Origin of the sequence: Enterobacter cloacae complex sp. P13B, assembly GCF_014895915.1 — a bacterium.
Taxonomy (GTDB): Bacteria; Pseudomonadota; Gammaproteobacteria; order Enterobacterales; family Enterobacteriaceae; genus Enterobacter; species Enterobacter bugandensis.
In genome coordinates, this window is record NZ_JADBQN010000005.1 from 57672 (window position 1) to 173014 (window position 115343).

A 115343-nucleotide genomic window follows, 5' to 3' on the forward strand; every position below is an offset into this window, starting at 1 on the left:
CCACGGCAATATCCTCTGGCACCCGCAGACCTGCCTGCTGAATGGCGCGCAGCGCGCCCGCCGCCAGCGTATCGGAAACGGCAAATACCGCATCCGGCGGATTATCTTTTAACAGGTTTTGCATCGCCGCCATGCCCGCCCCGGAGCTGAGATCGCTGGCATACTCCACCGCCTGATAGTCCAGATCCCGCAGGTGGAGCACGCTCTTGTAGCCGCGTTCGCGCAGGCGGGCATATTTGTAGCTGAGATCGTGGTTGATCATCGCGATACGCTTGCGGCCGCCGTCGGCCAGCTGGCTGACGGCATGCTGTGAAGCGTCCACATCATTGATGCCGACGCAGGAGACCGCGCCCGCATCGGCGTATTCGGCGCACTGCACCCACGGTGCAGAACCAATCAGCGCGGCAAGTTCCGGCAGCTTCGAGAAGGCGTCCATGGTGATAATGCCGTCGACGATTTTGCCTGAAAGCAGGCTCAAGCCCGAGCGGGAGCGCTCGATGTCCGAGCCGGAGTTGCACAGCAGAATGCGGTAGCCGTTTTTCTCCGCCTCGGCTTCGATGCCCTTCACCACTTCGGCGCAGAACGGGTTGGCGATGTTGGACACCATCACCAGGATCATATAGCTGCGAGCGGTGCGCAGCTGACGGGCGAGCAGGTTTGGCTGGTAGTTGCTCTCCTGAATCGCCTGCAGAACGCGCTCGCGGTTTTTCGCCTTCACGGTGTCGCTGTTATTCAGCACGCGGGAGACCGTCGCCACGGAAACCCCGGCCAGCTGAGCGATTTTCTGAATTGACATAGCGACGATACATCCTGCGGTTAGCGTTTTGTGCAGGCTACCATAAATTTGTTGCCCGGCGAACCGGGCAATGCGTCAGCATTCCACGCGCACCCAGCGCTGCTGCTGATGGCTTTTCACAATGGCATCAATGATATACATCACGTTTGCGCCATCGTGAAACGTCGCAAACTGCGGCGTCTCCGGCATTGCGCCCGCCTGCACGGCGCGGTAGAACTGCGCCATCATATTTTTGAAGGCATCCGGCCAGCCTTCAATATGCCCGCCAGGGAAATGGGCGCTGTCGGCCACGTCAGGGTTCATCAGGCCCGGATCGTCCGTGAGCGTCTGGTTGGCCTGCGCACGATGGCCGATCCACAGCTGCTGCGGCACCTCCTGGTCCCACGCCAGCGAGCGCTCGCTACCGTTGATCTCAAAGGTCAGGCGGTTTTTACGCCCGGCGCTCACCTGCGAGACGCTAAAGCAGCCCTTGCTGCCGTCGTCAAAGCGGAACAGCACCGAGCCGAAGTCTTCGGTCGTGACTGGTTTGTCTTCATACTCCGCCTGTTCGTCATGGGAGAAGGTTTGATTCCCGCCCTTGCTGGCCCTGCGCGTCGGCCAGACGATGGAGAGATCCGCCATCACCTCGGTAATGCGCCGCCCGGTGACGAACTGCACCGTGTCGCACCAGTGGGAGCCGATATCCGCCACCGCGCGCGATGCGCCGCCGAGCGCGGCATCCACCCGCCAGTTGTAGTCGGTTTCCAGCAGCATCCAGTCCTGTAGGTAGCTGCCGTGTGAGGCAAAAATCCGCCCGAGGCTGCTTGCGCGCAGCATGCTCGCCGCCTGACGCACCATCGCAAACTGGCGATAGACGAAGCTCACGCCATGCACCACGCCCGCCTGCTCCGCCAGCGCCACCAGCTCGCGCGCCTCCTCAGACGTCATGCACAACGGCTTTTCGGAAAACACGTGCTTGCCCGCGCGCAGGATCTGGCGGTTAATCTGTGCGTGCAGGTGGTTCGGCGTGCAGTTGTGCACCACGTGCAAATCAGGGTGCGCGAGCAGCTCCTCAACGCTGCCGTACGCGTGCGGTACGTTTAGCAGGCGCGCCTTTTCCTGCGCCTTAACGAGCGAGCCGTCGCACAGCGCGACCACCTGAACAAACCCGAGGCGCCTGAGCGCCTCGATATGTGCCGGGCCAATAAACCCGCTGCCGACGATCCCGACGTTAATCATGACTGCCCCCTGCGGCGAAATCGTCAAACGCCCGTCCGGAAACGGGAATGATATGGCGGCGGATAAATTCGCTGCCTTCACTCGCCCCGGTATCGCCGTCCTTCAGGCAGCACTCCCACTCCAGCACTGCCCAGCCGTCGTAGTCGTACTGGGTCAGCTTGCTGAAAATGCCCTTAAAGTCGATCTGCCCGTCGCCGGGCGAACGGAAGCGACCGGCGCGGTTGATCCACGGCTGGTAGCCGCCGTACACGCCGCTGCGCCCGCCGGGGCGAAACTCGGCATCCTTCACGTGGAACGCTTTAATACGCGCATGGAAGATGTCGATAAAGGCCAGATAGTCCATCTGCTGGAGCAGCATATGGCTCGGATCAAAGAGGATGTTGCAGCGCGGATGGTTATCCACCAGCGCCAGAAAACGCTCGAAGGTCACGCCGTCGTGCAGATCTTCCCCGGGATGCAGCTCAAAGCAGACGTCCACGCCCTGCTCGCCAAAGGTATCCAGTATTGGCCGCCAGCGGGTTGCCAGCTCCTCGAACGCTTCCTGAAAACGCTGCTCGTTATGCGGCGGCCACGGATAGAAAAACGGCCACGCCAGCGAGCCGGAGAAGGTGGCGTGCGCTTTCAGACCTAATCTTGCCGAGGCGACCGCCGCCTGCTTCAGCTTCTCCGTGGCCCACGCCCGACGCGCAGCATCGTTACCGCGCACGGACGCGGGCGCGAAGTGGTCAAACGCGTCGCTGTAGGCGGGGTTCACCGCCACGAGCTGCCCTTCCAGATGGGTCGACAGTTCGCTGATAACCAGCCCGTGTGCGGCCAGCTTTGCGGTGATGTCGTCGCAGTAGGCCTGGCTCTCCGCCGCTTTCTCGACGTCAAAGATGTGCGGATGGTTGCAGGGGATCTGCACCGCCTTATAACCTTTACCTGCCGCCCATTCAGCCAGCCCGTCGAGCGAATTAAACGGCGCTTCTGCGCCAATAAACTGAGACAGAAAAATGCCGGGTCCTTTCATCGTCCTCATACCACCTCCTGAACGTTACGCCTTGTCATCGTCATACTTAAACGTGAGAAGGAAAATCAGCGCGATCGCCGCGGCCGCTACCGCCGGGATCCACCAGAATGTCACCCACGCCTGCGGCACGGTCTGCCCTGCCACCAGGCGGTTATAGAGCGCGCCGGAAATTTGCGAGCCGAGCAGCATGCCGATGCCGTAGGTGAACATCACGATCATGCTCTGGGCCTGGCCTTTCACCTTTTCGCCTGCCACCCGGTCGGTGTAGATAAAGCCGACGACAAAGAAGAAATCGTAGCAGACGCCGTGGAGCAGAATGCCGAGATACAGCAGAATGCGCCCCTCCTCGCTGACGCCCAGCGCGAACATGGCGTAGCGCACGAACCACGCCAGCATGCCGATCAGTAGCATGACCTTCACGCCCAGACGGCGGAACAGCAGCGGAATGACCAGCATGAAGAAGATCTCGGACATCTGCCCGAAGGACATGGCGGTGCTGACGTCGGCAATTCCTGCATCCGCCAGATACGAGGCGGTGTAGGCGTAATAGGTGCCGAGCGGGACGGAGATCAGCATCGCGCAGACGGAGAAAACGAAAAAGTGGCGGGTTTTGAGCAGCGCGAACGCATCCGCGCAGAAAAGATCGCGCACCTTCACCGGCAGGCCTTTCGCGGGCGCAGGCGTGTGCGGCAGCGTCAGGCTGTAAAGCGCCAGCAGCACGGAGCTGGCCGCCGCTACCTTAAAGATGGTAACGCTGGACGCCACGCCGGTGACGCCGATGAAAATGCCCGCCACGATCCAGCCGATGGTGCCGAACACGCGCACCACCGGGAAGGTTTTATCCACGTTCGCCAGGCTATGGAACGCGATGTTGTTGGTCAGCGCCAGCGTCGGCATGTAGCAGAGCGTGTAGCCAAACAGCAGGCCAATCAGCAGCGCGCCGTTCTCGGCAATCAGCGCCCCCGGCACGAACCAGAGGATCGCCGCGCCCGCGAGGTGCATCACCGCCATCACCTTCTGCGAGGCGAAGAAGCGGTCCACCAGCATCCCGAGCACGAACGGCGAGAGAATGGAGGCGATGGGCCCGGCGGAGAACGCATCGCCAATCAGCAGAGACATGTTGTGCTGGGTCATCACCAGGCCGAGTGTGACCGACCAGCTACCCCAGATAAAAAATTGCAGAAACATCATCAGCGACAGCCGCGGCACCAGTAGCCGGTGCTGTGTTATCGCCTTTTCACTACTTTCAGTTGACACCATGATAAGCCTCACCCGGAAAAAGTAATCGATTACAAAACAATTCAAATGAAAAGTAATCGATTACAAAACAAAGATCCTGTGGATCGTAGAAGATTTGGGAGGGGGGTCACGATAATGATGAAACAGTGTTTTGTAGGCCCGGTAAGCGCAGCGCCACCGGGCGTGAAGGCAGGTGCGGTCTGGTTTGGCGCGGTCTGTTGCCCTCACCCCGGCCCTCTCCCACAGGGAGAGGGAGAAAAACGGGCTACTTTTTGCGTGAGAGCTTAAACGCGATAAACAGGAACACCACCCATACCGGCAGCAGCATTGCTGAAAGCCGCATCTCATCCATGGTGCACATCAGCACCAGAATCAACGCCAGGAACGCGATACAGAGGTAGTTCCCCGCCGGATAGAGCAGCGCTTTGAACTGCGTCTCGCGTCCCTTACGGCGCATCGCCGCGCGGAAACGCAGGTGCGCGAGGCAGATCATGATCCAGTTCAGCAGCAGCGTGGCGACAACCAGCGCCATCAGCAGGCCGAAGGCCTGTTTCGGCAGCAGGTAGTTAATTAGCACTACCAGAGACGTAATCGCGCCAGAAAGGAACAGCGAATTCACCGGCACGCCGCGGCGGCTGACGCGGGTGAGGAACTTCGGCGCGTTGCCCTGTACGGAGAGGCCAAACAGCATACGGCTGTTGGAGTAGACCCCGCTGTTGTACACCGACAAAGAGGCCACCAGAATGACAAAGTTCAGTGCCGAAGCGACCACGTTGCTGTTGAGATCGTGGAAAATCATCACGAACGGGCTGCTGTCGGACTTCACTTCCACCCACGGGTAAAGCGCCAGCAGCACCACCAGCGAGCCGATATAGAACAGCAGAATACGGTACACCACCTGGTTGACCGCTTTCGGAATGCTTTTGTGCGGATCGCGCGCTTCGGCCGCGGTAATGCCAATCAGCTCCAGACCGCCGAAGGAGAACATAATCACCGCCAACGAGAGGATGAGCCCTTTCCAGCCGGTCGCCAGGAAGCCGCCGTGCTGCCACAGGTTGTCGATAGTGGCACGCTCGCCGCCGTGGCCGGAGAACAGCAGCCACAGGCCAAAGCCGATCATGCCGATAATCGCCAGCACCTTAATCAGCGCAAACCAGAACTCGGTCTCACCATACAGGCGCACGTTCACAAGGTTAACGGCGTTAATAATGATGAAGAAGGCCGCCGCCCAGATCCACGTGGGCACGTCCGGCAGCCAGTACTGCATGTAGATGCCGGCGGCGGTCAGCTCTGCCATGCCCACCAGCACAAACATCACCCAGTAGTTCCAGCCGGAGAGGAAGCCTGCGAACGGGCCCCAGTATTTATAGGCAAAGTGCGCGAAGGAGCCTGACACCGGCTCTTCAACGACCATCTCGCCGAGCTGGCGCATGATCAGGAAGGCGATAACCCCGGCGATAGCGTAACCCAGCAGAACCGCCGGGCCGGCCATCTGAATGGCGGGGCCGATGCCGAGAAACAGCCCGGTACCGATTGCGCCGCCAAGGGCAATTAACTGAATATGTCGATTTTGCAAACCACGTTGCAGCGTCGGATTCTGATCCGACGAGGCTTCAGCGCGACCATGGCCTGAAGCGGATGACGCGTCTTTCACGCCCTACCCCTGTCTCTTTTTTAGAAGGGGCACGTTTTAACACTTCATGCTGGTGGTAGCAAGCTTAACGCCGGGCCAGCGCGTGCGCCCGGCGGATAAACGTCACGACCCGATAATTCCGCCGTCCGCTTTCACGATCACCACCGTGGACGATCGCGGGCGTCCGTTCGGGCTGGCGTCCGGCCAGTTGGAGACGGCGCGCGGATTGGCCGGGTCGGTAATATCATCCCCGCCCTCCCCTGGGTGCTGAATGTTGATAAACAGCGTGCGGTTGTCCGGCGTAAACGCAATGCCGGTGATCTCACACCCGCGCGGCCCGGTCAGGAAACGGCGATACTCGTTGGTGCCCGGAATAGTCGCCACCATCTGGTTATTGCCCATCCCCTCGTACGCTTTCTTATTGATGGTGCTGGAGGAGACGTCGGTCTGGATCCACAGGACGCCCTGATGATCGAAAGAGAGTCCATCAGGACTGCCGAATGCCGCGCCCTGCATGGAGCCTTTGGCCTTCGGATCGTCGCCGTCGGTGCGTCCGGCCATGACCAGAATATCCCACTTAAAGCGTGCGGCAGCAGGATCGGCCCCGTCTTCGTGCCAGTGCATGATATGCCCAAACACGTTGTTGGCGCGCGGGTTGGCGGCATCCACCGGCGCTTTCCCCTCTTTCCCGCGATCGCTGTTGTTGGTGAGCGTACAGTAGACGCTGCCGCTGGCGTGCGGATCGACGGCTATCCATTCGGGGCGATCCATTTTGGTCGCCCCCACCGCGTCGGCCGCCAGGCGAGTTTTAATCAGCAGATCCCCCTGGCTTTCAAACCCTTTACTCTTATCCAGGCCATTTTGCCCGAAGATCAGCGGCAGCCAGTCTCCGCTCCCGTCCTCGTTGAACCTGGCGACGTACAGCGTGCCGGAGGTCAGCAGCTGCATATTGGCTTCCCGGTTCGCGGGATCGTATTTTTTGTCCGAGACAAACTTATAGATGTACTCAAACTTCTGATCGTCCCCCATGTAGACCACCACGCGGTTATCGGCGGCGAGCGTGACGGCAGCCCCCTCATGCTTGAAGCGGCCCAGGGCGGTGTGCTTGCGCGGTGTGGAGGTGGGGTTGTAGGGGTCGATCTCCACGACCCAGCCGAAACGGTTGGGTTCGTTAGGGGTTTTATCGACGCTGAACCGCTCGTCCACCTCGTTCCAGCGGTAGGATTCATCGCTGTCGCTGATGCCGTAGCGTTTTTCCAGCGGATTGAGATCGGCTTTTTTGACAAAAATATCCGACCAGTTTTCCTCGCAGGTGAGATAGGTGCCCCACGGCGTGTGGCCGTTAGCGCAGTTTTGCATGGTGCCCAGCACGCGCTCCCCCTGCGGGTCGGCGGCGGTTTTCATTAAGTCCTGATGCCGCGCCGGGCCGGTAAGCTGCATCGGCGTATTGACGGTGATGCGGCGGGCATATGAAGACGGGCGTACCACCTGCCAGTCGCTGCCCGCTTTTTTCACTTCCACCACCGAGACGCCCATCGCGTTCTGCCCCTTGCGGGCCTTGTCGAGGCTCCAGTTCGCCGTACCGTCGGTAAACAGCATCCCGTTGTCGATGTATTCATGGTTCATCGCCAGCAGGCCATGCTCCGGGTTTTGCTCCCCCTGCGGCAGGCTAAACCACGCCATGCCGTCGTGGTGCATGCCCGCCTGCACGGCCTGTTCGTCCGTGGTGTTGCTGGCGTCCGGCTTAAAGGCCGGCATGTTGTTTTTGATCCCCGTCGGGTCACCCCAGCGATAGAACGGGCGGGCAATATAGCCTTCCGGCACCCTGACCGTATCTTCGGTGGAGACGTCGATGCTGGTAAAGCCCAGGGAAACCGCTTTTGCCAGCGCGGAAGGTTTCGATACCGCGGCAATGGCGTTCTCAGGTTTGATCAGAAACGGGAATGATACGGCGGCCCCCGCAACGGCCCCCATCTGGAGAAAACGGCGGCGGGAGAGGAACACCTCTGCCACCTCGGAGAATACCGGGTTTGCGCTGCGGTTAGCGATGTCGTCGCGATGTTCTTTTTTAAAAACGGATTTGAGGGGTCTGCCCATAGCGGCTTCCTGTCATTGGCCAAGAGGTAAAGAGTTGGCGACCAGTGTAAGAAGCTTTTATTACAATTTTATAACACGATGACGGAAGGATGGGGGCATCCGTGCCCCGGATAACGAGGTGGAACGCTTAGAACTCGTAGCCAACCGAGACCTTAAAGGTACGCGGTTCGCCCTGAGTGATGTAGGTACCGGAATCGTCCACGCTGGCCCAGTAGTTCTCATTGGTCACGTTATCGATGCCCGCGCGCACGGTCATCTGGTTTGCGTTGTGGTTCACCGCGAAGCGATAGCGCATGCCCAGATCCAGCGTGGTGTAGCTATCCAGCTTTTTGCTGTTCGCGAGGTCGGCATACTGCGTGCCAGAGTGGTTCACGCGCGCGGTCGCTGTCAGGCCGTCAACCGGCTTGATGTCGTACTCCGCGCCCAGCACGGCGTAGAAGTTCGGAATACCGATCGCATCGTTGCCCTGGTTCACGCCGTTTTTGGTTTTGGTTAGCTCCGCCTGCAGCCAGGTGGCGCTGGCGTTCAGACGCATCCCGAGCATCGGCTCGCCGAAGACGTTCAGCTCCACGCCACGGTTACGCTGCTCTGCATCCAGGCCGTAGTGGTTGTTAGCATCGAGGATCGCCGAGGGCATTTTAATCTCAAACAGCGCCAGAGAGCCGCCCACGCGCCCGAAGTCCGCCTTCACGCCCACTTCGTTCTGCTTAGAGTGAACGATGCCGGTGCTCTGGCCGTAGTTGGTGGCGGTGTTAGGTGCGGTTTTGCCCGGCTGCAGCGCTTCGGTGTGGTTGGCGTAGAGGGAAATTTCTTCCCACGGTTTGTAAACCACGCCGTAGGTTGGCATCCAGCGGCTGCCGTCGAAGCCGTCCGCGTCGTTCTCTGCGCCGGTAATTTTGTTATACCCGCGAACGACCACTTTCTGATGGCGCACGCCTGCGGTGAACAGCAGCTTGTCATCAAGCACGCCCAGGGTATCGCTCAGCAGCCAGCCCTGGGTGCGGGTGCGCCCGCTGGTCAGCGGATCGCTGTATTTACCGCCGGAGCCGTTGAAGTTGGTGCTGTCCGGCATATCCACGCCGGTGTTGTGGTAGATGTTGGTGGTCGGGTTATCCTTCGCCGCCGACATTTTCCACGCGATTTTTTCGTTTTTGGTCATTGCGGAATACCCGACGTTGACCTTGTGCGAGACGAAGCCGGTGTTGAAGTTGCCGCGAATGCCCGCCATGCCGCTGACGGAATCGCTGATGCGGTTGGTATCCAGTCGGCTGGCCGTCGCCTTGCCGCTCTTGTCCACCAGCTTCGGTGCGCTGTAGATCCCTTCTTCATGCGCGTGCTGCGCGCCCAGGCCGGTATAGGCCGTCCAGCTGTCGGTGATGTCGTACTCGCTGCGCCACATCCCGAACTCGTTTTCGATATCGCTGTAGGCCCACTTCTGCGAGAAGTTACGATCGTTCTTCGGCGGTTCTGGCACAAAATCCACCGCCGAGATGTTGACGCTGGTCGGGCTGCCGTGGAAGGTTTTTTTCTGATAGCCCAGATCCAGCGAGGTGCGGAAGCGGTCGCCTTTGTAGTCCAGGCCGGTGGAGAGCAGCGTGGTGCGGCGGCGATCGTTCGGTACGCCGGTTTCCCCTTCACGATGCACGAGGTTCACGCGCGCGCCGAACTGGTCGTTATCGCCAAAGCGACGCCCCGCATCCAGCGTGGTGCCAATCTGGGAATCCGAGGTGTAGTCCACGCCCACTTTCGCCTGCGGGGTGTCGCCCGCGTGTTTAGGCTCAAGGTTAATCATCCCGCCCACGCCCGAGCTTGCTGCGCCGTTCATCAGGGAGTTGGCCCCTTTGAAGATCTCAATGCGGTCAACCATCTGGGCATCCACCACCTGACGCGGCAGCACGCCGGAGAGGCCGCCGAAGGTCATGTCGTCGCCGTCAAACTTCAGGCCGCGAATGCGGAAGGTTTCTGCGCTGTTGCCGTAACCCTGCACAAACTGCACGCCCGCGTCGTTGGCGACCACGTCAGCAATGGTTTTCGCCTGCTGATCTTCCACCAGTTTTGAGGTGTAGCTGATGATGTTGAACGGCACGTCCATGGCGTTCTGCTGGCCGAGCATCCCCATTCGCCCGCCGTTCGCCACCTGCCCGTCAAGGAAGGCCGGCACCAGCTGATCGCCACCGGGTTTAAAGTCGCCGGCAGGTGCAGACTGCACAACGATGGTGTCTTCTTTTTTATCCTCTGCCGCCCAGGCGGAATGTGTAACCGCGCCAATGGCGAGCGCCAGCAGCGTTTTGTGCATTTTGGTGTTGTTCATCGTTAACTCGTTTGAAAGTGCGCGCAAAAATAGCCCGTGGACGGGCCTTAGAATATAATGGTTGCAATGCAAATGAGAACTATACGCATTATCTATGCTTTGGCAAGCGCAAATCTCTGCAGGATCCTGCTCAAATTAATGCGTGATAAAAGGGGATGCTCACCTTGCGCTGAACCCTTTGAGCTCACACGCACGGAAAATTGAGGCCATTTTGGCAACCATGACGCAAATACGACACAGGGAGAAAATCAGGCTGGTTTGAAACTGGCGTAAGTACCTGTTTCTAAATGGCACGCCCTGTAGGATTCGAACCTACGACCTACGGCTTAGAAGGCCGTTGCTCTATCCAACTGAGCTAAGGGCGCACTGAGAAGAGTGAACTTCGCGGTGGCGAAACGCGAAGAATTATACGGTCAATGTCAGGTGAGTCAATGCCTTTTCCGTTTTCGGGGGCAATTACCGCTAGCCGATTGTAAATACGGCTATTTTCTCAACATTTCTCGCTGTTTCACCGTAAAATTTAGCGCTGCGAAAAGGCTTAGTTGCATTTAAGTAACGCCTGCTGTTTTCCTGCTCGTCGGCTCGTCACACTAGAGCGAGGTTTCCCGGCCGCCTGGAGGCTGACAGACAACAGGACAATGGAGTGACAGCGCAAAACCCGTTCGATACGCCCCCCCGGTTACAGTTTATTTCTCAGGACATCGTCGGCATCAAACTGGAGCCTGTCGTCGACCTCACCTCTCAGCGTCAGGTTGGCGTGGAGGTGCTTAGCATTCTGTCCGAAACGCAGCACAGCGAGGATTTTTTCCGCCATCAGTCGGCAGGCTGGTCAATGACGCTGCTTGAAGCGCAGCTTGCCGCACTAAAAAAGACGCCGCACGGTAACAACCTTTTTATTAATCTGCCGATAACCGTTCTGACAGAGCCAGCGTCTTTTCAGCGGCTCATCAATCTGAAAAACACGCCGCTGAATATCGAGATTGTTGAGCTCTCTGCCTTTCTGGCGTTCTCTGCCGCACAGAAGCAGCGCGTCATTCAAAACCTGTCGAAACTCCGGGAACAGGGGCACAGTATATGGCTGGATGACATCGACGAAACGGTCATTCAGCCGTTTTTATTTTGTCGATTACCGTTGAACGGCATCAAAATTGATAAGGGCGCATTCTGGCGTTTACGCGCCACACCCGCGCTGAGGCAACTGGTTTCACGTTGCTTTCAGCTGGCCGGGAGCGTGCTCATCGAAGGTATTGAGACTGAACGCGATCGCACCTGGGCACTGCAGGCAGGCGCAGATCTCGGCCAGGGATATTACTGGCCGTCCTGGACATGGCCGGAGGATTAAAGAGCCATTTCCAGGAGGGAGACCATGCGAATGACAGTGCGCCGTTACCGGCGGCGGCGTACAGGAAGTGATGCACTGGGATTTACGCGCTCACCTTTTGCTCCCCCCTTTTTCGACCGGCTCGAGTTTTTGAGCCAGTCCATCAGCCAGCCCCGAAAAACCGACGCTCCGTTTATCATTCTGGTCACGGAGGATCATTTTCTGCGCACCGGTTTTCTCAATGGGCAGTTTCCCCTGAGCAGCTGTTGCGACTATATCTCACTGGATGATGCGCTCGGCGCTCAGGCACAATGGCCTTCAGCGCGTCTGGTGGTGGATGTAGAAAGCCGTTCCACCGGGCTGATTGATCAACTGGATCAGTTAAGAAGGCATAGCCTGTATCCCCCCTTCCTGACGCCGTGGCTACTGGTCCGGGCAGATAATTATAATACCCGCCTCTTCTGCAAAGCGGCGGGGCCTTTTCACGTGCTGGAACGTCAGATGAACGCGGCAGGGCTTCAACACAGCCTGATGGATGCCCGCCCGCCGCAGGGGTCCGATAAAGACTGGTTTTCCCGCAATGAATGGCCCATTTTGCAGGAGCTTGCCCGCGGTAAGACGCTGCGTCAGATTGCCCTTCTGCAGAATCGCCCCTATAGCCGCATTATCTATCGTCTTAGCTGCATCCTGCTTAAGCTGGGGCTGAGCCATCGCCAGGAATTGTTACACCTTCTTAATAACCTCTCTGACTGCACGTTTTAACCTACGCACTAACTTCTTATTTCTTAAAGCGCTTTAGGAATTTACTTACCACGCATGTTATGAAATGGTTAAATTTTAACAATGTATTCGATTTTATAACTATTCCTAATTTATGGTTCGGAACCATGTGAAATATCACAGAATGAACTAAAGGCAGCACTTTCCTCCATCCGTTAAGTGAATGCAGAAGGCGTTAATAAGATGATAATGATGTAAAAACAAGCAGCTTCGCTTCACTCTCCAGGAGCGGAAAGCAAAGTGGATAGCATGTTCTCCTGCGCGATGATGGCGTGACGTTGATGCGCCTTAAGCACTTTCAGATGAAGGTTTGACACCTTGCGAGGGCACTTTTTCGCCTCTTTGACCCTGGGTCGCCCGCCGAATCGGCGGTCTTTTTTATTAACAATTACGCAACATAAAGAGACATCTGTTATTTTTTGTTATTACATAAAGATGAAAAGATGCGGTAAATGGGATAACAGGATATTTCCGCTAAATTTAAAAACATAGCCATTAAGATCCAGAAGATAATACAAACCAATAAGCGGAGACTAATTTACAGGGTTTTCGGAAAAAACTTACTCTGTATAATAAGATGCGTACCAAATCTGAATAAGAAAAATCTTTTTGCCAACACCAGCCAAATGAGATGACCGCGCTGAGGCACTGTTCTTTTCATTACGTAAACAAGGATGCTTTCGCTCTTTCCAGGGAAATACTACGGTATAGGGATCTGCACTTTATATCCTTCCGGCATTTCGAGAGTTTTACAAAACTCTGCATAACGCTTTTAACAATCTGAGGCATTAAAAATGAAACCGGCATCCGTTATCATTATGGACGAACATCCTATCGTCAGAATGTCGATAGAGGTCCTGCTACAGAAAAATAAAAATATCACAGTCAAGCTTAAGTCTGGCGATAGCCATGAAGTTCTTGACTGTATTCGCAATCATCCTATCGATTTGGTGATCCTTGACATCGAACTTACGGGCACAGACGCCTTCGCTTTACTGAAGAGAATCAGAAACTTAAACAAAGACATCAAGATTCTGTTCCTCTCCTCTAAATCAGAGTTATTTTACGCGGGTCGTGCGATTCGCGCCGGGGCCAACGGCTTCGTCAGTAAACGAAAAGATTTGGGTGAGATCTACAACGCCGTAGAGATGATTCTGATGGGCTATTCTTTTTTCCCGTCGGAAACGCTGAATTTTATAAACCATATGGGTTCGGGAAAAGGGATGGCAGCGGATATGCCATTATCGAATCGCGAGGTCACGGTATTACGTTATCTGGCGAATGGATTATCCAATAAGGAGATTGCTGAACAGTTACTGTTAAGCAATAAGACCATCAGTGCGCACAAATCCAATATTTATTCCAAGCTTGGCGTACAAAGCATCGTGGAATTAATAGATTACGCCAAAGCGCACGAGCTGCTATAACCTGAATTCACTCCCTGCAGTTTATCCGAGCTGCAGGGAGTGCGGTCAGTGCTAATTATAATTAATCATGAAGGTAGCATCCGCATCAGCCCGTCCGGGCTGAGGGTTATCGGCCGTAGCAATATAATTGGCATAAAATGATAGGGTCGCATTCCCCTGTGCATCAACCGTCACCGGCTGGCTGGCCTGCTGAAGCGCCAGACGCGTTTTATCCGCATCCCTGATCTCGACGGCGACGTGGCTCGCTGTACTGGCATCATTCAGCGCCAGCAACCCGCTATTGCTCCCGTCAGCCTTACCCGAGAACGTAATGGACGCCGCCCCGGGCGGACAGCCGGTCAGCTTCAGCGTGAAGGGCATAGGCTGCGTGCGGCTCCCCGTGGTGTTGAGCTGCTTCGTGGGCCAGGTGCCCAGCGTGACCGTTTTGTCGCTATCGTTACCCTCTGCCACGCAGGTGAAATCGACGATATTGCCGTAGAGCCGAATATTAATTTCGCCCAATGCGGTTTCCGCCTGAGCCTGGGTGCAAAGCGCAAAGAGCGCCACGGTGATAAAACGGATCCCGTTTCGCATGTCTGCTCCTTAGTCGTAATCCACACGCAAATATCCGCGCGAGGTAAAGCGCCCTTCCGCTGGCTTGTTGCCCGTCACGCTCACCGGCCAGACCCGGATCCCCACCTGCGCCTGCGCGCTGTCGTCCAGGCGGAACGGAATTTTACTCGTCAGGTTGTTAGGCGTGAGCGGCGCACCGCTCTCGTTGGCTATGATAAACCCCACATCCGGGTTATCCGACACCACCACATTATTGGAAACCTTTTCAGCCTCGACGCGCATCGTCAGCATGGCGTTCGCCTCCACGTTGGTGCATTTAATCGCGATGGTTTTGCTTTGCGATGAGACGCCCTCCGGCTTGTTACCCACGCCCGCCTTGCTGAACAGGGAGGCGCCAATGTCGCCGAAATCAAATTCAACCACATTGCCGGCGTTGATGGCGCAGCTCTGCGGCACCTGAATGGTTCCGCTGTAGCTGATGGTGTAGACCGGCGTGGTCAACGGATCGGAGGAGGTGGTGGTGACGTAAACGCGGAACATGGTGGCACGCGGGATCACCACCATATTGATAAAGCGTCGGGTCACCTTAAGACGGAAAATAAGGCTGGAATCCTGCACGCCAAACGGTTTGTTTTTTGAAACGTTCGGATGGCTCCCCATCTGGATATAGCTTTTGGGTGGATAAAACGCGCCAGCATAGCTGTCCGTGATCTTCATCGCCCCGTCCAGATAGTCGTTAAGCTTCAGATACTGATAGCCATCGCTGGTCCCGGTGATCGGGTAATCCGTCACGTAGCTGCGCTTGGTGGTATTCCCGACGGTGCCCTTCGGGCAGACGGCGTTTACCCCCACCCACTGCGATTTCTCGCTGAGGGTGACAACCTGCCCAACCTGGTTATTCGAGCTGTTGAATTTATCCGTCAGGTCGTAATGCACCTCCGTCGGCACGCCCTTTTCATTGACGCACACGGTGGCTAACGCGTTTGTCGCGGGCAGGAGTGCCAGAAGCGACAAGGCAAAGATATGGATTTTAATCACAGCGGATCCCCTTAAGTGTGATCGCCTGTTGCAGGCTCTTTTCAGGCAAGCTGTAAGGCGCACGGCACTGGGACTGCGCCCCGTTACCCCACTGGACCAGCAGTTCGCCTTCCAGCGGCAGCCCACTCAGGTAAATTTGCCCGTCATCCCCCACCATGCTGGTCACGCCGCTCTGGGTTTCGCGCACCACGGCGCCGAACGGCACCGGCTGGTTGCCGCGCGTTACCGTCAGCAGGGCGCGCACGCCAATGCGGGTATCAAAGCTGGCGCGGACCAGCGCGCCTTTGGTCGGCACCACGCTGCTCACGTTGTTTTCGATGTCGGTGTTGTTGCTCATGGTATTGGTATCCAGCGCCACGCGGTTGTAGCGGTAGACGGTGGCGTACGGCATGACCGCGTAGCCTCGCCAGTCGGTCTTCACGCCGGTCTGGTTTTCCACGCTGACGCCTGATGCCCCCGGCGCCTTAATCAGCACGTTGGTATCGCCCAGCGGCTGGCTGAAGGTCACGCCGTCTGAATGGCCAACCACTCCACCGGAGAGCTGCCAGTTGAGATCGTGCTGATCGCGGGAATAGTTGTAGCCCACGCCCAGCGTGCCGTAGGTTGCCTGCCAGTTGGCGCTGGCGCTTCCGCTTGAGCCGTTGGTGCTGGCGTGTCCCTGGGTCACGCTGTAGTTCAGGTTGCGGTCCTCAAGCAGCGTGCCGCTGACGCCGGTTTGCCAGCTCGTGTCGCCATCGCTGTTTCGGCTGGCGGATGCGGTGGCATAGGCGCGCTCGATCGCACTGTCCCGGCGATAGCCCTGGCGAGTAAAGAGGCTAAACGGCACAGAGACGTTAAACGACGCGATCCGGTCGGTACCGTCGATCCCGACGGATTTGTTCCACGACCATGACAAGGAGTAGTTGATCCCCTTCACGCCCCCCGCGTAGCCCAGCTGATACCAGAGGTTCGTTTCGTCCGTCCCCCAGTAGGTTTGCTCACTCCCGGAGATATAGACCGAGCCGTAATCCCCCAGCGACTGGGAAATGTTGAGCTGGAAGCGGCCTTTTTTATTCCACGTCAGGTTGTGATAGCTCTGCACGTCCGGCACATCGTTATCGTCCTGGCTATCGGCATACTGGTAGCCCTCCATTGAGCGCCAGGCCACGTCGTCCAGGGTGTAAAACCCCTTCGTTGAGTAGCGGTAGCCCAGCAGCTGGAAGTTGGTGCCAAACCCGTTCAGCGATTTTGCATAGAGAAAACGCAGGGACTGACCTTCATGTTTGCTGTCGTCCGCGAGCTGGCTGCGGGCGTGGGTGATATCGACGGAGACTGCGCCCCAGTCACCGAGGTTTTTCCCGGCACCGACGGCCACTGCGGTATAGCGTGACGCCAGCTGGGTGCCGCCATAGAGCGTAAAGCCGTTAGCAAGGCCGGTAATCAGGGTGCCCTGGGCGAAGAACGGTGTATCCTGGTCGCTGTTACCACTGCGGTAATCCCCCGCCACGAGGTCATATTTCCAGCGCCCTTCACGCTGCAGGAGCGGCACGGTGGAGTACGGCACGGTGTAGCGCTGCTGGCTGCCGTCTTTCTCTTCCACCGTGACGTCAAGGTCACCGCTGGAGGAGGTCGGGTTAAGATCGGTAATGGCGAACGCGCCGGGCTGGACGTAGCTTTGATAGATAACGTAGCCGTTCTGGCGAACCACCACTTTGGCAGGCGTACGGGCAATACCGCGTACGGTCGGCGCGTAACCCTGCAGGCTGTCGGGGTACATGCTGTCAGACGAATAGAGCCGCCCGCCGCGAAAACCGACGCTGTCGAAAACGTCATTCCCGGTGTTGCTGTCGCCCAGCACCAGCTCACTTTTCAGTGGGATAACGGTGCGCTGCGCCCAGGTGCCAATATTCTGCCACTCGCTGCGCCGCTTCCCGTTATTTTGCGTGTAGCGCCATGCGCCGTTGTTGCGTAAACGCCAGGCGCCATAGTTCAGCCCGCTCTGCAGGTTCAGGTAATAGCTGTCGTCTTCGCTTCCCCGGTTGCCCGTAAAGCTGTAGTTCACCAGCGCGGCGGGAATGCCTTCATCCCACTGTTCAGGCGGAATATAGCCGCGCGCGCTGTTTTGCATTGCCACCTGCGGCAGGCTGACGTTCAGGCGCTGTGAAGCAAAGTTAAATACCGTTTCGCTGCCGGGAATGGCCGTGGTCAATGGAACGCACGTTTCACCCTGTACCTTCGCCAGCTCGGGAAATGCGGCAACGTTGACGCCAAAGCGATCGAGCATCGCGCGCGTAATGCACGGCGACAGGCCGCCCGCCACCGGCGGCGTGTTCTCGGCCTGTTCAAAACGCACGTCCTGGGTGCCGATAAACTCATCGTTACGCCAGATATCCACGCGATAGATGCCGGGTGCCTGCTGGTGCCCCTGTTCAAAACGCGACAAATCCGCCACGCTGGCGGTGTCGTCGGATAAGAAGGCCGGGTTGAAGTAGCTTTCGCTCCAGCCTGCCTGCGGCCAGAGCGCGGCCATCAGCGCCAGTGCAACCGGGCAGTAACGTCCCTGGTGGTTTTTCATCGCCCTGACTCTGCTCACAGGTTGACGCTGCGCGCCGGTGTAATGGCACCGTAGTCATTCACGCTCTGCCAGGAGAGCGTACCGCCGGCCCCGGCGGGCAGCACCTGCTGAGCCGAGTTTTTCGGCGCGACCATCAGGTTTTCCAGCGTCTGACCGCCCAGCTTCAGGTTGACCAGAGTGATGTAATACGGCGAGGCGTTGCTGACTTTGAGATGGTTCCCCACGCGCTCAAAGCGCAGCTGGGAAAGCGCCTCATCCGGCTGCATCGCCAGGTTATTCGGGCGCACAAACAGCTTGATGCGCGAAAGGATCGCCAGCTGCAGCACGTTATTGTTTTCTGTTTTCGCTTTGTTCACTGACGGGATCGCCTTCACGTTCATGTAAAAGAGCGATTCGCGATCGGCGGGCAGCGCGGGCCCGGCGTAAATAATACGCAGCGTGTTTTCGCTGTCCGGCTCGCTAACGAACAGCGGCGGCGTGACGGCAAAGGTTTTTTCCTTTTGCCCGCTGGCATTTTCGATCCACGCGTTAATTAAGTAGCGTTCTTGTTTATTGCTGTTGGTGATCGCCAGCGACGTTTGCTTCGCATCCGCCGGATAAATAACGCGCGTGGCCCCCAGCGCAATACCGCCGGAAGCATTCGCGCAAGCAGAAACCATCATTAAAATAAACGATAAAAGCAGTCCTGGTTTAATTAGCATATTCATCAAAACCGTACCTTTAATAATGTGTTCGCAGGTGTTATGGATAAATCAACGTAAACCAGACATCCGACTGAATATTGCCTGGCACGAGGTGTTCGGAAATAGCGCGATAGCGGGCGCTAAAATGAAATGCGAGCTCGCTGGTATTCACGGGCAACCAGCTGACGGCCGTCGCATTCGGGATAATCTGACGCTGCTGCTCATCAAAAAGCGCCAGCCCCACGCCGCTGCTGACAGGCGTTTCACCTGGCCGCGATGTCGCCAGAAAAACCTGCGGATCTTCCGCGGGCGTCACGCCCTGAAACTGGATCCCCACGATGCGAGAGACATCCACGCTGCAGTCCAGCAGCCGCACGGTGAACGGCACATTAACCGTTGAAAAGCTGCCCACACCGGAAAATGAATTGGTTCGGTACTGCCCCATGTCGATGCGCATATTCTGGCTGTCGGGCGCCACGGCACAGCCGCCGTTTACCAGCTCCCCACGAAGATGCACCTTGCCGCCTTCGATCACCACGGTATGCGCCGATGCCGGGCAGGCCATCGCAAGGGTTAACAGCAGTAGTGTTCCAGTCCTTGTCATCCTTCGTTCCTGGCAGTAGCGTATGACGGGCCTCGTCCCTGAGGCCTGAACATCCCTGTGCGAGGGTATTATTCGTATTTCATTACGAAGGTGGCGTCAGCGTTCGCCTGGCCTGGCTCGGTGGTTGCAGCCGTTGATTTGTAGCGCGCGGTGAATTGCAGGGTGTTAGTCCCTTTAATCAGGTCTTTCGCGGCAGAGAAGGTGGCACCGTCCGGGGTCAGCACGCTGGATTTGCTGTCGAGGATCTCGATACCCACGCCTTTCGCGGTGTTGTCGTTGTTACCGGACGTCACGGCCAGCAGGGTTTTGTCGGTCGCGTCGATCTGGCCGGTGAAAGCAACGGCAGCGGTTTTCGCAACCAGCGGATCGCAGTCATTCAGTTCAATGTTGAACGGAATATTAGAGGTGGTGTCGCCCACTTTGGTGAATTTCGCGGTACGATACTGACCGAGATTAACCGTCTGCTCGGAAGAATCGGTATTTACTGAACAAGCAGCATTAACCAGTTCACCTTTAAAATGCACGGTACCGCCATTTACGGTAACCGGCGTAACGGGATCGGCTGCATTAGCGGCACCCGCGACCAGGGCCAGTGTTGCAATAACAGAAGAAGCAATGTTGCTGAGTTTCATGTCTATTCCTTTAAAATGTAAATAACCCTTCCCGCGAAAAATCGGGAATAAGAAATACGTTCAATTGCATAATTGAAAACTTATTTCGGAGGAGACAAAGTAGCTCAGGATGTAATTTTTAAATATGTCAAAACACTGCCATTTCGCCAGGTCACATCCTAATCCCGTCTAAGAAATTGACCATCACTTAAGAAGGGTTTTTGCGCCTCACGGATGAAAACTCGTAAAGGGTGACTGACAGCGGCGCTCGCTTCTGACAAAATACAGGCAATCCCCCCTTTCAAACGTTACAGACGGAATCTTCTCTCTGATGGCAGCAAAGATTATTGACGGTAAAACGATTGCGCAGCAGGTGCGCTCTGAGGTCGCGGAAAAAGTGAAGGCGCGTAAAGCCGCCGGAAAACGCGCTCCCGGGCTGGCCGTTGTGCTGGTTGGCAGCAACCCGGCATCACAGATTTATGTCGGCAGCAAACGCAAAGCGTGTGAAGAGGTGGGGTTCGTCTCCCGCTCTTACGATTTGCCGGAAACCACCAGCGAAGCGGAACTGCTGGAACTTATTGACACCCTGAATGCCGATAAAGAGATCGACGGCATTCTGGTTCAGCTGCCGCTGCCTGCGGGCATCGACAACGTGAAGGTGCTGGAGCGTATCGCGCCGGATAAAGACGTCGACGGTTTCCATCCGTACAACGTGGGCCGCCTGTGCCAGCGTGCGCCGCGTCTGCGCCCGTGCACCCCGCGCGGCATCGTGACGCTGCTGGAGCGTTATAACATCGACACCTACGGCCTGAACGCCGTGGTCATCGGCGCGTCCAATATCGTGGGCCGTCCGATGAGCATGGAGCTGCTGCTGGCCGGCTGCACCACCACCGTGACCCACCGCTTTACCAAAAACCTGCGTCACCACGTTGAAAACGCCGATCTGCTGATCGTCGCGGTCGGCAAGCCGGGCTTTATTCCAGGCGAGTGGATCAAAGAGGGCGCGATTGTCGTGGACGTCGGGATTAACCGTCTGGAAAATGGCAAAGTGGTCGGCGACGTGGTGTACGAAGATGCGGCGGCTCGCGCCTCTTACATTACGCCAGTGCCGGGCGGCGTTGGCCCGATGACTGTAGCAACGCTGATTCAGAATACTTTGCAGGCATGCGAAGAGTACCACGATGTAGAGGAAGCATAAGATGGCCACATTTTCATTAGGCAAACACCCGCACGTTGAGCTGTGCGATCTGCTCAAGCTGGAAGGCTGGAGCGAAAGCGGCGCGCAGGCGAAAATCGTTATCGCCGACGGGCAGGTGAAAGTAGACGGCGTGGTGGAAACCCGCAAGCGCTGCAAAATTGTCGCCGGCCAGACCGTGAGCTTTGAAGGGCAGAGCGTGACCGTGACGGCGTAAGCCGTTTGATGCCCGGTGGCGCTGCGCTTACCGGGCCTACGTACTGTCTCCGTTTGTAGGCCGGGTAAGGCGAAGCCGCCACCCGGCAATTTCTATCTCTATCCCCTCACACCCATCACGGTTATTTATCGATCAACTTCAAATAATCACTATTTCATCTGTTGAAAGGTGAGATTTCAGTTGCGCGTTTTTCACTCTTTCCCCACGATAAGTAGAACGTTCTACTAAAACGTTCTACTTACAATAACAGCGCTTAAAAAGCGCTACTCGGGGGAAATCAGCATGAGTCTGATATCAGGGTTTGTTAAATCGCTGTCTAAGTTATCGATGATTGGTCGCGCCTTAATGCTGCCAATTTCACTGCTTCCCGCTGCGGGCCTGCTGCTGGCCTTCGGCGATAAGTTCCACCTGCCGCTAATGATGAACGCCGGCGGGGTTATCTTTGATAACCTGCCGATGCTGTTTGCCATTGGCTCTGCTGTCGGTCTGGCCTCGGAATCCGGCATTGCAGCACTCTCGGCGGCGGTGTCGGTGTTTGTCACTAACATCACCATCAGTACCGTATTAAGCATTACGCCGGAAATGGCCTCACAGGGCGGAAAATATGCCATGGTGGTCGGCATCCCGACGCTGCAGATGGGCGTCTTCGGCGGGCTTATCTGCGGCATTCTCGCAGCCTGGTGCTACAACCGCTTCCACACCATGCAGCTGCCGGAGTTCCTCGGCTTCTTCTCCGGGAAGCGCTTTGTGGCGATCGCCACGGCGTTCCTCTCTTTCCTGATGGGGCTGCTGCTGCCGTACGTCTGGCAGCATATTCAGGCCGGTATCGACGCGCTCTCCGTAATCGTAAACGGTGATAACCAGGCGGCATCAACCTTTATCTTCGGGCTGGTGGAGCGCGCGCTGATCCCGCTCGGCCTGCACCACATCTGGTATCCGTCCTTCTGGTATTCGTTCGGGGATTACACCACCCAGGCGGGCCAGGTGATCCACGGCGACCAGACCATCTGGTTCAAGATGCTCGAAGAGGGGGTGAAATCCTTCAGCAGCGACACCTACCAGAACGCCGGTAAGTTCATGCAGGGCGAGTTCCCGCTGATGCTGTTCGCGCTGCCTGCGGCATGCCTGGCGATGTACCACGAAGCGCATACGAAGAATAAGAAAATCGCGGCCGGTATTCTCTTCTCCGCTGCCCTCACCTGCTTCCTGACGGGGATCACCGAGCCGGTAGAGTTCACCTTTATCTTCGTGGCGCCGATTCTGTACGTCTTCAACGCCATCATGGCGGGCCTGGCGTACATGACCATGTACCTGCTGCACGCGCATATCGCCAAATCGTTCTCGGCGGGCTTTATCGACTACCTGTCGTTCGGGATCCTGCCGTCGTTTAACGGCTATCAGACCAACTTCCTGAGTGCCATTATCATCGGCATTCCGATGGCGCTGATTTACTACTTCACGTTCCGCTTCGTGATCCGTCGTTTCGACGTGAAAACGCCGGGCCGTACGGAGGTGACCGCCAGCGCGAATGACAAGTCCGATTCCGAACTTGCCACCGAAATCATCGGCCTGCTGGGCGGCGCGCAGAACATTGACTCCGTCGGCTCCTGCATCACCCGCCTGCGTCTGGAAGTGGCGAAGAGCGATGCGGTGGACAGGGACGGACTGAACGGGCTCGGCGCGCGCGGCGTGGTCTTCGTCGGCGACAACGGGATCCAGGTGATTTTCGGTGCCAGAGCACAGTTTATCGCCCAGACCATGTCCACCATGATCGGCAAATAATAAGATGCCTGAACGACACGTCTCCTGTACGCTGGGAGACGTGTCTTATCCGGCTGATAATCGGTAAATTTCAGGGAGCGGTTTTGAAGAAAGTCAGCATCATTGATGTCGCAAAGCACGCGGGCGTCTCGGTCTCTACCGTGTCGCTGGTGCTACGTCAGAAAGGGAAAATCTCAGAGGCGACGATCGAGAAGGTCAATGCCGCCATCACGACGCTGGGCTATGTTCATAACGTTGCCGCTGCCAACCTCCGCGCCAACACCTCCAATCTTATCGGCCTGATCCTGCGCGACTTCAGCGACAGCTTTTCCATCAAGGTGATGGCGAGCATCGTTCAGGAGCTGGAGAAGCAGGGTTATATGGTGTTTCTCGGCCAGCCGCTGAACGACCAGGAACATCTGGAACGGACCCTGCTGTCGTTTAAGCAGCAGGGCGTCGCGGGCGTTATTTATCTGGCGTCTGACACCCGTAACGCCGCTTTACCGGAGCAGATCCGCCAGTGCCCGCTGCCGCTGGTGGCGGTCTCGCAGTCTCTGCTGGACGAAAAATGCAATCTGGTCATGCGCGATAATCGCCAGGCGGCGAACCTTGCCGCACGCTATCTTATCGAACGCGGACACCGCACGATCGCCTACATTGGCGGGCGCGAGGGCTGTCTTATCCGCGAGCAGCGCCTGCTCGGCTTTCGCAGCGCGATGACGCAAAACGGGCTGGTCTGGCGCGATGATTATTCACCGGCCTGCAGCGACGACACCCAGGCCGCCGCGATGGCAACGCGCCAGCTGCTGGAGAAAAACAGCTCCATCACCGCCCTGCTTTGCCACTCCCCGGATGCGATGATCGGATCCATTTCCGGCATTCACCAGGTGGGCCGCACCGTGGGGAAAGACGTGTTCCTGACCCAGCAGGTGGCGCTGATCGGTTTTGAAGATATGCTCCACGTCAACCTCACCTCCCCTTCCTTCACCTACGTCTCTTCGGCCAGCGATGAAACCGGACGACAGGCGGCGGGGCTGATTATCCGCAAGCTGAAGGAGCCGGATCTGCAAACCCAGCGCATTACGCTGTCCGGGCAGCTTATCGCCCGCGAGTCGGCATAAAATCAGAATTTGACACAGGTTTGCTGCAGCGGATTCGCTGCTATATTGCCTTGATTTGCCATGGATAATTGCAATGCCTACCGTTATCACTCACGCTGCTGTTCCCCTTTGCCTGGGCTTAGGTCTGGGAACGAAAGTCATCCCTCCCCGCCTGCTGTTTGCCGGGATCGTGCTCGCCATGCTGCCGGACGCCGACGTGCTGGCGTTCAAATTCGGCGTCGCCTACGGGAATATTTTCGGCCACCGCGGCTTTACCCATTCGCTGCTGTTTGCCTTTGCGGTACCGATACTCTGCGTGCTGATTGGCCGACGATGGTTCCGGGCCAGCCTGACGCGCTGCTGGCTGTTCTTAACCATTTCACTGCTGTCGCACAGCCTGCTGGATTCCGTTACCACCGGCGGTAAAGGCGTCGGCTGGCTGTGGCCGTGGTCAGACGAGCGCTTCTTTGCGCCGTGGCAGGTGATTAAGGTCGCCCCGTTTGCGCTGTCGCGCTACGCCACGCCGTACGGGCATGAGGTCATTATCTCGGAACTGCTGTGGGTGTGGCTGCCGGGGGTGGTGCTGATGGGGATGTTGTGGTGGAAAAGAAGGTAAAAGTAGGCCCGGTAAGCGTTAGCGCCACCGGGCGTTACAGACTTACTTACGACGCCAGGTCGTCCCCTGCGGGCCGTCTTCCAGAATGATCCCCATCTCGGTCAGACGGTTACGCGCCGCATCCGCCGCCGCCCAGTCTTTGGCCTGACGCGCTTCCAGACGCGCTTTAATCAGCGCTTCAATTTCCGCCACTTCACCGTCGTCCGCCTGCGCGCCGCTCTGCAGGAACACGTCCGGCTCCTGCTCCAGCAGGCCAAGCACGGAAGAGAGCTTGCGCAGATGGGACGCCAGCGCATTCGCCGCCGCCATGTCCTCTGACTTCAGGCGGTTCACTTCGCGCGCCATGTCGAACAGTACGGAGTAGGCTTCCGGGGTGTTGAAGTCATCGTTCATCACCTCAACGAAGCGCGCTTCGAACGCTTCGCCGCCCGCAGCAGGCACAGATTTGTCGGTGCCGCGCAGCGCGGTGTACAGACGCTCCAGCGCCGAACGCGCCTGCTTCAGGTTCTCTTCGCTGTAGTTCAGCTGGCTACGATAGTGGCCAGACATCAGGAAGTAGCGCACGGTTTCCGCGTCGTAATACTTCAGCACGTCGCGCACGGTGAAGAAGTTGCCCAGCGATTTCGACATCTTCTCGCGGTCAACCATCACCATCCCGGAGTGCATCCAGTAGTTTACGTACTCGCCGCCGTGGGCGCAGGTGGACTGCGCAATTTCGTTTTCGTGGTGCGGGAACATCAGATCCGAACCGCCGCCGTGAATGTCGAAGTGGTTGCCCAGCTGCTTGCAATTCATCGCGGAACATTCAATGTGCCAGCCCGGACGGCCTTCGCCCCACGGGGATGGCCAGCTTGGTTCACCCTCTTTGGACATCTTCCACAGCACGAAGTCCATCGGGTTACGCTTCACGTCAACCACGTCCACGCGCGCGCCGGCCTGCAGCTGGTCCAGGTCCTGACGGGAAAGCGCGCCGTAGGTTGGGTCCGTCGGGACGGAGAACATCACGTCGCCGTTGTCTGCCACATAGGCGTGACCGCGTTCGATCAGCTTTTCGGTGATCTCGATAATTTCGTGGATATGGTGGGTCGCACGCGGCTCGCTGTCCGGACGCAGAATATTGAGGGCATCAAAATCTTTGTGCATCTCAACAATCATGCGATCCACCAGCGCAACAAAGCTTTCGCCGTTTTCATTAGCGCGCTTGATGATTTTGTCGTCGATGTCGGTGATGTTACGCACGTACTTCAGGTTATAGCCCAGGAAGCGCAGGTAGCGAGAGACCACGTCGAACGCGACAAAGGTACGGCCATGGCCGATATGACAGAGATCGTAAACCGTAATACCACACACGTACATGCCGACTTCCCCGGCATGGATAGGTTTAAATTCCTCTTTCTGGCGCGTCATTGTATTAAAGATTTTTAACATCGAAGATTCCATGTAAACACGTGTGTGAGTTGTTTGTTCCATATAATACCCATAATTCGGAATAGGATCAGCACACAATGCAAGGTGATCGCGTCCTGTGGTTATGCTATAACAAGCCCCTATATATGACCCGAAGGCGGGTCGACGTACCACAATAACGGAACAGGATGCAAAAATGGTTACTTTCCACACTAATCATGGCGATATCGTAATCAAGACCTTTGATGACAAAGCGCCTGAAACAGTTAAAAACTTCCTGGACTACTGCCGCGAAGGTTTCTACAACAACACTATTTTCCACCGCGTGATCAACGGCTTTATGATCCAGGGCGGCGGTTTCGAGCCTGGCATGCGCCAGAAAGAGACCAAAGAGGCGATCAAAAACGAAGCGAACAACGGCCTGAAAAACACCCGCGGTACGCTGGCAATGGCCCGTACTCAGGCGCCTCACTCTGCCACCGCGCAGTTCTTCATCAACGTAGCGGACAACGACTTCCTGAACTTCTCCGGCGAAAGCCTGCAGGGTTGGGGCTACTGCGTGTTCGCAGAAGTGGTTGAAGGTATGGACGTGGTCGACAAGATCAAAGCCGTCTCTACCGGCCGCAGCGGCATGCACCAGGACGTTCCTAAAGAAGACGTTGTGATTACAAGCGTGACCGTCAGCGAGTAATTCGTGGCGACACTCTTTATTGCGGATCTGCATCTGCAAACAGAAGAACCGGCGATAACCGCCGGTTTTCTGCGTTTTTTACGCGGTGAAGCGAAAGGCGCCGATGCGCTGTACATCCTGGGCGATCTGTTTGAAGCCTGGATTGGCGACGACGATCCTAACCCGCTGCATCGTGAAATGGCTGCCGCCATTAAAACGCTGGTAGATTCCGGCGTCCCCTGCTACTTCATTCACGGCAACCGTGATTTCCTGCTCGGCAAGCGCTATGCCCGCGAAAGCGGTATGACGCTGCTGCCGGAAGAGCAGGTGCTCGATCTCTATGGCCGCAAGGTACTCATCATGCACGGCGACACGCTCTGCACCGACGATACCGGCTACCTGGCGTTTCGCGCCAAGGTCCACACCCCGTGGATCCAGAAGGTGTTCCTTGCCCTGCCGCTGTTTATCCGCAACCGCATCGCCGCCAGAATGCGTGCGGGCAGCAAAGCCGCCAACAGCAGCAAATCCCTGACCATCATGGACGTCAACCCGCAAGCTGTGGTGAGCGTGATGGAAAAGCATGGCGTTCAGTGGCTGATCCACGGTCATACCCATCGCCCTGACGTGCATTCTCTGAGCGCCAACGGTGAACCGGCCCATCGCGTGGTATTGGGCGCATGGCACACTGAGGGTTCGATGGTCAAAGTCACCCCGGAAGGTGTCGAACTGATCGCTTTTCCGTTTTAACGTTTTCTCGTCGTTTCGCTTATTTCTCAGCCACGCAACCGTTTTCCTTGCCCGTATAACATGCTATTCTCTGTGCCCTCGAAAGCAGTGTGTTTCGCACCACAGGAGTTTTAAGACGCATGTCTTCCCGCAATAATCCGGCGCGTGTCGCCATCGTGATGGGGTCCAAAAGCGACTGGGCTACCATGCAGTTCGCCGCCGAAATCTTTGAAATCCTGAATGTTCCGCACCACGTTGAAGTGGTTTCCGCACACCGTACGCCGGACAAACTGTTCAGCTTCGCCGAAAGCGCCGAAGAGAACGGGTATGAGGTGATTATTGCCGGTGCGGGCGGCGCAGCACATCTGCCGGGCATGATTGCCGCCAAAACCCTGGTGCCGGTTCTGGGCGTCCCGGTACAAAGCGCCGCGTTAAGCGGTGTCGATAGCCTCTACTCCATCGTCCAGATGCCGCGCGGTATTCCTGTCGGCACGCTGGCAATTGGCAAAGCGGGCGCGGCGAACGCCGCCCTGCTGGCCGCGCAAATTCTTGCAACGCACGACAAAGATTTACACCAGCGCCTGGCGGAGTGGCGTAAAGCCCAGACCGACGAGGTGCTGGATAACCCGGACCCGCGGGGTGCGGCATGAAGCAGGTTTGCGTCCTCGGCAACGGCCAACTGGGCCGCATGCTGCGTCAGGCTGGCGAACCGTTGGGGATTGCCGTCTGGCCCGTCGGGCTGGACGCCGAGCCGGAAGCCGTGCCGTTCCATCAGAGCGTAATCACCGCCGAAATTGAACGCTGGCCGGAAACCGCCCTGACCCGCGAGCTGGCGCTCCATAACGCCTTCGTAAACCGCGACGTGTTCCCGATCATTGCCGACCGTCTGACGCAGAAGCAGCTGTTCGACAAGCTGGGCCTCGCAACCGCCCCGTGGCAGCTGTTGTCTAATAAAAGCGAGTGGAATGACGTCTTCGCCATGCTGGGCGAGCTGGCGATTGTGAAGCGCCGCGTGGGTGGCTACGACGGTCGCGGCCAGTGGCGCCTGCGCGCAGGCGACACCGCCGAGCTGCCGGACGACTGCTACGGCGAGTGCATCGTTGAGCAGGGCATCAACTTCAGCGGCGAAGTGTCGCTGGTTGGCGCACGCGGGCACGATGGCCGCACGGTGTTTTACCCGCTGACGCATAACCTGCATCAGGACGGCATTCTGCGCACCAGTGTCGCCTTCCCGCAGGCCAATGCCGACCAGCAGGCGCAGGCGGAAGAGATGCTTTCTGCCATCATGCACGAGCTGGGCTACGTGGGCGTGATGGCGATGGAGTGCTTCGTCACGCCGTCGGGCCTGCTGATCAACGAGCTGGCGCCGCGCGTGCACAACAGCGGCCACTGGACGCAAAACGGCGCCTCTATCAGCCAGTTCGAACTGCACCTGCGCGCCATCACCGACCTGCCGCTGCCACAGCCCGTCGTTAACAGCCCGTCGGTGATGATCAACCTGATCGGGACCGATCTGAACTACGACTGGCTGAAGCTGCCGCTGGTGCATCTGCACTGGTATGACAAAGAGGTTCGCGCGGGTCGTAAAGTGGGTCATCTCAACCTGAACGACAGCGATACCGACCGCCTGAGCGCCACCCTGGAGGCGATCGTTCCTCTCCTGCCGCCAGAATACGCGAGCGGAATTGTCTGGGCACAGTCAAAGCTCAAGTAAGACATCTGCGCCGGGGAGTTGACCTTCCCCTTCCCCGGCGTACAATCCCCGCCCATTGCTGCTGAGTTTTCTTCTGGAATCACCATGAACGATGGAACGGACTATCGCGCGATCCTCGCGTCTGATACCCCTTTAATCGACGTTCGCGCGCCGATCGAATTTGCCCAGGGTGCGATGCCCGCCGCACTCAACCTGCCCTTAATGAACGACGACGAGCGTGCCGCCGTGGGTACCTGCTATAAGCGCCAGGGACCCGACGCCGCGCTGGCGCTCGGCCATAGCCTGGTGAGCGGCGAGACGCGGGAAGCGCGCATTAACGCCTGGCGCGAAGCCAGCCTTGCGCACCCCGAGGGCTATCTCTGCTGCGCCCGCGGCGGGCAGCGCTCGCATATCTCCCAGGCCTGGCTGAAAGAGGCTGGCATCGACTACCCGCTGATCCGCGGCGGCTATAAGGCCCTGCGCCAGACGGCGATTCAGGTCACCATTGAGCAGTCGCAAAAGCCGATGGTGCTTATTGGCGGCTGTACCGGCAACGGTAAAACGCTGCTGGTGAAGCAGCACGCGCAGGGCATCGATCTGGAAGGGCTGGCGCACCATCGCGGCTCGTCGTTTGGCCGCACGCTTACGCCGCAGCTTTCCCAGGCGAGCTTCGAGAATCACCTTGCGGTTGAGCTATTGAAAAAAGACGCCGCGCGCTGGGTGCTGGAGGACGAGGGCCGGATGATTGGCTCCAACCACCTGCCGGAGTGCCTGCGCGACCGCATGGTTGACGCCCCTATCGTTGTCGTCGAAGACCCGTTTGAAACCCGACTTGAGCGCCTGCGCGAAGAGTATTTTGACCACATGTGGGCGGATTTTTCTGCCGCGTACGGTGAGGAGGCGGGCTGGAAGGAGTACAGCGAGTACCTGCACCACGGCCTGTTTGCCATTCGCCGTCGGCTTGGGCTACAGCGTTTTGCGGAATTTACGGCGCTGCTGGACGCGGCACTTGTCGAACAACAGCGAACGGGCAGCACCGACGCGCACTTCAGCTGGCTTGTACCGCTGCTGAAGGACTATTACGACCCGATGTACGGCTATCAGCTGGAGAAGAAAGCGGAGAAGATTGTCTATCGCGGGACGTTCGCAGAAATTGCCGAGTGGCTTAATCGCTAAAAAAAGCCGGGTGGCGAGGTAAAAGCAAAACGGCAACCTGGGTTGCCGTTTTTAATGTTTTTTCCCTCTCCCCGTGGGAGAGGGTCAGGGTGAGGGCATCAGGCCGCACCCTACATGACACCTTAGAAGTCGTAACGCAGACGCACCAGGTTCATGTCGCCCAGGTTGTCGGTGCTGGAGGTGAACACGTGTTCGTAATCCACGCGGAAACCGTAATCCAGCTGGAAGCTGATACCCACGCCGTTGTCGATGCGCTGGTAGTTACGGCCATTCACGTACTCGATGCGGTCACCCATGAAGTAAGGCTGGATGGATTTCACCGCGTACTGACCGATTGGGAATTTGTACCCTGCGAAGTATTCAATACCCCACGCGTCGCCCGCAAAGTAGTCGTTAACAGACACTTTTTTGGTGGTCAGGAAGTTCTGGTACCAGCCGCCGCCAGCGGAGAAGGTCCAGTTGTCCGGCGTCCAGCTCAGCGCAGTACCGACAATATTCTGGTCGTAGGATTTGCTGTCGCCGTTGTCCGGGTTACGCATGTCCGCGCGGGTGTAGTTCCACGCAGCGCCCCAGGTCAGATCGGTGGTCAGGTGGTAATCGATACCCAGTGAGCCGCCGCCTTTACGCTTGTAGCGCAGGCCGTTGCCCGGCAGGTATTCGCTGTCTTCAAACAGGTAGGATGCATAGATGTCCGCATCGCCCACGGTTTTCTTATATTTCAGCATCTGGCGTGAACGGTAAGAGCCGTCGTAGTCGCCGTTGATCCCGTTACCCGGCGCCTGGCCGATCATGTCGTAGTCCCAGATATCGGTTTTCGCGCCCACCACATCGTAGTACACGCTGTTCTGCTGGCCGAAGGTCAGCGTACCCCAGGTATCGCTCTTCAGGCCGGTGTAGAGCATACGGCGTGAGGTGTCGTGCGCGCCGTCGGCGTAGTGGTTATCCCAGTTAAACTGCGCCGGAATGTTCACCCCCAGCTCGTAGTAGCTGATCCAGCTGATGTCATCGAACAGGTAGTAGTCTGCCGCGAAACGGAAGCGGGTACCGCCGTCAAAGCCGTTACGCTTGTAGCCGTTTTTGCCGTCATCGCCGGTCATGTTCTGGAATTGCGGACGAATACTACCGCCAACGGTGAAGTTCAGGCGGCTCAGTGGGTTACCCGCCTGAGGATCCTGCTTAAGTACGGTGATTTCTGCCTGAGATGCAAAAGTAGTCAATGCCACTGCCGCGCCGATCGTTGCCGCCAGCGCTGATTTTTTTATAGTCATTATTTTTCCTTAATAGACACGCTGCTAAATATTTAGCTGGTGAATATTAACCGGAAATTTTCGGGCTGTGTGGGCGGGTTTTTAATGTTTTGTGCTACTAAATGCGTTGGCATTATCACTTTGTGCTATTTAAGCATTACGCACCGGCATAAAAACCGGTGCGTAATTATTACCATGCCAAATCAATTCACAAACTGCCGGAACAGAGCCTTGCCCTTTAACAATCGCGCCCCGAGCCAGCCCCCGCAGAGGGAGAGCAGCACCGCGCCGCAGAGAGGGAGTACTAGCCAGAGACGCCAGTCAGGCTCCCACGGGAAGTCGAAGACCTTTGTCTGCAGCACCGCCAGCGCCGTCTCCGCGCCAATCGCCGCGACCAGACCCGCCACCAGCCCAAGCAGCGCAAACTCGCTCCAGAGCGTCGCCCGCAGCAGCCGCTTACCCGCGCCGAGCGTACGGTAGACTATCAGTTCCTGATGACGCTGGCGCATGCCCACCTGCACCTGCGCCAGCAGCAGCAATATGCCGCAGATTGTTACCAGCACCACCATCACCTCCAGCGCGCGGCTCACCTGCTCCAGCACCTGCCCGACCTGTTTGAGGATCGCGCCAATATCCAGCAGGCTCACCGTCGGGAACTCCCGGTTAAGCTGCGTCAGCATGCCGTTGCCGTTTTCCCAGCGGAAGCTGGTCAGCCAGCTCTGCGGCTGCCCGTCCAGCGCGCCCGGCGGGAAGATGAAGAAGAAGTTTGGCCGCAGGCTTTCCCAGTCCACTTTACGGAGGCTGGTGACTTTGGCGGTAAAATCCTGGGTATCACCGGTGAAGGTCACGCTGTCCCCGAGCTTCACGTTCAGGCGCGTCGCCAGCCCCTCTTCCATCGACACCTCTCCCGCTTTCGGCGGCCAGCTACCGGCGGTAATCGGGTTATGGTCGGGACGTTTCTCCTGCCAGGTCAGGTTGAGTTCGCGGTTAAGCGACTCGTCCTTGTTCCCCTCAGTTGACTGACCGTTGATCTGCGTCAGACGCGCACGGACGATGGGATAGAACGACTCGGGAATAATGTGATGCTCCGACAGGAAGCCCTTCAGCGGCGTCACCTGTTCCGGTGCGATGTTGATCAGGAAATAGTTCGGGCTTTCCGGCGGAAGCTGCTGCTGCCAGCGATCCAGCAGATCCCCGCGAAGCACGAGAAGCAGCGCCAGCAGCATAAACGACAGCGAAAAGGCCGACAGCTGGCTGAGCGTTGACCAGGGCTGATGCAGCAGGCGGTTGACCGCCAGCCGCACAGGCAGGGATTTTACCGTCAGCCTTTTTAGGACGTTGAGCAGTATCCAGCCCAGCACGCCGCACAGCAGCGCCAGTACCACCGCGCCGGCCAGCACGGCCCACAGCAGGGTGCTGCCGCCCATCAGCCAGGCCAGCAGCCCGACCGCAACAGCAATAATCGCCGGAAGATAGAACTTCAGCGGCCAGACGTTCGCCACCACATCATTGCGCAGCACCCGCAGCGGCTGCGTCGCGAGCAGCAGGCGGTACGGGCGCAGCCCCACCAGCACCGAGATCACCGTCATCGCGCCCATCGCCCACAGCCACGGCCAGAGGCTTGCCGGGGGCAAAGCGGCCGGCAGTACCGGTTTCAGCATCACCATCAGCAGTTTTTCAAACAGCAGGCCTATTATTCCGCCGGTAAGCGCAGAGAGGGCCAGCAGCATCAGCCACTGGCCGACGATCAGCTTGCGCAGCTGCGCCCGCCCCGCGCCGAGGGTTTTAAGGATCGCCACCAGATCGTAGCGGCTGCGGCAGTAGTGCCCCATCGCCACGGCAACCGCCGCCACCGCCAGCAGCAGGGTTAACAGCGCCGACAGCAGCAGGAACTGTTGGGAACGTTCGAGGGATTTGCCGAGCGCCCCTTCGTCCTGCTCCAGCCCGTACCAGCGGTGTTCCGGCTTGAGCTGCGGCAGAAGCCATTTTTCATACGCCTCCAGCTGCGCGGGCGTGCCGCCAAACTTGTAGCGCCAGGTGACGCGGCTTCCCGGCTGGACGGCGTTGGTTTTCGCGACATCGGCGGTGTTCATCAGCAGGCGCGGCGCGAGCTGGAACGGGTTAAAGCCGGAGTCGGGCTCCTGCACCACTTCCCCGGCGATTTTCAGCGTGGCATCGCCAACGTCAATACTGTCGCCGGGTTTCAGGTTGAGAAGTGCCATCAGGCGCGATGCCAGCAGCACCGTGCCGGGCGTCGGCTTTAGCCCCGGCGGGCTGGTTTGTAATTCCCCGTACATCGGGTAGATGTCATCCACGGCCTTCACGCTGGCGAGCTGCGGGGTGTCCCCCGCGAAGGTCATGGTCTGGAAGGTGAGCTGCTCCCCCACCTTTAGCCCTTCCTTGCGCGCTTCCTCAATCCAGCCAGGCGGCACAGGACGTGAGCTTTGCAGCGCCCGGTCCCCGGCCATAAATTCGCGGCTCTGCTGGCTGAGCCCTTTTTCCATACGGTCGCTGACGCTGCCGAGCGCCAGCACGCAGGCCACCGCCAGGCTTAACGCCAGCCAGACAATCAGCAGTGAGGGCGAGCGCCATTCGCGCCAGAACCAGCGGGCGATCATGCTTCCTCCTGAAGAATACCGTTCACCAGCCGCAGGCGGCGGTCGCAGCGGGCGGCCAGCTGCGGATCGTGGGTCACGAGGATCAGCGTGGTGCCATGTTCGCGGTTAAGCGAAAACAGCAGGTCAGCAATTTTGTCGCCGGTTTTACGGTCAAGGTTGCCGGTGGGTTCATCGGCAAACAGCACTTCCGGGCGGCCGTTAAACGCCCGCGCCAGCGCCACGCGCTGCTGCTCGCCGCCGGAAAGCTGTGCCGGAAGGTGGTCGAGGCGCTTGCCCAGGCCGAGCTGTTCCAGCAGCGCCTTAGCATGCGTGCGGCTTTCGCGGCTCTTTTCGCCGCGCAGCAGCGCCGGGAGCTCGACGTTTTCCAGCGCGTTCAGGGTCGGGATCAGCATAAAAGACTGAAAGACAAAACCGATATGCCGCGCGCGCAGCGCGGCTCGCGCCTCTTCATCAAGCTGGTGCAGCGGTTGCCCGACCAGGTGGACTTCGCCGCTGCTGCCGTCGTCCAGACCGGCCAGAATCGCCAGCAGCGTAGACTTGCCGGAACCGGATTCGCCAATCAGCGCGATGGTTTCGGCGCGTTTGACAACGAGTTCAACTCCGGTAAGGATTGAAAGCTCCTGCTCCCCCTGACCGACGGACTTCTTAAGACGATGAACTTCAACACTGTTTTCCGCTGGCATTTGCCCTTCCTGTTTTTGATGCTGATGACCTTCCGCGCGGCGGCAGCGGACACGTTACTGATTCTTGGCGACAGCCTGAGCGCGGGCTACCGCATGGCGGCCAGCTCGGCCTGGCCGGCTCTGCTCAATGACAAATGGCAAAGCAAGACGACCGTTATCAACGGCAGCATCAGCGGCGATACCTCGCAGCAGGGTCTGTCGCGCCTGCCTGCGCTGCTCAAGCAGCATCAGCCGCGCTGGGTGCTGGTTGAGCTTGGCGGTAATGACGGCCTGCGTGGCTTCCAGCCGCAGCAAACCGAGCAAACGCTGCGCACCATTTTACGGGACATCAAGGCGGCAAACGCCCAGCCGCTGCTGATGCAAATTCGCCTGCCCGCCAACTACGGTCGTCGGTATAATGAGGCCTTTAGCGCGATCTACCCTAAGCTTGCCAAAGAGTTTGATATTCCGCTCCTGCCATTTTTCATGGAAGAGGTCTATCTCAAACCTCAGTGGATGCAGGACGACGGTATCCACCCCAATCGCGATGCGCAGCCGTTTATTGCCGACTGGATGGCAACGCGGCTGGCTCCTTTAGTTAAACATGACTCGTAATTCAGCGGAGTTCCTGACAGGTAAAGTTATGCAAAAATCGGTCTTAATTACAGGATGTTCCAGCGGAATCGGCCTTGAAAGCGCGCTTGAACTAAAGCGCCAGGGATTCAGGGTGCTGGCAGCGTGCCGCAAGCCTGACGATGTCGAGCGCATGAACGGGCTGGGCTTTACCGGCATACAGCTGGATATGGACTCGCCGGAGAGCGTTGAACGCGCCGCCGACGAGGTGATAGCCCTGACCGAAGGCCGTCTGTACGGTCTCTTTAATAATGCCGGTTACGGCGTGTATGGCCCGCTGGATACGCTCTCGCGCGAAACGCTGGAGAAGCAGTTTTCAACCAATTTCTTTGGCGTCCATCAGCTTACCATGCGTCTGCTCCCGGCCATGCTGCCGCACGGCGAAGGGCGCATCGTGATGACATCGTCAGTGATGGGGCTGATTTCCACCCCGGGCCGCGGCGCCTACGCCGCCAGCAAATATGCGCTGGAAGCCTGGTCCGACGCCCTGCGCATGGAGCTGCGCCACAGCGGCATCAAGGTCAGCCTGATTGAACCCGGCCCGATCCGTACCCGCTTTACCGAAAACGTGAACCAGACCCAGGCGGACAAGCCGGTCGAAAACCCCGGCATCGCCGCACGTTTTACCCTCGGGCCAGAGGCGGTGGTTGCCAAAGTGCGCCATGCTTTTGAGAGCGAGCATCCCAAAATGCGCTATCCGGTGACGCTGGTCACCCATGCCGTCGGCTGGTTAAAGCGCCTGCTGCCGGGCAGGATAATGGACAAAATTTTGCACGGCTGAGTTGAAGCGACGACGCTCATCCCCATGTAAAGAGTAAACCGACAAAAGAGAAAGCCGCATGTCCGTACAGAATATCGTCAATATTACAGAAGCAAACCTGCAACAGGTCCTCGAACAGTCGATGGCTAAACCGGTGCTGTTCTACTTCTGGTCTGAGCGCAGCCAGCACTGTCTGCAGCTGACGCCGGTGCTGGAAAGCCTTGCCGCGCAGTACAACGGTCAGTTCATTCTGGCGAAACTGGATTGTGACGCCGAGCCGATGGTGGCGTCGCAGTTTGGTCTGCGCGCCATTCCAACCGTTTATCTGTTCCAGAACGGCCAGCCTGTCGATGGCTTCCAGGGCCCCCAGCCGGAAGAGGCGATTCGCGCCCTGCTGGATAAAGTGCTGCCGCGCGAAGAAGAGCTGAAAGCGCAGGAAGCGATGGCGCTGATGCAGGGAGGCAAATACGACGAGGCGCTGCCGCTGCTGAAAGAGGCGTGGCAGCTGTCGAACCAGAACAGCCAGATCGGCCTGCTGCTGGCGGAAACGCAGATCGCCCTGCACCGTTCAGAAGACGCGGAAGCCGTGCTCAAGACGGTTCCAATGCAGGATCAGGATACCCGCTATCAGGGGCTGGTGGCGCAGATTGAGCTGCTAAAGCAGGCGGCGGACACTCCGGAAATTCAGCAGCTGCAGCAGCAGGTGGCCGACAACCCGGCGGATGCCGCGCTGGCAAGCCAGCTGGCGCTCCAGCTGCATCAGGTGGGACGTAACGAAGAGGCGCTGGAGCTGCTGTTCAGCCACCTGCAGAAAGATCTGGCTGCCGCAGACGGTCAGGCGCGCAAGATGTTCCAGGAGATCCTGGCCGCGCTGGGCACCGGCGACGCGCTGGCGTCGAAGTATCGTCGTCAGTTGTACGCGCTGCTCTACTAACAAAAAATGCCCGGTGGCGCTAACGCTTACCGGGCCTACAAAAACCGATATTACCCCGTCTTTTTCAACTGCGTCACCACCAGCTGGTGGCGCGGGTTGTAGAACTTCCGATAGGTCAGGTAGCAGGCAATGATGGTTGACAGGCTCGCCGTGGAAAGCAGCATAAACGTCACCATGATCTGATACTTAATCGCTTTTACCGGATCGATACCGGCAAAGATCAGCCCCGACATCATGCCCGGCAGGCTCACCAGCCCCACCGTTTTGGCAGAATCCACGGTCGGGATCAGCGATGAGCGAATGCTCTCACGAATCAGCCGCGCTGAAGCCACTTTTGGCGTCGCCCCCAGGCTTAACTTCTCCTGCAGCTGCTGCTGTTCACTGCTGAAACGCTGGCCGAGGTTGTTGTAGCACAGGCCAACGGCCACCATGGCGTTTCCCGCAATCATCCCGGAGATAGGGATCACCTGCATCGGCGTAAACTCAATCGAGCCAGAGAGCACCAGCACCGCCAGGGTGAGCGCCGTCCCGGTGGTAATCGCGATAAATGACGAGATAAACGCCTTATCAATATATTTACTGCGTTTCTGCGCGTTCCACGCCGCGTTAAAGCAGATGAAGAGCACCATCAGCAGCGTCAGCACCGCGTGGTTGACGTTGAAAATATACTTCAGCACATAGCCGACGATGATGAGCTGTACCACCGCGCGGCAGATACTCCAGACAATATCTTTTTCCAGGCCCAGCTTTTCCCGGTAGCTGACGACGATAGCAATCAGCACCAGCACCATCGAAAACGCCAGAGATTCATTGGTAATGTTATGCTCACCCACGGTTGGCCTCCTGCATTTTCCCGCCGTGCGGCTGGAGCGTAATCACGTCATCCGCATGGGTAATTTCGTTTGAGTCGTGCGTCACCCACAGCACGGCAATATTCTGCTCGCGGGCGTAACGATGAATAATCTCGTTGACGTTGCGTTTGTTGGTATCATCGAGCGCGCTGGTGATCTCATCCAGCAGCAATACCTTCGGTAAGAACTGCAGATTACGGATCAGCGAGACGCGCTGCTTTTCGCCGCCCGAGAGCTCACTGATGGATTTGGTCAGCGTCTCCTTCGCCAGGCCAAAACGGGCCAGATCGTCGATGAATTTTTCCGGCTCCGGCGTTTTATTGCGGATTTGCCACGGAAAAATCAGGTTATCAAAAACCGTGTCGCCAAAAAGCACGGGCGTTTGGACGCAATAAGAGACCTGCTGGCGATAGCTTTCCGGGGAAAGTGACGCAATATCCTGCCCTTCAAACAGAATGGTTCCCTCCGTTGGGCTCAGCAGTGAGGCCACAATCTTCAGTAAGGTGCTTTTACCGCAGCCTGACGGCCCCGTTATCAGCTTGAACTCACCGGGAGAAAGGTTAAACCCGACATGCTGGAGGATCGTGTTATTTGCGACACGAAAGCCGACGTCCTTTATCTGCAAAACTGCATTTTCGTTGTTCATATTTTTTCCAGTAACTCCTGAGCGTTATTAGCATAATCCGTGCCGCACGTTCGTCACAACGCGTTTTAGCGCCCCCTTTCGCCACCAAGACTTCCGATTGTGTTTACCGTGCATTCATTAGACATGCTTTACACTTTCGCTTTACAGTTTACGCCGTGACCTTAGCGACACTTCCGTATCCCTGGTTTAGAACATTCGTTAAAGTGGTGTTAAGCTCTGCCCGCAACACAATAAGGAAGTACAAGAATGTCTAATATTCACACTTTTTATGAGTTTTCTGAACTTGAACCCGGCGTGAAAACCATCGATCAGCTTCTTGCTGCCATTGCTTCAGAATCCGTTACGGCTTATGTGTTCGGGGGAGAGCTTGTCCGGTTCGTTAAGGGCCTGCTGAAGATGAAGCCGGTCATTCAGCTGAAGAATTGCCGCTTTGCGTTTGATAACGGCACTCGCTTCGTTGAAATCGACGGCAGAGGGAATGTCAAAGAGTTCGAGCCGGGCAAGGTTCCGGCCTGGTTCCAGTCTCCCGGTGAGTTTGCCCGCGGCCAGTGGCTGGTCAACCATGATTTAGCGGACCTGATGACGCCGGAATTTATCCGCGCGTTTATCGAACGCTTCCCGGACGTAAGCAAACGACGCGAACACGCGAACCTGCTGTTCGATCTGCAGCTCAATAAGCTGGCGCCCGCGCAGCCCGCGGCGAAAAAGACAGGCAACGTTCAGGGCAAAACGACCAAACCCAAAGTCACCGATCTGCAGTCTTTCGAACTCTTCAGCCAGTTTTATGCGCGTATGAAAACGGCAGTCTGTGCGGACCAGTTCCCGACGCTGCAAATTCTGACGGGACACGACGCCGTCAACGACGCGCCCACCTCTCTGAAGGGCGCGGTACGTACCTGGTTCAAAGGGATCACCGGTCAGCTTCCGCCGAACAACAAGCGCGTGGGCGCGGGCAATGCGGAACTGTTCTGCGCGCCGATCCGCGAGCAGCTGCGCCAGGTCGAAGAGATTGGGCTGGAGACCTTCTATCACGGCCTGTCGAAAGCCATCGCCGATGCGGGTGACGATGCGCTGATCGCTGACTTTACCTACAGCTACCACTAACGCTCTGCCCCGCCCGTCGGACGGGGCGAATTTTAGCCTATTAACCGATATACTTACGAATAGCAAACACGCGCTTTTTCTCATCAAAGCATGCAAAACAGGAGGTTTTTATGCTCATCGTTGTTCCCGTCCTTATATTCGTCGCGCTGGTTATCGTGGGCGCAGGTGTCAAAATCGTCCCTCAGGGTTACCAGTGGACCGTAGAGCGCTTCGGCCGCTATACCAACACGCTGCAGCCCGGCCTAAGCCTGATTGTTCCGTTCATGGACCGGATTGGCCGCAAGATCAACATGATGGAGCAGGTGCTGGATATCCCCTCTCAGGAAGTGATCTCCAAAGATAACGCCAACGTTACCATCGACGCCGTCTGCTTTATTCAGGTGATTGATGCGCCGAAAGCGGCCTATGAGGTGAGCAACCTGGAGCTGGCTATCGTCAACCTGACGATGACCAACATCCGTACCGTGCTCGGCTCGATGGAGCTGGACGAAATGCTCTCCCAGCGCGACAGCATCAATACCCGCCTGCTGCACATTGTTGACGAGGCAACGAACCCGTGGGGGATCAAAGTCACCCGTATTGAGATCCGCGACGTGCGCCCACCGGCAGAGCTGATCGCCTCCATGAACGCGCAGATGAAGGCCGAGCGTACCAAGCGTGCCTATATTCTGGAAGCCGAAGGGGTCCGTCAGGCGGAGATCCTCAAAGCGGAAGGGGAAAAACAGTCGCAGATCCTGAAAGCCGAAGGCGACCGTCAGTCCGCGTTCTTACAGGCGGAAGCGCGTGAACGTTCCGCAGAAGCGGAAGCCCGCGCAACGCAGATGGTCTCCGAGGCGATTGCCGCCGGTGATATCCAGGCCGTGAACTACTTCGTGGCGCAAAAATATACCGATGCGCTGAAAGAGATCGGCTCCGCGAACAACAGCAAAGTGGTGATGATGCCCCTGGACGCCAGCAGCCTGATGGGCTCTATCGCAGGGATCGCCGAACTGATCAAAGACAGCGGAAACGAGCGTAAAAAATGATTGAGCTCATCGTTGTACATCCTCATGCCTTCTGGCTAAGCCTCGGTGGCTTATTGCTGGCGGCGGAGATGCTTGGCGGCAACGGCTACCTGCTCTGGAGCGGTGTTGCCGCTGTCATTACGGGCCTGCTGGTCTGGATCCTTCCTCTGGGCTGGGCGTGGCAGGGCGCGCTGTTTGCCGTGCTGACGCTGGTTGCCGCCTGGCTGTGGTGGCGCTGGCTTAACCGTCAGGTCAAAGAGCAGAAACCGCTGGACGCGAATCTTAACCAGCGCGGACAGCAGATTGTCGGCAAGCGCTTTACGCTCGACGCCGCGCTGGTGAACGGGCGCGGGCACATGCGCGTGGGCGACAGCTCGTGGCCGGTGGTGGCCGACGACGACCTCAGTGCCGGAACGCAGGTTGAGGTCATTGCGGTGGAAGGGATTACGCTGCGGGTAAAAGCCTGCTAGACGTGGGTTTTGCGATGGCAGCAGCCGGCAAGATTATCAATAATCGGGCAGTCGGCGCTGTCATCACCCGGGCAGGATTCCGCCAGCTGCAGTAGCTGTTCGCGCATCGCCTGTAGCTCGATGATGTGGCGCTCGATCTCCGCCACTTTTTCCAGCGTGCGTTTTTTCACGTCCGCGCTGTGGCGCTTCGGATCGTTAAACAGGTTAACCAGCTCGCCGCACTCTTCCAGGTTAAATCCCACCTGTCTTGCCTGGCGCAGCAGCGTCAACTCATCGAGATGCAGCTGCGTGTAGCTGCGGTAGCCGTTTTCACTGCGCAGCGGTGGCGTTACCAGCCCCTTCTCTTCATAAAAGCGGATCGCCTTGCTGGTTAAGCCGGTTTTTTTTGCCACGTCACTGATATTCACATTTCCCCCTTGACCTTCCCCTTGATGGAAGGTTTAACCTTCATAACAGTTAGCGAAAAGCGTTACTCCGGTCAACAACTGACCAATATATTATACGGGAGTTTTGTTATGTCTCACACTATCGACCTGACGCTGGACGGCCTCTCCTGCGGCCACTGCGTCAAACGTGTTAAAGAAAGCCTGGAACAGCGTCCTGACGTTGAAAGCGCTGAAGTGACTATCGACCATGCCGCCGTGACCGGCAGCGCCAGCGCGGACGCGCTGATTGATACCATTAAACAGGCCGGTTATGGGGCGGAGTTAAGCCACCCAAAGGCTAACCCGCTGGCAGAGTCATCATCCCCGTCGGAAGCACTGACAGCGGCCACTCCTGAGCTTCCGGCAGCGGATGATATTGATGACAGCCAACAGCTGCTGATCAACGGCATGAGCTGCGCCAGCTGCGTCTCCCGCGTGCAGAACGCCCTGCAGGCGGTACCGGGCGTCGCACAGGCACGGGTCAACCTTGCGGAGCGTACTGCGCTGGTGATGGGCAGTGCCTCCGCCGCAGATTTAGTGCAGGCCGTGGAAAAAGCGGGCTACGGGGCGGAGGCCATCGAAGATGATGCCGAGCGCCGCGAACGCCAGCAGGAAACGGCTATTGCCACCATGAAGCGCTTCCGCTGGCAGGCGATCGTCGCCCTGCTGGTCGGTATTCCGGTGATGGTGTGGGGCATGATGGGTGACAACATGATGGTCACCGCAGACAACCGCACGCTGTGGCTGGTGATTGGTTTAATTACCCTTGCGGTCATGGTCTTTGCAGGTGGGCATTTTTATACCAGCGCCTGGAAGAGCCTGAAAAACCGCACGGCGACGATGGATACGCTGGTTGCGCTCGGTACCGGCGCGGCGTGGCTGTACTCCATGAGCGTGAACGTCTGGCCCCAGTGGTTCCCGATGGAAGCCCGCCATCTCTATTATGAAGCCAGCGCCATGATTATCGGCCTGATTAACCTGGGCCACATGCTGGAAGCGCGCGCCCGTCAGCGCTCCTCGAAAGCGCTGGAACGTTTGCTCGATTTAACCCCGCCGACGGCCCGCGTGGTCACGGACGATGGGGAAAAAAGCGTCCCGCTGGCGGAGGTACAGCCGGGCATGACGCTGCGCCTGACCACCGGCGACCGGGTGCCCGTCGACGGTGAAATCACCCAGGGCGACGCCTGGCTGGATGAAGCGATGTTGACCGGGGAGCCGATCCCCCAACAAAAATCACAGGGCGATGCGGTTCATGCCGGCACGGTAGTGCAGGACGGCAGCGTGCTGTTCCGCGCCAGTGCCGTCGGTAGCCACACCACGCTGTCGCGTATTATCCGCATGGTCCGTCAGGCCCAGAGCAGCAAGCCGGAGATTGGCCAGCTTGCTGACAAAATCTCGGCCATTTTTGTGCCGGTAGTGGTCGGCATTGCGCTGCTGAGCGCGGCGATCTGGTATTTCTTCGGCCCGGCACCGCAGATTGTCTACACCCTGGTCATCGCCACTACGGTGCTGATCATCGCCTGTCCGTGCGCTCTTGGCCTGGCGACGCCGATGTCAATTATCTCCGGCGTGGGCCGTGCCGCCGAGTTTGGCGTGCTGGTCCGTGATGCGGATGCCCTGCAGCGGGCGAGCACCCTGGATACGATTGTCTTTGATAAAACCGGCACGCTGACCGAGGGCAAACCGCAGGTAGTGGCCGTGAGCACCGCTGGCATTGCGCAAGAGGACGCGCTGCGCCTTGCCGCCGCGCTGGAGCAGGGTTCCAGCCACCCGCTGGCCCGCGCCATTCTCGATAAGGCGAATGCTTCTGCCCTGCCGCAGGTCAGCAATTTCCGTACCCTGCGCGGGCTTGGCGTCAGCGGTGAAGCCGACGGCCACGCGCTGCTGCTGGGTAACCAGGCATTGCTGAATGAAAACGGTGTTGATACGTCCGCGCTGGAAGAAGAACTGAAAGCACAGGCGTCTCGGGGCGCCACCCCTGTTCTGCTGGCGGTGGATGGCAAAGCCGCCGCGCTGCTGGCCGTGCGCGATCCGCTTCGCCAGGACAGCGTGGATGCCTTACAGCGCCTGCACCGCGCGGGCTATCGCCTGGTGATGCTGACCGGGGATAACCCGACCACCGCCAACGCCATCGCGAAAGAGGCCGGTATTGATGAGGTGATTGCGGGCGTGCTGCCGGACGGCAAAGCGGACGCCATCAAGAACCTGCAAAGTCAGGGTCGCCAGGTGGCGATGGTGGGCGACGGCATCAACGACGCCCCGGCGCTGGCCCAGGCGGACGTAGGAATAGCTATGGGTGGCGGGAGCGATGTCGCCATCGAAACCGCGGCCATCACGCTGATGCGCCACAGCCTGATGGGCGTGGCCGACGCCCTGGCCATTTCGAAAGCCACGTTGCGCAACATGAAGCAGAACCTGCTGGGGGCGTTCATCTATAACTCGCTCGGTATTCCGGTTGCTGCGGGCATTTTGTGGCCGCTGACCGGTACCCTGCTGAACCCGGTGGTTGCGGGTGCGGCGATGGCACTCTCCTCCATTACCGTGGTGAGCAACGCCAACCGTCTGCTGCGGTTTAAACCGAAGGATTGAACCTTGTTCTCGTACGCGCTAGCATGACCCTTTCCGGTCATGGAGCGCGTATGAGTCTGTTTAATCGTATAAAAGCATCGTTTCGCGCCCTCTTCCCCCGCCGCTATGCCTGGCCCGGCCTGGATATCTCGCTTCCCGGCGGGCAACACCTGCACCTGGTCGGCAGCATCCATATGGGCACGCAGGGAATGTCTCCTCTGCCATCCGGTCTGATAAAACGCCTGAAGCGCGCCGACGCGCTGGTCGTCGAGGCGGACATTTCCGGCCACGAGTCGCCGTTTGCCGGGCTTGAAAGCGATCTCCCGCTGGCGGAGCGCCTGAACGACGACCAGCTCGCGGAGCTGAGGCGCGTGGCGACAGAAACCGGCGTGTCGCTCTCCATGATTGACACCCTGCCGCTGTGGCAAATTGCGATGGTGCTGCAGGCCACGCAGGCGCAGCGTCTGGGCCTGCGCGGTGACTATGGCATTGATTACCAGCTGCTGAACGTGGCGCGGGCGCGCCGTATGCCCATCATCGAGCTGGAAGGGACGGACAGCCAGATTGCGCTCCTGCGCCAGCTTCCTGACGACGGTCTGATGCTGCTGGATGATACCCTGACCCACTGGCACACCAACGCGCGTCTGCTGCAAACCATGATTGGCTGGTGGCTGGATGCGCCGCCCGCGGACGGTAAGCTGGCGCTACCGTCGACGTTCAGTGAATCGCTTTATGATGTGCTGATGAATGCGCGCAACAAAGCCTGGCGAGAGACGCTGCATGCTTTACCTGCGGGGGAGTACGTGGTCGCAGTCGGGGCGCTGCATTTATACGGCGAAGGGAATTTGCCGTCGCTGTTGAAATAAAAAAATGGCCAATATCTCTATTGGCCCGTCAAAGAGGAATTTCATCGTTTTTATTATACCGAAGTGACCTTCGGCTGAGCCGATTGTCGCTCAAAGTGACCATCACTGCCAACACTATTGCGCAAGATGGTGCTATTTTTTAGACAAACGTCAGGCGTATGCTGGCTGCATGAATTGTCTGCCGTAAGAAGGATAGCTATGACTCCCGCCGTTAAATTACTCGAAAAAAACAATATTTCTTTCCGGATCCATACCTACGATCACGATCCGAACGAAACCAACTTTGGTGATGAAGTGGTGCGCAAGTTGGGGCTGAACGCTGACCAGGTCTATAAAACGCTGCTGGTCGCGGTGAATGGCGATATGAAGCACCTCGCCGTGGCGGTAACGCCCGTTGCCGGACAGCTCGATCTCAAAAAGGTAGCGAAAGCGCTGGGGGCGAAAAAGGTGGATATGGCGGACCCGATGGTTGCGCAACGCACCACGGGCTATCTGGTGGGCGGGATCAGCCCGCTCGGACAGAAAAAACGCCTGCCGACGCTGATCGATGCGCCTTCGCAGGAATTTGAGACGATCTATATTTCGGGCGGTAAACGCGGGCTGGATATTGAACTGGCCGCGGGCGATCTGGCGAAAATGCTGGACGCGAAGTTTGCGGATATTGCCCGCCGGGAGTAAAAAAAGCCGGGTGGCGGCTACGAGGTAAAAGCAAAACGGTAACAGGCGTTACCGTTTTTTGTGTTCGCGCCCTCTCCCGGTGGGAGAGGGTTGGGGTGAGGGCATCAGGCCGCACAACACTACTGCCAGCTCACCTCACCTTTCGGCTCATAGGCATTCACGTCAATCGGCGAGTTCTGCTCGATGTACTGCTTCAGCACTTCCGCGTCGATAAAGCCGGTGTTTACGTAGCCCGGTTTATTATCAATGTGCGGATAGCCGTCGCCGCCGGTGGCGTTAAAGCTTAACGTCGCCAGACGGTAGGTTTTCGCCGGATCGACCGGCTCGCCTTTGATTTTGAGATCGTTGAGCTTGCCGTCCTTTGCCACAAAGCTGACGTTGGCAAACTGCGGATAGGCACCCGAGTCCGGCTTCATCTGCGCCACGGCGGTCAGGTAGTCAACGACCTCTTTCCCGCTCATATCCGCATACACCACCACGTTGCCGAACGGCTGCACCTTCAGCACGTCTTTATAGGTGATGTTTCCGCCTTCGATGGAGTCACGAATGCCGCCGCCGCTCATCACGCCGAAGTCCGCATTCGTACGCGCCATCTGCGCCGCCAGCACCAGATGGCCCATGTTGGTCTGCACGAAGCGGACTTTACTGCGGTCCCCTTCCAGACGACCGTTCAGCGTGCCGATTTTCACGTCCAGCTGCGCCTTGCCTTTATTCTGGAACGGCGTCAGCAGGGAGAGCATCTGCTGGTTTTCAGCAATCTCTGGCGTGTAAAGTACGCGCTCGCTTTTCCCGTCCGGGTAGGTGACCTTCTTCTTCAGGTTCACCGGGATAAGCTGATAGCGCACCAGCTTCATCTCACCGTTACGAAACTCAAAGTCCGCCCGCCCCACGTATTTACCCCACTCGTGGGCCTGCACAATCCAGATCCCGTTCTGACGATCTGGCGCACACGGCGTGCCCGGCACGTAGTCCACCTGCTTTTTGTTCTCCGACGCCATGCACACCGGATCCTGCGAGTGACCGCCCACAATCATCGCCAGCGAGCCCGCTGGCAGGCTGCGCGCCATCTCCACGTCGCCGGGCGCGTTAGAGCCGTGCTCGCCGTTGTCGTAATGACCCATGTGCGTGGTGGCAATAATCACGTCCGGCTTTTCGTTCTGCTGCAGTTCCTGAATCACCAGCTTCGCTTCGTCCGCCGGTTTACGGAATTCGATATCGGTAAAGAACTCGGGGTTGCCGATTTTCGCCGTATCGTCGGTGGTTAAGCCGATGACCGCGATCTTCAGATCCTGACGCTTAAACAGCGCCCAGGGCTTAAACAGGCGCTCGCCGGTGCTTTTCTGGTAAATATTGGCGGAGAGAAATGGGAATTTGGCCCATTTCTCCTGCTGGCGCAGCACGCTCAGCGGATTGTCAAACTCGTGGTTGCCGACGGCCATCGCGTCGTAACCGATTAAATTCATGCCGCGGAAATCGGGTTCAGCATCCTGTAAATCCGATTCCGGCACGCCGGTATTAATATCCCCGCCCGACAGCAGCAACACGCTGCCGCCCTGGGCCGCCACCTCTTTGCGAATGCCGTCCACCAGTGTTTTTTGCGCCGACAGACCATACTCGCCGTATTCACTGCGCCAGAAATGACCGTGATGATCGTTGGTATGCAGAATGGTGATTTTATAGGTTTTATCTTTTTCATACGCCTGCGCGGGCAGGCTTGCCAGGCCCCATGCGGCAATAAGCGCCAGCGCGACGCCCCGCTTCATTAACTTCATCTTCTCTCTCCCTGACCAATAGACAAAGGCAAAAATTACAGTGACTAACAAGAATAGACAAATAAGTTTTCAGAATTGCGACTTTCTTCAAATGTCACGGACGAGTATGTTAGTCGGATAATAATTACTCCCTGCATCTCTAATAACAAATTGACGTGGTATTTATGGCAATCAGTGAATCAACCCAGCCCGCTCCGGGCGCGCCGGCGTCGCGCACCTCTTTTAAAGTTTTAGGCGCAATCAGCCTCTCGCACCTGCTCAACGACATGATCCAGTCGTTGATTCTGGCGATCTACCCGCTGCTGCAGTCCGAGTTTTCGTTAACCTTCGTACAGATCGGGATGATCACCCTGACCTTCCAGCTGGCCTCGTCGCTGCTGCAGCCGGTGGTGGGTTACTGGACGGATAAATACCCGATGCCGTGGTCGCTGCCGATAGGCATGTGCTTTACCTTAAGCGGGCTGGTGCTGCTGGCCATGGCAGGCAGTTTTGAAGCGGTTCTGCTCGCCGCCGCGCTGGTGGGGACCGGCTCGTCCGTCTTCCACCCGGAGTCCTCACGCGTGGCGCGTATGGCCTCCGGTGGCCGTCACGGGCTGGCGCAGTCACTCTTCCAGGTAGGGGGCAACTTCGGTAGCTCCCTCGGCCCGCTGCTGGCGGCGGTGATTATCGCCCCGTATGGCAAAGGCAATGTGGCCTGGTTTGTGCTGGCCGCCCTGCTCGCCATTGTCGTGCTGGCACAGATCAGCCGCTGGTACGCCGCCCAGCATCGCGTGAACAAAGGGAAACCTAAAGCGAAGGTTATCAATCCCCTGCCTCGTAATAAGGTCATTCTTGCGGTCTCCGTGCTGCTGGTGCTGATTTTCTCCAAATACTTCTATATGGCGAGCATCAGCAGCTATTACACCTTTTATCTGATGCAAAAATTCGGATTATCGGTACAAAATGCGCAGTTCCATCTGTTTGCTTTCCTCTTCGCGGTGGCCGCAGGAACGGTAATTGGCGGGCCGGTGGGGGATAAAATTGGCCGTAAATATGTCATTTGGGGCTCTATCCTCGGCGTGGCGCCCTTTACCCTCATTTTGCCGTACGCCAGCCTTGAATGGACGGGGATTTTGACCGTGATTATTGGTTTTATCCTCGCCTCCGCGTTTTCCGCCATTCTGGTCTATGCCCAGGAGCTGCTGCCGGGTCGTATCGGTATGGTTTCCGGACTTTTTTTCGGTTTCGCCTTCGGCATGGGCGGGCTGGGTGCAGCGGTATTAGGGATGGTTGCGGATCACACCAGCATCTTCCTGGTTTATAAAATCTGCGCTTTCCTGCCACTTCTTGGGATGTTGACCATATTCCTGCCTGATAACCGCCACAAAGCGTAAATTACGGGCAGCCAAAGTTTGACTTTGGCTGCCTGACAGCCTGATGCCATAAGGGTTTCTTCTTTCTCCTCTTGCGTAATTTATCAAAATGCGCTTTTTTACGCGCATATTGCTGTTTTATTCAAACTTCAACAATTATTCATAAACATAAGGGTAAAAATTGTCATAAACTATTACCTGGCTTTTTGGTATTCACGCCAAAAATGGAACACTCACCACGAAAGGAGACGGAATGCACCACGCCACACCGCTTATTACCACCATTGTTGGTGGACTTGTGCTCGCTTTTATCCTTGGCATGATTGCCAATAAGCTGCGTATTTCTCCTCTTGTCGGCTATTTGTTAGCGGGTGTACTGGCGGGGCCTTTCACGCCAGGCTTCGTGGCGGATACCAAACTGGCTCCTGAACTGGCGGAATTGGGCGTGATTCTGCTGATGTTTGGCGTCGGTCTGCACTTTTCCCTGAAGGATTTGATGGCGGTAAAGTCGATTGCCATACCGGGAGCGATCGCCCAGATAGGGGTGGCAACGCTGCTGGGGATGGCGCTTTCGGCCTTGCTGGGCTGGTCGCTGATGACCGGCATCGTCTTTGGGCTGTGCCTCTCCACCGCCAGTACCGTGGTGCTGCTGCGCGCGCTTGAAGAGAGGCAGTTGATAGACAGCCAGCGCGGGCAAATCGCGATTGGCTGGCTGATTGTAGAAGATCTGGTCATGGTCCTGACGCTGGTACTGCTGCCCGCCGTCGCCGGGATGATGGAAAAAGACAACGTCGGCTTCGCCTCGCTGGCGCTGGATATGAGCATCACCATCGGTAAAGTGGTGGCCTTTATCGCCATCATGATGCTGGTGGGTCGCCGTCTGGTGCCGTGGATCATGTCCCGCAGCGCGGCAACCGGCTCCCGCGAGCTGTTTACCCTCTCCGTGCTGGCGCTGGCGCTGGGCATCGCCTTCGGTGCCGTTGAGCTGTTTGATGTCTCCTTTGCCCTGGGGGCGTTCTTCGCCGGGATGGTGCTGAACGAGTCCGAGCTGAGCCACCGTGCGGCGCACGACACGCTGCCGCTGCGCGATGCGTTTGCCGTGCTGTTCTTCGTCTCCGTCGGGATGCTGTTCGATCCGCTGGTGCTGATCCAGCAGCCGCTGGCCGTGCTGGGCACGCTGGCGATCATTATTTTTGGTAAGTCGCTCGCGGCCTTCTTCCTGGTGCGAATGTTCGGCCACTCCCCGCGCACGGCGCTGACGATTGCCGCCAGCCTGGCGCAGATTGGCGAGTTCGCCTTTATTCTGGCCGGTCTGGGCATGGCATTGAACCTGCTGCCACAGGCGGGGCAAAATCTGGTGCTGGCAGGGGCAATCCTCTCCATCATGCTAAACCCGGTACTGTTTGCCCTGCTGGAAAAATACCTCGATAAAACCGAAACGCTGGAAGAGCAGACGCTGGAAGAGGCCATCGAAGAAGAGAAGCAGATCCCGGTCGATATTTGCAATCACGCCCTGCTGGTCGGCTTTGGGCGCGTGGGTAGCCTGCTCGGCGAGAAGCTGATGGCGCAGGACATTCCGCTGGTGGTGATTGAAACCTCACGCACCCGCGTTGACGAGCTGCGCGAGCGCGGAATTCGCGCGGTGCTGGGCAACGCTGCAAACGAAGAGATCATGAATCTCGCGCATCTGGACTGCGCCCGCTGGCTGCTGCTGACCATCCCTAACGGCTATGAGGCGGGTGAGATTGTGGCCTCCGCGCGTGAGAAGTGCCCCGGTATTGAAATCATTGCCCGAGCGCACTATGACGACGAGGTGGAGTACATTACCGAGCGCGGCGCGAATCAGGTGGTGATGGGCGAGCGTGAGATTGCGAACACCATGCTGACGCTGCTGACGAAGCCGCCAGTTGAAGAGGCGGTGACGGGGTAAGTTTGCTGCGGCCTGATGCCCTCACCCTGGCCCTCTCCCCAGGGAGAGGGAACAAATACTAAAAACGGCAACCACAGGTTGCCGTTTTGCTTTTACCTATCCCAGTACGCCTCTTCGAGGCTGTCTTCTCGTTCCGGCAGACCGCGCGTTAAGCGCGGTGAATGCTGGTTCAGCACCTGATAGCTCACGCGGTTGGCGTACTTGCACACCTGCGCCAGCGACGAATAGGTCAGCCAGCTGAACTTGTGCTTGCTGGAATTTGGCACGTTGGTTTTGTGGTAGGCGTTAGCGGTGATGTCGTGCAGCAGCGCGGCCAGCGCGCCGTCGCCCGCGCCGTTCGTGTTCATGATCTTCTCCGGCCCGCCCATATATGGCGCAATGTGGGAGTAGATACGCAGCGGATTCACGCAGTCTTTGTGGCGCATGCCGCGGCTGAACTCGTACTGGTTGAACTCGGCAATCGCCCCCGGCAGCAGCGGGTGCTGGGTTTTGCGTTTGCTCTCTTCTTCCGTGAACCCCGCCATATACAGCCCGACAGGGCCGGCGGTGCAGAGCACCAGATCCACCCAGTCCAGCGCTTTGTCAGACGCCAGCAGCGGATCGCTTTCGCCGGTCAGCGCCTCGGCCTCTTCTTCGTTCATCGCCAGAATCGAGACGTGCTCTTTCAGGAAGGTCTGCCACCACTCCGGGTTATCGGCAATCACGAATTTGGTGCCCAGCGTCAGAACGACGGGCACGTCGTACTTTTTGGCGTACTCAATCGCCTTCATGGTCGCTTCCGGCATCGGCTCGCCCGGCTTGCAGCGCACCAGGTAGGAGGTCAGCACCAGCGCAGACGCGCCCGCGATCACCTCTTCGGGAATGCTTTCCGCGCGCAGCTTGTTCATGTGGCCCGGGCTGATGGCAAAGGTACGCTCGCCGGATTCGCCGATCAGCGTAAAGCAGCGGCCAATCGGCCCGTCTACGCCCTGGAGATAGTTAAGATCGGTGCGGCTGGAGGTGTTACACAGGTAGCGGTAGGCGTAGCCACCGATTTCAATGTTGCTGCACATCACGCCGAGCAGCACCGAGCGGTCATCTGCCAGCACCGAGTAGTTGTGCATGGTGTTGCCGATGGTGCCGCCAGCGAACTGATGGGTAATCAGATTTTCGCGCACCAGCTCCTGGTACAGCGCTTCGGCAACGTCGTCCTCAATCACCAGCGAGTGACCGGCGCTCAGACCGTAACGGGCGACAAACTCATCATCCACTTTCGCTTCAATGTCCACCAGCGTCTGGTCGATACCGACAACCCAGGCCGCGCTGGTTTCATTTTCAGGCTGGATTTGCTGCAGGAGCGGATCGCGGGCATCGACGGGAAAGTAGTGTTTGGATTTGCGTTTACCGGGAAATTTCATGGTCTGAACTGTACGAAGAATATGGGCCGGGAATGGTAGCACAAACCCGGCCCGGAGTGCGATCAGCGGCTGTTCGTCACCAGCGAGACCATCATGTCGATATGCTCAGGCGAGTCGTTAAGCGCCGGAATGTACTCGTACTTTTCGCCGCCAGCCTCAAGGAAAAATTCCCGGTTTTGCACCGCGATCTCCTCCAGCGTTTCCAGGCAGTCCGCAGAGAAGCCCGGCGACATCACCTGAATGTGCTTCACGCCCTTCTCGCCGAGCATTTTGAGGGTTTCATCGGTGTATGGCGTCAGCCACGGCTCGCGGCCAAAGCGCGACTGGAAGGTCATCATCACCTTCTCCGGCGGCAGGCCAAGGGCGGAGACCAGCTCGCGGGTGGTATCGCGGCAGCGCTGGGGGTAATCATCCCCTTCATTGGCGAAACGCTGCGGAATACCGTGATAGGAGAGCAGCAGCAGATCCGGCTCGCCGTGTTTCTCAAACGATGCTCGGGCGCTGTTGGCAAGCGCCTTGATGTAGAGGTCGTTATCGGCGTAATCGCGAATAAAGGTCACGCCCGGAATGCGGCGACGCGTCTTCAGAATACGCGCCAGCTCGTCCCAGACGGCGGCCACCGTCGAGCAGGAGTACTGCGGATACAAGGCCAGCACGACGATATGATCCACGCCCTGTGCCAGCAGCGCGTCGACGGCGCTTTCCAGAGAAGGTTTACCGTAGCTCATGCCGAGTGCGACAGGCATATCCGGCAGACGGGCGGCCAGCGCTTTTTCCTGACGACGGCTGTACACCATCAGCGGCGAGCCCTCCTCCATCCAGACGGACTGATAAAGTTTGGCGACGCGCGGAGAGCGAATCGGCAGAATGACGCCACGCAGCAGCGGCCACCACAGCAGTCTCGGAAAATCCACGACGCGCGTGTCGCTTAAAAATTGTCGCAGGTAGCGTTTTACCGCCGCTGGAGTGGGTGCTTCTGGGGTGCCCAGATTGGCAAGCAGGATGCCGGTTTTCGCCTGACTCATTCACGCCTCTTAACCATTTGATAGGTTGTCAATTGTAGCGGAAATGCGTTTAAACGAAACCCATTGCTGTAATAGGTAAGATGAGAATATTTCTCACCCGGGAGCCCGGGTGAGAGGCGCGCGATTAGCCGAGGATTTTTTCCAGCTCTGCACGTACGTCAGCCACGGCTTTGGTGCCGTCAACTTTGGCGTATTTGGTGTTACCCGCCTGCGCTTCTTTGGTGTAGTAGCCAATCAGCGGCGCGGTCATCTGATGGTATTCCACCAGGCGTTTACGCACGGTCTCTTCCTGATCGTCTTTACGGGTGGTCAGCTCTTCGCCGGTCACGTCGTCTTTGCCTTCAACCTTAGGCGGGTTGAATTTGATGTGGTAAACGCGGCCAGAGGCAGCGTGTACGCGACGGCCAACGATACGGTCAACGATCAGCTCGTCCGGTACGTCGAACTCCAGAACGTAGTCCACGTTGATGCCCGCTTCTTTCATGGCGTCAGCCTGAGGAATGGTGCGCGGGAAGCCGTCCAGCAGGAAACCGTTACGGCAGTCTTCCTGCGCAATGCGCTCTTTAACCAGCGCGATAACCAGCTCGTCGGTTACCAGCTTGCCTGCGTCCATGATGTCTTTCGCTTGTTTACCCAGCTCGGAGCCAGATTTTACAGCGGCGCGCAGCATGTCACCGGTGGAGATTTGCGGAATACCGTATTTCTCCATGATGAACTGAGCCTGAGTTCCTTTACCCGCGCCCGGAGCGCCAAGCAGAATAATACGCATTGCGAAAATCCCCTCAAATGTCGTTTCAATTTTTCAAAAGCGCTAAACAATACCACCAGAACGGGCGTGGCTCAAGGAAGGCGGGAAGGCTGAAACGGTTAATGGGGGGAGATAATTTGGGAGAGTGCGGTCTGGTGCCCTCACCCCGGCCCTCTCCCACGGGGAGAGGGAGAAGACCAGGGGAGACGTGGTCAGTTACGCCAGCAGCAGCGCATTCACACGTTTAATGAACAGGTTAGGATCTTCCAGGGTTCCGCGCTCGGCCAGCAGGGACTGATCCAGCAGCAGTTCAACCCACTCGGCAAAGCGAGCTTCATCCTGGGTATCCGCCGCGCGTTTCACCAGCGGATGATCCGGATTAAGCTCAAAGATATATTTCACTTCCGGCACGGCCTGGCCCGCCGCGGCGAACAGCTTCGCCATCTGGGTGCTCATTTCGTCGGCATCGGTGGTGACAATCGCCGGAGTATCGGTCAGACGGTGCGTGAATCTTACCTCTTTCACGCGGTCGCCCAGCAGGGTTTTGACACGCTCAACGAACGGCTCAAGCGCCTTCTCGGCTTCTTTCGCGCTTTCGTCCACTTCATCCGCCAGCTTGTCGATGGACTCGTCGGCTTTGGCAACGGACTGGAACGCCTTACCGTCGAACTCGGTCAGGTAGTTCATCATCCACTCGTCGATGCGGTCAGAAAGCAGCAGCACTTCGATGCCTTTCTTACGCAGCAGCTCCAGGTGCGGGCTGCTCTTCGCTGCCGCATAGCTGTCGGCGGTGATGTAGTAGATCTTCTCCTGCCCTTCCTTCATGCGGGAGACGTACTCTTCCAGCGACACGGTCTGGGCGGAGGAGTCGGTATGCGTAGAGGCGAAGCGCAGCAGTTTGGCGATAGTTTCAACATTCGCCATGTCTTCAGCCGGGCCTTCTTTCAGCACCAGGCCGAACTGTTTCCAGAAGGTCTGGTATTTTTCCGCGTCGTCTTTCGCCAGTTTTTCCAGCATCTGCAACGCACGTTTGGTCAGAGCGTTACGCAGATTACGGGTAACGGTGCTATCCTGGAGGATTTCGCGGGAGACGTTCAGCGGCAGATCGTTGGAGTCTATCAGGCCACGAACAAAGCGCAGGTAGTTCGGCATGAACTGCTCGGCATCGTCCATGATGAAGACGCGCTGCACGTACAGCTTCAGGCCGTGCTTGTGATCGCGGTTCCACATGTCCCACGGTGCCTGCGCCGGAATGTACAGCAGGCTGGTGTACTCCTGCTTCCCTTCCACGCGGTTGTGGCTCCAGGTCAGCGGGTCGGTAAAGTCGTGAGCGATGTGCTTATAAAACTCGTTGTACTCGTCGTCTTTGATTTCAGCCTTGTTACGCGTCCACAGCGCCTGCGCCTTGTTGATTTTCTCCCAGGAAACAACGGTTTCACCGTCTTTCTCTTCCTGTTTTTCAATTTCTACCGGCAGCGCGATGTGGTCGGAATATTTGCTGATGATGGAGCGTACGCGCCAGTCGTTCAGGAAATCATCTTCGCCTTCGCGCAGGTGGAGGGTGATTTCGGTGCCGCGATCCGCTTTGGTGATGTCATCAACGGTGTATTCGCCTTCCCCTTTGGATTCCCACAGCACGCCGTTCTCGGCGCTGTCGCCCGCGGCACGGGTGCGCACGGTGACTTTGTCCGCCACGATGAACGCCGAGTAGAAGCCTACACCGAACTGGCCAATCAGCTGGCTGTCTTTCGCCTGGTCAGAGCCCATGGACTCCAGGAACGCTTTGGTGCCGGATTTAGCGATGGTGCCGAGGTGGTCGATCACCTCGTCGCGGTTCATCCCGATGCCGTTATCAGCGATGGTCAGGGTGCGGTTCTCTTTGTTGAAAGAGACGCGCACGCGCAGCTCGCCGTCGCCTTCATACAGATCCGGGTTGGACAGCGCGCGGAAGCGCAGCTTGTCCGCCGCATCGGAGGCGTTGGAAATCAGCTCACGCAGGAAAATTTCTTTGTTGGAATACAGGGAATGGATCATCAGGTGCAGAAGCTGTTTTACTTCTGACTGGAAACCACGGGTTTCTTGTCCTTTCATCTAAGTCGACCTCAACAATGCCATTTAATGGGGTTGTAAAACGTTGAGTGAGAGATGGGGATAAGGGGGGAAATTTTCAAGCGGAGGCCGCGCGCGCAGCCTCCGTTTGGTCAGAAAATAATCTTGTGTCGTCCGGCCAGCGAGTGCGACAGCGTGGTGCCGTCGACCATCTCCAGCTCGCCGCCGACCGGCACGCCGTGGGCGATGCGGCTGGCGTCAACGCCGTACTGCGCGCACAGCTCGGCGATATAGTTGGCGGTTGCCTCCCCTTCCACCGTGGGGTTGGTGGCGAGGATCACCTCTTTGATGGTTTCGGACTCAAGACGCTGTTCAAGGCGGTCAAGACCGATATCGTCCGGGCCAATGCCGTCCAGCGGGGAAAGGTGCCCCATCAGCACAAAGTAGCGGCCGGAAAACTGCCCGGTTTGTTCGATGGCGTAGATGTCCGCCGGACTCTCCACCACGCAAATCTGACCGTTTTCCTGACGACGCGGGTTCGTACAGATGTTACACACGTCCTGCTCGGTAAAGGTCCGGCAATCCGCACAGTGACCAATTTCTGACATGGCGCGGGTTAAAGCCTGCGCCAGGCGCATCCCGCCGCTGCGGTCGCGCTGCAATAGCGTAAACGCCATGCGCTGCGCTGACTTCGGGCCAACGCCCGGCAGGCAGCGCAGTGCTTCCATTAACTGCGTGAGCAGCGGACTGGTTTGCATCAGAATGGCATCTTAAAGCCCGGCGGCAGCTGCATACCGCTGGAAACAGAGGCCATTTTCTCTTTCTGGGTTTCATCGATACGGCGAGCGGCATCGTTAAACGCGGCTGCAACCAGATCTTCCAGCATTTCTTTGTCGTCTTCGAGCAGGCTCGGGTCGATTTCAACGCGACGGCAGTTGTGCGCACCGTTGATGGTCACCTTGACCAGACCGGCACCGGATTCACCCGTGACTTCCAGCTGAGCGATCTCTTCCTGCATCTTCTGCATTTTTTCCTGCATCTGCTGAGCCTGCTTCATCAGGCCACCCAGACCGCCTTTTCCACCAAACATAGGCTTCTCTCTTCTTTCACGTTAAGGATTACAACCGTAAGTCAGACTCACGATCAAATGGGGCGAATACTCTCTTCATCCAGATCGGCGTCGAAGAACCGGCGCAGGGTCTGGATGTTGTTATCCGCAATAATTGCCTCGCGCGCCTGCGCGAGCTTCTCTTCATAAATGGCCTGGCGCCACTCGAGCGGCGTTTTCACTGCCGGATTATCATCTTCAATGATAGTCAATTCAACCGGTGAACCCTGTAAAGCAGCAAGCGCCTCGGCCAGCGCCTTTTGCGCGCCAGGGGAATTGAGGTGCCGCTGGCCCGGACGCAGGTGCAGACGCACCTGATTGCCTTCCTGCTCTTTCCAGGCGTTCAGCGCGACCTGCTCCACCAGCTTCGGCAGTTGCAGTTTGCTGACCTCAGCGGCCCAGGCGTCGCGCGCGATAGATTCTTCGGCGAGCTTAGCGGAAAGCTCCGGCGTTTTTTCATGCTCCAGCGCCTTTTTCAGCGCTTTCGGCGTGGCGACCACTTCCTTGACCGTTTCAACAACGGTGGTAGCCTTCCAGCGGTAAGCCTCTTCTTTCACCGGGGCTTTCTGCTCGAGCGCGGACGGTGCCGGGCGCGACTGTACGCGCTCCGTTACCGAGGCCAATCGTTCAAGCGCGGCGTTGTTCACCGGCCGCGCTCTTCCTGGCGCTGCCGGTTCACTCTTTTTTGGTTTGGTTACTCCCTGCGCACGCTGCAGCTGGCTGCGTGCGGCAAGCACCGAACTGGTGGCATCCGACAGCGGTACGTTTTGCTGTGGCGGCGGCGTCGGCTGCGGCGGCACCTGCTGCGGTGACATCACCGCCGTAGGGGCGACCGGGGCAAAAGACTGCCGCGGCGCTTCCGGTTCCGGTTCCGGCAACGGCATGCGCGGGTGGAACGCCAGCGCGCGCAGCAGCGTCATTTCGACGCCCATCCTGGGGTCCGGTGCGAACGGTAACTCTTTGCGGCCAATCAGCAGCGTCTGGTAATACAGCTGCACGTCGGCAGGCGGCACGGTGCGGGCAAGTTCACGCATCCGCTGTTCAATAGCGGCCATATCCGCACCGATGGCCGACGGAGACAGCTGCAGCATCGCCACGCGGTGCAGCAGGCTGAGCATCTCAACCAGCAGCGCTTCCCACTCAATACCGCGGGCAGCGGCCGCGTTCACCAGCGACATCACGCGCTCGCCGTTGGCGGCAATCATCGCTTCGATGAGCGACAGCGCCTGATCGTCATCCAGCGTGCCGAGCATGGTGCTGACCGCTTCGGTCGAGAGCTTGCCGTCACCGCTGGCAATCGCCTGGTCGGTCAGGCTTAGCGCATCACGCAGGCTGCCGTCAGCCGCGCGGGCCAGCAGCTGCAGGGCGCGCGGCTCGTGAACGATCTTCTCTTCATCAAGGATGTGCTCAAGCTGAGCGCGGATCTGCTCAACGTCCAGCGCCTTCAGGTGGAACTGCAGGCAGCGCGACAGGATGGTGACCGGCAGCTTTTGCGGATCGGTGGTCGCCAGCAGGAATTTAACGTGCGCGGGCGGCTCTTCCAGCGTTTTCAGCAGGGCGTTAAAGCTGTGGCGCGACAGCATGTGCACTTCATCGATCAGGTAGACCTTGAAGCGGCCGCGCGCCGGGGCGTACTGCACGTTGTCGAGCAGATCGCGGGTGTCTTCCACCTTGGTGCGCGAGGCGGCGTCGATCTCGATCAGATCGACAAAACGCCCCTGCTCGATCTCGCGGCAGTTGTCACACACGCCGCACGGGGTGGCGGTGATCCCGGTTTCGCAGTTCAGACCTTTCGCCAGCAGACGGGCAATAGAAGTCTTACCGACGCCGCGGGTGCCGGAAAAAAGATAGGCATGATGGATGCGACCTAGCGACAAGCCGTTCGCCAGGGCCGTCAGCACATGTTCCTGACCGACAACGTCAGCAAAGGTTTGTGGTCGCCATTTACGGGCTAACACCTGATAACTCATGGGCAGGCTCTGCAACGCTGGAAGGTGAATTTATGGAGGGGAATGCTATCACAACCTCACCCATTGAGCGAGGTTGTGAAAACCGGGATTAATGACCCGGGAAAGGCACCAGGCTGTAGCTGGTAATGCCCTGTTTTTCCAGGCGCTGTTCACCGCCAAGATCGAACAGGTTGATGATGAAGGCCGCGTCGGTCACTTCACCACCCAGACGGCGGATCAGCTTGACGGTCGCTTCAATGGTGCCGCCGGTTGCCAGCAGATCGTCCACCACCAGCACTTTGTCGCCGGGCTTGATCGCGTCAACGTGGATTTCCAGCTGATCGGTGCCGTACTCCAGCTCGTAGCTCTCCGCGATGGTTTCACGCGGCAGTTTGCGCGGCTTACGCACCGGCACAAAACCCACGCCCATCGCCAGCGCAACCGGTGCGCCAAACAGGAAGCCGCGGGCTTCGGTACCTACTACTTTGGTGATCCCGGCGTTTTTATAACGCTCGACCAGCAGTTCAATGCTGAGCGCGTACGCTTTCGGGTCTTCCAGCAAGCTGGTGACATCACGGAAAAGAATGCCAGGCTTTGGATAGTCCTGGATGCTTTTGATGCTATTTTTCAGATATTCAAGCTGCTGTGCAGTTGCGGTCATCGGTTTGTGCCTAAATGAAACAGTGTTACTCACGGCGCGCGACGAGTCGGTCAAAGTAACAGTTGTTTAACCTTTGACCAGGCGCACCTGTGCTCGAAAACGGTCGAATTTACTGGCTGCGCGCCATAATTGCAACCGCCATGATGAGGCTTCAGTGCTTTTGTTGCTTTTCATCAACCACGGGGATCCGCCACATGAAGATCAGCAGGCAGGCCAGGATCGTCAGCAGCAGAATACGCACCCACATCATGTTCACCAGCCATAACGAAACGGCGAAGGTGATCAGGATAAAGGCAATGGCGCGCGGCTTGGCCCCGGGCGGCATGGCCCGGTGTTTTTGCCAGTACCGCAGGTAGCCGCCAAACCACGAGCGGTACAGGAGCCAGTGGTGAAAACGCGGCGACGAACGGGCGAAGCACCAGGCGGCCAGCAGAATAAACGGGGTGGTCGGCAGCAAGGGCAATACGATGCCCAGCGTACCCAGCACTACCGCGAGCCAGCCAATGATGATTAAAATAGTACGCTGCATAATGCGAATCGTTATCAAACTGAACGGCTACTTTACCACTGGAGAGCGCATTGAAAACAGCACTGCTTCTTGAGAAGCTGCAAAATCAGCTGATCGCTCTGCGGACGCAGGCCACGCCGCTGATGGGACACGCCACGCTGAAACCGCGCTTTGACCGGCAGCTTTTCCGCACCCGCAGCACCGTCATTCAGGATTACCTTGCTGAGATGCAGACCAACCTCGATGAGCTTCGCCACGCGGTTGAGAGTGAACAGCAGGAACAGGTGGTGTGGCTTGCTGAACATCTTACCGAGCAGATCACCGCCCTGCACCGCGAAATCGCCGCCTGGCCGCTACGGGCGTGGGACAGCGCCTCGCCTGGGCTGGGAAAATGGCAGCGCAAGCGGCTGGAGAACCAGGAGTTTGAGCGGCGTCTGTTTGAGATGAAGCGCGAGCGCGAAGCCCGCCTGAACAACAGCGAAACGCTGGAAGAGCAGCAGCTATTGATGCGCGAGATTAGCGCGCTGGAAGGCCGCATCGTCCGCTGCCGTCAGGCGCTGGATGAGATTGAACGCGTGATTGAACGCCTGACCCGTTAACTGGAGCCACATCTATGTCACTGGAAAATGCACCCGACGAGGTCAAGCTGGCCGTCGATTTGATTATGCTGCTGGAGAATCATGAGATCCCCGCCGGGACGGTGCTTAAAGCGCTGGAGATTGTGCGGCGGGATTTTGAGGGGAAACTTCCCCCTCACCCTAACCCTCTCCCCGTGGGAGAGGGAAAATAGATTAAGCGGGAGTCGGGTCGTCGCCCTTAATGTCGCGCTTCACTTCCGTATGCTCATCACCTTTCTCGTTACGCAGGTGAACCTCAAGCTGGTTGAAGGCGATATTAATATCGTTTTCACGGCACAGGCGATCGATAGAGCGGTTAAGCTCATCCACCGTGTAGCTGCGGTCGCGCAGCTCGCGCACGTATAAACGCAGCTCGTGATCCAGCGTACTCGGCCCAAAGGTGGTGAAGAACACAGCCGGGGCAGGATCGTGCATCACTTTCGGATGCTCAGACGCCGCCTTCAGCAGCACCTCTTTCACCTTATCCAGATCCGATCCATAGGCTACGCCCAGGCGGATCACCACGCGCGTCACCGTATCAGAGAGCGACCAGTTGATCAGACGCTCGGTCACGAACGCTTTGTTCGGGATGATCACCTCTTTGCGATCGAAGTCGGTGATGGTGGTCGCACGAATTCGGATCTTGCTGACGGTCCCGGAGAACGTGCCGATGGTGACGGTATCGCCGATACGCACCGGACGTTCGAAGAGGATAATCAGGCCGGAGACAAAGTTACCGAAGATCTCCTGCAGGCCAAAACCAAGACCGACCGAGAGGGCCGCCGCCAGCCACTGGAGTTTATCCCACGAGACGCCCAGCGAGCCGAATACCGTCATCGCCCCGACGATAATGATGACGTAATTCAGGATGGTGGTGATGGCGTAAGACGCCCCCTGGCGCAGGTTCAGCCTTGAGAGCACCAGCACTTCCAGCAGACCCGGCAGGTTACGAATCAGCGCCCAGGCCACCACCGACGACACCAGCGCAAACAGCAGGCTGCCCATGGTGACGCTTTTCATCACCGCCGCGCCGGCTTCGGTACCGTTGTACTGCCAGAGGGTAATACTGTCGAGATAGGCGAAGACGGTAATTAAATCAGACCAGATCGCCCAGAACATCACCGCAAACAGCGCGATCATCACCAGCATGGTGATACGCAGCGTCTGCTGGTTAACCTGCTCCAGCGCGATGGTCGGCTCTTCCTGCGGCTCCGCGCCTTCGGCCCCCTCTTTCACCTGATGCTGACGACGCGCAATGGCACGACGGTAAGCAATGCGGCGGGCCGCGACGCTTAAACCGCGCAGCACGGTCTGATAGAGCAGGTTCCAGACGATAACCAGATAGACCGTCTCGATCCAGCGCCCGGACAGGCGCAGCGTGGTGTAGAAGTAGCCCGTTGCCGTAAGCACCATCAGCGCCAGCGGTATGATCGCCAGCACCGTCACGGTGGCCAGACGGATATTATGGGACTCTTTATCACGCCAGCTGTCGCGGCACATCGGCCACATCAGGATCGCAATCAGCAGCAGGTTGAGCAGAATGACCAGTTGACCCAGCACATCATCCATCAGATGCAGCGGGGAAAGCTCAGCGACTACCGACCAGAAGTGCAGCGGCAGGAGCGCCAGGCTGACGCGCACAATCTGGCGACGCCAGTGGCTGGTCAGCTGCGCAGGCATGTTGAAGTGACGCACCGCCACGCCGTCTTTTTCGAGCACCTTCCAGCACACGCCAAATACCAGCCAGAACAGCGCCAGTTTTTTACTGAACGCCCAGAGCAGATCGCTGACGTTAAGCTGCATCGTGAGCAGAATCAGGCCCACGGCCAGAATAATCAGGCACACCGGCAGCGCGCGAATGAGATCGATCAGAATCGCTTTTGGCGTATGGAGCTGGCTGTCGTTACGCAGTTGCCCCACTTCCGAGGCCAGCTTCGCCTGGTACTGTTTCAGCCATTTCAAACGCCAGCGGATCAGACCAGCAATCAGCAGCAGCGGTAAGCCCGCCAGGAAAGCAATCATTACCGCAGGCCAGGCTTTCTCCCAGTTCACGGTGATTTTCATGCTCTTAATCTGCGTTTTCAGCGTCTCCGGGAAGGACTTAATCCAGTCCCAGTCCATCGGCTTATTGCTGTTCACCCAGAAAATCTGCTGCGTCAAAATCTCCTGCAGGCTTTTTGACACGCTGACCAGCTGCTGCTGGTTGATCTGCAGGTTAATCGCCATCATCAGCTGGTTGCCCAGCTGTTTATTGAGCTGGTCCAGCAGTTCACGGCGCATATCCACCACCTGGAGCAGCGCGTCATGCACTTCCGGGTTTACGTCACTGGAGTGCCCCTCTTCAATTTTGGCGACGAAGGCATCACTCTGGAAAAGGGCATCGCGTTGCTGGTTGACGTCAAACTGTTCCAGACGTAAATCCGCAATGCGGTTGGTCATGTCCTCCAGCTCGTCGGCAGACGGCAGCGTCTGCTGCTGCTGGTAGAGAATACGCGACAGCAGGAGGCTGCCCTTCAGAACCGCGATCTGCTCTTTAATGTTGCGTTCCGCCTGCAGCGCGCGATCCAGCCAGTTCTTCACTTTGATATTTTGCTGAACCAGCGAGTTGCCGCTTTCCGTCGCCAGTATCAGGCGCTGGCTGAGCTGGTGGTTAGCTTCAAGCTCCTGTTTCACCAGCGGGTTGGCCTGAATGCGGGCAGTTTCGTCCGGCGAGACGGCTTCCTGAGCGGTTTTTTCCGTCAGGGTCAGGCGTTTGCTGTTTACCGCCTCTTGCAACAGCTGAAGCTGATGCTCCAGACGATTAATATTCGCCGTCACGTAATCACGCTGCTTCTGGAGCGTGTCCTGCAGCACCGTATTCCCTTCCAGGCTTTTACGCTGCTGTTCAATTTGCGCATTGAGCAGCGACTGCTGAACCAGCAGCAGGGTTTGCTGGGTCGGGCGCAGCGTGCCCTCCCCTACCGTCGTGCCGTTCAGGCGGTTGCGGATCTGCTGCAGCTGCTGAGACGCGGCGTACATCGCGTTTTGCACGCGCTCGGGCTGGGTTTGCAGGGAGACGAGCTGACTGTTGTAGGTCGCGAGGTCAGACTGTGCGGTTTGCAGATCGTCGAGCAATTGCGCGACGCGCGATTCCAGCTGGCGTAAGGAGAGCGTGGAGAGCGTTTTGCGCGTTTCATCGTCGTTATCGACGTCGCTTAGTGCGCTTAGCGCTTCCGTGGCCTTACGCATGTTCTCCGGCGCCTGCGCCACCTTCTGACGAAGCTGTGCAGTTTCAGCCTTAACGCGTTCAATTTTATCCAGCGTTTCCAGCGTTTCCGTCAGATCCTGCTGCGTCAGTTTTTCCTGAGGAGAGAGTTCTTTTTGTTTATTCAGCGTGTCGAGCTGCGACTGAACATCAGCGCGCGTGGGGATATCGTTACTGTTGTCGGCGCGGGCCCAGGTCAGCGGCGCCGTGGCGAAGAAAAACAGCATAGCAAAGAGCAATGCAAATACAGGATGTTGCGAGCGATTGATGGGCAGCATAGTTGTGAATGATGTCAGCAGATGACCGAAAATAGTCCGGCGTGAAGAATATCACGCTCGTCGGAAGCAGAATAGCGAGAACGTAAGCCTCTGAGATAAATCCTGGAAGGACTCAGGCCGTGAGCGAAGGCGCGTTGCTGCGCAGCGTCGGGCAGAGCTGTAGCATTTCCAGTAAAACCGCCACGTAGCTGCGGGCTTCCTCTTTGAGGTCAAAGGATTGCGGCGCAAAAAGCCAGTTTTCCATCAGACCTGAAATGTAGCTGCGCATCAGGATGGCCGCCCGGCGGGTGAGTAAATTGGCCGGTAACAGCTTTGCCTGCATACACAGGTTCAGGTTCTGTTCGATACGATCGTAGCTCTCGAGGCTGAGGCTGCGCTGCGCCTGTTGCACCACCGCCATCTCGCCCACGAACTCACATTTATGGAAAATAATTTCCATCATTAATCTGCGACGCTCTTCAACTACCGTTGCTTCAAGGATATATACTAATATTTCTCTTAATACTGAGAGTGGATCGTCAGGGAATTTTGCCCGATACTCACTCTCGAGATCGCTAATGCTGGACTCTGAAAGCTCCCAGATTTCACTGAACAGATCTGACTTGTCTTTAAAATGCCAGTAAATCGCTCCCCGCGTCACACCGGCAGCCTGAGCAATTTGCGCCAGCGAGGTAGAAGAAACACCCTGCTGAGAGAACAAACGTATTGCCACATCCAGAATGTGTTGTCGGGTTTCCAGCGCTTGTTGTTTAGTTTTTCGTGCCATAGGTGGGTGAATTTACAGGAGTCAGATTTACATACATTTGTGAATGTATGTACCATAGCATGACGATAATATAAACGCAGCAATGGGTTTTTAGACTCAGGACCCTTGATCAATTTGAAATCGGACACTCGAGGTTTACATATGAACAAAAACAGAGGGTTAACGCCTCTGGCGGTCGTTCTGATGCTCTCAGGCAGCTTAGCGCTTACAGGATGTGACGACAAACCGGCTCAACAAGGAGCTCAGCAGGCGCCAGAAGTCGGCGTTGTGACACTCAAATCTGAACCTCTGCAGATCACCACAGAATTACCAGGCCGTACAAACGCTTACCGCATTGCGGAAGTGCGTCCTCAGGTTAGCGGCATTATCCTGAAACGTAACTTTACCGAAGGCGGCGATGTGAAGGCCGGTGAGTCTCTGTATCAGATTGATCCCGCGACCTATCAGGCTTCTTATGAAAGCGCGAAAGGTGACCTGGCTAAAGCACAAGCGGCGGCAAAAATCGCTCAGCTGACGCTGAACCGCTATCAGAAACTGCTCGGCACGAAGTACATCAGCCAACAGGATTACGATACCGCGCTGGCAGATGCCCAGCAGGCTAACGCGGCCGTGGTAGCAGCCAAAGCGGCTGTCGAAACTGCACGCATTAACCTGGCCTATACCAAAGTGACCTCCCCTATCAGCGGTCGTATTGGTAAATCTGCCGTGACGGAAGGGGCACTGGTGCAGAACGGACAGACCACTGCGCTGGCTACCGTGCAGCAGCTTGATCCGATCTACGTTGACGTGACGCAGTCCAGCAACGATTTCCTGCGCCTGAAACAGGAGCTGGCTAACGGCACCCTGAAACAGGAAAACGGCAAAGCCAAAGTGGAGCTGGTTACCAACGACGGTATCAAGTTCCCGCAGGAAGGTACTCTGGAATTCTCTGATGTGACGGTCGACCAGACCACCGGTTCCATCACCTTACGTGCGATTTTCCCGAACCCTGACAAAAATCTGCTGCCGGGTATGTTCGTTCGCGCGCGTCTGGAAGAAGGAACGAATCCAACCGCACTTCTTGTTCCACAGCAGGGTGTGACCCGTACGCCACGCGGCGATGCGAGCGCACTGGTTGTTGGTGCAGATAACAAAGTCGAAACGCGCAATATCACCGCCACGCAGGCGATTGGCGATAAATGGCTGGTGACGGAAGGTCTGAAAGATGGCGATCGCGTGATTGTTACTGGTTTGCAAAAAGTACGTCCTGGCGCGCAGGTAAAAGCACAGGAAGTGACATCTGACGATAAACAACAAGCTTCGGCCGCTGGCCAGTCAGAACAAACCAAGTCTTAACTTAAACAGGAGCCGTTAAGACATGCCTAATTTCTTTATCGATCGCCCCATATTTGCGTGGGTGATCGCCATTATCATCATGCTGGCCGGGGGACTTGCGATCCTGAAGCTGCCTGTTGCGCAATATCCAACGATTGCGCCACCGGCGGTAACGATCTCCGCAACCTACCCGGGGGCTGATGCGAAAACGGTGCAGGATACCGTGACTCAGGTTATCGAACAGAACATGAACGGTATCGATAACCTGATGTACATGTCCTCAAACAGTGACTCCACCGGTACGGTTCAGATCACCCTGACCTTTGAATCCGGTACGGATGCGGACATTGCGCAGGTTCAGGTCCAGAACAAACTGCAGCTGGCAATGCCTCTTCTGCCGCAGGAAGTGCAACAGCAGGGTGTGAGCGTCGAGAAATCGTCCAGCAGCTTCCTGATGGTTGTCGGCGTGATTAACACCAACGGCACCATGACGCAGGAGGATATTTCCGACTACGTGGGCGCTAACATGAAGGACGCCATCAGCCGTACGTCCGGTGTGGGTGACGTTCAGCTGTTCGGTTCCCAGTACGCGATGCGTATCTGGATGGATCCGAACAAACTGAACAACTTCCAGCTGACGCCGGTTGACGTGATTAACGCGATTAAAGCGCAGAACGCCCAGGTGGCAGCCGGTCAGCTAGGCGGTACGCCGCCGGTGAAAGGCCAGCAGCTTAACGCGTCCATTATCGCGCAAACCCGTCTGACCTCCGCCGATGAGTTCAGCAAAATTCTGCTGAAGGTGAACCAGGACGGTTCGCAGGTTCGTCTGCGCGACGTGGCCAGGGTTGAGCTGGGTGGTGAGAACTACGACATCATCGCGAAGTTTAACGGTAAACCGGCGTCCGGTCTAGGTATCAAACTGGCGACAGGCGCGAACGCCCTGGACACCGCGACGGCGATCCGTGCGGAACTGAAGAAGATGGAACCATTCTTCCCGTCAGGCCTGAAAATCGTTTATCCGTATGACACTACGCCGTTCGTTAAAATTTCGATTCACGAAGTGGTTAAAACGCTGGTAGAAGCGATCATCCTGGTGTTCCTGGTGATGTATCTGTTCCTGCAAAACTTCCGCGCGACGCTGATCCCAACCATCGCCGTGCCGGTCGTTCTGCTGGGGACCTTTGCCATCCTTGCAGCCTTTGGGTTCTCGATAAACACCCTGACGATGTTCGGGATGGTGCTCGCCATCGGCCTGCTGGTGGATGACGCCATCGTGGTAGTAGAGAACGTCGAGCGCGTGATGGCGGAAGAAGGTTTACCGCCGAAGGAAGCCACCCGTAAATCTATGGGCCAGATCCAGGGCGCGCTGGTCGGTATTGCGATGGTGCTGTCCGCGGTATTTATCCCGATGGCCTTCTTCGGGGGCTCTACGGGTGCGATTTACCGCCAGTTCTCCATTACCATCGTCTCCGCGATGGCGCTGTCGGTACTGGTAGCGTTAATCCTGACGCCAGCGCTGTGTGCCACCATGCTGAAGCCAGTTCAGAAAGGCGGTCACGGCGAGCATAAAGGGTTCTTCGGCTGGTTTAACCGCATGTTTGATAAGAGCGCGCACCACTACACCGACAGCGTGGGCAATATCCTGCGCAGCACCGGTCGTTATCTGCTGCTCTATATCATCATCGTAGTGGGGATGGCGTTCCTGTTCGTTCGTCTGCCTAGCTCGTTCCTGCCAGATGAAGACCAGGGCGTGTTCCTGACGATGGCACAGCTTCCGGCAGGGGCGTCGCAAGAGCGTACCCAGAAGGTGCTGGACGAAGTGACGGACTACTATCTCACCAAAGAGAAAGCGAACGTTGAATCCGTGTTTGCGGTTAACGGCTTTGGCTTTGCGGGTCGTGGTCAGAACACCGGTATCGCCTTCGTTTCTCTGAAAGACTGGGCGGATCGTCCGGGCGATGAGAATAAAGTTGAAGCGATCACGGGCCGTGCCATGGGCACCTTCTCGCAGATTAAAGATGCGATGGTCTTCGCCTTTAACCTGCCAGCGATTGTTGAACTGGGTACGGCGACCGGCTTCGACTTCCAGCTGATCGACCAGGGCGGTCTGGGTCACGAGAAACTGACGCAGGCGCGTAACCAGTTGTTCGGCGAAGTGGCTAAACACCCTGACCTGCTGGTCGGCGTACGTCCAAACGGACTGGAAGATACGCCGCAGTATAAGATCAACATCGATCAGGAAAAAGCGCAGGCGCTGGGCGTGTCCATCAGCGACATCAATACCACGCTGGGCGCGGCATGGGGCGGTAGCTACGTCAACGACTTCATCGACCGTGGTCGCGTGAAGAAAGTGTACGTCATGTCCGAAGCGCAGTACCGTATGTTGCCGAACGATATTAACAACTGGTACGTTCGCGGCAGCAACGGTCAGATGGTGCCGTTCTCATCCTTCTCAACGTCACACTGGGAATACGGATCTCCGCGTCTGGAACGTTACAACGGTCTGCCGTCGATGGAAATCCTGGGTCAGGCCGCACCGGGCCGAAGCACCGGTGAAGCCATGAACCTGATGGAAGAGCTGGCCAGCAAACTGCCTGCGGGTATCGGCTATGACTGGACCGGTATGTCCTATCAGGAACGTCTGTCCGGTAACCAGGCCCCTGCCCTGTACGCCATTTCACTGATTGTGGTCTTCCTGTGTCTGGCGGCGCTGTACGAGAGCTGGTCAATTCCGTTCTCCGTTATGCTGGTGGTTCCACTCGGGGTTATTGGTGCGCTGCTTGCGGCAACGTTCCGTGGATTGACCAACGACGTGTACTTCCAGGTAGGCCTGCTGACAACCATTGGCTTGTCGGCGAAGAACGCGATACTTATCGTTGAATTCGCCAAAGATCTGATGGAGAAAGAGGGTAAAGGCCTTATTGAGGCGACGCTGGAAGCGGTGCGTATGCGTCTGCGTCCAATCCTGATGACCTCTCTGGCGTTCATCCTCGGCGTAATGCCGCTGGTTATTAGCTCCGGTGCAGGCTCCGGTGCGCAGAACGCGGTCGGTACAGGTGTAATGGGCGGTATGATCACCGCGACCGTACTGGCTATCTTCTTCGTCCCGGTGTTCTTCGTGGTGGTGCGCCGCCGCTTCAGCCGGAAGAATGAAGATGTTGAGCACAGTCATTCGGTAGAACCTCACTGATACCGGTTTCATATAATAAAAAGGCCGCATTTGCGGCCTTTTTCATTTTCAGAAAAAATCATAAAATAAGCTTATTGAGGTCCTATTTATTTTCTGCCATCTTAAACAGACATATCATAATTAACTGATAACTTAATAGGTGAACTCAGGATTTTTTTAAATCTATTTCCCTGCTTAAGTTGTTAGGAATATTCCTAATTAAAAGTTAAGACAAACGGAACTCCGGATGTGAACTTTTCTTATGGCTGTAAGCTAAGCCAATGAAACGTAAGGAAGCGAAAAAACTATCGTTAATCCTGATAAAAAAGTTCAGTTTCGGATGAACATTTGCGTAGACGCTCGCAGCCTGCGGTTTTATTTGTAATTTTTCGTAATAGCGCGGTGAAATCCAGGAAGGAGTGGCTTATAGTTAGGTTATCAGGAACACAGCGCTCATGTAGCTAAGTCAGATGTATCCATCCCGACAATGATGTTCGGTGAGTAAGAAATCACTCAGAAGGGGATGCGCTATGGACGAGTACTCGCCAAAAAGGCATGATATCGCGCAGTTGAAATTTCTCTGCGAATCCTTGTACCATGACTGCCTTGCCAATCTTGATGAAAGCAACCATGGCTGGGTAAATGACCCAACGTCTGCCATCAATTTACAGTTGAATGAGCTGATAGAGCATATCGCTACCTTCGCACTTAATTATAAAATTAAGTACAATGAAGATAATAAGCTCATTGAGCAAATTGATGAATACCTGGACGACACCTTTATGTTGTTCAGCAGTTACGGCATTAACACTCAGGATTTGCAAAAATGGCGTAAATCGGGAAACCGGCTATTCCGCTGTTTCGTCAACGTGAGCAGAGCTAACCCGGTTAGTCTTTCCTGTTAAAATTATTACAATTACTAAGGTGAATTTATGTCTGATAAACCACTCACAAAAATCGATTATTTGATGCGCTTACGACGTTGTCAGTCAATTGACACCCTTGAACGCGTCATTGAAAAGAATAAATACGAGCTTTCTGATAATGAACTGGCGGTATTTTATTCAGCCGCTGACCATCGCCTTGCAGAGCTAACGATGAATAAGCTGTATGACAAAATCCCTACTTCTGTATGGAAATTTGTCCGTTAATCTTTGAAGTGTGTCTGTAGAGGTTCTACGCCACGTTATAAGCTGTATTCACCTGTCCCGTTATGCTCCCTGCGCGAAAGCCAGGTCTCCGTGTTAAACGCGCTCATCAGCAACAATGTTGTGACTGTGGTCACATCGGCCTTCCGGGAACGTTCCCCTTAACGCCTGTTGCGATTACCCTTCAGGAATAACATCCAGAGAGGTTTCCGATGAGCATAGAAAAACAGAAGATGATTTCAGGTGAACATTACCGCCCTGGTGATGAGACGTTACGCGCCGACCGGCTTCGGGCGCGCCATCTGCTTCACCGCTATAACCACACCGCGCCTGACGAAAAAACAGAACGCCAGAACATTCTGGCGGAACTGCTGGGACAAAGCGAAGGGGCGTATATTGAGCCGAGCTTCCGCTGTGACTATGGATATAACATTTATCTGGGCAAAGACTTTTACGCCAACTTCGATTGCGTAATGCTGGATGTCTGCCCTGTACATATTGGCGACAACTGCATGCTCGCGCCGGGCGTTCATATTTATACGGCCACCCATCCGCTGGATGCGCAAGAACGTAACAGCGGAGTGGAGTTTGGTAAGCCCGTCACCATTGGCAATAATGTCTGGATTGGTGGACGTGCGGTCATTAACCCAGGCGTCACCATCGGGGATAATGTGGTTGTGGCTTCCGGTGCCGTCGTGACGAAAGACGTGCCGGCTAACGTCGTCGTAGGCGGCAACCCGGCGAAAATCATCAAAACGCTGTAACGATCCGGGGAGCCAACTGTTATGGTCTTTTAGCGCCCGACTGTTACTTTTTTCAGCCGGATGGCTCCCCTAAAATTGGCAGATACCCTGTATTGTCAACTCTCAAAAGGCCAAAAATGACCGAGATACAGCGCCTGCTTACCGCTACCATCGACGATCTTAACCACCGCGAAAAGCGAGACAATCGCCCGCGCTTTAGCATTAGCTTTATCCGCAAACATCCCGGGCTGTTTGTTGCCATGTATGCCGCCTGGCTGGCGACGCTGATTGTCATGCTGAAGTCCGAAACGCTGGTGGACTCCGTCTGGCTGCTGGTGGTGCTGTTTGTCGTGTTTAACGCCTTTTTCTTTTTCGACGTGAATCCCCGCTACCGTTACGAAGATATCGACGTCCTCGATTTCCGGGTCTGCTACAACGGCGAATGGTACAACACGCGTTTTGTGCCAAATGAGCTTATCGACAGCATCCTGCACTCTCCGGCTGTCGAAACCGTGCACAAAGAGAAGCTGCAGAAAATGGTCGCAACGAAAGGCCAGCTCTCTTTTTATGATGTTTTTACCCTTTCCCGCCCTGCTGCTGCGTAATTAACGCCTGCAGGCGTCGGATACCCGGCGCAAACTGCGAAGCAGAGGTGTTGCCGTAACCTAAAACCAGGCCGGTTTGCCCCTGCTTCGTCTCCAGGTAATAGCCGCTCAGCGCAGCGGGTGCCAGCTGAAATGCCCTCGCTTTCTCCACCAGCCGCTGGTCGTCGATACCGTCAATCGCCAATGTCAGGTGCATTCCCCCTTCACCGGCAAGAACACGGTGCGGAGTATAAAGCTCTGCGCTCAGCACCTCCCGTAGCTGGCGGTAACGCTTACGATACAGGCGACGCATGGCGGCAAGATGACGGGCATAGTGCCCCTCCTCGATAAACAGCGCCAGGGTGCGCTGTTCTGCGCGATGCCCGCCGCGCAGCAGCGAGCCGATGGCCGGACGCGCCGCTTTCGCCAGCGCTGGCGGTAACACCATGAACCCCATTCGGAGCGACGGAAACAGCGTTTTACTGAACGTCCCCAGATACACAACGGGCGCGTTGTTGACCATGCCCAGCATCGCCGGTACGGGCTCGCCGACATAGCGGAACTCGCTGTCGTAATCGTCCTCAATGATCCAGGCCTTGTGCTGGCGGGCCAGTTCCAGCAGCGCCAGACGCCGCCGCGCGCTGAGCACGCTCCCGTAAGGAAACTGATGCGACGGCGAAGTGAAAACGAGCGCAGGTGAAGGCGCATGCAACCCTTCCCAGCACATTCCCTCGTCATCCACCGGTATGCCGATCATCGCAAGGCCGGTTTTGACGAAGGCGCTTTTGGCCCCGCTGTAGCCGGGATTTTCCACCCAGGCGACATCCCCCGGCTCGCTTAACAGCATCGTGCACAGATTGACGCCCTCCAGCGCCCCTTCGGTTATCACAATCTGGCTGGCGTCGCAGTCAATGCCGCGAGAAAGCGCAAGGTGACGGGCGATGGCTGCCCGCAGCGACGGCTCACCGGCCGGGTCGCCATAGCCCAGCAGAGCGCTCCCCTCCTCCCGCAGGACACGATCGTACAATCGCCGCCACAGCGGCAAGGGGAAATAGTTGATGGCGGGCGTTCCCGGCGTAAAGGCCATCACCGGGGTGTCGCGCGACACAGGCGCAGGCAGCTGGACGACACGTTTTGCCAGCCTGACCTCAGGATCGGTCAGAACCCGCGGGCTGGCACGATGGGCGAATTGCGCCACCCGCGTCCCCTGACGGTTACGCAGCAAATAGCCTTCGAGCGTGAGCTGGTCCAGCGCCGCATTGACGGTGTTCCGTGAAACGGAAAGCTGCTGCGCCAGCGTTCGCGAGCCGGACAGCTGGCTGCCGGACCGAAGCCTTCCGCCCAGTATGGCCTCCCGCAAAGCGAGATAGAGCGCGCGCTGGAGCGTCTCTTCCCCACGCGTTTTAAGCGCAGCATGGAGCAAGGTATAAAGTTCATCGCCCGGTATGTTCATCTCATCTCCTTGTGGTACCACCAAAACATAGCCGAGTGGTTCTTTTTAAGGAACCAGTAATTTTCTAATCTGGAACTCTTCTCAACGTCACGGAAATAAAGATGAAGACATTCAATGAGTTTGGACAACCTGTGGGCGAAGCCCTTACCGACTGGCAGCCTCGACCTCATCCGTCCCGGGTGGTACTGCAGGGGCATTATTGTCGGCTTGAACCGCTGCGCGTGGAGCATGCCGGGGCGCTGTTCTCCGCCTATGCTCTGGCCGGAGACACCCGGAGCTGGACGTGGCTACTGCGTGAACCCGATGCCACGGCCGCTGAGTTTGCCGAATGGGTGGCAAGCGTGTGTGAGTTATCTGACCCGATACACTTTACCGTTATCGATAATCAGACCCAGACCCCGGTCGGGACGCTGGCCCTGATGCGGATCGATCCTAAAAACGGCGTTGTGGAAGTGGGACACGTTCACTTCTCCGTGCTGTTAAGCCGCACGCCCATGTCAACAGAAGCGCAATATCTGCTGATGCGGTACGCGTTCGATACCCTGGGCTACCGGCGATATGAATGGAAGTGCAACAGCCTGAACGAACCATCACGCAAAGCGGCACTGCGTCTGGGCTTTCAGTTTGAAGGCCGTTTTCGCCAGGCGCTGGTCATAAAAGGCCGTAACCGGGATACCGACTGGTTTTCTATTCTCGACAAAGAGTGGCCGGCGCTGGCGAGCGCCTTTGAAGGCTGGCTTGCCACCGACAATTTTACTGCCGATGGCAAACAGAAAAGATCCCTGGAAAGCTGGCGAGAAACGCGCGTCTAGCGTCTTTTTTTACGTCCCTGCACCGCCTTAAAGCGCGGATTGGATTTGCAAATCACATATAAGCGTCCCTTGCGTTTGACTATCTGGCAATCCGGGTGACGCTGTTTTGCGCTGCGCAATGAGTTAAGCACCTGCATGGTTAGCCCCGCTTCGCATTAAGAAAACCGCCAAAACGCTTGCGGAAGCGCGCTGCGCTGCCATCCGTGGAAAACGTTTTTTGCTTACCGGTATAAAACGGATGCGATTTTGAAGAAACCTCGATAGTGATGTACGGATACGTTTCACCGTCGAGCTCAATTTCGCGGTCAGTTTTAATGGTTGAACCCACTTTAAAGTATTCATTGGCACTGGTGTCGTGGAATACCACGGTGCGATACGCTGGATGGATGTTTGGTTTCATCATAAACCCTTTATGTTTTGTTATAACATAACAAAATAATATCCAGGCAAGGTTGAAAAAACAACCCTCTCTCTCCTGAGGATATTTTCTGATTTGCTTTAGATAACATGAAAACCCTGCCCCCACGTGCTATAACTATTTCATTTCGCGGTAAAATCTTTCTCTTCAGGCAGGAAACTCAGCGTCCGGATTCGGGCATATGAGAAAGGAAACGACAGCATGAAAACCCGACATCTGGTCAGTCTGGTGACTGGCGTACTTATCTTTTCCGTGCTGGTTCCCATTTGCCTCAGCATCTGGCTTGCCCATCGCCAGGCGGAAGAGAAATTTGTTGATGCGCTGGATAGCTATGCTTCTCGCGTGCTGATGCGCACCGACAGGGTCGTGGATCAGGCTAAAGAAGCGTTAAATCACCTGCAGGGATTTAAGGGCGTTCCCTGTAGTCCGCTGCATTTGAGGGAGATACGTCGGGTCGCGTTCTCGTGGCGCTATATCCAGGAGGTGATCTATATCGACAACCTCACACCCCTCTGCTCTTCGCTTGAGCAGGCGAGTAAATCCGCCGCTTATCCTCCTCCCATGCGTATCACCGAAGATGGCTACAGCGCGTGGCTTACCGCACAGAACGATCTTGGCTTTCACCGCTATATGGCCGTGCTCGGTAAGGGCCATTACCTTGTTCTGGTCGATCCTGCCTCGCTTGTAGATGTGATCCCTTTCGGGGCGATTGCCATTGATGCCGCTCTGGTGGGAAGCGCAACGCATCTTATTTTCGCCAGCAGTAACACGCTTGATCCGCATATCCGCGATCGGATCAACGATCGAGGCGTCTCCAGCGTTCAGTACAAGGGCTCCATGTACGTGATGAAGCCGGTACCTGAGCTTGGATTTACTGTCGTCACGTGGGCATCGCTCACCCCCCTGGCTGAAAGCTGGCACCGACAGCTGCTTTTCTGGCTGCCGTTTGGCGTCCTGATAAGCCTGCTGGCGGCACTGTTTGTCCTGCGGATCCTGCGACGTATCCAGTCGCCGCGCAATCGCCTGCTGGACGCCATTAACAGCCGCGATTTTGTGGTTCACTATCAGCCCATCGTGGCGCTGTGCAGTGGAAAAATCGTGGGTGCAGAAGCGCTTGCGCGCTGGCCCCAGCCAGACGGAAGCAGTCTCTCGCCTGATATATTTGTGCCGCTTGCCGAGCAAACCGGCCTCATCTCGCAGCTGACGCAGTTAGTTATGGAAAAAGTGTTTGAAGATATGGGCCACTGGCTGCAGCTCCACCCCGATCAGCATATCTCCATCAACCTCGCCCCGGCCGATTTGACCTCCGGTAATCTGCCGCCTTTACTGAGCCAACTCCTGAATAAGTGGCAGATTCATCCCCGACAAATCGCCCTTGAGTTAACCGAGCGTGGCTTTGCCGACCCCAAAATCAGCGCGCCGGCTATCGCCGCGTTTCGCCGTTCGGGCCACCCTGTCTACATTGATGATTTTGGCACGGGCTATTCCAGCCTCAGCTATCTGCAGCATCTCGATGTCGACACGCTAAAAATTGACAAATCGTTCGTGGATGCACTGGAGTACAAAAACGTAACGCCGCACATTATCGAAATGGCGAAGTCGCTGCAGCTGGCAATGGTGGCGGAAGGCGTGGAGACCGAAGGGCAGCTTACCTGGCTGCACCGCCACGGCGTGCAGTATGGGCAGGGGTGGTTCTACAGTAAGGCGCTGCCCAAGACGGAGTTTATCCTTTGGGCAGAGAACAACCTCGCCACGCGCTCTACTTAAGATAGGATTTGATCACCTGCAGCACGACGCCAAGATCGGCTTCACGCTGCGCCTCTTCGGGCTCTTTCACGACATGATCGGTAAGATGCCCTTCAATCACCTGCATCATCATGCCATTGACCGCGCCACGGATCGCTGCCAGCTGCTGCAGCACTTCAGCACATTCGTGATCGCTGTTGAGCATTTTCTCCAGCGCGGTGCTCTGCCCCTGAATTTTCTTCAGGCGAGTCAATAACATCTTCTTATCGCGAACGGTATGTGACATCTCTGTCTCCCTCAGTTTTGGCTTTTAAAGCATATCACGCTCTACTCCCCCTGAGTATTTTTCTACTGGGGGGTAGTATTAACCTACTGGGGGGGAGTACTATTTGCGCACGCTTTCCATACTGGAAATTTCAATGAACGATTTTGCTTCACTCCTGCAGCAGGGTAATGCCTGGCTGTTTGTTCCCAGCGCTATCCTGCTCGGTGCGCTGCATGGCCTGGAGCCGGGCCACTCAAAAACAATGATGGCTGCCTTTATCGTGGCTATCCGCGGCACGCTGAAGCAGGCGGTGTTGCTCGGTCTGGCGGCTACGCTTTCCCATACGGCGGTAGTCTGGATCATTGCCATGGCAGGACTATGGTTTGGCCGCGGCTGGGACGCACATACGTCTGAACCCTGGTTCCAGCTGATCTCCGGGGTGTTGATCGTTGCAATCGCCCTGTGGATGGCGTGGCGAACCTGGAAAGAGAGCCGGCCACACGATCATCATCACGATTGCCACCACCATCATGACCATGACCACCACCATGATCATCACCATGAACACCCGCTGGTTGAAGAGGAGTGGCAGGACGCCCACCAGCGCGCGCACGCGCAGGATATCAACCGGCGCTTTAACGGACAAAACGTGACGACAGGACAGATCGCGATGTTTGGCCTGACCGGCGGGCTTATCCCTTGCCCGGCGTCCATCACCGTTCTGCTGATCTGCCTGCAGCTGAAGCATTTTGCGCTCGGCGCGACGCTGGTTTTCAGCTTCAGCATCGGTCTGGCGTTAACGCTGGTCGCTTCCGGCGCGATTGCCGCCTTAAGCCTTAAGCACGCGACAAAACGCTGGCCCGGATTTAGCGAACTTTCCCGCAAAGCGCCGTGGATCTCCGCTGCGCTGATTATCGTGGTAGGGATTTACATGAGCCTGCATGGCCTGAGCGGCATTCTGGCGTAAGCAGGCGGCCACGCCCGGTGGCCGCCTCTCTGGTCAGGTAAGAGTCTGCTGCCAGCTAAAGGTATAACGAAGCTGGCGCGTCTGCAGGATAAATTCCGGCGAAACGCTGGGGCTCCAGGAGTCATCGCCGCCCACCCCCATATGAAACGCATCGAGGTTGAGCCAGCACCCCGGCTCTTCCCGCAGCAGATGATGATGGGTTGTCTCACGCAGCTGCTGCTGGCTATAGCGGCCCACTGAGAAATGGAACACGCCATTCAGCTGATGCGCACCCAGCACAAGTTTGCGGGTATCGCAGCGCAAACCATTTTCCGTCGGGAAGATATACGGCGTGTGCATGTCTGCCAGGGGCAGTGTCCAGCGCCCCTGCTGCGCCGCCAGCTTTCTGTCCGGGTAGTTTTCATGCGGCCCCAGCCCCAGCCAGTCAACCTTTTCTGGCGTTTCAGCGAGATGAACGCTCAGGCCAATGCGCGCGGGCTCCGGGATATCAGACGCAATATCGACCTGAATGTCGCCATGCAGAACCCCCTGCTCGTCCACCCGCCAGATTTTACGGCTCAGGAACAGCGCCCTGCCGCGATGCTCCAGGACATTAAGCGTGGTAACCACCACCTCACGCGCATGCTGCTCTGCCTCACAGTGCAGCATGCGCGAGGTGAGATCGTACATGCCCGCCGCTTTCCAGCGTTCAACCCACGCGTTTGGATCGATGCGCGTCGCTTCGCTCACCCCAATGTCGTTGTCCAGCGGCGCGCGGCTGACGTTATCCGTCACGGGTGAAAGCAGCGTTTCAACGCCATTTCGCCACCATTGAGTCAGGTATCCGGATGCGCGATCGAACTGCCATCGCTGTTGACGATGCGTGACCTCCAGGATGCGATCGTTTTGCGTTAAAACCGGCGGCTCGCCCGCAGAGGCTGGCGGTGCGACAAACAGCGGAGACGGAAGCAGCCACTGCTCCCACGCGCAGCGATGGTCAGCCGGTGACCACGGCGTTGCCCGCGGCTGGCGAACCTCAACGTTCAGCCAGATTTCACCCGGCCCGGCCTTCAGCTCCGGCAGGTCGAGCTCCAGACGCCGGGCGCCTTCAGGCGTTATCGCGAGCGTCACCTCACCTGCGGCCAGCACGTCTCCGCCACGTACAACCGTCCAGCTCAGCACCTCGTTATCGGTAGGGCGGAACAGGTAGCCGCTTTGCACCTCAATCACCAGCGGAGAGGTACTGACCAGCGTAAAGGTAAAGAACTGCTGGGCGCGCTGCGCCTCGTACAGCGCCGGGTGCGGCGTGCGATCGGGGAAGACCAGTCCGTTAAGGCAGAACTGGCGATCGTTCGGCGTATCGCCAAAGTCCCCACCGTAGGCCCAGAACGCGTTGCCCTTTTCGTCTTTCTTCGTCAACGCCTGATCGACCCAGTCCCAGACAAACCCACCCTGCAGGCGAGGATGGCTGCGAAACGCCTGCCAGTATTTCGCAAACCCGCCGAAGCTGTTTCCCATCGCGTGGGCGTATTCACAGAGGATCAGCGGACGCGTTTCGTCGGGCATGCCGATCCATTTCTTGATTGACCATTTAGGCACCGCCGGGAAAGGCTGATCCCAATCGACCCGGGCGTACATCGGACAAACAATATCGGTCGCCGCCGTATTCGCCCCGCCGCCTTCGTACTGCACCGGGCGCGTGGGATCGGTGGTTTTCAGCCAGCGGTACAGCGCATCATGATTCGCGCCGTGGCCGGACTCGTTACCCAGCGACCAGATGATAATTGAGGGATGATTGCGATCGCGCTGCACCATGCGGGTTACGCGCTCGCTCATGGCGGGCAGCCAGCGCTGATCGTCAGCGAGGCGGCTCATCGGCACCATGCCGTGGGTTTCAATATTGGCTTCGTCAACAACGTACAGCCCGTAGCGATCGCAAAGGCTGTACCACAGCGGATGGTTCGGGTAGTGCGAACAGCGCACGGCGTTAAAGTTATGCTGCTTCATGATCTCGATGTCGCGACGCATGGTCGCCTCGTCCATCACCTGACCGTTTTCCGGGTGATGCTCGTGTCGGTTAACCCCGCGGATCAGCAGCGGCTTACCGTTAAGCTTCAGCAGGCCGTTACTGATGTCAACGCGGCGGAAGCCCACATCGCACGCCTCAACCTCCAGTACCTCACTCTGCGGGCCGAGAAGCGCCATCGTCAGGCGATACAGTTCCGGCGTTTCAGCACTCCAGAGCGCGGGACGGTCAATGGGGATCTCCACCGTTAAGCGTTCGTCCCAGCTGCCGCGCTCGTCCACAACGGCAGACCCCGGACGCCGGGAAACGCTGGCGCATTTTTCACCCTTGCGCCACAGGGTAAAGACCACCTCGCAGTCTGCAAAGCCCGCCCCTGCCAGCGCGACATCTGCCTTAAGCACTGCGCGGTCCAGCTCCGCATTCAGGTCCGTCACCACGCGATAATCGGCAATCTGCCTTTCGGGTTTATGCAGTAGCGTCACATCGCGGAAAATACCGCTCATGCGCCACATGTCCTGATCTTCCAGATAGCTGCCGTCGCACCAGCGCAACACCATGACCGCCAGGCGGTTCTCACCGCGCCGCAGAACCGTCGAGAGATCGAATTCGGCAGGCAGCCTGCTGTCCTGGGAATAGCCCATCCACCGCCCGTTGCACCACAGATGAAACGCAGAGTTCACGCCGTCAAAGATGATGCGGGTCTGCCCGCTCTGAAGCCACGCGTCATCCACATCAAATGTGAGCGAGTAACAGCCGGTTGGGTTTTCCTGCGGCACAAAAGGCGGATTAACGGGGATAGGATAGGTGACGTTGGTGTAGATGGGCGTGTCAAACCCCTGCATCTGCCAGTTCGACGGCACGGGCATCGCAACGGCATCCGCACAGTCTTCGGTTACCCACGCCTCCGGGATTTGCTCGGGTGCAGGAAAGTAGTTAAATCGCCACACCCCATTTAGGGAGCGTCTGCTGGCGGATGCAGCATCATCCAGGGCAGGCTGTTCAAGACGCCAGCTGTGTAACGGCGCATGGGCCTCCAGACGGTTCCACTGGGTGACACCCGGGTTTTCCCAGTCCCGTCGGGCCAGAATGGCGCTGAGAGTCAGCGATAAAGTGTTGGGCATAGTAACCTCTTTGCGAAGCGCTCACAATTTTGGTTAACATGCCCTGGCACCCGGCGACGGTAAAGCACGCAATCGCGGGGTAGCGAGTCCGATCACAAAGTTTTATTTGCGGGCAAGCTGCCCGGCAAGGAGGGCCAGGCTTCTGAGCTGCTGCGCCAGATCCTCGCGTTCGGCCTGCTGCGGGGTGCGGCGCGCGCTGGAATGGCGGGTCACCAGCGTGACCGGCAGCTGAACCTGCCAGCATTCCTCCCCCCCGCTGGGGGACAGAAGCCACTCCACGCTGCGCTCGCCTGCCTCTCGAAACGCCTGACGAATGGTCGTCAGCGGCGGAGAAAACCAGGCGCTGTCGGCCGTATCGTCAAACCCGACCACCGATATCTGGCCAGGAACAGCTATCCCTTTTTCCGCACAGGCGCGCATTACCCCAAGCGCCATCTGATCGTTCGCCACCAGAATGGCATCCGGCAGTACCGCCCCCGAGAGCAGCACATGTCCCTTCTCATAGCCGCTGGCCGCGCTCCAGTCGCCGTAGGCCACCGCAGCCGCGTCAAGACCCGCCTGCGCCAGCGTCGCCTTCCATCCCGCCAGACGCGCGCGCGCAGAGACCGAGCTTTCCGGCCCGCTCAGCAGGGCAATATGCTGATGCCCCAGCGAAAGCAGATGCTCAACGCCCAGGCGTGCCCCCTCCTCGGCGTTAAACACGAGGCTATTTACCTGCGCGGACGGTGACACGTCGAGGAACAGTACCGGGACGGGCATCGCCAGCGACCTGAGCGATTCGGCGTGCGGATCGTCAAGCGGCACATTTACCAGCAGCGCGTCTACCCGCTGCGCCAGCAGCGCCTGAAGCGCCGCCTGACACTGCTGCGGCTGCTCCACCATGGAAATCAGGACGCTCGCCCCCTGCCCTGCAGCCCGGGATTTTACCGCCGACACAATTTGCGAGGGCGCGTGCAGCGCCAGATCGGTGGTGATGAGGCCCAGCGTACGGGTGCGTTTCCCCGCCAGCTGCTGCGCCCGCAGGTTGGGGACGTAATGCAGCTCCGCCATTGCCTGTTGCACCTTTTCCCGCGTGCGGGCAGAGACGTGCTCCGCGTCGTTAATCACGCGGGAAACGGTCTGATAAGAAACCCCCGCAAGGAGGGCGACATCATAAAGAGTGATTGCTTTCATGCGTTCTGGCATCGCGATTTTCGAAGCGTCTATTCTGGCACAGCGACGCCGTTAAAACATGTGAGCGCTTCGCAAATTAAACAACCCGCTCCGGCTGAGTCATTTTCTCACCGCGCGGCTTCTGGCGGAACCAGGGCAAACAGAGCTGAATAAGCGGGCCAATGGTCAGAGCATACGCCACGGTTCCCACCCCAAACGAGCCACCCAGCACGCACCCAATCAGCAGGACGGACACTTCGATGGAGGTACGCACGCTGCGAATGGACCACCCCAGCCGGGCGTGAATGCCGGTCATCAGGCCGTCGCGCGGACCAGGCCCGAAACCGGCCCCGATGTACATGCTGGTGGCGATCGCGTTCATCACGATGCCCGACACCAGGAAAGCGATGCGCACGGATAACGAACTCAGTTCGGGGATAAGCGCCATGCTGGCGTCCGCCGCCAGACCGATACAAATCACGTTGCTGATCGTGCCAAGACCGGGCATCTGACGCAGTGGGATCCACAGTAAGAGCACCGCAGCCCCGGTCAAAATGATCACCGTCCCGATGCTCATCCCCAGCTGTATTCCCACGCCAAGGTGAAACACATCCCACGGATCGACCCCCAGATCCGCACGAATAAACATCGCGGTGGAAAGCCCATACAGCCCTAAACCGACATAAAGTTGTAGCAGACGACGTACCATTTTTATCTTCTCCAGTGAACCCGACTTTCATCCTGACCTAAAATGGCACTAAGATTAATGTCCAGTTTTTAAATAGTGGACTGCTTATGTCATCACGCCGCTTCGGAAGCCAGTCTTTGGTACGCCTTTTAGGGCACTGGCAGCAAACTTCATCCCGCACTCCGCTCTGGCGCCAGCTGGCCGACGCGCTGCGCTTATTAATCCTTGATGGCCGGCTGGCGCTGCATACGCGCCTGCCGGGTGAGCGTGAGCTGGCGACGGTGCTGAACGTCAGCCGAACCACCGTCAGCAGCGCCCTCGCCCACCTGCGTGAAGAGGGTTATCTTGAAAGCCGCCACGGTAGCGGGTCGCGCGTCATCCTCCCGGATGCACGCGCCGTTCCCACGCTTTCCGCAGCGAGCGTCGCCCTGGATCTTTCCACTGCCGCCCTCAGCGCCGGGCCGGAGATCCACCAGGCTTACACCCATGCACTTACGGCTATTACTCAACACCTCTCGCTGACGGGCTACGAGCAGCTTGGGCTGCCGGCGCTACGGGAGGCCATCGCTGCGCGCTATACCGCGCGAGGTCTTCCAACCCGGGCAGACGAGGTGATGGTGGTCAACGGTGCCGTCAGCGGGTTCGCGCTGGTGCTGCGGATGATGGCCGGACCGGGGGATCGCGTCGTGGTCGATCACCCCACCTATCCGCTGGCGATTGCCGCTATTCAGGGAGCACAGTGTCGGCCAGTAGGAGTGTCGTTGCCGGAAACGGGCTGGGATACGGATGGCTTTGCGGCTACGCTTGCCCAGACCGCGCCGCGCCTGGCCTACCTGATGCCAGATTTTCACAACCCAACCGGTCGATGTATGGATATCGCCACCCGTCAGGCAATCGCTGATATAGCAGCCCAGACCCGCACGGTGCTGGTCGTGGATGAAACGATGGTCGATCTCTGGTTTGATTCGCCACCGCCGCCACCGCTGGCATCGTTTAACCCGCAGGCCAGCGTGATTACGCTAGGCTCTGCCGGAAAAAGCTTCTGGGGCGGGCTGCGTCTCGGCTGGATCCGCGCCTCCTCGCGGACTATCGCCACGCTCGCCCAGACGCGCGATACGCTGGATTTAGGCTCGCCGCTGCTTGAGCAGCTGGCGACGCTGTGGCTTATCGACAACAGCGAGCGTTTTCTGCCCGCTCGCCGCAAGATGCTGGCGGAACGGCGCGATCGATGCAGTAACCTGCTGCGAGAACATTTCCCGGAGTGGACGTTTCATGAGGCGGAGGGCGGACTCTCTTACTGGATCGAACTTCCTGGCATGCTGGCGACACAGCTTGCCGCACGGGCAGAAATCATCGGGATTAACCTGGGAACCGGGACGCGGTTTGGCTTATCGGGGGCGTTTGACCGCTTTTTACGTATGCCCTTTTCGCTGGAGCCAGCGGAGCTGGAAGCGGCATTGCTGCGGATTAAACCGTTATGGCTCGCGCTAAATTCAAATACGCCAGCAGTCAAACGCCGCCTGGTTTAATATTAAAATTTTGAACTGGATCATAAAATAAAAACTGCTGACTGTAATATATGCAGTCAGCAGTTTTCACTGGTCAGGATTTAGTGCTGAGGAGGAATGGGGAAACCTTTCAGGGAAATAACGAAATTATCACCGTCTTTCTTTATTTTTGCACCGGTATCACACCAGTCAGACGCAATACGAAAGAACTCATCGCTTCCAACATTCCAGCCAAGACGTACATGCTTCACGTAGCCTGAACGCAACAGAGCGCAGGCCTCGTTGTAGTCACTGGCAGTTGACAGTTGTTGTTTCATTTTCTCTTCTTCAGAAGTTTACGTAGAGCCTTGATTTCTTTAGGAGTAAAAGGAGAAACACTCTCTTCTTCCGTATGCTGATTATCAATATCCTCTTCCGATACTCCCGCCTCTTCTACTGCTTCAAACGCCAGCAGCAGCAGTTTCTCTGTGGTCACGCTTAAATTTTCGTTATTTACTTCCGCATAATGGCGGAGTCTTTCTTTTAGCGCTTCGTCAATTTTAACATTTAAAACTGCAGTAGCCATGTTTGTCACTTCCCTTCGGAATAAGTACTTTATTTAATACACGAAGTTATCACTGTTATCCAGATCTATATTTTTTTGAATTTTGACGAAAATAGACGTCCAATTATAAAATGCCAGTCTATTATTACAGGTTTATGACAGTAATATTTCAGGGCGATGAAATATATATTACACGGAATAGGCATTATATTATTGTGGAATAAAGGCTAAAAAGAGATGGAAACGGGAAAGATGGATGAGGCCACAAATGGGTGGGGGCCCTGCCAGCTACATCCCGGCACCCACGTCGTCTGCCCTGGCTGCTTCCTTCCGGACCTGACCTGGTGAACAGAGTAGCGTTGCGGGAGAACCAACAGAGCCCCCATTGAGAGCGTTGATAACCAACGCGCTGGCGCATTATCCCTGTGCGAAGAGCCAATTGCAAGCGACCAGGAACCGGATGCTGGTTTCTTGCGCAAACAGGCGCAGCAATCAGGACGATCTTCGTTTACCATGACGATCCAAACATCCCCACAGGTGAAGGTATGGACGAAAACGACTCCTTTCCCCAGCGCGTATGGCAAATCGTGGCCTCGATTCCGGAAGGCTATGTCACCACCTATGGTGATGTGGCAAAGCTGGCAGGCTCTCCACGCGCGGCGCGACAGGTCGGCGGCGTTCTGAAACGGCTGCCGGAAGGCAGTACGTTGCCCTGGCATCGGGTGGTGAACCGTCATGGCGCTATCTCGCTGACCGGGCCGGATCTCCAGCGTCAGCGTCAGGCGTTGCTTTCAGAGGGTGTGCAGGTGTCGGGCGCAGGACAGATAGATTTGCAGAAATACCGCTGGGTGTACTAAACCCTCCCCCGAAGGAGAGGGTAAGAGCAACAGTTACATCTGGGTCGGTGGGGTTGGCAGGGACGGCTGATTGGTCTGTGGAGCAACCGGGACTTCGGTTTGCTGCACCGGCACCAGATTCAGGTCGATTTTGGTTCCACCGTGGTTAATGGCTTCCTGGACCGTATCGGTGATAAAGACCAGCTTGCCGTTGATGGTTACCGCTGCGCTCAGCAGAATACGGGCATTCGGCTGCACGTCTGACGGGTTATACGGCAACACGAAGCTAAACGGAGCCTGCTTACCTTCAGTACGGACCGCGCGCTGAGCCAGCACCTTCGACGGCGCGTCCGCCAGGGAAGCATCAGACAGCGTGACCGTTAATACCGCATCCGGCGGCAGAGCGACTCTCTGTTTAATCCAGATTGTACCGGAAACGTTAGGCTGCTGAATGGATTGCTGTGAAAGGGTATTAATCCCGTTCGGATTTGCAGCTGGTACCGGCACCTGGGCGCTCTTACCGGCACAGGCGGACAACGCCACCGCAATAGCTACACCACTTAGCATGGGCACGAGTTTCATTGAAGTCTCCTTATCATCAATGCACCAGCGGGATCGATCCCATCCGATGTCGTTTCAATCACATAACGTTTTTAAGTGTGGCACAGATCACCGATTAATGCCTAAAAACGTGCCGACATTCAGATTATTCTACCCATCGGACCACTTTCATTTCTGCGTTATACTCTGCCTATCTTTCGCTACGGCGTTTATTGAGGATAATTATGAGTCAGGCACTGAACAATCTGCTGACATTACTGAATCTGGAAAAAATTGAGGAAGGACTCTATCGCGGGCAGAGCGAAGACCTCGGCTTACGTCAGGTTTTCGGCGGCCAGGTCGTTGGACAAGCGCTCTACGCTGCAAAGGAGACCGTCCCTGCAGACCGCCTGGTGCACTCATTCCACAGCTATTTCTTACGCCCTGGCGACAGCGCAAAACCGATTGTGTATGACGTTGAAGTTTTGAGAGACGGCAACAGCTTCAGCGCACGCCGCGTGGCGGCCGTTCAGAACGGTAAGCCTATCTTTTATATGACCGCCTCTTTCCAGGCGCCGGAACCGGGGTATGAACATCAGAAAGTGATGCCGCCAGCACCGTCGCCGGACGAACTCAAATCAGAGACTGATATCGCCCGCGCGCTGGCACATCTGCTTCCGCCGCAGGTCAAAGAGAAGTTTCTCTGCGATAAACCGCTGGAGATCCGCCCGGTTGAGTTCCACAACCCCATGAAAGGCCACACCGCCGAGCCGAAGCGTCAGGTCTGGATCCGCGCCAATGGCACCGTGCCGGAAGATTTCCGCGTGCATCAGTATCTGCTGGGCTACGCGTCAGACTTTAACTTTCTGCCGGTTGCGCTACAGCCGCACGGCGTTGGTTTCCTTGAAAAAGGGATGCAGGTCGCAACCATCGATCACTCCATGTGGTTCCACCGTCCGTTCAATATGAATGAGTGGCTGCTTTACAGCGTGGAGAGTACGTCAGCGTCGAGCGCTCGCGGGTTTGTGCGTGGAGAGTTTTATACTCAGGACGGCGTGCTGGTCGCTTCTACGGTGCAGGAAGGGGTAATGCGTAATCGCGGATGATGGTGTGCGGCCTGATGCCCTCACCCTGACCCTCTCCCATGGGAGAGGGAATAAACATTAAAAACGGCAACCGAAGTTGCCGTTTTGCTTTTTATTAGGCGTTATACGCATTCTCGCCGTGGCTGTTGACGTCCAGACCTTCGCGCTCCTGCTCTTCCGGTACGCGCAGCCCAACGGTCATATCCGCCAGCTTATAGCCGATGAAGGCGACAACGGCAGACCACACCACGGTGATAGCGATACTTTCCAGCTGCACCAGCACCTGATGAACCATGGTGACACCTTCTGCGTAGCCCACGCCACCCAGTGATTTCGCGGCGAAGATGCCGGTCATGATACAGCCGACGATGCCGCACACGCCGTGGACGCCGAACACATCGCAAGGGTCATCCACGCGCAGCACGCGTTTCAGTGCGGTGACGCCCCACAGACCTGCCAGGCCCGCGACCAGTCCCACCAGCAGCGCACCACCGACACCCACATAGCCACACGCCGGGGTGATACCGACCAGACCGGCAATCGCCCCCGAACAGGCACCCAGCAGGGAAGGTTTACCGCGTACCGCCCACTCGCCGAATACCCAGGAGAGAATTGCACCCGCCGTCGCCACAACGGTGTTTACGAAGGCCAGCGCGGCGATTTCGTTCGCGGCACTTGCGGAGCCGGCGTTGAAGCCGAACCAGCCAAAGTAGAGGATAGCCGTACCGGTAAACACCATCGGCAGGTTATGCGGTTTGAACGCCTCTTTACCGAAGCCCACGCGTTTGCCAATCAGGTATGCGCCCACCAGGCCCGCTACCGCGGCGTTGATATGTACAACGGTACCGCCCGCAAAGTCCAGCGCGCCGTGCGTTGCCAGCAGACCACCGCCCCAGACCATGTGCGCAATCGGCACATAGGAGAGGGTCAGCCAGACCACCACGAAGATCAGAACGGCAGAGAAACGGATGCGCTCCGCCAGCGCCCCCACGATCAGCCCGACGGTAATGCAGGCGAACGAGCCCTGGAACGCGACGTGGATGTACTGGTAGAAGCTGCCCATCAGCGCGGTCAGCTCAATATTTTTCAGCATTACCCAGTCGAAGTTACCAAAGAAGGCGTTGCCGGTACCGAAGGCCAGCGAGTAACCGTAAACCACCCACAGCACGCAGACCAGCGCGAACGTCACGGCAACCTGCGTCAGCATGGAGAGAACGTTTTTGCCGCGGATCAGGCCGCCGTAGAACAGCGCAATGCCCGGGATAGACATGAACAGCACCAGCGCGGTGCTGATCATCATAAAGGCGTTATCGGCTTTGTCTGCCACGGCAGGAGCAGCCAGCGCCAGGCCCGGCAGCAGTGCCAGCGAACCCAGACCCGTTTTAAGTGTTGCTATCTTCATTTTCTCGATCCCTATCACTGTGTGCCAGGCGTTATTTACAGTGCCGCTTCGTCAGATTCGCCGGTACGAATGCGAATGACGCGCTGCAGTTCGGCAACGAAAATTTTGCCGTCGCCAATTTTGCCGGTGTAGGCCGCTTTGCTAATCACATCAATCACTTCATCAAGCTGATCGTCAGCAATCGCGACATCAATTTTTACTTTTGGCAGAAAGTTAACGCTGTATTCCGCCCCGCGATAAAGCTCGGCATGACCCTTCTGACGACCAAAGCCTTTCACTTCGGTGACAGTCAGTCCCTGAATACCCATTGAGGACAATGCTTCACGCACGTCTTCCAGTTTGAATGGTTTGATTACCACCGTAACCAGCTTCATAGATCCCCTCCAGTCAGAATTCGGTAATGGCCGCAGCTCACGCAGAACGTATTGCAAGGGGTGTGCCAGAAATGAAAACGAGAGAGAAAAGCGGTGCAACGAGCGTTACGCCGGCTTCATTAACGAACCGGCGAAAAAAAACGCACCATGTCGGTGCACGGTGCGTTTCAGTATTGCACCAACAGGAATGACTGTTAGCGCGTTGCTTTGTTTTGGTGCATCAGGCGCTGAGCGACTCTTCCTCGCGCACGCTGGCCGCGAGCTCTTCGCCCGCCAGCTGAAGCTGATACATCTGCCAGTAGCGCCCTTTGGCTTCCAGCAGTTCACGGTGCGTCCCGCGCTCCACGGCTTGTCCGCGATGCAGCACCAGAATGGTATCGGCATCGACAATGGTGGAAAGGCGATGGGCAATCACCACCAGCGTCGTATGGTCGCGTACCGCGGCCAGCGCCTGCTGGATAGCCTGCTCGGTGCCGGAGTCAATGCTGGCCGTCGCTTCATCCAGAATCAGCACCTGCGGGGTTTCAATCAGCACCCGCGCCAGCGCGAGGAGCTGCTTTTGCCCAACGGAGAGGTTGTTCCCCTGCTCGCCCAGCCGGGTATTAATCCCGTCGCTAAACCCGCGCGCCAGGTCTGCCAGCTGCACTTTTTCCAGCACCTCCCATACCTGCTCCTGAGAGTAGTCTCGCCCCAGGGTCACGTTGGCGTAGAAGGTATCGGCCAGGACGACCGGATCCTGCTGCACCATCGCGACGCCTTTACGCAACACGTTGTGGCTGAGAGACGCGAGCGGGCGTCCGTCGAGGCGGATTTCGCCTTGCGTGACCGGGTAGTAGCCCATCAACAGGCTGGCGAGCGTGCTCTTGCCGCTGCCCGTATGTCCCACCAGCGCCACGAAACCGCGCGACGGAACATCCAGCGTAATGTCCTGCAACACCAGCCGGTCTTCGCGATAGGCAAACGAGACGTTATCAAAGGCAATGGCGCCGCTTTGCAGAGGTCGCTCGTCACGACCGTAGGCCTGGCGCGGCCTGTCCATCAGCTCAAACACGCGCTCGCCGGCGACGACCGCCTGCTGCAGCATCGATTGCTGGGTCGTGAGCTCGATCAGCGGCTCGTTAAGGCGACCCAGATAGCTAATAAAGGCGTACAGCACGCCCACTTCAATCGTACCGCTTGAGCTCAGGCCAAAGAGCATCAGTAAACCGCAAAGCACCAGCGCAGAGAAAAGGCTGAGCAGCGGACGCAGCAGGAAGCCGTCGAGGCGCAGCGTCTGCATACGCGCCATGTAGTGCGATCGGCTGGCTTCGCCCATCCGCTCGCCAAAGCGCGCCTGCTGGCGGAACTGCTGGATGACGCTCATGCCGTTAATCACTTCGTTGAAGCCATCGTTAATGTCGGCCAGATAGGCGCGCACCCGACGCACGATTGGCGTGCTGTAGCGCTGGTAGATGATCATCACGATCAGCACCGCCGGGAAGATGGTAATCGCCACCAGCGCCATGCGCCAGTCGAGGCTGAACATCGCCACCAGCATCGCGCCGATCAGCGCCGCGCTGCGTAACACCGTCGCGACCACGGTGACGTACAGGTCGCGGATCACTTCGGTATCGTTGGTCACGCGCGAAATCACCTGCCCGACCGGCTGGATATCAAACTCGCTGAGCGGCTGGCGAAGCGCCGCGTCCATTACATCCGTGCGCAGCTGCTGAACCACGCCCACGGCGGCACGGTTAAACAGCAGCGACTGCGCATAGTGCAGCCCTGCCGCCGCCAGCTGCAACCCAACGTAGGCCACGCCTAAGCCCGCCACCAGCCCCAGCGGCAGGTAGCTTTTGGCGACCATATTGTCGATGAAGTAGCTGATGAGCAGCGGCCCGCTCACCTCAGCAATCGCCGCTATCCAGAGTAAAAGCACGGCCACGGAGAGCGGTTTGCGCCACGGCGAGCCGTAGGCCAGCAGACGTTTGAGCGTCGGCCACATCGTTCCGAGCTTACGCATTGGTGGCCTCCTGATCCTGTTCCGGCGCATCGTCCAGCGCCGCCTCAAGCTGTTGATAGCGGTACATATCGCGATACCAGCCCGGCTGCTCGGCAAGCGTTTCATGCTGCCCGCGCTGGGCAATGTGTCCGTGCTGTAAGACCAGAATTTCGCTGGCCTCAGTGAGCGCTGACAAACGGTGGGCGCTGATAATCACCGTGCGTCCGTCGCCCCACTGGCGCAGGTTATGCAGAATCTGATGCTCGGTACGACCATCCACGGCGGAGAGCGCATCATCCAGAATGAGGATTTCAGCATTCAGCAGCAGCGCGCGGGCAATCGAGATTCGCTGTTTCTGCCCGCCGGACAGCATGACGCCACGTTCCCCGACTTCCGTTTCGTAGCCCTGCGGCAGACGCAAAATATCGTCATGTACGCTGGCTAAGCGCGCCACGTGTTCGATCTCTTCCTGCGTCGCCGACGGGTGACCAAGCGCAATGTTATTCGCCACGGTGTCCGAAAATAAAAACGGCGTCTGGCTGACGACCGCCAGACGGCCACGCCACTCGTCCAGCAGCAGGTTCGCCAGGGGGATATCATGGAAACGGATATCGCCCTCGGTGACGTCAAAGTGGCGCTGAAGCAGAGAGAGCACGGTACTTTTTCCGGACCCCGTCGGGCCGCAGATGCCCAGCATCTGGCCCGGCCGCAGCGTAAAGCTAACGTTCTCCAGCACCGGATGTTCCGTTTGCGGATAGACAAATTTGCGAACGTCGACGTTCATAACGCCGCGCCCTTCCGGCACCGCTTCGCTGCCGTCATTGACCACCGGCGCTTCGGCCAGCATGGCGCGGATGCGGCTGTAGGCGGCGCTGCCGCGCTCTACGATGTTAAACATCCAGGCCAGCGCCAGCATCGGCCAGATCATCAGCCCCAGATACATCGCAAAGCTGGTCAATTGCCCCAGGGTCAATGTGCCCTGCACCACCATCCAGCTCCCGCCGCCAATCGCCAGCAGGTTTGCCATGCCGATTGCGACATAAATCGTTGGATCAAATCGCGCATCAATACGCGCGACGCGCATGTTTTTCGCCCCCGTGTCTGCCGCATCGGCCGCAAACAGCGCGGACTGCCGATCTTCCAGGCCAAACGCTTTGATCATGCGGATGCTGGTCATGCTCTCCTGGGTGCGATCGTTCAAAGAAGAAAACGCCGCCTGCGCCAGCTTGAAGCGCTCGTGCAGCTGTTCGCCGTAGCGATTGATCGCCAGCGCCATGATCGGCATCGGCAGTAGGGCGAGCAGGGTTAATTGCCAGCTGATCTGCGTGGACATGACGATCAGCACCGCACAGCCCATCACCAGCGAGTCCACCAGCGTTAACACCCCTTCCCCGGCGGCAAAGACCACGCGATCGACGTCGTTCGTCGCGCGGGCAATGAGATCCCCGGTGCGATGACGCAGATAAAATTCGGGATGCTGTCGGCTCAGCTGGCGGTAAAAATCTTCACGCAGCTCAACGGCCAGCTGATAGGACGCACCAAACAGCAGCACGCGCCAGACGTAGCGCAGGAGATAAACAATGACCGCCGTCAGCACCAGCGTGCCGACCCACATCAACACCCGTGCGGTGGTGTAATGCTGTTCAGTGACGCCATCCACGACGTAGCCCACCACCTTCGGCGGGATCAGCTGCAAAATGGCAATGATAATAAGCAGGGCGACTGCACCGAGGTAGCGTTGCCACTCCCGACGAAAGTACCAGCTTAATTGGGCAAATAATCGCACGCGGTTTGTTCCTGAAGGTATTTTACGAAGTTATTCAATAGGTAAGGCTGTGGTGTACTTAATCTGTTCCATGGCGAAGCTTGAGGTGACGTCCGACAAGCCCGGGACGCTGTTCACCAGCCGCTTGTAGAAATCATCATAGCGCTTCATGTCAGCCACCTGGACGCGCATCAGGTAATCGTACTCGCCGGCCATACGCCAGAAGCCGAGCACCTCGGGCATCTCAGACACCTGAGTGACGAAGCGGCAATACCACTCGCTGCTGTGGTGTTGGGTTTTTATCAGCACAAATGCCGTCAGCCCAAGCCCCAGTTTTTCGGGATCGAGTAATGCGACGCGCCCCAGAAGAATGCCGTCATCTTCCAGCTTTTTTAGGCGCTTCCAGCACGGTGTGGTGGTCAGATTAACGGCATCTGCCAGCGCCTGCAAAGAGAGGGTACAGTCACTTTGCAGCAATGAAAGGAGCTTGCGGTCAATTTTATCTAGCATACCCACCTCATAGAGAAAATTTTTCTCCCTTCATTCTATTTTAAAGGCCAGATAGCAACAATTTTTTCTGTGCTTTTCGCTATGCTGGGCACAAAATGACAAACGGATAACTACGATGAATAGCACCTGGGTTAAACATGCCATCAGCGAAATCAATGCCGACTACCAGCGCTCGGCGGATACCCACCTGATTCGCCTCCCCCTGCCGGGATTTGACGGTATTCAGCTGTACCTGAAGGATGAAAGCACCCATCCTACCGGTAGCCTGAAGCATCGCCTGGCGCGCTCTCTGTTTTTATACGGTTTGTGCAACGGCTGGATCAAAGAAGGCACGACCATTATTGAATCCTCATCCGGTTCAACGGCGGTGTCTGAAGCCTATTTCGCTCGTCTGCTGGGCCTGCCGTTTATCGCCGTGATGCCCTCCTGCACCGCAAAACGCAAAATCGAGCAGATCGAATTTTACGGCGGACGCTGCCATTTTGTGGAAAGCGCCTGCGAAATCTATGCCGCCTCTGAAATGCTCGCCCGCGAGCTAAACGGCCACTATATGGACCAGTTCACCTTTGCCGAGCGCGCAACGGACTGGCGCGGCAATAACAACATTGCCGACAGTATTTTCCGCCAGATGACCCACGAACCGCATCCGGTTCCGTCGTACATTGTGATGAGCGCCGGTACGGGCGGCACGTCAGCCACTATCGGACGCTACATTCGCTGTCAGGGCTACGATACCCAACTGATGGTGGTTGACCCCCAGAACTCCGTGTTCCTCGACTACTGGGAAAGCCGCGATGCCGGCCTGCGCAGCCCGGTGGGCAGTAAAATTGAAGGAATTGGCCGCCCGCGCGTGGAACCGTCGTTCATTCCTGACGTTGTCGACGAAATGCTCCGCGTGCCGGACGCCGCCAGCGTCGCCACCGCGCACTGGCTGGAGACGCAGCTCGGCCGCAAGGTGGGCGCATCAACGGGCACCAACATGTGGGGCGCACTGCAGCTTGCGGCACGCATGCGCGAGGAAGGCCGTACCGGCTCCATCGTCACGCTGCTGTGCGACAGCGGCGAGCGCTACCTTGAGACCTACTACAATGCGGAGTGGGTACAGGCCAACATCGGCGACATCACCCCGTGGAAAGCGCAGATTGCGCAGCTGCTGAAATAAAAAAAAGCCAGACCGAAGTCTGGCTTGCTGGAAGGGTCTCACTATTCGGGGGAATATGGGAGGTTGTTGTTGTCCAGCCAATGCGTCAAAAAATGGGACACCGCTTCGTTGCCGCAGTGTCCGATAACCGGCAGATGAGGAAGCTCTGCGATCAGCTGCGGCATCGCATTCCCCATAATCAGGCCGCGCCCCACGCTGCCCAGCATTTCGCGGTCATTCATGGCGTCGCCAAACGCCATACACTCCTGCAGCGTTAAGCCCAGGTGGTCGCTGAGCACCGCCAGGGCTGAACCTTTGTTACAGCCCACCGGCAGGACTTCAAGACAATCCACCGCCGAGAAGGTCAGGTGCGCCCGGTCGCCCAGCGCCTCATTTAACTGAATGCGTAAGCGGCAAAGATCGTCGTGATCGCCACAGAAGCAAATCTTGGTCACCGCGTGGGCGGGGATCCGGCGCAGATCGATAAGCTGGTATTTGAAGCCGCTATAAACATGCGCGTGCAACAATTCGGGGATTTCGCTTCCGGTAAACCAGCCTTGATCGTTGAATACGTGGATACTGGCCTGCGTGTCCCACGTGCTGTGCAGAACAATATCCGCCACTTCCGGGTTGAGATCCTGGCGGTGCAGCACCTCTCCTTCAACGGTGTGAATGCGCGTTCCGTTACCCGTGATTAAAAACGCATCCAGGGAAAACGTGCCCAGCAGATGACGCATCTCCAGCACGTGGCGGCCAGTGGCAAACGTCAGGGTGACATCACGCTCGCGCAGCCGCTTCAGGGTACTCAGCGTTTTCTCCCCCAGACGGTGATCCGGCATTAACAACGTACCGTCCATATCAAATGCAGCGAGGCGGGCCATGATTACTCCTGAAATGTGATGCGATTAACTTGTGCATCAGTATCGTGTGAGATATACGGAAGTAATAGTGAATAGATGAAAATTATTGTTCCGGGTTTCTTATGCGCCAGCTGAACCGTCTTAACCAGTATCAACGCCTGTGGCAACCTTCCGCTGGCGCTCCACAGCAGGTCACCATAAGTGAGCTTGCCAGCCGCTGTTTTTGTAGCGAGCGCCATGTCCGCACCCTGCTGCGTCAGGCTCAGGAGGCGGGCTGGCTCAGCTGGCACGCGCGGTCTGGTCGCGGCAAGCGCGGTGAGCTGACGTTCCATGCCAGCCCGGAGTCACTGCGCAATGCGATGATGGAAGAGGCGCTGAAGAGCGGGCAGCAGCATAACGCGCTGGAGCTGGCCCAGCTTGCTCCTGAAGCGCTGAGATCGTTGCTGCATCCGTTTTTAGGCGGGCAGTGGCAAAACGACACGCCGACGCTGCGCATCCCCTACTATCGCTCGCTGGAGCCGCTTCAGCCGGGCTTTTTGCCTGGCCGGGCGGAGCAGCATCTGGCAGGACAGGTATTTTCAGGCTTGACGCGTTTTAACGGTAACAGCAGTGAACCCACGGGCGATCTCGCGCATCACTGGGAGGTCTCTGCTGACGGGCTGCGCTGGCATTTCTACATTCGCTCCACCCTGCACTGGCATAACGGCGATAAAATAGAAACGGCGCAGCTCCAGCGAAGCCTGACGGCACTGTTGACGCTTCCCGCCCTGCGCACTCTGTTCAGGAGCGTTTTACGTATCGAAACAACGCATCCACAGTGTCTGACATTTATGCTGCATCAACCGGACTATTGGCTGGCGCACAGGCTGGCAACCTACTGCAGCCGTCTGGCGCATCCCGACTATCCTGAACTTGGCTGCGGCCCCTTCCGGCTGGCCGCCTTTGAGCCCGACCTGGTTCGTCTGGAAAGCCATGAGCAATACCACCTGAGCCATCCGCTGCTCAAAGCCATCGAATACTGGATCACCCCCCAGCTGTTTGATTACAGGCTGGGCACCAGCTGTCGTCACCCGGTGCAAATCGCGATTGGCGAGGCCGATGAGCTTGAAACCCTGAGGCTGGTCAGCAGCAGCACCAGCCTGGGCTTCTGTTACCTCACGCTGAAACAGAGCGCGCGTCTGAGTGAGATCCAGGCGAAGCGGCTTATCAATATCATCCATCTCTCCAGGCTTCTGCACACGCTTCCGCTCAACGAAGGACTCATTACGCCCACCGGGGAACTGCTTCCAGGCTGGACAATCCCCGAATGGCCTGACTTAACGGAAGTTGCCCTGCCTGAGGCGCTGACGCTGGTTTACCATCTTCCCGTTGAGCTTCACACCATGGCCAGCCAGTTAAAGGCGTACCTGGCGCGACAGGGTTGTGACCTGACCGTCATCTTCCACGACGCCAAGACGTGGGACGGATGCCAGCAGCTTGCCGATGCAGACATCATGATGGGGGACAGGCTGATAGGCGAAGCGCCAGCGTATACGCTTGAGCAGTGGCTGCGCTGCGATGCCCTGTGGCCGCACGTGTTAAGCGCACCGGCCTACGCCCATCTGCAAGCCACGCTGGATGCGGTGCAGTCTCAGGCCGAAGCTCGGGACCGACACGCCGGTCTGCAAGCCATTTTCAACCGCCTGATGGAGAATGCGGTGCTGACGCCGCTTTTTAACTATCAATATCAAATCAGCGCCCCGCCGGGAGTCAACGGCATACGCCTCAACACCCGCGGCTGGTTTGATTTTACCGAAGCCTGGCTACCCGCCCCCAAATCGTGAAGAAGCTGGTCGCCGCCGTAGCCAGACGGTAACATAACGGTTTTACCGTAACAGTCGAGATGATTTATGAAACGTGCCGTCGTCGTGTTCAGCGGAGGACAAGATTCTACAACCTGCCTGGTTCAGGCCCTTCATCAGTATGATGAAGTTCACTGTGTGACTTTCGATTATGGCCAGCGTCACCGCGCTGAAATCGACGTTGCCCGTGAACTGGCCCTTAAACTGGGGGCACGCGCGCACAAGGTGCTGGACGTTACGCTGTTAAATGAACTGGCCGTCAGCAGCCTCACCCGGGACAGTATTCCTGTACCGGACTACGAACCCGATGCCAGCGGCATTCCGAACACGTTTGTGCCGGGGCGTAATATTCTGTTCCTGACCCTGACGGCGATTTATGCCTATCAGGTAAAAGCCGAAGCGGTAATTACGGGCGTATGTGAGACCGACTTCTCAGGATACCCGGACTGCCGCGATGAGTTTGTCAAAGCGCTCAACCACGCCGTCAATCTGGGGATGGCGAAAGAGACGCGCTTTGAAACCCCGCTCATGTGGCTGGATAAAGCCGAAACCTGGGCGCTGGCCGACTACTGGGGCAAGCTGGATTTGGTTCGCAGCGAAACCCTCACCTGCTATAACGGCATCAAAGGCGACGGTTGCGGCCAGTGCGCCGCCTGTAATCTGCGCGCTAACGGGCTTAACCATTACCTGGCTGATAAAGTCGGCGTGATGGCGGCAATGAAGCAAAAGACCGGGCTTAAATAGCGTTTTTTGACCGTGCTGTCGCAAAACAGGTGTCGACAGCACGAGTGCGCCTTAATATGTCTTATACGATCATCAACTCCAGCTTTTCCCGCAATTCCCCTTCCAGCGGCAGCGCTTTCTGAGTTTTCAGATCGATACAGACAAAGGTGATCAGTGCATCAGCCACCACCTGCCCTTCTGGATCGAGCGTCACCACCTGGCTTAACACGCCGCTCTTGCCGTTTAGCTGTTGTACCTGACTGGTCACGGTGAGCACATCGCCCAGCACGGCCGGACGGCGATAGTTGATGTTGATATTGACGACGACGAACGCGATGTTGTGCGCGGTCAGCCACTGAAAGCTTTCGCTGTTTTCCAGCCCGTCCCAGCGCGCTTCTTCAAGAAACTCGAGATAGCGAGCGTTATTGACGTGCTGATAAACATCAAGATGGAAACCGCGTACTTTGATTTTTGTCTGCATAGCGCAATAGCCTTTCATTGTTTTAGGATCAGAGGTCATAACTGGTATGACCTCTTTATCCTGGCAAACTTTTGCCGCAGTGCAAGAAATTGCGTTATTACAGTGTCAGGTGTGAGAGGTTGCGCTCAACCAGCGCGCTGCCCATGCCCGGAACCTGTTTGAGATCGTCGACCGTTTTGAATGGGCCGTACTCTTCACGATAGCTGACGATAGCCTGCGCTTTTTTCAGGCCCACGCCATTCATTGCGCGGGCGAGATCCTCTGCCGAGGCCGAGTTAATGCTGACCCGCGTACCGTCATCATCCGCATTTTTACCGGCGTCAGCCGCTTTGGTCTGCCCTTGTACCGGCGCGGCCGCGTCAGACTTGCTCTGCGTAGCCTGTGGTTTGGCGGCGGTCGCCGCCGCCTGCGCGCCCGCGCTCATCCCGGTGGTGGCAATAGCCAGCGTAATTAACAGTGCTTTGATTCCACATTTCATGCTGTTATCTCCTTGTTTGTTGACAGCCACGCAACGATAGCCGCCTGTGAAAACAGGCACAAACAGCAGATTGCAGAAATGGAAAAGGCCGCGAAAGCGGCCTTTAGTTTTTGCAGAGCGTTACGAAAATCTGCGAGCAGACACGTAATTACTGCTGCTGAGTCATGACATCGCCCAGCTTGATTTTGGCGTCTTTACGCAGGTTGCTCATCATGGCTTCGAAAGCAATCTGAGCATTGTTCTGAGTAATGCCCTGAACCATCGCCTTCTTCTGCGCTTCTGGCAGAGTGCCGGCTTTCACGTCGTCCAGCGCCAGCAGAACAACGTTACCCTGCATATCGGTGGTGGTACCGAAGCTTGGCTTGTCTTTTGCCGGCAGCGTCAGGCTAAACGCGGCCTGACTGATTGGGTCCTGACCGGTACGGCTCAGCGTTTTCGCCTCACCGAAGCTCAGACCTGCCGCTTTCAGCGCGTCCTGTTTACCCGCTTTCAGATCGGCCAGAATCTTCTCAGCGTCCAGTTTAGCCTGCTGTTCTGCTTTGTTGTGCTTAACCTGAGCGACGACCTGATCCTTCACTTCCGCCAGCGGTTTGACCGCTTCTGGCTTGTGCTCGCTGACGCGCAGAACAAAGGCGCGATCGCCGTCAACGGTAATGATGTCAGAGTTGCTGCCCGGCGTGCCGTTCTCGCCCACCAGACCACCGTTAAAGATGGCATCAGAAACCGGTTTGAAGTTCAGCTCTTCCGGCAGGTTGTCGCGACCAAACCAGCCGGTCTCAACTGCTTTCACACCCGCCGCCTGCTCTGCACCTGCCAGAGATTCGTTGTCGTTGCTGGCAGCATCGCTCACCTTCTGCTGCAGCGCGTAGTAGGCATCCAGGGCTTTTTCCTGTTTCACTTTCGCGGCAATATCATCACGAACTTCAGCCAGCGGCTTGGTTTTCGCCGGGGTGATGTCGTCCAGACGCACGACCAGGAAACCAACGGATGATTTAATCACACCAGACAGCTGGCCTTTCTCTTTCAGGCCGGCATTTTTCAGCTCGTCGGGCGTGGTTGCGTCTTCCAGCCAGCCCATATCACCGCCGTTTTTCGCAGAGATAATGTCGGTGGATTTCGCTTTCGCAAGGGTGGCGAAATCAGCGCCTTTGTTCAGCTCATCCAGTACCGCCTTAGCATCTGCTTCAGTTTTGGTCTGAATCACGCTGTAGCGGTTACGCTGCGGCTGAGTGAATTGATCCTGATGCTGGTCGTAGTAAGACTGGATCTCGGCATCAGACGCGCTTTCCTGCAGCGCAGCTGCATCCAGCTTGATGTAGCTGACGCGGAACTGCTCCGGAGAAACAAAGGCGTTTTTATTCTGCTCGTAGTAAGCATTAACGTCTGCGTCGCTCACCTGCTGTTTCGCCGCCAGGGCGTTCACATCAATGGTCGCTTCACGGACCACGCGCTGCTGGGCCACCAGCGCGGCCAGTTCATCGGTTTCACCTTTAAGCATGAAATCGGTACCCACGACAGCGTTAATGAGCTGCTGGGTTGTCAGCTGGTTACGCAGCGCCTGCGCGTACTGATCCGCCGTCATGCCCATCTGGTTAACGATACTGTTGTAACGCGCGTTGTCGAATTTACCGTTAGACTGGAATGCCTGAGTGGCGAAGATCGCTTTTTTGACCTGCTCGTCGCTGATGCCAAGGCCCAGCTTTTTGGCATACTGATCCAGCAGCGCTTCGTCGATAAGACGGTTCAGTGTCTGTTGGCGCAGGGTTTTCATGTACCCTTCATTCGCCGCCAGTTCAGAGAATTGGTCGCCCAGCTGTTGCTGCATACGGTTACGCTCACCGGCAAAAGCATTCTCGAACTGACCACGGCTGATTTCCTGGCCATTCACTTTTGCGGCATAGTTCGCGCCACCGCCAATAAGGTAACTGCTCACGCCGGTCAATATGAACGACACGATAATGATACCGAAAATAATCTTGAGCACGAGACTGTTAGCAGCCGTGCGTAAGCTGTCCATCATGGTGTAACAACACTCCGCTGTAGGTGACTGGTTACCTGACGCTGACGGAAAATCCTGCCCGTCGCGCGTGAAGGCGTATTGTGACAAGAAAACGGGGCGATTGTCAGCCCACAACTCGCATAAACTCGCACAAATCAGGTCTGGACAAACAAAAAAGGCACATCAAACGATGCGCCCTTGTACTATCCGGCTTCCCTGAAACGGGAAAGCAATCAGTTTACTGCGTCTTTCAGCGCTTTACCTGCACGGAAACCCGGCACTTTAGCAGCAGCAATGGTGATCTCTTTACCGGTCTGAGGGTTGCGGCCAGTACGGGCAGCACGCTCTTTAACAGCAAAAGTACCGAAGCCTACCAGTGCAACGTCGTCCCCAGCCTGCAGAGATTCAGTAACAGAAGCAATTAATGCATCTAACGCACGTCCAGCTGCAGCTTTAGAAATATCAGCACCAGCAGCAATTTTGTCAATCAGTTGAGATTTATTCACTGTTCTCTTCCTCTCTTTATAATTTATATCGCGCCTGAGTCCTTCACAACGCGACCGCGCAGCAGTTATATCAGGCCTGCCATGACCTTACAACACCCGTTGTTGATGGCTGACCTAATCAGCAATCTAAATTAGCTATACAAAAAAAGGCTGGCAAGTGCGAAATGACTTACCAGCCTTGTTTTTATTGACGCTCTTTGCGCGAGGTCACTATTTTGCGGTTACAACCTGCATTCCGGAGGGTTCATTCTGCAGTGCAAGACTGAGAACTTCCTCAATTCGCTTAACAGGATGGATCTGCAGATCGGCAATCACGTTGTCCGGAATCTCTTCCAGATCGCGTTTATTTTCGTAAGGGATCAATACGGTTTTGATCCCACCGCGGTGTGCCGCCAGCAGTTTTTCTTTTAACCCGCCGATTGGCAGGACCTGACCGCGCAGCGTAATTTCACCAGTCATTGCCACATCGGCACGTACCGGGTTGCCCGTCAGACAGGAAACCAGAGCGGTGCACATGGCAATACCCGCGCTTGGGCCATCTTTCGGCGTCGCCCCTTCAGGAACGTGAACGTGAATGTCGCGTTTTTCGTAGAAATCCGGGTTGATACCCAGTTTTTCCGCGCGCGCGCGCACCACGGTCAGCGCTGCCTGGATGGACTCCTGCATCACTTCACCCAGCGAGCCGGTGTAGGTCAGCTTGCCTTTGCCCGGCACACAGGCGGTTTCGATGGTCAGCAGATCGCCGCCCACTTCCGTCCATGCCAGACCGGTCACCTGACCCACGCGGTTTTCATTATCCGCGCGGCCATAGTCGAAGCGCTGAACGCCCAGGTAGGCATGCAGATTGTCGCCGTTAATCACGATGTGCTTCAGGCTCTTATCCAGCAGCAGCTGTTTTACCGCCTTACGGCACAGCTTAGATATTTCGCGCTCAAGGCTACGCACGCCCGCTTCACGGGTGTAGTAGCGAATGATGCCGATAATCGCGCTGTCCTCGACGGTCAGCTCGTTGGCTTTCAGCGCGTTACGCTCAATCTGCTTCGGCAGCAGGTGCTGTTTAGCGATGTTCAGCTTTTCGTCTTCGGTATAACCGGAGAGGCGGATCACTTCCATACGGTCCAGCAGCGGTGCCGGTATGTTCATGGAGTTGGACGTTGCCACGAACATTACATCGCTCAGGTCATAGTCCACTTCCAGATAGTGATCGCTGAACGCCACGTTCTGTTCTGGATCAAGCACTTCCAGCAGTGCAGATGCCGGATCGCCGCGCATGTCCGACGACATTTTGTCGATCTCATCAAGCAGGAACAGCGGGTTTTTAACGCCCACTTTCGCCATTTTCTGGATCAGTTTACCCGGCATAGAACCGATGTAGGTACGGCGGTGACCACGGATTTCCGCTTCATCACGCACGCCGCCCAGCGCCATACGGATGTACTTACGTCCGGTCGCTTTGGCGATGGACTGTCCCAGAGAGGTTTTACCCACCCCCGGCGGTCCTACCAGGCACAGAATTGGGCCTTTAATTTTGTTTACTCGGCTTTGTACCGCGAGGTACTCAAGGATGCGGTCTTTCACGCGTTCCAGGCCGTAGTGGTCAGTATCGAGGATCTCCTGGGCCTGACGCAGGTCTTTCTTGACCTTGCTGCGAGCGTTCCACGGAACCTGCACCATCCACTCAATGTAGCCGCGCACGACGGTTGCTTCAGCCGACATCGGAGACATCATTTTCAGCTTCTGCAGTTCTGCTTCGGCTTTCTCTTTCGCCTCTTTCGGCATCTTCGCCGCGTCGATTTTACGCTTCAGCGCTTCGTTTTCGTCCGGCGCGTCGTCCATCTCGCCCAGCTCTTTCTGAATGGCCTTCATTTGCTCATTCAGATAGTACTCACGCTGAGATTTTTCCATCTGTTTTTTCACGCGGTTACGAATGCGCTTCTCAACCTGCAGCAGATCGATTTCAGACTCCATCATCGCCATCAGGTATTCCAGACGTTCGTTAACGTCGGACATCTCCAGCACGGACTGTTTGTCAGCCAGCTTCAGCGGCATGTGTGCAGCGATGGTGTCCGCCAGACGCGCAGGATCGTCGATGCTGTTCAGCGACGTCAGCACTTCTGGTGGGATTTTCTTGTTCAGCTTGATATAGCCTTCGAACTGGCTAATCGCGGTACGTACCAGCACTTCCTGCTCGCGCTCATCAAGTTCAGGCGAATCAAGGTACTCTGCCTTGGCAGAGAAGTGTTCGCCATCGTCTGACAGCGTGGTAATACGCGCACGCTGTAAGCCTTCGACCAGCACCTTCACGGTGCCGTCCGGCAGCTTCAGCATTTGTAAAATAGAGGCCACGGTCCCGACGGTGAAAAGATCGTTTACACCCGGCTCATCCGTTGATGCTTCTTTCTGGGCCACCAGCATGATTTTTTTATCATGATCCATGGCGGCTTCGAGGCAACGGATAGATTTTTCCCGCCCTACAAATAAGGGTATGACCATGTGCGGATAAACCACCACATCGCGCAACGGCAATACGGGGATTTCAATGCGTTCAGAACGCTCAGGATTCATAGAGCTCTCTCTTAGTTTAGTGTCCGCCAGGTAAGCTGGTCATGTCACAGTACTTCACATAACCATTAACATGTATCCAGTATATGGGGATGTTTCCCACACATTCAACGCTATGAATACGGAAAAAGTAAAGGGGAGATAAAATCCCCCCTTTTTGATTAACTGCTTGTATGATTTGGTGAATTATTCGCCAGATGCCTGCTGGGCTTCCGGTTTACCGTAAATCAGCAGCGGCTTGGATTGCCCGCCGATCACGGACTCGTCGATAACCACTTTTTCAACGTCTTCCATCGACGGCAGATCGTACATGGTGTCGAGCAATGCCGCTTCAACGATAGAGCGCAAACCACGCGCACCGGTTTTACGGGCCATCGCTTTCTTGGCAATCGCATCCAGCGCTTCGTCACGGAATTCCAGCTCAACGCCTTCCAGATTGAACAGCGCCTGATACTGCTTGGTCAGCGCATTTTTCGGCTCTTTCAGGATCTGAATCAGCGCGTCTTCGCTCAGCTCATTCAGCGTTGCCACAACCGGCAGACGGCCAATGAATTCAGGGATCAGACCAAATTTGATCAGATCTTCCGGCTCAACCTGCGAAAGCAGTTCACCTTCGTTGGCTTTCTCGGACTTCGCCTTCACCGTTGCGCCAAAACCGATGCCGGAGCCGGTTTCAACACGGTGGGAAATGACTTTATCCAGACCAGCAAACGCGCCGCCGCAAATGAACAGGATCTTGGAGGTATCGACCTGCAGGAACTCCTGCTGCGGATGTTTGCGTCCACCCTGCGGCGGAACGGCCGCAACCGTACCTTCGATCAGCTTCAGCAGGGCCTGCTGCACGCCTTCACCCGACACGTCACGGGTGATGGACGGGTTGTCTGATTTACGGGAGATCTTGTCGATCTCATCAATATAAACAATCCCGCGCTGTGCTTTCTGAACGTCGTAATCGCACTTCTGCAGCAGCTTCTGAATGATGTTCTCAACGTCTTCACCCACATAACCGGCTTCGGTCAGGGTGGTGGCATCCGCCATGGTAAACGGAACATCCAGCAGGCGCGCCAGGGTTTCCGCCAGCAGCGTTTTACCGGAGCCGGTTGGCCCGATCAGCAGAATGTTACTTTTGCCCAGTTCTACGCCATTGCTGGTGTCGCCGTTACGCAGACGTTTGTAGTGGTTGTATACCGCCACCGCCAGCACTTTCTTGGCCTGCTCCTGACCGATGACATAGTCGTCAAGGTGATGACGAATCTCATGCGGCGTTGGCAATGCGCTACGCTCACGGTGCGGCGCAACTTCTTTAATCTCTTCGCGAATGATGTCGTTACATAAATCGACGCATTCGTCGCAGATATACACGGACGGCCCGGCAATCAGTTTACGCACTTCATGCTGGCTTTTGCCGCAAAAAGAGCAGTACAGCAGTTTGCCCGAACCATCTTTGCGTTTATCTGTCATGAGTCCAAACCTCTTTTTAAGTTCTTTGTGCCGCACATGACGACGCAAATGCCATTCTAAGACGCGTGTGCTTTAAGCAGCGTGCCGCCCTACCTTAGTATAGCGGCACACTCGCGTCGCGGGCATCAATTACGATGGGTCAATACGGAGTCGACTAAGCCGTACTCAACTGCCTCTGGAGCAGAGAGGAAGCGATCGCGCTCGGTATCGCGCTCGATCTGCTCAAGAGATTGACCTGTATGCTGCGCCATAAGTTCATTCATGCGCGCTTTTACTTTCAGAATTTCGCGGGCGTGGATTTCGATATCCGTCGCCTGCCCCTGGTAACCCCCCAGCGGCTGGTGAATCATCACGCGGGAGTTAGGCAGGCAGAAACGCTTACCTTTCGCCCCTGCGGTTAACAGGAAGGCCCCCATGGATGCAGCCTGCCCCATACAGATAGTGCTGACATCTGGCTTGATGAACTGCATGGTGTCATAAATGGACATGCCCGCCGTAATCACACCGCCAGGCGAGTTGATGTACAGGTAAATGTCTTTTTCCGGGTTTTCCGCTTCCAGGAACAGCATCTGCGCCACGATCAGGTTAGCCATATGGTCTTCTACCTGGCCGGTCAGAAAGATAACGCGTTCCTTGAGCAGACGGGAATAGATATCGAAAGAACGCTCACCGCGTGAGGTCTGTTCAATAACCATTGGCACCAGCGCCATATGGGGTGCAAAGTTATCTCGTTCGCCACTGTATGACATTTCCGTCTCCTGGTTCAAAATTGAAAACACCTGCTGTACTGATTGTAACCTTATGGACGGATTATCAGCCAGTCTCAATCATCGTGATTACATACTTATGGGGTTCGCCACGCCCTATTTCAAGCATAACAACCTTTTGTTGTAACGCTAACACTGAAAGGGCGTTTTAGCACCCTTCCAGAACCCCTGCAGCGATAAAAAAAACCCGTCGCCGGAAGGCAACGGGTTTTTTGTTCAAACTTTAAACCGTTAGAGCGAAATTACGCCTGCTGGTTCATCAGTTCGTTGAAAGAGGTCGCTTTTTCGGTCACTTTCGCTTTCGCCAGTACCGCTTCAACAGCCTGCTCTTCCAGTGCGACGTTGCGCATGTTGTCCATCAGCTCTTTGTTCTTACCGTAGAACTCGATCACTTCTGATGGATCTTCGTATGCAGACGCCATCTCTTCGATCAGGCCCTTCACACGCTCTTCGTCAGCTTTCAGCTCGTGGGTACGAATCACTTCGCCCAGCAGCAGGCCAACAACAACGCGGCGTTTCGCTTGCTCTTCGAACAGCTCACGCGGCAGTTCCATCGCTTGCTGCTGGTTGCCACCGAAGCGCTGTGCAGCCTGACGGCGCAGCACGTCGATTTCGCTGTCGATCAGGGCAGCAGGAACGTCGATTTCGTTCGCTTTTACCAGACCTTCAATCGCCTGAGATTTCACGCGGTTACGCACAGCACCGTTCAGCTCGCGCTCCATGTTCTTACGCACTTCGGTACGCAGGCCAGCAACAGAACCATCTTCCACGCCGAAACGCTTGATGAACTCTTCAGTCAGTTCTGGCAGTTCGCGCTCTTCAACTTTCTTCAGGTTGATGACGAACTTCGCTGCTTTACCTTTCAGGTTTTCAGCGTGGTACTCTTCAGGGAAGGTCACGTCGATGGTGAACTCTTCGCCCGCTTTGTGGCCTTTGATGCCGTCTTCGAAGCCTGGGATCATACGACCCTGGCCCATTGCCAGTACGAAATCAGACGCTTTGCCGCCTTCGAACTCTTCGCCGTCTACAGAACCGGTGAAGTCGATGGTTACGCGGTCTTCCGCGTCAACAGCGCCTTCTTTCTCTTTCCAGTTCGCCTGCTGCTTACGCAGGGTGTCCAGCATGCCGTCAACGTCTTCGTCAGTCACGGAAACGATCGGTTTTTCAACTTCGATAGATTCCAGGCCTTTCAGCTCAACTTCCGGGTACACTTCGAACTCTACGGAGTAGGTGAAGTCTTCGCCCAGTTTGTATTCACCTGGCACGTAGTTTGGCGCGCCGGCTGGATTGATTTTTTCTTTGATGATCGCGTCGATAAAGTTGCGGCTCATCAGTTCACCCAGCACATCCTGACGCACGGAAGCGCCATAACGCTGAGCAACAACATTCATTGGTACTTTGCCCTTACGGAAGCCGTCAATACGTACTTTTTTTGCTACGTTGACCAGCTCGCTTTTCACAGCAGTTTCGATGCTGTCAGCAGCGATAGTAATCGTTACACGGCGGCCAAGGCCTTGAGTGGTTTCAACTGAAACTTGCATCTTGTTACCTCAAAAAAATCACAGTGCTCGGTCAACTCTGAATCTGTCTGTTATACCGGGATGCTCTCTTAGTGCAGATTCACATTCCCTGTCGCCAGAATCATCCCGAAGACATTCAATAAGACGCGGCATTATAGCGGCATCACTTAGGTGAGTCGAGAACGGTTGGAGCATGTTGCTGCGGCTTTTTTCACACTTTAAGGCTATTTTTAGCCTTAAAATCGCACCATCCGCTCAAAACTCAGACAAAACAAAACGGCCCGGAGGCCGTTTTGAGGAAATCTGTAAGCAACATACTGGAAAAGCTCCAGCCGTTGCAAATCCGATTTATCAGGCGATGGTGCCTGCACCGCGACACGGCGGCGACGCAAAAACCGTATCCTGCAAGCCTTCCCATTCCTTAATGGTGTAGGTATGCAGTGCCAGCGCATGCACGGTCGTGGAGAGTTCTTCCGTCAAGGTGCTGTAGATCAGGCGATGTCGGTTCAGGAAACGTTCTCCCGTGAAGCGATCGCTAACCAGAACCACTTTAAAGTGGCTTTCAGAACCTGCCGGCACGTTATGACGATAGCTTTCGTCGACGACTTCGAGGAACACAGGGTTGAACGCTGCCCTTAATTTTTCTTCTATCTGTTCACGTATCATCATGAAATTACTCCTCCGACAACGCTAAGATGTCACCCATCCCTTTAAATGTTAGCCGCTTTTACCGTTTCCATTACACCTTGACAACAAATATTTAGCTTTCGTCTGATTTTCTCATTCAAATGCATGAAGTTCACTGTGAGACTCATACCTGTCGTCTCTGGCGGGAGGAGAAAAAGGATGAGCTGGTCAGTTTTCAGACAAGACGATGAATTTACATGCGTTGACCACTTCCCCTGGCCGTAGTCGATGATATGATGGCGGCAATTTTTCTCTCTTTAATGCTTACGATTCGTTGAGAACCTGAAAATGTTTAAAAAACTCTTCTTTCCGTTGGTAGCCCTTTTTATGCTGGCAGGCTGTGCGACTCCGCCTACCACTATTGATGTCTCACCAAAAATCACCCTGCCTCAGCAGGACCCAAGCCTGATGGGCGTCACCGTGAGCATTAACGGTGCCGATCAGCGTCAGGACCAGGCGCTGGCAAAAGTGACCCGCGACAACCAGCAGGTGACGCTGACCGCGTCCCGCGACCTGCGCTTCCTGCTGCAGGAAGTGCTTGAGAAGCAAATGACCGCTCGCGGCTACATGATTGGCCCAAGCGGCGCGGTTGATCTGCAGATTATCGTCAACAACCTGTACGCAGACGTCTCTCAGGGCAACGTGCGCTACAACATTGCGACCAAAGCGGATATCGCCATCATTGCCACCGCGAAGAACGGCAACAAGATGACCAAAAACTACCGCGCCAGCTACTCTGTTGAAGGCGCGTTCCAGGCCTCTAACAAGAATATTGCTAACGCCGTTAACAGCGTGCTGACGGACACCATCGCCGATATGGCGCAGGACACCAGCATTCACGACTTTATCAAGCAGAACGCACGTTAATCCTGCTCACTGACCCGGTGCTTCACCGGGTCAGTTTATAAGAACATGTCCAGTCACTACTTACGCATTTTCCAGCAACCGAAATCAGCGATTCTGCTGATCCTCGGCTTTGCCTCCGGTTTACCCCTCGCACTCACCTCCGGCACGCTTCAGGCGTGGATGACGGTTGAGAACATCGATCTCAAAACCATTGGTTTCTTCTCGCTTGTCGGTCAGGCGTATGTCTTTAAGTTCCTGTGGTCGCCGGTGATGGATCGCTATACGCCGCCGTTTCTGGGGCGTCGTCGCGGCTGGTTAGTGATGACACAGGTCCTGCTGCTGCTGGCGATTGCGGCGATGGGCTTTCTTGAGCCGACCACACAGCTCCGCTGGATGGCCGCGCTTGCGGTGGTGATAGCCTTCTGTTCCGCCTCTCAGGATATCGTGTTCGACGCCTGGAAGACGGACGTGTTACCTGCGGAAGAGCGCGGTGCCGGTGCGGCGATCAGCGTGCTGGGCTATCGCCTCGGGATGCTGGTCTCCGGCGGGCTGGCTTTGTGGCTGGCCGACCGTTATCTCGGCTGGCAGGGTATGTACTGGCTGATGGCTGCCCTGCTCATCCCCTGCATTATCGCTACGCTATTTGCACCCGAACCGAGCGACGTCATTCCGGTTCCCCGCTCGCTGGAGCAGGCCGTGGCCGAACCGCTGCGTGACTTTTTTGGCCGCAACAATGCCTGGCTGATCCTGCTGCTCATCGTCCTTTATAAGCTGGGCGATGCCTTTGCCATGAGCCTGACCACCACCTTCCTGATCCGCGGCGTCGGTTTTGATGCCGGTGAAGTGGGCGTGGTGAATAAAACGCTGGGGCTGTTTGCGACCATCGTCGGCGCGCTTTACGGCGGGGTATTGATGCAGCGCCTGACGCTGTTCCGCGCGCTGCTGATCTTCGGCATCCTGCAGGGCGCATCTAACGCGGGCTACTGGCTGCTGTCGGTGACTGACAAGCATATGTTCAGCATGGCCGCGGCGGTGTTCTTTGAAAATCTCTGTGGCGGCATGGGGACGGCGGCGTTTGTCGCCCTGCTGATGACTCTGTGCAATAAATCGTTTTCCGCTACGCAGTTTGCGCTGCTCTCGGCGCTCTCGGCCGTTGGGCGCGTGTACGTAGGTCCGATTGCCGGCTGGTTTGTAGAAGCCCACGGCTGGCCAACGTTTTATCTCTTCTCGGTCGCGGCTGCCGTGCCGGGGATTTTATTATTGCTGGTGTGTCGCCAGACGCTGGAATATACCCAGCGGACCGAACACTTTATGCCACGTACTGAATATCACCGCGCCTACCGATTTGCGTTACGTCTGCTAATGGCGGGCTGCGGCGCGCTGGCGCTATGGCTTGTGGTACTTATCGTTAACGCCAGTACGTCTCTGGCGCTCCCCCTCGAAGCTCTTCTGCTGGATGCAGGAGCCCTGCTGGCCATCGCCGGGATCCTGACGGGCGGTCTGCTCGATTTTATGGCACTGCGTAAAACGCAGTTGACCTGAAGAAAAAGTGAAAGGTTATTTCCCGTTGTAATCACTAACCGAAATTATAACGGTGAAATAGCCAACAGCCGCTAAAAAAATATTTGTTGTTTTGTGCGGGATAGGATTTGGAAATTATTGGAGCCAATTCCAAAACGCTATTTTTCATTAAACGATTCAGCATTGGAAAGTTTGATTTTTCGTTTTTTAGATGTCTTTTTATTGATAATTAATTGTTAATTTTTTGTATATTTTTAACAATGGTTATACCAATTGCCCCTTTTAGGGTATGCTTGGGGGTCCTTTCGTTATAAAGCCCATATCATGCGGCTTCGGTCATAAAAACCGACATAATCTGCAACACTTGTGACACGTGCGGCAGAACCCGGTAACACCTTCCTGACACAGGCCTAATGATGTTTACAGTAATGTAACCTTCCCGTAAAATGCCCGCACACTTTAAACGCCACCAGACTCCCGTGGAATTGAGGTCGTTAAATGAGACTCAGGAAATACAATAAAAGTTTGGGATGGTTGTCATTATTCGCAGGTACTGTATTACTCAGTGGCTGTGATTCTGCACTACTAGACCCCAAAGGACAGATTGGACTGGAACAACGTTCACTGATATTGACGGCTTTTGGCCTGATGTTGATTGTGGTTATTCCTGCCATTTTGATGGCTGTTGGTTTCGCCTGGAAGTATCGTGCGAGCAATAAAGATGCGAAGTATAGCCCGAACTGGTCACACTCCAACAAAGTTGAAGCTGTGGTCTGGACGGTACCTATCCTGATCATCCTGTTCCTTGCCGTACTGACCTGGAAAACCACTCACGCACTTGAGCCAAGCAAGCCGCTGGTTCACGATGAAAAACCTATTACCATTGAAGTGGTCTCCATGGACTGGAAATGGTTCTTCATCTATCCAGAGCAGGGCATTGCTACCGTGAATGAAATCGCCTTCCCGGCGAACACTCCGGTTCAGTTCAAAGTGACCTCCAACTCCGTAATGAACTCCTTCTTCATCCCGCGTCTGGGTAGCCAGATTTACGCGATGGCCGGTATGCAGACGAACCTGCATCTGATCGCGAATGAAGCAGGCACCTACGATGGTATCTCCGCCAGCTATAGCGGCCCGGGCTTCTCAGGTATGAAGTTCAAAGCTATTGCGACGCCGGACCGAGCCGCTTTCGACCAGTGGGTTGAAAAAGCGAAGCAGTCTCCAAACACCATGTCTGACATGGCGGCGTTCGAAAAAGTGGCTGCACCTAGCGAATACAACAAGGTGGAGTACTTCTCTAACGTGAAACCAGATTTGTTCAAAGACGTTATTGGCAAATTTATGGATCACGGCAAGAGCATGGACATGACCCAGCCAGAAGGCGAGCACAGCGAGCACGAAGGTATGGAAGGCATGGACATGAGCCACGCGGAAACCGCTCACTAAGGGGCCGAGGAAGAAAATGTTCGGAAAATTGACACTGGATGCAGTGCCCTACCATGAACCGATTATCATGGTTACGGTGGCTGCAATTATCATTGGTGGCGCGGCCTTAGTTGGCCTGATCACTTACTTCGGTAAGTGGAGCTACCTGTGGAATGAGTGGCTGACTTCGGTTGACCACAAAAAACTCGGTATCATGTACTGCATCGTCGGTATCGTCATGTTAATTCGTGGCTTTGCGGATGCAATCATGATGCGTAGCCAGCAGGCACTCGCGTCTGCGGGCGAAGCCGGCTTCCTGCCACCGCACCACTACGATCAGATCTTTACCGCCCACGGCGTTATCATGATCTTCTTCGTGGCGATGCCGCTGGTAATCGGTCTGATGAACGTTGTCGTTCCGCTGCAAATCGGCGCGCGCGACGTAGCGTTCCCGTTCCTGAACAACCTGAGCTTCTGGTTCACGGTTGTCGGCGTTATCCTGGTTAACCTGTCACTGGGCGTGGGCGAATTCGCACAGACCGGCTGGCTGGCTTACCCGCCGCTTTCGGGAATTGAGTACAGTCCGGGTGTAGGCGTTGACTACTGGATTTGGGCGCTTCAGCTCTCCGGTGTCGGTACCACCCTGACCGGTATCAACTTCTTCGTGACCATCCTGAAGATGCGTGCACCAGGTATGACGATGTTCAAGATGCCAGTATTTACCTGGGCATCTCTGTGCGCCAACGTACTGATTATCGCGTCGTTCCCAATTCTGACCGTCACCATCGCGCTGCTGACCCTGGACCGCTACCTGGGCACCCATTTCTTCACGAATGATATGGGTGGCAACATGATGATGTACATCAACCTGATTTGGGCCTGGGGTCACCCGGAAGTGTACATTCTGGTTCTGCCTGTCTTCGGTGTGTTCTCCGAAATCGCGGCAACCTTCTCGCGTAAGCGTCTGTTTGGTTACACCTCTCTGGTGTGGGCAACCGTGTGTATTACCGTTCTGTCGTTCATCGTTTGGCTGCACCACTTCTTTACCATGGGTGCGGGCGCGAACGTAAACGCCTTCTTCGGTATCACCACCATGATTATCGCCATCCCGACCGGGGTGAAGATCTTCAACTGGCTGTTCACCATGTACCAGGGCCGTATCGTGTTCCACTCAGCAATGCTGTGGACCATCGGCTTCATCGTGACCTTCTCCGTAGGTGGGATGACCGGCGTACTGCTGGCGGTGCCAGGTGCTGACTTCGTTCTGCACAACAGCCTGTTCCTGATTGCGCACTTCCATAACGTTATCATCGGCGGCGTGGTCTTCGGCTGCTTCGCAGGTGTGACTTACTGGTGGCCTAAGGCGTTTGGCTTCACGCTGAACGAAACCTGGGGTAAACGCGCGTTCTGGTTCTGGATCATTGGCTTCTTCGTGGCGTTTATGCCGCTGTACGTGCTGGGCTTCATGGGTATGACCCGTCGTCTGAGCCAGCAGATCGATCCGCAGTTCCACCCAATGCTGATGGTTGCAGCGGGCGGTGCAGCGCTGATTGCCTGCGGTATTCTGTGCCAGCTGATTCAGTACTACGTGTCCATCCGCGACCGTAACCTGAACCGCGACCTGACCGGTGACCCATGGGGTGGCCGTACGCTGGAGTGGGCAACCTCTTCTCCACCACCGTTCTATAACTTTGCCGTAGTGCCGCACATTCACGAGCGTGACGCATTCTGGGAAATGAAAGAAAAAGGTGAAGCGTACAAGCAACCTGAGCATTACGAAGAGATCCATATGCCGAAAAACAGCGCTGCGGGCATCGTGATTGCCGCTTTCGCAACGGTATTTGGTTTCGCAATGATCTGGCACATCTGGTGGATGGCGATTGTTGGCTTCGCTGGCATCGTAATCAGCTGGATTGTGAAGAGCTTTGACGAGGACGTGGACTACTACGTACCAGTCCGTGAAGTTGAAAAGCTGGAAAATCAGCATTTCGACGAGATTTCTAAAGCGGGGCTGAAAAATGGCAACTGATACTCTGGCGCACTCAACTGCCCACGCGCATGAACATGCGCACCATGATACAGGACCGACCAAAGTCTTCGGTTTCTGGATCTACCTGATGAGCGACTGCATTCTGTTCTGCTGTCTGTTCGCGACCTATGCCGTTCTGGTGAACGGCACAGCGGGCGGCCCGACCGGCAAGGACATCTTTGAACTGCCGTTCGTTCTGGTTGAAACCGCACTGCTGTTATTCAGCTCCATCACCTACGGCATGGCGGCTATCGCCATGTACAAAAACAACAAGAGCCAGGTTGTCTCCTGGCTGGCGTTGACCTGGCTGTTTGGTGCTGGCTTTATCGGGATGGAAATCTATGAATTCCACCACCTGATTATGGAAGGCTTCGGTCCGGATCGCAGTGGCTTCCTGTCCGCGTTCTTCGCGCTGGTGGGTACCCACGGTCTGCACGTGACCTCGGGTCTGATCTGGATGGCAGTACTGATGTTCCAGATCTCCCGCCGCGGCCTGACCAGCACTAACCGTACCCGTATCATGTGCCTGAGCCTGTTCTGGCACTTCCTGGACGTGGTATGGATCTGCGTGTTCTCTGTTGTCTATCTGATGGGGGCGATGTAATGAGTCATTCTAACGATCATGGCGCTTCCCACGGCAGCGTAAAAACCTACATGACAGGTTTTATCCTGTCGATCATCCTGACGGTGATCCCGTTCTGGATGGTGATGAGCGGTTCTGCGTCCAAGCCGGTTATCCTGGGAGCAATCCTGGTGACCGCGGTGATTCAGATTCTGGTGCATCTGGTTTGCTTCCTGCACATGAACACCAAGTCCGATGAAGGCTGGAATATGACTGCCTTTATCTTTACCGTGATTATCATCGCTATCCTGGTAGTCGGTTCCATCTGGATTATGTGGAACCTCAACTACAACATGATGGTTCACTAAGAGCGGCGAGTATGTTTAAGCAATACCTGCAAGTCACGAAACCAGGCATCATCTTTGGCAACCTGATCTCCGTAATCGGAGGGTTCCTGCTGGCCTCTAAAGGCAGCATTGATTACACCCTCTTTATTTACA

105 protein-coding genes, 1 tRNA gene, 1 other RNA gene, 1 pseudogene and 1 other annotated feature (2 of these 109 cut by a window edge) are annotated in these 115343 nt (G+C 56.8%); of the genes and pseudogenes, 49 read left to right on the forward strand and 59 right to left on the reverse strand.

Annotation, left to right across the window (positions count from 1 at the left end):
- The 7 genes from IM273_RS02320 to IM273_RS02350 form a co-directional block, all read right to left on the reverse strand.
- A protein-coding gene (locus IM273_RS02320; protein ID WP_047367645.1) for a LacI family DNA-binding transcriptional regulator crosses the window boundary here: on the reverse strand, positions 1–796 show its 5' portion. It extends 176 nt beyond the left edge of the window; the window shows 796 of its 972 coding nt (coding positions 1–796); the start codon lies at positions 794–796; the stop codon falls past the left edge of the window.
- A gap of 75 nt (positions 797–871) precedes the next feature.
- Positions 872–2014: a Gfo/Idh/MocA family protein gene (locus tag IM273_RS02325; protein ID WP_193051092.1), complete on the reverse strand. Its 1143-nt coding sequence runs from the start codon at positions 2012–2014 to the stop codon at positions 872–874.
- Entirely contained in the window at positions 2007–3032 is a 1026-nt protein-coding gene (locus IM273_RS02330) for a sugar phosphate isomerase/epimerase (RefSeq protein ID WP_193051090.1), read from the reverse strand. Before IM273_RS02330 ends, IM273_RS02325 begins: the two co-directional genes overlap by 8 nt.
- A 15-nt stretch (positions 3033–3047) precedes the next feature.
- Positions 3048–4283, reverse strand: coding sequence for an MFS transporter (locus IM273_RS02335; RefSeq protein ID WP_048956981.1), 1236 nt, complete (start codon positions 4281–4283; stop codon positions 3048–3050).
- A gap of 244 nt (positions 4284–4527) precedes the next feature.
- Positions 4528–5916, reverse strand: a complete 1389-nt coding sequence (gene pheP / locus IM273_RS02340) for a phenylalanine transporter (RefSeq protein ID WP_028012237.1) — start codon at positions 5914–5916, stop codon at positions 4528–4530.
- A gap of 102 nt (positions 5917–6018) precedes the next feature.
- Positions 6019–7992, reverse strand: coding sequence for a PhoX family phosphatase (locus IM273_RS02345; RefSeq protein WP_028012236.1), 1974 nt, complete (start codon positions 7990–7992; stop codon positions 6019–6021).
- A 127-nt stretch (positions 7993–8119) separates the two neighbouring features.
- Positions 8120–10303 carry a TonB-dependent siderophore receptor gene (locus IM273_RS02350; protein ID WP_193051088.1) on the reverse strand — a complete coding sequence of 728 codons (2184 nt, stop codon included), beginning with the start codon at positions 10301–10303 and terminating at the stop codon, positions 8120–8122.
- A 154-nt stretch (positions 10304–10457) separates the two neighbouring features.
- On the opposite strand from IM273_RS02350, the pseudogene IM273_RS22370 reads away from it, so the two are divergent.
- A pseudogene (locus tag IM273_RS22370) lies at positions 10458–10576 on the forward strand (hypothetical protein); the annotation flags it as partial.
- A gap of 15 nt (positions 10577–10591) precedes the next feature.
- On the opposite strand, the gene IM273_RS02355 reads toward IM273_RS22370, so the two are convergent.
- Positions 10592–10668: transfer RNA gene (locus IM273_RS02355), tRNA-Arg, on the reverse strand.
- A 278-nt stretch (positions 10669–10946) separates the two neighbouring features.
- Between IM273_RS02355 and IM273_RS02360 the strand changes: the two genes are divergently transcribed.
- The 3 genes from IM273_RS02360 to fimZ all read left to right on the forward strand — a co-directional run bounded on the left by IM273_RS02360 (position 10947) and on the right by fimZ (position 13831).
- On the forward strand, positions 10947–11645 hold the full coding sequence (locus tag IM273_RS02360) for an EAL domain-containing protein (RefSeq protein ID WP_193051086.1): 699 nt from the start codon (positions 10947–10949) through the stop codon (positions 11643–11645).
- Positions 11646–11669: 24 nt separating this feature from the next.
- Positions 11670–12386: a response regulator transcription factor gene (locus IM273_RS02365; RefSeq protein WP_193051084.1), complete on the forward strand. Its 717-nt coding sequence runs from the start codon at positions 11670–11672 to the stop codon at positions 12384–12386.
- Positions 12387–13198: 812 nt separating this feature from the next.
- Positions 13199–13831 (forward strand): fimbria biosynthesis transcriptional regulator FimZ, encoded by a 633-nt coding sequence (gene fimZ, locus IM273_RS02370; RefSeq protein ID WP_028012232.1) that lies wholly within the window; start codon positions 13199–13201, stop codon positions 13829–13831.
- Positions 13832–13882: 51 nt separating this feature from the next.
- Here fimZ and sfmF read toward each other — a convergent pair whose 3' ends face one another.
- The 6 genes from sfmF to fimA form a co-directional block, all read right to left on the reverse strand.
- A complete protein-coding gene (sfmF, locus tag IM273_RS22375) occupies positions 13883–14404 on the reverse strand; it encodes a fimbria assembly protein (protein WP_028012231.1) in 522 nt (173 codons plus the stop codon).
- A gap of 9 nt (positions 14405–14413) precedes the next feature.
- Positions 14414–15421: a type 1 fimbria D-mannose specific adhesin FimH gene (gene fimH / locus IM273_RS22380; RefSeq protein ID WP_059355415.1), complete on the reverse strand. Its 1008-nt coding sequence runs from the start codon at positions 15419–15421 to the stop codon at positions 14414–14416.
- Positions 15414–17975 (reverse strand): fimbrial biogenesis usher protein, encoded by a 2562-nt coding sequence (locus IM273_RS02380; protein ID WP_193051082.1) that lies wholly within the window; start codon positions 17973–17975, stop codon positions 15414–15416. Before IM273_RS02380 ends, fimH begins: the two co-directional genes overlap by 8 nt.
- A gap of 14 nt (positions 17976–17989) precedes the next feature.
- Positions 17990–18682, reverse strand: coding sequence for a type 1 fimbria chaperone FimC (fimC, locus tag IM273_RS02385; protein ID WP_028012228.1), 693 nt, complete (start codon positions 18680–18682; stop codon positions 17990–17992).
- A gap of 34 nt (positions 18683–18716) precedes the next feature.
- On the reverse strand, positions 18717–19262 hold the full coding sequence (gene fimI, locus IM273_RS02390; protein WP_028012227.1) for a type 1 fimbrial protein subunit FimI: 546 nt from the start codon (positions 19260–19262) through the stop codon (positions 18717–18719).
- A gap of 68 nt (positions 19263–19330) precedes the next feature.
- A complete protein-coding gene (gene fimA / locus IM273_RS02395; RefSeq protein ID WP_028012226.1) occupies positions 19331–19894 on the reverse strand; it encodes a type 1 fimbrial major subunit FimA in 564 nt (187 codons plus the stop codon).
- Between the two features lie 310 nt (positions 19895–20204).
- On the opposite strand from fimA, the gene folD reads away from it, so the two are divergent.
- The 5 genes from folD to IM273_RS02420 all read left to right on the forward strand — a co-directional run bounded on the left by folD (position 20205) and on the right by IM273_RS02420 (position 24762).
- Positions 20205–21071, forward strand: coding sequence for a bifunctional methylenetetrahydrofolate dehydrogenase/methenyltetrahydrofolate cyclohydrolase FolD (folD, locus tag IM273_RS02400; protein WP_028012225.1), 867 nt, complete (start codon positions 20205–20207; stop codon positions 21069–21071).
- Between the two features lies 1 nt (position 21072).
- Positions 21073–21285, forward strand: a complete 213-nt coding sequence (gene ybcJ / locus IM273_RS02405; RefSeq protein WP_028012224.1) for a ribosome-associated protein YbcJ — start codon at positions 21073–21075, stop codon at positions 21283–21285.
- 282 nt (positions 21286–21567) lie between these two features.
- Entirely contained in the window at positions 21568–23067 is a 1500-nt protein-coding gene (locus IM273_RS02410; protein ID WP_028012223.1) for a PTS transporter subunit EIIC, read from the forward strand.
- A gap of 83 nt (positions 23068–23150) precedes the next feature.
- Positions 23151–24167 carry a Mal regulon transcriptional regulator MalI gene (gene malI / locus IM273_RS02415; RefSeq protein ID WP_028012222.1) on the forward strand — a complete coding sequence of 339 codons (1017 nt, stop codon included), beginning with the start codon at positions 23151–23153 and terminating at the stop codon, positions 24165–24167.
- 73 nt (positions 24168–24240) lie between these two features.
- Entirely contained in the window at positions 24241–24762 is a 522-nt protein-coding gene (locus tag IM273_RS02420) for a metal-dependent hydrolase (RefSeq protein WP_193051081.1), read from the forward strand.
- 42 nt (positions 24763–24804) lie between these two features.
- On the opposite strand, the gene cysS is transcribed toward IM273_RS02420, so the two are convergent.
- A complete protein-coding gene (gene cysS, locus IM273_RS02425; RefSeq protein WP_193051080.1) occupies positions 24805–26190 on the reverse strand; it encodes a cysteine--tRNA ligase in 1386 nt (461 codons plus the stop codon).
- Between the two features lie 175 nt (positions 26191–26365).
- On the opposite strand from cysS, the gene ppiB reads away from it, so the two are divergent.
- From ppiB to mnmH, 5 genes are all read left to right on the forward strand, one after another.
- The gene (ppiB, locus tag IM273_RS02430; RefSeq protein ID WP_000256009.1) at positions 26366–26860 is read left to right on the forward strand and encodes a peptidylprolyl isomerase B; all 495 of its coding nucleotides are present in this window, start codon (positions 26366–26368) and stop codon (positions 26858–26860) included.
- A 3-nt stretch (positions 26861–26863) separates the two neighbouring features.
- The gene (gene lpxH, locus IM273_RS02435) at positions 26864–27586 is read left to right on the forward strand and encodes a UDP-2,3-diacylglucosamine diphosphatase (protein ID WP_193051079.1); all 723 of its coding nucleotides are present in this window, start codon (positions 26864–26866) and stop codon (positions 27584–27586) included.
- A gap of 119 nt (positions 27587–27705) precedes the next feature.
- On the forward strand, positions 27706–28215 hold the full coding sequence (gene purE, locus IM273_RS02440) for a 5-(carboxyamino)imidazole ribonucleotide mutase (protein WP_006809824.1): 510 nt from the start codon (positions 27706–27708) through the stop codon (positions 28213–28215).
- Positions 28212–29279 carry a 5-(carboxyamino)imidazole ribonucleotide synthase gene (gene purK / locus IM273_RS02445; RefSeq protein ID WP_193051078.1) on the forward strand — a complete coding sequence of 356 codons (1068 nt, stop codon included), beginning with the start codon at positions 28212–28214 and terminating at the stop codon, positions 29277–29279. The genes purE and purK overlap by 4 nt, the downstream gene beginning before the upstream one ends.
- An 84-nt stretch (positions 29280–29363) precedes the next feature.
- A complete protein-coding gene (gene mnmH / locus IM273_RS02450) occupies positions 29364–30434 on the forward strand; it encodes a tRNA 2-selenouridine(34) synthase MnmH (RefSeq protein WP_193051077.1) in 1071 nt (356 codons plus the stop codon).
- 122 nt (positions 30435–30556) lie between these two features.
- Here the strand turns inward: mnmH and IM273_RS02455 are convergent, their stop codons facing one another.
- The 3 genes from IM273_RS02455 to ybbA all read right to left on the reverse strand — a co-directional run bounded on the left by IM273_RS02455 (position 30557) and on the right by ybbA (position 34982).
- Positions 30557–31702: a porin gene (locus IM273_RS02455; RefSeq protein ID WP_047367634.1), complete on the reverse strand. Its 1146-nt coding sequence runs from the start codon at positions 31700–31702 to the stop codon at positions 30557–30559.
- A 182-nt stretch (positions 31703–31884) separates the two neighbouring features.
- Positions 31885–34299 carry a putative ABC transporter permease subunit YbbP gene (ybbP, locus tag IM273_RS02460; RefSeq protein ID WP_059357446.1) on the reverse strand — a complete coding sequence of 805 codons (2415 nt, stop codon included), beginning with the start codon at positions 34297–34299 and terminating at the stop codon, positions 31885–31887.
- On the reverse strand, positions 34296–34982 hold the full coding sequence (ybbA, locus tag IM273_RS02465) for a putative ABC transporter ATP-binding protein YbbA (RefSeq protein ID WP_041912055.1): 687 nt from the start codon (positions 34980–34982) through the stop codon (positions 34296–34298). Before ybbA ends, ybbP begins: the two co-directional genes overlap by 4 nt.
- Here ybbA and tesA point away from each other — a divergent pair.
- From tesA to IM273_RS02480, 3 genes are read left to right on the forward strand one after another with little or no spacing between them, the layout of a single operon-like run.
- The gene (tesA, locus tag IM273_RS02470) at positions 34953–35576 is read left to right on the forward strand and encodes a multifunctional acyl-CoA thioesterase I/protease I/lysophospholipase L1 (RefSeq protein ID WP_193051076.1); all 624 of its coding nucleotides are present in this window, start codon (positions 34953–34955) and stop codon (positions 35574–35576) included. The two genes, ybbA and tesA, sit on opposite strands and share 30 nt — an antisense overlap.
- The gene (locus IM273_RS02475; RefSeq protein WP_102863616.1) at positions 35566–36375 is read left to right on the forward strand and encodes an SDR family oxidoreductase; all 810 of its coding nucleotides are present in this window, start codon (positions 35566–35568) and stop codon (positions 36373–36375) included. Before tesA ends, IM273_RS02475 begins: the two co-directional genes overlap by 11 nt.
- Before the next feature lie 58 nt (positions 36376–36433).
- Entirely contained in the window at positions 36434–37288 is an 855-nt protein-coding gene (locus IM273_RS02480) for a co-chaperone YbbN (protein WP_193051075.1), read from the forward strand.
- A gap of 50 nt (positions 37289–37338) precedes the next feature.
- Here the strand turns inward: IM273_RS02480 and fetB are convergent, their stop codons facing one another.
- Together fetB and fetA are read right to left on the reverse strand one after the other, a co-directional pair.
- Entirely contained in the window at positions 37339–38121 is a 783-nt protein-coding gene (fetB, locus tag IM273_RS02485; RefSeq protein WP_045260704.1) for an iron export ABC transporter permease subunit FetB, read from the reverse strand.
- The gene (fetA, locus tag IM273_RS02490) at positions 38114–38785 is read right to left on the reverse strand and encodes an iron ABC transporter ATP-binding protein FetA (protein ID WP_100170666.1); all 672 of its coding nucleotides are present in this window, start codon (positions 38783–38785) and stop codon (positions 38114–38116) included. The genes fetB and fetA overlap by 8 nt, the downstream gene beginning before the upstream one ends.
- A 246-nt stretch (positions 38786–39031) precedes the next feature.
- On the opposite strand from fetA, the gene IM273_RS02495 reads away from it, so the two are divergent.
- The 3 genes from IM273_RS02495 to IM273_RS02505 all read left to right on the forward strand — a co-directional run bounded on the left by IM273_RS02495 (position 39032) and on the right by IM273_RS02505 (position 41363).
- Positions 39032–39889 carry a hypothetical protein gene (locus tag IM273_RS02495; RefSeq protein ID WP_193051074.1) on the forward strand — a complete coding sequence of 286 codons (858 nt, stop codon included), beginning with the start codon at positions 39032–39034 and terminating at the stop codon, positions 39887–39889.
- A gap of 110 nt (positions 39890–39999) precedes the next feature.
- Positions 40000–40914: an SPFH domain-containing protein gene (locus IM273_RS02500; protein ID WP_008499312.1), complete on the forward strand. Its 915-nt coding sequence runs from the start codon at positions 40000–40002 to the stop codon at positions 40912–40914.
- Positions 40911–41363: an NfeD family protein gene (locus IM273_RS02505; protein WP_193051072.1), complete on the forward strand. Its 453-nt coding sequence runs from the start codon at positions 40911–40913 to the stop codon at positions 41361–41363. Before IM273_RS02500 ends, IM273_RS02505 begins: the two co-directional genes overlap by 4 nt.
- Here the strand turns inward: IM273_RS02505 and cueR are convergent.
- Complete coding sequence (gene cueR, locus IM273_RS02510; protein WP_028012206.1) at positions 41360–41770, reverse strand: Cu(I)-responsive transcriptional regulator; 411 nt, start codon at positions 41768–41770, stop codon at positions 41360–41362. The genes IM273_RS02505 and cueR overlap by 4 nt on opposite strands.
- Positions 41771–41878: 108 nt before the next feature.
- On the opposite strand from cueR, the gene copA reads away from it, so the two are divergent.
- The 3 genes from copA to ybaK all read left to right on the forward strand — a co-directional run bounded on the left by copA (position 41879) and on the right by ybaK (position 45900).
- Positions 41879–44377, forward strand: a complete 2499-nt coding sequence (gene copA, locus IM273_RS02515) for a copper-exporting P-type ATPase CopA (RefSeq protein ID WP_069733264.1) — start codon at positions 41879–41881, stop codon at positions 44375–44377.
- A gap of 50 nt (positions 44378–44427) precedes the next feature.
- A complete protein-coding gene (locus IM273_RS02520; RefSeq protein WP_193051070.1) occupies positions 44428–45222 on the forward strand; it encodes a TraB/GumN family protein in 795 nt (264 codons plus the stop codon).
- A 198-nt stretch (positions 45223–45420) separates the two neighbouring features.
- The gene (ybaK, locus tag IM273_RS02525) at positions 45421–45900 is read left to right on the forward strand and encodes a Cys-tRNA(Pro)/Cys-tRNA(Cys) deacylase YbaK (protein WP_008499307.1); all 480 of its coding nucleotides are present in this window, start codon (positions 45421–45423) and stop codon (positions 45898–45900) included.
- A gap of 119 nt (positions 45901–46019) precedes the next feature.
- Here the strand turns inward: ybaK and ushA are convergent, their stop codons facing one another.
- Positions 46020–47672 carry a bifunctional UDP-sugar hydrolase/5'-nucleotidase UshA gene (ushA, locus tag IM273_RS02530; protein WP_045260698.1) on the reverse strand — a complete coding sequence of 551 codons (1653 nt, stop codon included), beginning with the start codon at positions 47670–47672 and terminating at the stop codon, positions 46020–46022.
- A 164-nt stretch (positions 47673–47836) separates the two neighbouring features.
- On the opposite strand from ushA, the gene IM273_RS02535 reads away from it, so the two are divergent.
- Both IM273_RS02535 and ybaL read left to right on the forward strand, forming a co-directional pair.
- Positions 47837–49045 carry an MFS transporter gene (locus tag IM273_RS02535; RefSeq protein WP_028012201.1) on the forward strand — a complete coding sequence of 403 codons (1209 nt, stop codon included), beginning with the start codon at positions 47837–47839 and terminating at the stop codon, positions 49043–49045.
- 232 nt (positions 49046–49277) lie between these two features.
- Positions 49278–50954 (forward strand): YbaL family putative K(+) efflux transporter, encoded by a 1677-nt coding sequence (ybaL, locus tag IM273_RS02540; protein WP_193051068.1) that lies wholly within the window; start codon positions 49278–49280, stop codon positions 50952–50954.
- Between the two features lie 92 nt (positions 50955–51046).
- On the opposite strand, the gene IM273_RS02545 is transcribed toward ybaL, so the two are convergent.
- From IM273_RS02545 to IM273_RS02585, 9 genes are all read right to left on the reverse strand, one after another.
- Positions 51047–52351 carry an inosine/guanosine kinase gene (locus IM273_RS02545; RefSeq protein WP_045260696.1) on the reverse strand — a complete coding sequence of 435 codons (1305 nt, stop codon included), beginning with the start codon at positions 52349–52351 and terminating at the stop codon, positions 51047–51049.
- 62 nt (positions 52352–52413) lie between these two features.
- Entirely contained in the window at positions 52414–53376 is a 963-nt protein-coding gene (gene hemH / locus IM273_RS02550; RefSeq protein WP_041911054.1) for a ferrochelatase, read from the reverse strand.
- Between the two features lie 124 nt (positions 53377–53500).
- Positions 53501–54145 (reverse strand): adenylate kinase, encoded by a 645-nt coding sequence (gene adk / locus IM273_RS02555; protein WP_006809841.1) that lies wholly within the window; start codon positions 54143–54145, stop codon positions 53501–53503.
- 195 nt (positions 54146–54340) lie between these two features.
- Positions 54341–56215 (reverse strand): molecular chaperone HtpG, encoded by a 1875-nt coding sequence (gene htpG / locus IM273_RS02560; protein WP_045259919.1) that lies wholly within the window; start codon positions 56213–56215, stop codon positions 54341–54343.
- A 110-nt stretch (positions 56216–56325) separates the two neighbouring features.
- Positions 56326–56931: a recombination mediator RecR gene (recR, locus tag IM273_RS02565; protein WP_006809843.1), complete on the reverse strand. Its 606-nt coding sequence runs from the start codon at positions 56929–56931 to the stop codon at positions 56326–56328.
- Positions 56931–57263 (reverse strand): YbaB/EbfC family nucleoid-associated protein, encoded by a 333-nt coding sequence (locus IM273_RS02570; RefSeq protein WP_003858972.1) that lies wholly within the window; start codon positions 57261–57263, stop codon positions 56931–56933. The genes recR and IM273_RS02570 overlap by 1 nt, the downstream gene beginning before the upstream one ends.
- A gap of 53 nt (positions 57264–57316) precedes the next feature.
- A complete protein-coding gene (dnaX, locus tag IM273_RS02575) occupies positions 57317–59251 on the reverse strand; it encodes a DNA polymerase III subunit gamma/tau (RefSeq protein WP_193051065.1) in 1935 nt (644 codons plus the stop codon).
- Positions 57923–57987, reverse strand: a sequence feature (DnaX frameshifting element). Its footprint overlaps the gene before it by 65 nt.
- A gap of 88 nt (positions 59252–59339) precedes the next feature.
- A complete protein-coding gene (apt, locus tag IM273_RS02580; RefSeq protein WP_000127359.1) occupies positions 59340–59891 on the reverse strand; it encodes an adenine phosphoribosyltransferase in 552 nt (183 codons plus the stop codon).
- Positions 59892–60042: 151 nt separating this feature from the next.
- Positions 60043–60420: a DUF454 family protein gene (locus IM273_RS02585; RefSeq protein ID WP_193051063.1), complete on the reverse strand. Its 378-nt coding sequence runs from the start codon at positions 60418–60420 to the stop codon at positions 60043–60045.
- Between the two features lie 50 nt (positions 60421–60470).
- On the opposite strand from IM273_RS02585, the gene priC reads away from it, so the two are divergent.
- Together priC and rsmS are read left to right on the forward strand one after the other, a co-directional pair.
- A complete protein-coding gene (gene priC, locus IM273_RS02590; protein ID WP_126326926.1) occupies positions 60471–60998 on the forward strand; it encodes a primosomal replication protein N'' in 528 nt (175 codons plus the stop codon).
- Between the two features lie 14 nt (positions 60999–61012).
- Entirely contained in the window at positions 61013–61189 is a 177-nt protein-coding gene (gene rsmS, locus IM273_RS02595) for a pleiotropic regulatory protein RsmS (RefSeq protein ID WP_032644839.1), read from the forward strand.
- A 1-nt stretch (position 61190) separates the two neighbouring features.
- On the opposite strand, the gene mscK is transcribed toward rsmS, so the two are convergent.
- Positions 61191–64538: a mechanosensitive channel MscK gene (mscK, locus tag IM273_RS02600; protein ID WP_193051061.1), complete on the reverse strand. Its 3348-nt coding sequence runs from the start codon at positions 64536–64538 to the stop codon at positions 61191–61193.
- 112 nt (positions 64539–64650) lie between these two features.
- Positions 64651–65304, reverse strand: coding sequence for a multidrug efflux transporter transcriptional repressor AcrR (gene acrR / locus IM273_RS02605; RefSeq protein WP_028012191.1), 654 nt, complete (start codon positions 65302–65304; stop codon positions 64651–64653).
- A gap of 141 nt (positions 65305–65445) precedes the next feature.
- Here acrR and acrA point away from each other — a divergent pair, with 141 nt between their 5' ends.
- From acrA to IM273_RS02635, 6 genes are all read left to right on the forward strand, one after another.
- Positions 65446–66639 carry a multidrug efflux RND transporter periplasmic adaptor subunit AcrA gene (gene acrA, locus IM273_RS02610; protein WP_028012190.1) on the forward strand — a complete coding sequence of 398 codons (1194 nt, stop codon included), beginning with the start codon at positions 65446–65448 and terminating at the stop codon, positions 66637–66639.
- Between the two features lie 22 nt (positions 66640–66661).
- Positions 66662–69808 (forward strand): multidrug efflux RND transporter permease subunit AcrB, encoded by a 3147-nt coding sequence (gene acrB, locus IM273_RS02615; RefSeq protein WP_047367620.1) that lies wholly within the window; start codon positions 66662–66664, stop codon positions 69806–69808.
- A 509-nt stretch (positions 69809–70317) separates the two neighbouring features.
- Positions 70318–70692 (forward strand): Hha toxicity modulator TomB, encoded by a 375-nt coding sequence (gene tomB / locus IM273_RS02620; RefSeq protein WP_028012188.1) that lies wholly within the window; start codon positions 70318–70320, stop codon positions 70690–70692.
- A gap of 27 nt (positions 70693–70719) precedes the next feature.
- The gene (locus IM273_RS02625; protein WP_008499287.1) at positions 70720–70938 is read left to right on the forward strand and encodes an HHA domain-containing protein; all 219 of its coding nucleotides are present in this window, start codon (positions 70720–70722) and stop codon (positions 70936–70938) included.
- A gap of 209 nt (positions 70939–71147) precedes the next feature.
- Positions 71148–71699, forward strand: coding sequence for a maltose O-acetyltransferase (gene maa, locus IM273_RS02630; RefSeq protein ID WP_028012187.1), 552 nt, complete (start codon positions 71148–71150; stop codon positions 71697–71699).
- A gap of 116 nt (positions 71700–71815) precedes the next feature.
- The gene (locus tag IM273_RS02635; RefSeq protein WP_028012186.1) at positions 71816–72283 is read left to right on the forward strand and encodes a YlaC family protein; all 468 of its coding nucleotides are present in this window, start codon (positions 71816–71818) and stop codon (positions 72281–72283) included.
- On the opposite strand, the gene IM273_RS02640 is transcribed toward IM273_RS02635, so the two are convergent.
- Positions 72255–73715 (reverse strand): PLP-dependent aminotransferase family protein, encoded by a 1461-nt coding sequence (locus tag IM273_RS02640; RefSeq protein ID WP_193051059.1) that lies wholly within the window; start codon positions 73713–73715, stop codon positions 72255–72257. The genes IM273_RS02635 and IM273_RS02640 overlap by 29 nt on opposite strands.
- 101 nt (positions 73716–73816) lie before the next feature.
- On the opposite strand from IM273_RS02640, the gene IM273_RS02645 reads away from it, so the two are divergent.
- On the forward strand, positions 73817–74527 hold the full coding sequence (locus IM273_RS02645; RefSeq protein WP_193051057.1) for a GNAT family N-acetyltransferase: 711 nt from the start codon (positions 73817–73819) through the stop codon (positions 74525–74527).
- Here IM273_RS02645 and ykgO read toward each other — a convergent pair.
- Both ykgO and IM273_RS02655 read right to left on the reverse strand, forming a co-directional pair.
- The gene (ykgO, locus tag IM273_RS02650) at positions 74524–74664 is read right to left on the reverse strand and encodes a type B 50S ribosomal protein L36 (protein ID WP_003859006.1); all 141 of its coding nucleotides are present in this window, start codon (positions 74662–74664) and stop codon (positions 74524–74526) included. The two genes, IM273_RS02645 and ykgO, sit on opposite strands and share 4 nt — an antisense overlap.
- A gap of 2 nt (positions 74665–74666) precedes the next feature.
- Complete coding sequence (locus IM273_RS02655; protein WP_006176933.1) at positions 74667–74927, reverse strand: type B 50S ribosomal protein L31; 261 nt, start codon at positions 74925–74927, stop codon at positions 74667–74669.
- Between the two features lie 219 nt (positions 74928–75146).
- Between IM273_RS02655 and IM273_RS02660 the strand changes: the two genes are divergently transcribed.
- On the forward strand, positions 75147–76712 hold the full coding sequence (locus tag IM273_RS02660; RefSeq protein ID WP_193051055.1) for an EAL domain-containing protein: 1566 nt from the start codon (positions 75147–75149) through the stop codon (positions 76710–76712).
- Here IM273_RS02660 and IM273_RS02665 read toward each other — a convergent pair.
- Entirely contained in the window at positions 76705–76977 is a 273-nt protein-coding gene (locus IM273_RS02665) for a metal/formaldehyde-sensitive transcriptional repressor (RefSeq protein ID WP_028012182.1), read from the reverse strand. The two genes, IM273_RS02660 and IM273_RS02665, sit on opposite strands and share 8 nt — an antisense overlap.
- A gap of 133 nt (positions 76978–77110) precedes the next feature.
- On the opposite strand from IM273_RS02665, the gene IM273_RS02670 reads away from it, so the two are divergent.
- Positions 77111–77923: a nickel/cobalt efflux protein RcnA gene (locus IM273_RS02670; protein ID WP_193051053.1), complete on the forward strand. Its 813-nt coding sequence runs from the start codon at positions 77111–77113 to the stop codon at positions 77921–77923.
- Between the two features lie 33 nt (positions 77924–77956).
- On the opposite strand, the gene IM273_RS02675 is transcribed toward IM273_RS02670, so the two are convergent.
- The 3 genes from IM273_RS02675 to IM273_RS02685 form a co-directional block, all read right to left on the reverse strand.
- A complete protein-coding gene (locus IM273_RS02675; protein ID WP_193051051.1) occupies positions 77957–81049 on the reverse strand; it encodes a beta-galactosidase in 3093 nt (1030 codons plus the stop codon).
- A gap of 102 nt (positions 81050–81151) precedes the next feature.
- The gene (locus IM273_RS02680; protein WP_193051049.1) at positions 81152–82222 is read right to left on the reverse strand and encodes a LacI family DNA-binding transcriptional regulator; all 1071 of its coding nucleotides are present in this window, start codon (positions 82220–82222) and stop codon (positions 81152–81154) included.
- Between the two features lie 76 nt (positions 82223–82298).
- On the reverse strand, positions 82299–82910 hold the full coding sequence (locus IM273_RS02685) for a YitT family protein (protein WP_028012178.1): 612 nt from the start codon (positions 82908–82910) through the stop codon (positions 82299–82301).
- Between the two features lie 86 nt (positions 82911–82996).
- Between IM273_RS02685 and IM273_RS02690 the strand changes: the two genes are divergently transcribed.
- A complete protein-coding gene (locus IM273_RS02690; RefSeq protein ID WP_193051047.1) occupies positions 82997–84418 on the forward strand; it encodes a PLP-dependent aminotransferase family protein in 1422 nt (473 codons plus the stop codon).
- Between the two features lie 80 nt (positions 84419–84498).
- On the opposite strand, the gene IM273_RS02695 is transcribed toward IM273_RS02690, so the two are convergent.
- From IM273_RS02695 to ffs, 3 genes are all read right to left on the reverse strand, one after another.
- A complete protein-coding gene (locus IM273_RS02695; protein WP_028012176.1) occupies positions 84499–84714 on the reverse strand; it encodes a hypothetical protein in 216 nt (71 codons plus the stop codon).
- A complete protein-coding gene (locus IM273_RS02700) occupies positions 84711–84962 on the reverse strand; it encodes a hypothetical protein (RefSeq protein WP_006176926.1) in 252 nt (83 codons plus the stop codon). Before IM273_RS02700 ends, IM273_RS02695 begins: the two co-directional genes overlap by 4 nt.
- 258 nt (positions 84963–85220) lie before the next feature.
- Positions 85221–85317: signal recognition particle sRNA small type (gene ffs, locus IM273_RS02705), an RNA gene on the reverse strand.
- Positions 85318–85486: 169 nt separating this feature from the next.
- Between ffs and IM273_RS02710 the strand changes: the two genes are divergently transcribed.
- On the forward strand, positions 85487–85798 hold the full coding sequence (locus tag IM273_RS02710; protein ID WP_028012174.1) for an MGMT family protein: 312 nt from the start codon (positions 85487–85489) through the stop codon (positions 85796–85798).
- A gap of 33 nt (positions 85799–85831) precedes the next feature.
- On the opposite strand, the gene IM273_RS02715 is transcribed toward IM273_RS02710, so the two are convergent.
- Positions 85832–86359, reverse strand: coding sequence for a YbaY family lipoprotein (locus IM273_RS02715; protein WP_193050702.1), 528 nt, complete (start codon positions 86357–86359; stop codon positions 85832–85834).
- A 203-nt stretch (positions 86360–86562) separates the two neighbouring features.
- Here IM273_RS02715 and tesB point away from each other — a divergent pair, with 203 nt between their 5' ends.
- On the forward strand, positions 86563–87423 hold the full coding sequence (tesB, locus tag IM273_RS02720; protein ID WP_028012172.1) for an acyl-CoA thioesterase II: 861 nt from the start codon (positions 86563–86565) through the stop codon (positions 87421–87423).
- A 94-nt stretch (positions 87424–87517) separates the two neighbouring features.
- Here tesB and amtB read toward each other — a convergent pair whose 3' ends face one another.
- The 5 genes from amtB to IM273_RS02745 all read right to left on the reverse strand — a co-directional run bounded on the left by amtB (position 87518) and on the right by IM273_RS02745 (position 93434).
- Positions 87518–88804 carry an ammonium transporter AmtB gene (gene amtB, locus IM273_RS02725; RefSeq protein ID WP_014882787.1) on the reverse strand — a complete coding sequence of 429 codons (1287 nt, stop codon included), beginning with the start codon at positions 88802–88804 and terminating at the stop codon, positions 87518–87520.
- Between the two features lie 35 nt (positions 88805–88839).
- Positions 88840–89178, reverse strand: coding sequence for a P-II family nitrogen regulator (gene glnK / locus IM273_RS02730; protein ID WP_008503304.1), 339 nt, complete (start codon positions 89176–89178; stop codon positions 88840–88842).
- 220 nt (positions 89179–89398) lie between these two features.
- A complete protein-coding gene (locus tag IM273_RS02735; RefSeq protein ID WP_049137520.1) occupies positions 89399–91180 on the reverse strand; it encodes a SmdB family multidrug efflux ABC transporter permease/ATP-binding protein in 1782 nt (593 codons plus the stop codon).
- Positions 91173–92945, reverse strand: a complete 1773-nt coding sequence (locus IM273_RS02740) for a SmdA family multidrug ABC transporter permease/ATP-binding protein (RefSeq protein ID WP_045259904.1) — start codon at positions 92943–92945, stop codon at positions 91173–91175. Before IM273_RS02740 ends, IM273_RS02735 begins: the two co-directional genes overlap by 8 nt.
- 30 nt (positions 92946–92975) lie before the next feature.
- Entirely contained in the window at positions 92976–93434 is a 459-nt protein-coding gene (locus IM273_RS02745; protein WP_008503307.1) for an Lrp/AsnC family transcriptional regulator, read from the reverse strand.
- A gap of 115 nt (positions 93435–93549) precedes the next feature.
- Between IM273_RS02745 and IM273_RS02750 the strand changes: the two genes are divergently transcribed.
- Positions 93550–94596, forward strand: coding sequence for a PLP-dependent cysteine synthase family protein (locus IM273_RS02750; protein ID WP_045259903.1), 1047 nt, complete (start codon positions 93550–93552; stop codon positions 94594–94596).
- 41 nt (positions 94597–94637) lie between these two features.
- On the opposite strand, the gene cof is transcribed toward IM273_RS02750, so the two are convergent.
- Positions 94638–95456, reverse strand: coding sequence for an HMP-PP phosphatase (gene cof, locus IM273_RS02755; protein WP_028012168.1), 819 nt, complete (start codon positions 95454–95456; stop codon positions 94638–94640).
- Positions 95457–95557: 101 nt separating this feature from the next.
- Here cof and IM273_RS02760 point away from each other — a divergent pair, with 101 nt between their 5' ends.
- Both IM273_RS02760 and queC read left to right on the forward strand, forming a co-directional pair.
- The gene (locus tag IM273_RS02760) at positions 95558–97258 is read left to right on the forward strand and encodes an SgrR family transcriptional regulator (RefSeq protein WP_193050704.1); all 1701 of its coding nucleotides are present in this window, start codon (positions 95558–95560) and stop codon (positions 97256–97258) included.
- Between the two features lie 66 nt (positions 97259–97324).
- Positions 97325–98020, forward strand: coding sequence for a 7-cyano-7-deazaguanine synthase QueC (gene queC / locus IM273_RS02765; RefSeq protein ID WP_023332238.1), 696 nt, complete (start codon positions 97325–97327; stop codon positions 98018–98020).
- A gap of 61 nt (positions 98021–98081) precedes the next feature.
- Here queC and IM273_RS02770 read toward each other — a convergent pair whose 3' ends face one another.
- The 9 genes from IM273_RS02770 to bolA all read right to left on the reverse strand — a co-directional run bounded on the left by IM273_RS02770 (position 98082) and on the right by bolA (position 108442).
- Positions 98082–98480, reverse strand: coding sequence for a YbgC/FadM family acyl-CoA thioesterase (locus IM273_RS02770; protein WP_014830880.1), 399 nt, complete (start codon positions 98478–98480; stop codon positions 98082–98084).
- Between the two features lie 97 nt (positions 98481–98577).
- Entirely contained in the window at positions 98578–98958 is a 381-nt protein-coding gene (locus IM273_RS02775) for a helix-hairpin-helix domain-containing protein (RefSeq protein ID WP_045259901.1), read from the reverse strand.
- Positions 98959–99106: 148 nt separating this feature from the next.
- Positions 99107–100978, reverse strand: a complete 1872-nt coding sequence (ppiD, locus tag IM273_RS02780; protein ID WP_028012162.1) for a peptidylprolyl isomerase — start codon at positions 100976–100978, stop codon at positions 99107–99109.
- A 212-nt stretch (positions 100979–101190) separates the two neighbouring features.
- Complete coding sequence (gene hupB / locus IM273_RS02785) at positions 101191–101463, reverse strand: nucleoid-associated protein HU-beta (RefSeq protein WP_002444653.1); 273 nt, start codon at positions 101461–101463, stop codon at positions 101191–101193.
- Between the two features lie 210 nt (positions 101464–101673).
- Positions 101674–104028 (reverse strand): endopeptidase La, encoded by a 2355-nt coding sequence (gene lon / locus IM273_RS02790; protein WP_023334706.1) that lies wholly within the window; start codon positions 104026–104028, stop codon positions 101674–101676.
- 183 nt (positions 104029–104211) lie between these two features.
- Positions 104212–105486 carry an ATP-dependent protease ATP-binding subunit ClpX gene (clpX, locus tag IM273_RS02795; protein WP_028012161.1) on the reverse strand — a complete coding sequence of 425 codons (1275 nt, stop codon included), beginning with the start codon at positions 105484–105486 and terminating at the stop codon, positions 104212–104214.
- Between the two features lie 125 nt (positions 105487–105611).
- Positions 105612–106235, reverse strand: a complete 624-nt coding sequence (gene clpP, locus IM273_RS02800; RefSeq protein WP_014069126.1) for an ATP-dependent Clp endopeptidase proteolytic subunit ClpP — start codon at positions 106233–106235, stop codon at positions 105612–105614.
- Between the two features lie 260 nt (positions 106236–106495).
- Entirely contained in the window at positions 106496–107794 is a 1299-nt protein-coding gene (tig, locus tag IM273_RS02805) for a trigger factor (protein WP_008503318.1), read from the reverse strand.
- A gap of 330 nt (positions 107795–108124) precedes the next feature.
- Positions 108125–108442 (reverse strand): transcriptional regulator BolA, encoded by a 318-nt coding sequence (bolA, locus tag IM273_RS02810; RefSeq protein ID WP_003859051.1) that lies wholly within the window; start codon positions 108440–108442, stop codon positions 108125–108127.
- Positions 108443–108748: 306 nt separating this feature from the next.
- Here bolA and IM273_RS02815 point away from each other — a divergent pair, with 306 nt between their 5' ends.
- The 7 genes from IM273_RS02815 to cyoE form a co-directional block, all read left to right on the forward strand.
- Complete coding sequence (locus IM273_RS02815) at positions 108749–109327, forward strand: lipoprotein (RefSeq protein WP_028012160.1); 579 nt, start codon at positions 108749–108751, stop codon at positions 109325–109327.
- A gap of 45 nt (positions 109328–109372) precedes the next feature.
- A complete protein-coding gene (gene ampG / locus IM273_RS02820) occupies positions 109373–110848 on the forward strand; it encodes a muropeptide MFS transporter AmpG (RefSeq protein WP_193050706.1) in 1476 nt (491 codons plus the stop codon).
- A gap of 477 nt (positions 110849–111325) precedes the next feature.
- Positions 111326–112273, forward strand: a complete 948-nt coding sequence (gene cyoA / locus IM273_RS02825; protein ID WP_126326911.1) for a cytochrome o ubiquinol oxidase subunit II — start codon at positions 111326–111328, stop codon at positions 112271–112273.
- 16 nt (positions 112274–112289) lie between these two features.
- Positions 112290–114281 carry a cytochrome o ubiquinol oxidase subunit I gene (gene cyoB, locus IM273_RS02830; RefSeq protein WP_028012157.1) on the forward strand — a complete coding sequence of 664 codons (1992 nt, stop codon included), beginning with the start codon at positions 112290–112292 and terminating at the stop codon, positions 114279–114281.
- On the forward strand, positions 114271–114885 hold the full coding sequence (locus tag IM273_RS02835) for a cytochrome o ubiquinol oxidase subunit III (protein ID WP_003859057.1): 615 nt from the start codon (positions 114271–114273) through the stop codon (positions 114883–114885). Before cyoB ends, IM273_RS02835 begins: the two co-directional genes overlap by 11 nt.
- Positions 114885–115211 carry a cytochrome o ubiquinol oxidase subunit IV gene (locus IM273_RS02840; protein WP_006176899.1) on the forward strand — a complete coding sequence of 109 codons (327 nt, stop codon included), beginning with the start codon at positions 114885–114887 and terminating at the stop codon, positions 115209–115211. The genes IM273_RS02835 and IM273_RS02840 overlap by 1 nt, the downstream gene beginning before the upstream one ends.
- A gap of 11 nt (positions 115212–115222) precedes the next feature.
- A protein-coding gene (gene cyoE / locus IM273_RS02845; protein WP_003859062.1) for a heme o synthase crosses the window boundary here: on the forward strand, positions 115223–115343 show its 5' end (the start). The gene runs 767 nt beyond the window's last position; only the first 121 of its 888 coding nucleotides appear in the window; it begins with the start codon at positions 115223–115225; its stop codon lies off the right edge, out of view.

Excerpts from the sequence above, each read along its gene's own strand:
- IM273_RS02325 (WP_193051092.1), bottom strand. The coding sequence starts at position 2,014 with ATGATTAACGTCGGGATCGTCGGCAGCGGGTTTATTGGCCCGGCACAT.
- IM273_RS02330 (WP_193051090.1), bottom strand. The coding sequence starts at position 3,032 with ATGAGGACGATGAAAGGACCCGGCATTTTTCTGTCTCAGTTTATTGGC.
- IM273_RS02335 (WP_048956981.1), bottom strand. The coding sequence starts at position 4,283 with ATGGTGTCAACTGAAAGTAGTGAAAAGGCGATAACACAGCACCGGCTA.
- IM273_RS02345 (WP_028012236.1), bottom strand. The coding sequence starts at position 7,992 with ATGGGCAGACCCCTCAAATCCGTTTTTAAAAAAGAACATCGCGACGAC.
- IM273_RS02350 (WP_193051088.1), bottom strand. The coding sequence starts at position 10,303 with ATGAACAACACCAAAATGCACAAAACGCTGCTGGCGCTCGCCATTGGC.
- IM273_RS02365 (WP_193051084.1), top strand. The coding sequence starts at position 11,670 with ATGCGAATGACAGTGCGCCGTTACCGGCGGCGGCGTACAGGAAGTGAT.
- fimZ (WP_028012232.1), top strand. The coding sequence starts at position 13,199 with ATGAAACCGGCATCCGTTATCATTATGGACGAACATCCTATCGTCAGA.
- sfmF (WP_028012231.1), bottom strand. The coding sequence starts at position 14,404 with ATGCGAAACGGGATCCGTTTTATCACCGTGGCGCTCTTTGCGCTTTGC.
- IM273_RS02380 (WP_193051082.1), bottom strand. The coding sequence starts at position 17,975 with ATGAAAAACCACCAGGGACGTTACTGCCCGGTTGCACTGGCGCTGATG.
- fimC (WP_028012228.1), bottom strand. The coding sequence starts at position 18,682 with ATGAATATGCTAATTAAACCAGGACTGCTTTTATCGTTTATTTTAATG.
- fimI (WP_028012227.1), bottom strand. The coding sequence starts at position 19,262 with ATGACAAGGACTGGAACACTACTGCTGTTAACCCTTGCGATGGCCTGC.
- fimA (WP_028012226.1), bottom strand. The coding sequence starts at position 19,894 with ATGAAACTCAGCAACATTGCTTCTTCTGTTATTGCAACACTGGCCCTG.
- folD (WP_028012225.1), top strand. The coding sequence starts at position 20,205 with ATGGCAGCAAAGATTATTGACGGTAAAACGATTGCGCAGCAGGTGCGC.
- ybcJ (WP_028012224.1), top strand. The coding sequence starts at position 21,073 with ATGGCCACATTTTCATTAGGCAAACACCCGCACGTTGAGCTGTGCGAT.
- IM273_RS02410 (WP_028012223.1), top strand. The coding sequence starts at position 21,568 with ATGAGTCTGATATCAGGGTTTGTTAAATCGCTGTCTAAGTTATCGATG.
- IM273_RS02420 (WP_193051081.1), top strand. The coding sequence starts at position 24,241 with ATGCCTACCGTTATCACTCACGCTGCTGTTCCCCTTTGCCTGGGCTTA.
- cysS (WP_193051080.1), bottom strand. The coding sequence starts at position 26,190 with ATGTTAAAAATCTTTAATACAATGACGCGCCAGAAAGAGGAATTTAAA.
- ppiB (WP_000256009.1), top strand. The coding sequence starts at position 26,366 with ATGGTTACTTTCCACACTAATCATGGCGATATCGTAATCAAGACCTTT.
- purE (WP_006809824.1), top strand. The coding sequence starts at position 27,706 with ATGTCTTCCCGCAATAATCCGGCGCGTGTCGCCATCGTGATGGGGTCC.
- purK (WP_193051078.1), top strand. The coding sequence starts at position 28,212 with ATGAAGCAGGTTTGCGTCCTCGGCAACGGCCAACTGGGCCGCATGCTG.
- mnmH (WP_193051077.1), top strand. The coding sequence starts at position 29,364 with ATGAACGATGGAACGGACTATCGCGCGATCCTCGCGTCTGATACCCCT.
- IM273_RS02455 (WP_047367634.1), bottom strand. The coding sequence starts at position 31,702 with ATGACTATAAAAAAATCAGCGCTGGCGGCAACGATCGGCGCGGCAGTG.
- ybbP (WP_059357446.1), bottom strand. The coding sequence starts at position 34,299 with ATGATCGCCCGCTGGTTCTGGCGCGAATGGCGCTCGCCCTCACTGCTG.
- tesA (WP_193051076.1), top strand. The coding sequence starts at position 34,953 with ATGAACTTCAACACTGTTTTCCGCTGGCATTTGCCCTTCCTGTTTTTG.
- ybbA (WP_041912055.1), bottom strand. The coding sequence starts at position 34,982 with ATGCCAGCGGAAAACAGTGTTGAAGTTCATCGTCTTAAGAAGTCCGTC.
- IM273_RS02475 (WP_102863616.1), top strand. The coding sequence starts at position 35,566 with ATGACTCGTAATTCAGCGGAGTTCCTGACAGGTAAAGTTATGCAAAAA.
- IM273_RS02480 (WP_193051075.1), top strand. The coding sequence starts at position 36,434 with ATGTCCGTACAGAATATCGTCAATATTACAGAAGCAAACCTGCAACAG.
- fetA (WP_100170666.1), bottom strand. The coding sequence starts at position 38,785 with ATGAACAACGAAAATGCAGTTTTGCAGATAAAGGACGTCGGCTTTCGT.
- IM273_RS02495 (WP_193051074.1), top strand. The coding sequence starts at position 39,032 with ATGTCTAATATTCACACTTTTTATGAGTTTTCTGAACTTGAACCCGGC.
- IM273_RS02500 (WP_008499312.1), top strand. The coding sequence starts at position 40,000 with ATGCTCATCGTTGTTCCCGTCCTTATATTCGTCGCGCTGGTTATCGTG.
- IM273_RS02505 (WP_193051072.1), top strand. The coding sequence starts at position 40,911 with ATGATTGAGCTCATCGTTGTACATCCTCATGCCTTCTGGCTAAGCCTC.
- copA (WP_069733264.1), top strand. The coding sequence starts at position 41,879 with ATGTCTCACACTATCGACCTGACGCTGGACGGCCTCTCCTGCGGCCAC.
- IM273_RS02520 (WP_193051070.1), top strand. The coding sequence starts at position 44,428 with ATGAGTCTGTTTAATCGTATAAAAGCATCGTTTCGCGCCCTCTTCCCC.
- ybaK (WP_008499307.1), top strand. The coding sequence starts at position 45,421 with ATGACTCCCGCCGTTAAATTACTCGAAAAAAACAATATTTCTTTCCGG.
- ushA (WP_045260698.1), bottom strand. The coding sequence starts at position 47,672 with ATGAAGTTAATGAAGCGGGGCGTCGCGCTGGCGCTTATTGCCGCATGG.
- IM273_RS02535 (WP_028012201.1), top strand. The coding sequence starts at position 47,837 with ATGGCAATCAGTGAATCAACCCAGCCCGCTCCGGGCGCGCCGGCGTCG.
- ybaL (WP_193051068.1), top strand. The coding sequence starts at position 49,278 with ATGCACCACGCCACACCGCTTATTACCACCATTGTTGGTGGACTTGTG.
- IM273_RS02545 (WP_045260696.1), bottom strand. The coding sequence starts at position 52,351 with ATGAAATTTCCCGGTAAACGCAAATCCAAACACTACTTTCCCGTCGAT.
- hemH (WP_041911054.1), bottom strand. The coding sequence starts at position 53,376 with ATGAGTCAGGCGAAAACCGGCATCCTGCTTGCCAATCTGGGCACCCCA.
- adk (WP_006809841.1), bottom strand. The coding sequence starts at position 54,145 with ATGCGTATTATTCTGCTTGGCGCTCCGGGCGCGGGTAAAGGAACTCAG.
- htpG (WP_045259919.1), bottom strand. The coding sequence starts at position 56,215 with ATGAAAGGACAAGAAACCCGTGGTTTCCAGTCAGAAGTAAAACAGCTT.
- recR (WP_006809843.1), bottom strand. The coding sequence starts at position 56,931 with ATGCAAACCAGTCCGCTGCTCACGCAGTTAATGGAAGCACTGCGCTGC.
- IM273_RS02570 (WP_003858972.1), bottom strand. The coding sequence starts at position 57,263 with ATGTTTGGTGGAAAAGGCGGTCTGGGTGGCCTGATGAAGCAGGCTCAG.
- dnaX (WP_193051065.1), bottom strand. The coding sequence starts at position 59,251 with ATGAGTTATCAGGTGTTAGCCCGTAAATGGCGACCACAAACCTTTGCT.
- apt (WP_000127359.1), bottom strand. The coding sequence starts at position 59,891 with ATGACCGCAACTGCACAGCAGCTTGAATATCTGAAAAATAGCATCAAA.
- IM273_RS02585 (WP_193051063.1), bottom strand. The coding sequence starts at position 60,420 with ATGCAGCGTACTATTTTAATCATCATTGGCTGGCTCGCGGTAGTGCTG.
- rsmS (WP_032644839.1), top strand. The coding sequence starts at position 61,013 with ATGTCACTGGAAAATGCACCCGACGAGGTCAAGCTGGCCGTCGATTTG.
- mscK (WP_193051061.1), bottom strand. The coding sequence starts at position 64,538 with ATGCTGCCCATCAATCGCTCGCAACATCCTGTATTTGCATTGCTCTTT.
- acrR (WP_028012191.1), bottom strand. The coding sequence starts at position 65,304 with ATGGCACGAAAAACTAAACAACAAGCGCTGGAAACCCGACAACACATT.
- acrA (WP_028012190.1), top strand. The coding sequence starts at position 65,446 with ATGAACAAAAACAGAGGGTTAACGCCTCTGGCGGTCGTTCTGATGCTC.
- acrB (WP_047367620.1), top strand. The coding sequence starts at position 66,662 with ATGCCTAATTTCTTTATCGATCGCCCCATATTTGCGTGGGTGATCGCC.
- tomB (WP_028012188.1), top strand. The coding sequence starts at position 70,318 with ATGGACGAGTACTCGCCAAAAAGGCATGATATCGCGCAGTTGAAATTT.
- IM273_RS02625 (WP_008499287.1), top strand. The coding sequence starts at position 70,720 with ATGTCTGATAAACCACTCACAAAAATCGATTATTTGATGCGCTTACGA.
- maa (WP_028012187.1), top strand. The coding sequence starts at position 71,148 with ATGAGCATAGAAAAACAGAAGATGATTTCAGGTGAACATTACCGCCCT.
- IM273_RS02635 (WP_028012186.1), top strand. The coding sequence starts at position 71,816 with ATGACCGAGATACAGCGCCTGCTTACCGCTACCATCGACGATCTTAAC.
- IM273_RS02640 (WP_193051059.1), bottom strand. The coding sequence starts at position 73,715 with ATGAACATACCGGGCGATGAACTTTATACCTTGCTCCATGCTGCGCTT.
- IM273_RS02645 (WP_193051057.1), top strand. The coding sequence starts at position 73,817 with ATGAAGACATTCAATGAGTTTGGACAACCTGTGGGCGAAGCCCTTACC.
- ykgO (WP_003859006.1), bottom strand. The coding sequence starts at position 74,664 with ATGCAGGTGCTTAACTCATTGCGCAGCGCAAAACAGCGTCACCCGGAT.
- IM273_RS02655 (WP_006176933.1), bottom strand. The coding sequence starts at position 74,927 with ATGAAACCAAACATCCATCCAGCGTATCGCACCGTGGTATTCCACGAC.
- IM273_RS02660 (WP_193051055.1), top strand. The coding sequence starts at position 75,147 with ATGAAAACCCGACATCTGGTCAGTCTGGTGACTGGCGTACTTATCTTT.
- IM273_RS02665 (WP_028012182.1), bottom strand. The coding sequence starts at position 76,977 with ATGTCACATACCGTTCGCGATAAGAAGATGTTATTGACTCGCCTGAAG.
- IM273_RS02670 (WP_193051053.1), top strand. The coding sequence starts at position 77,111 with ATGAACGATTTTGCTTCACTCCTGCAGCAGGGTAATGCCTGGCTGTTT.
- IM273_RS02675 (WP_193051051.1), bottom strand. The coding sequence starts at position 81,049 with ATGCCCAACACTTTATCGCTGACTCTCAGCGCCATTCTGGCCCGACGG.
- IM273_RS02680 (WP_193051049.1), bottom strand. The coding sequence starts at position 82,222 with ATGAAAGCAATCACTCTTTATGATGTCGCCCTCCTTGCGGGGGTTTCT.
- IM273_RS02685 (WP_028012178.1), bottom strand. The coding sequence starts at position 82,910 with ATGGTACGTCGTCTGCTACAACTTTATGTCGGTTTAGGGCTGTATGGG.
- IM273_RS02690 (WP_193051047.1), top strand. The coding sequence starts at position 82,997 with ATGTCATCACGCCGCTTCGGAAGCCAGTCTTTGGTACGCCTTTTAGGG.
- IM273_RS02695 (WP_028012176.1), bottom strand. The coding sequence starts at position 84,714 with ATGAAACAACAACTGTCAACTGCCAGTGACTACAACGAGGCCTGCGCT.
- IM273_RS02700 (WP_006176926.1), bottom strand. The coding sequence starts at position 84,962 with ATGGCTACTGCAGTTTTAAATGTTAAAATTGACGAAGCGCTAAAAGAA.
- IM273_RS02710 (WP_028012174.1), top strand. The coding sequence starts at position 85,487 with ATGGACGAAAACGACTCCTTTCCCCAGCGCGTATGGCAAATCGTGGCC.
- IM273_RS02715 (WP_193050702.1), bottom strand. The coding sequence starts at position 86,359 with ATGAAACTCGTGCCCATGCTAAGTGGTGTAGCTATTGCGGTGGCGTTG.
- tesB (WP_028012172.1), top strand. The coding sequence starts at position 86,563 with ATGAGTCAGGCACTGAACAATCTGCTGACATTACTGAATCTGGAAAAA.
- amtB (WP_014882787.1), bottom strand. The coding sequence starts at position 88,804 with ATGAAGATAGCAACACTTAAAACGGGTCTGGGTTCGCTGGCACTGCTG.
- glnK (WP_008503304.1), bottom strand. The coding sequence starts at position 89,178 with ATGAAGCTGGTTACGGTGGTAATCAAACCATTCAAACTGGAAGACGTG.
- IM273_RS02735 (WP_049137520.1), bottom strand. The coding sequence starts at position 91,180 with ATGCGTAAGCTCGGAACGATGTGGCCGACGCTCAAACGTCTGCTGGCC.
- IM273_RS02745 (WP_008503307.1), bottom strand. The coding sequence starts at position 93,434 with ATGCTAGATAAAATTGACCGCAAGCTCCTTTCATTGCTGCAAAGTGAC.
- IM273_RS02750 (WP_045259903.1), top strand. The coding sequence starts at position 93,550 with ATGAATAGCACCTGGGTTAAACATGCCATCAGCGAAATCAATGCCGAC.
- cof (WP_028012168.1), bottom strand. The coding sequence starts at position 95,456 with ATGGCCCGCCTCGCTGCATTTGATATGGACGGTACGTTGTTAATGCCG.
- IM273_RS02760 (WP_193050704.1), top strand. The coding sequence starts at position 95,558 with ATGCGCCAGCTGAACCGTCTTAACCAGTATCAACGCCTGTGGCAACCT.
- queC (WP_023332238.1), top strand. The coding sequence starts at position 97,325 with ATGAAACGTGCCGTCGTCGTGTTCAGCGGAGGACAAGATTCTACAACC.
- IM273_RS02770 (WP_014830880.1), bottom strand. The coding sequence starts at position 98,480 with ATGCAGACAAAAATCAAAGTACGCGGTTTCCATCTTGATGTTTATCAG.
- IM273_RS02775 (WP_045259901.1), bottom strand. The coding sequence starts at position 98,958 with ATGAAATGTGGAATCAAAGCACTGTTAATTACGCTGGCTATTGCCACC.
- ppiD (WP_028012162.1), bottom strand. The coding sequence starts at position 100,978 with ATGATGGACAGCTTACGCACGGCTGCTAACAGTCTCGTGCTCAAGATT.
- lon (WP_023334706.1), bottom strand. The coding sequence starts at position 104,028 with ATGAATCCTGAGCGTTCTGAACGCATTGAAATCCCCGTATTGCCGTTG.
- clpX (WP_028012161.1), bottom strand. The coding sequence starts at position 105,486 with ATGACAGATAAACGCAAAGATGGTTCGGGCAAACTGCTGTACTGCTCT.
- clpP (WP_014069126.1), bottom strand. The coding sequence starts at position 106,235 with ATGTCATACAGTGGCGAACGAGATAACTTTGCACCCCATATGGCGCTG.
- tig (WP_008503318.1), bottom strand. The coding sequence starts at position 107,794 with ATGCAAGTTTCAGTTGAAACCACTCAAGGCCTTGGCCGCCGTGTAACG.
- bolA (WP_003859051.1), bottom strand. The coding sequence starts at position 108,442 with ATGATGATACGTGAACAGATAGAAGAAAAATTAAGGGCAGCGTTCAAC.
- IM273_RS02815 (WP_028012160.1), top strand. The coding sequence starts at position 108,749 with ATGTTTAAAAAACTCTTCTTTCCGTTGGTAGCCCTTTTTATGCTGGCA.
- ampG (WP_193050706.1), top strand. The coding sequence starts at position 109,373 with ATGTCCAGTCACTACTTACGCATTTTCCAGCAACCGAAATCAGCGATT.
- cyoA (WP_126326911.1), top strand. The coding sequence starts at position 111,326 with ATGAGACTCAGGAAATACAATAAAAGTTTGGGATGGTTGTCATTATTC.
- cyoB (WP_028012157.1), top strand. The coding sequence starts at position 112,290 with ATGTTCGGAAAATTGACACTGGATGCAGTGCCCTACCATGAACCGATT.
- IM273_RS02835 (WP_003859057.1), top strand. The coding sequence starts at position 114,271 with ATGGCAACTGATACTCTGGCGCACTCAACTGCCCACGCGCATGAACAT.
- IM273_RS02840 (WP_006176899.1), top strand. The coding sequence starts at position 114,885 with ATGAGTCATTCTAACGATCATGGCGCTTCCCACGGCAGCGTAAAAACC.